Here is a 115,343-nt window from a genome sequence, read left to right on the forward strand (position 1 = left end):
CTTGGATCAGGCTCGGGTTTGTCGGGTTTGTCGGGTTTGGGTTTGAGGTAGTAGTCGAGGGCGCGGTCAGCGGCTTCGTCGAATTCTTTTGAGTTGTGGGTCGTTGGATCGGAATCCGGCGGGTTGGGTGTTGCTTTGAACATAGTTGAAGCTCCGATGCATTTGAAAAGGAGCCATCACCTGCTCGCTACCAAACGAATTGGGTGGTGGCCATACGAAGGTTGGTAGACCGGGCATCGGAGCCGGCGCCTCCGAAGAGACCCTGCGCATGGCCACCAAAAAAAGCGAAGTGCATGACTGCACTTGCAGAGGGTGACGCTATGCACCGACAACCCGGGCTACCAAACCCGATCGCTGATTCGTCAGCGACCGGAAAACGATAGAGCCGGACCTCCAGGCGCACAAGCCGGCGGATTCTGGCGTAGTTGTAGGCAATGGCGCAAGGCGACTTGGCTTGTTCCTACATCGAAGTTAGCGGGATAAACAACAAGCTATTGTGGCGAGGGGATTTATCCCCGCTGGGCTGCGAAGCAGCCCTAAAACCTGACAGTGAGGTATCTCAGATAGATTGCGTAGCGCCTTTGGGGGCTGCTTCGCAGCCCAACGGGGATAAATCCCCTCGCCACAAAAAGCGGGTTCGTCTTTTGATGGCGGCGTTGCTAGTAAACCCAAACCTCCACCCGCCGATTCCTGATCCGCCCTCCATCTTCATTATTGGCCGCCACCGGCATCAGCGCGCCGAAGCCGCGCACTTCGCGCAGGGTCACGCCGTACTTGACCAGTTCACGTCGCACCGCCATGGCCCGCAGTTTGGATAAAAAGATCCGCCCGTGCCGGGTCGTCCTTGGCGTCACCGAAACCCACCAGCGTCACGCGCCGCTCGGTCTTGCCGTGCTTCTGGATATAGTCGAGCACCCGGCCCAGATCCTGATGAGCCTTGTTGTCGAGGTTGGCACTGCCTTCTTCGAAGCGAAAATTCACGCTCAGGCGTTGGGCATGACGACTCAGGGCCTGGTAACCCTCGGGCATCAGTGCATTGGGGGTGACGGCCATGGCCTGGACGGTCTGGGCGATGAACCCATTGGCCGCAACGATGGCCTGGCCCTGGTCGCTTTGGGTGAACTCGACCAGCGCCGTGGCCCAGGGGTTGGTTTCCCGAGGGGGCAGGTAGAAGAACAGCCGGCGGGACAAGGGATAGTCTTCGGTGGCGATCAGGTGGTTCAACGGCAACATGGGTTGCGAGTCGCCGTCGACAATCGCCAGCGCCTTGGCCTGGCGTATGTAGGGCAGACCGATGAAACCGATGCCTTGCGGGTCCTGGCTGACCGCGTCGGACAACTGTTCGCTGGATTCGAAGCGCCGCGCTGAAAGATCCAGCCGTTTTCCCTGGCGGCTGAGCACCAGTTCCTTGAAGGTATCGTAGGTGCCGGATTGTTCATCGCGGGCATACAGATGAATCGGCCCGCCAGTGCCGCCCACTGCCTCCCAGGTTTTCGCCTCGCCACTGAATATCCGTGCCAGTTGCAGGGTATCGAGCTGACGTAGCGGGTTCTGCGGATGAAGGATGATCGCCAGGCCGTCGATGGCAATGACCTGCTCGGCGGTAGGACTTTTCAGATCGCCGAGGGACGCGAGTTCCTTCAGCTCGCTGTCCTTGATCGGGCGGGACGAGGCGGCCAGGTCGGCGCTGGCCTGCCTGAGGGCAGCGAACCCGGTGCTGGAGCCGTGGGCGGCAATGTCGATCTCGACCCGTCGGCCATCGGTGGTCTGGCCGACGATTCGTTGTTCGTTGTCCCGGCCGGTGATTTCGCTACTGACCCTGCGCAGCCCCTGATCCTCCATCAAACCCCTGACCAGCGCCGGTCCCAGCGCCGCACCGATGGTATTGGAGCCCTGGAGGCGCAGGGCCGGGCCGGACGCAGGAAGGGGCAGGCCAGGCGCGGGCTCACGCTCGGCGCAGAACGCCAACGGCAGCCACAACGCCATTATCCAGACCACGCACAGCCGCATGCCGCCACCTTCAGATCCCAGGGAAGTGCCGGGAGAATAAGTCAGGCAGATGACTCAACGATGACAGGGTGGTTGCGCTAGGCCTCGCTCGCCGCCAGCCCGGCCACCAGGCATTCGATCAAGGCGCGCACGCGCCGGGGCTGGACGCGGGCGGTCGGGTAGACGATCTGCAGCAGCGTGTTGCCGGCGGTGAAGTCCGGGAGCAATTCCACCAGCCGTCCGCTCTTGAGATCGTCGCGTACGTCCCAGATCGACTTGAGGCTGATGCCATGTCCCTCCAGGCACCATTGCCGCACCAGGCCGCCGTCGTTGGCGATTCGCCGGCCCTGGACCATCACCCGATGCACCTCGCCGTCCCGGCTGAATGTCCATTCCCGCGCGGTGTTGATGCCCAGGCGCATCACCAGGCATTCGTGCCGGGCCAGTTCGCAGGGATGCGTTGGCGTGCCATGTCGCGCCAGGTAAGTGGGGGCGGCACAGACCACGCGACGATTCTCTCCCAAGGGCCTGGCCCGCAGTGAGCTATCGGCCAGGGCACCGTAGCGAATGGCGAAATCGAACCCCTGGCTGACCAGGTCCACATAGCCATCGCCCAGGTTCAGATCGAGGCTGACATCGGGGTGCTCGTCGAGAAAGCGCGACAGGATCGGCTCGATGTACTGGCGGCCCAGGTCTTGCGGGGCACTCAGGCGAATCGGCCCGCTGAGGGCCTGGGTACCGGTGCGGATGCTGCTGTGCAACTCGCCGGCCTCGGCCAGCAAGCGCCGGGCGCCTTCGACCAGAATCCTGCCTTCGTCGGTCAGGCTGATCGCCCGCGTGGTGCGATTGAGCAGGCTGGCACCGTAATAGGTTTCCAGGAGGGCAAGCCGCTCCGAGACCGAGGCCGGGGACAACCCTACCTCTCGACCGGCAGCAGACAAGCCACCTTTTTCAACGATGAGCAGAAAGAGCTCGAGATTCTTCAGGAACATTGTTCGGAGGTTCCGAAATGTATTTTCGTAAGTTGATCAATTATCAGGAAAGCCCGCAAGGCATACCTTAGCGCCTCAGACGATCACACCGCAGCGTTTTCCAGGAGTTCTGCCATGGCCATCCCCGAAGCAGCCGATGTCACTCACAATCCCGAACGCAGGACTTTCCTGGCCCAGGCAAGTGCTGGCGCGGCGCTGTTGGCCGTAGGCGACCTGCTGACGACGGGCTCGGCGCAGGCTGGCGTCTTGGCAAAAGCCGCCGGCGTTTCCAAGGGGGGCTTCTGGCCGGGCGACACGCGCTTGGTCATTTCGATTTCCATGCAATTCGAAGCGGGCGGACAGCCGCCTAAAGGCACTGACAGTCCGTTTCCCGCGGTCGACTTCCCGGACAGTGTGCCTAGCGATCCGGCAACCAATACCTGGTTTGCCTACGGCTATCGGGAAGGCATCCCACGCTTGCTGGATCTGTGGGACCGCCATGGCGTCAAGGTCACCTCCCACATGATCGGCGAAGCGGCGCGGCGCCAACCGGCCCTGGCACGGGAGATCGTCACTCGCGGTCACGAGGCGGCCGGTCACGGGCCGCGCTGGAGTTCGCAATTTGCAATGAGTCGGGACGAGGAACGCACGTTCCTGCGCCAGGCCGCGCAGATGGTCCAGGAGGTCACCGGGCAGCCAGTCACCGGCTACAACTGCAACTGGCTGCGCCGGGGACCCAATACCCTGGGGTTGTTGCAAGAGTTGGGCTACCTCTATCACATCGATGACGTCAGCCGCGATGAACCCTTCATCGAAGCGGTCAACGGCAAGGATTTCGTCGTGGTCCCCTACACGTTGCGCAACAACGACATCGTGCTGATCGAAGGCCGGCATTACTCGCCCCAGGTTTTCCTGGAGCAAGTGAAGCTCGATTTCGACCAGCTCTACGAAGAAGCCGGCACGCGGCGACGAATGATGTCCATCAGTGCCCACGACCGCATCAGCGGCACGCCCCAAATGGTGCGGGTCTGGGATGAGTTCCTGCGTTACGCCAAAAGCCATCCGGGCGTGGCGTTCATGCGCAAGGACGACATTGCCCGCTACACCCTTGCCAGCCCGCTGTCCTTGCGGGAGTCCGAAACCCTCTGAAACCTGTTCCATAACCCCGGGCCGCACGGTGTTGTCCGGCCCTTGATCGACCCGAAGGAATCCACCATGTCGTTCTCATCCCTTGCCATGCCCGGCGGCCTGCGCCTGGCCGGTTTTTTCCTGAGCCTGGGCCTGTCGCTGGGGGCTTCGGCCGCCACCGATGCGCTCGTGCAACCTCAAAGCCTGATTGTCGACCGCAGCCTGTCCGAGCAGCAGGCGACATCGATGATCCTGGCGGCGCGGCGCTATGACACGTTCTGGCACACCGGCGACGAAGCGCTGGCCCGCGAAGCCCTGGCGCCGGGCTTCGTCGACAAGACCCCGCCCGCCGGGCGCAAGCAGGGCCCGGAAGGCCCGTTGCTGGCGTCGCGGGCTTTCCGCACTGCCGTGCCGGATCTCAGCTGCGTCGTGGAGCAGATGCTGGTGGCGGGGGATCGGGTGGTGGTGCACCTGCGCTTTCGCGGGCATTTCACCGGGACCTTCGACCAGCTCAAGGGCCAGGGCCAGCCGGTGGAGTTCATTGCGACGGATATCTACCAGGTCGACCAGGGCAAGATCGTCGCCAACTGGCACATCGAGGACAACCTGACCCTGTTCAAGCAACTGGGTACGCTGTGACAGGACGGCTCGCCATTGCGGCGAGCCGTTTCTTGCCGGTCAGCTCAACTGCAGCCAGATCGGCGCGTGGTCCGACGGTTTTTCCATGCCCCGCAGCTCATAGTCCACCCCGGCGTCCTTGACCCGTGGCAGCAGGCCGTGGGAGGTGAGGATCAGGTCGATGCGCAGGCCGCGCTTGGGCTCGTCTTCGAACCCGCGGCTGCGGTAGTCGAACCAGCTGAAGCGGTCGGTGACGTCCGGGTTCAGGTGGCGGAAGCTGTCCACCAGGCCCCAGTTTTTCAGGCGGGCCATCCACTCGCGTTCTTCCGGCAGGAAGCTGCATTTGCCGGTTTTCAGCCAGCGCTTCATGTTGTCCGGGCCGATGCCGATGTCGCAGTCTTCCGGGGAAATGTTCACGTCACCCATCACCACCAGCGGCTGATCGTTGCTGAAGCGGCTTTCCAGCAGTTGCTGCAAATCGCTGTAGAAACGCTCCTTGGCCGGGAATTTGGTCGGGTGGTCGCGGCTTTCACCTTGTGGGAAATAACCGTTCATGATGGTTACCGGTACGCCGTTGGCATCGGCGAAGGTGCCCCAGATGAAGCGCCGCTGGGCGTCCTCGTCGTCGCCCTCGAAGCCTTTGTACAGGCTCAGCGGCGCCTGGCGGGAGAGCAGGGCGACGCCGTAGTGGCCTTTTTGTCCGTGGTAATGCACGTGGTAACCCAGGGCCTGGATTTCGGCCAGGGGGAACTGTTCGTCGTGGACCTTGGTTTCCTGCAGCCCGATCACATCCGGCTGGTGCTTCTCGATCAGCGCCGCCAGCTGATGGGGACGGGCGCGCAGCCCGTTGATGTTGAAGGAGACGATCTTCATGGTCGGCTGTCCTGGCAAAACTGCGATGCTAGCTGACATGTGGGAAGGGAGCCAGCGTGGCAGTAGGACAAATGCGCTGCTAATGTCCTGTGGGTGTAGGAACGATCGCAACCCAATCGGGTTCGTACTCAATAAGAGCTGGGCCTCACCGAGCCTCGCCCCAGGAGATCCAACGCCATGCCTGAAACCGCCATCGCCGACGTCCATATGCTCGACAGTGGTTATTCCCGTGAAGCCCGTTCGTTGTTGTACCAGGCCTATCGCCATGAGCCGACCTTCAGCTACCTGTTCGAATCCGAGCGTCCAGGTTATGAACAGCGGGTCCGGGCCACGGTGCGTGAGTTGGTCAAGCAGCATTTTCTCCAGGACCTGCCGGCCATTGGCCTGCTGGTCAACGACCGCCTGATCGGCATCGCCCTGATCGCCCCGCCGCAGCGGCGCCTGGGCATCACCGAAAGTTGGGCCTGGCGTCTGCGCATGGTCTTGAGCACCGGTTTTCGCTGCACCCGACGCTACTTGGAATACCATGCGGCGGTGTTGGCCTGCCTGCCTTCGGATGCAGTGCATGTACTGCCGCTACTGGGGGTGCACCCACAGTTCCAGGGCAAACATTTCGGTGAACAGTTGCTCGAGGCAGTCCATAACTGGTGTGCGGTGGACGAGCATTCCCAAGGCGTGGTGCTGGACACCGGCAACCCGCGTTACCTTGAGTTCTATAAGCGCCAGGGTTACGAGGAAATTGGTGAAGTTGCTGTAGGACCGATCCGCGAGCATGTGTTCTTTCACGCCAACCCGCAGGTTCTGCAAAGCGCAACGGCATAGTCGGCCGAACTTTTGCGAAATGTCCGGCTCTATCAGGCACCTACGCTCGTGATAGCATCCGCGCCATGAACCTCCCAGGAAGAATGACCGGTGGCGCGCTTTTGCTGTCCCTCAGCTGCGCGGCACTGGCAAACAGTGAGTTGGAAGTACGAGTCCAGCCGTCCAACGATGAACTCAAGGCCAACGTAGAAGGTTACATCGGTGGCTTGGGGGATCGTGACGAGGAGGCCTTGCTGCGCTTCAGTCGCGGCGCCGAGGAGCAGGCGCGCAAGGCCGCCCAGGCGCTGGGCTACTACCAGCCGCAGATCGACAGTGAGGTCAAGGGCGGCAAGGACCCACGCCTGGTGCTGACCATCGACCCGGGCGAGCCTGTGCACTTGCGCAATGTCACCGTGCGCATCGATGGCCCGGCGGCGTCGCTCAAAGCCTTTCGCGTGCCCAGCAACGCCGCCCTCAAGCCTGGCGCGGTGCTCAACCATGGTCGCTATGAAGATGCCAAGCGAGTGATCCAGAACCAGGCCTCGCGCTATGGTTTTTTCAGCGGACGCTTTACCCGGCAGAAACTCTTGGTGGACCCCCAGGCAGGCATCGCCGACATTGAACTGATCTACGACAGCGGCCCGCGCTATGCCTTGGGCCCGGTGCGCTTCGAGGGCGACACGCCGTTCGACGAAGAGCTGCTACAGCGCATGGTGCCGTTCAAGGCCGGCACGGCGTACGACTCCGAACTCATCGCAGAGCTCAACCAGGCCCTGCAATCGAGCGGCTATTTCGAAGGCGTGCGCGTGGATGCCGCGCCCACCGCCGCCACCGATAACGTGATCCCGGTGGCGGTCAAGCTCGACACGCGCAAGCCGCGGACCATGGGCCTGGGCCTGGGTTTTTCCACCGACGTCGGCCCGCGGGCGAAAGCCAACTGGACGCGCCACTGGGTCAACCCCCAGGGCCATAGCTATGGCTGGGAAGCGGAAGTGTCGGCGCCCCGGCAGAACGTCGGCCTGTGGTACGACGTGCCGCTGGACCCGCCGCTGACCGACAAGATGCGCTACGCCGGCGGTTATCAATATGAAGAACTGGCCGGCACCGACAGCCTCAGCAAACTGCTGACCGTGGGCCCGGAATGGCACAGCAAGTTGCCCAGTGGCTGGCAGCGGGTGGTGTCGCTCAAATGGCAGCGCGAGGAGTACCGCCTCGGTGACGATGCGGGCCTGAGCACACTGTTGATGCCGGGCGTGAGCTATTCCTACCTGCGCAGCGACAACCGCATCGATCCGCACAACGGCTACCGCTTGCAGTTCGACACCAAGGTCGCCAAGGAGGGCCTTGGTTCGGACAACAACCTTTTATATGGCACAGCCATGGTCAAGGGCCTGACCACAGTGTTCGACAAGCATCGGCTGCTGGCTCGGGCGCAGATCGGCGGCAGCGCCACCAATGGCTACAGATCCATCCCGCCGTCCCTGCGCTTTTTCGCCGGTGGCGACCAGAGCGTGCGCGGTTATGACTACCAGAGCCTGTCGCCGGAAAACTCCGAGGGCGACCGTATTGGCGGTCGCTACATGGTCGCTGGTAGCCTCGAATATCAGTATTCAATCGCGGAAAAATGGCGGCTGGCGACGTTCGTCGACCAGGGCAACTCGTTTAACAGCCTTGAACTGCCGAGCCTCAAGACCGGCGTGGGTGTTGGCGTGCGCTGGGTATCGCCGGTGGGCCCGATCCGCCTCGACCTGGCCCATGCGATGGACGACGACGGCGGTATCCGATTGCACTTTTCCATGGGGCCTGAGTTGTGAAGCGTGGTGTGAAAATAACGCTGCTGGCGGTTGCCGGGGTGTTGCTGGCACTGGTGCTGGCCTTGAGCGTTGTGTTGGGCACGGCATTCGGCAGCCGTTGGGCCCTCGGCCTGGTGCCGGGGCTGAGCGTGGAGAATTTCCAGGGCCGCCTGGGCGGGCAGTGGAGCGCCGATCACCTGTTGTGGCAGCAGGACGCCAGTCGCGTGGAGGTGGATCGGCTGATATTCGCCTGGTCGCCGCTGTGCCTGGCACGCATGACCCTCTGCATCGAACAGCTCAAGGCTGACCAGGTCGCCTTGCAATTGCCAGCCTCTGCCGATGAACCGAGCAGCGGCCCGATCAGCTTGCCGGACCTGGACTTGCCGCTCGCTATCGAACTGGGCGATGTGCAGGTCGGCAGCCTGTCGTTCAACGGCAGCGAGCAGCTCAAGGGCCTGCAATTGGTTGCCCATTGGACCGCCGAGGGCCTGCAGATCGATTCGGTGCAATTGCAGCGCGACGAGTTGAGCCTGAAACTGTCCGGCTTGCTGAAGCCGGGCGGCGACTGGCCGTTGAACGCCGAGGGCCGGTTGACCTTGCCCGCGCCGGGCGCCACGCCCTGGGCCCTGGACCTGAAAGTCGACGGCAACCTGCTCAAGACCCTCAACCTCAAGGCCGGCAGCAGCGGTTACCTGCAAGGCCAGTTGACCGGTGAACTGCAACCGTTGGCGGACAACCTGCCGGCCAAGGTGCGTATCACCGCCGACGGCTTCAGGGCGAGTGCCGATCTGCCAGACACTTTGTTGCTCAACCAACTGGAATTGACCGGCGAAGGCGACCTGAAAAATGGCTATCGACTGCTCGGCAAGGCGACATTGCCCGCCGAGAAAGGGCCGGTGGCGTTGTTGCTGCAAGGCAGCGTGGACGCCAATGGCGCACAGATCGCCGGCCTGGATCTTGATGCCGGCGATCAGCGAAGCCTGAAACTCAGCGGGCAATTGGACTGGCGCGAAGGCCTGCGCGCCGAGGCGAAAGTCGCCTGGCTGGATTTCCCCTGGCATCGCCTCTATCCGCTGATCGACGAGCCGCAGGTGACATTGCGCAGCTTCGACGGCGAAGTCTCCTACACCGATGGCAAATACCTGGGCAACTTTCAGGCCGCACTGGACGGCCCCGCCGGGGCCTTCAGCCTGGACAGCCCGTTCAGCGGCGATCTGAGGCAAATCCATTTGCCGCAACTCAAGCTCGCGGCGGGGCAGGGCAAGGCCGAAGGGCACCTGAGCCTGCAATTTGCCGATGGCATTGCCTGGGACACGGCGCTGCAACTGTCGGCCATCAACCCGGCGTACTGGCTGGGCGAATTGCCTGGGACCCTGGCCGGGCCGTTGCGCAGCAAAGGGGCGATGAAGAACGACCATCTCGAGCTCGATGCGGACCTGGATCTCAAGGGCAAGTTGCGTGGCCAACCGGCGCTGTTCCAGGCCAAGGCCAGCGGCGCCGGTGAGCAGTGGAACCTCAGCGCCCTGGACATCCGCCTGGGGGACAACCGCATCAACGGCACCGGCAGCCTGCAAGAAAAACTCACTGGCCAGATCGATATCAAACTCTCGCGCCTGGCCCAACTGTGGCCGCAATTGCGCGGCCAAGTCGTCGGCCGTGTCGATGTGGCCGGCACGCTCAAGGCGCCCCAAGGCAAGCTCGGCCTGCAAGGCACGCAACTGGCGTTGCAGGACAATCGCCTGCAAAGCCTGAACCTCGATGCGACGCTCGACAGCGCCCAGCGCGGCAAGCTCGATCTCAAGGCCAGCGGCATCCGCGTCGGCGAGACTTCGCTGGGCGTGCTGACCGTCAGCGGGCAGGGCGACATCAAGCAACAAAAGCTCAACCTGGACCTGCAAGGGCCACAGCTCGACACCACCCTGGCGCTCGATGGCACGCTCGACCAGGGCAATTGGCGCGGACGCCTGGCCAGCGGCGACGTGGAGGCTGGCGGTCAAGCCTGGCGCCTGCAAGCCCCGGCGAAACTGGAGCGCCTGGCCGATGGCACCCTCAACGTCGGTGCTCATTGCTGGCGTTCTGGCGAGGCCAGCCTGTGCGGTGAAGATCAGCGGCTGATGCCGGAACCGAAGCTGCGTTATCACCTCAAGCAATTCCCCATCGAAAGCCTGGCCCAGTGGATGCCCAAGGATTTTGCCTGGCAGGGCCGGCTCAACGCGGACCTGCAACTGGACTTGCCGGCCAGCGGCCCGAATGGCCGGATCCTGGTGGACGCCAGCGGCGGTACTTTAAGGATCCGCGACAAGGAGCAATGGCTGGACTTTCCATACCAGACCCTGACGCTCAACAGTCGCCTGACCCCCAGGCGCATCGACACCGACCTGAATTTTGTCGGCACCAGGCTCGGCGAACTGATGCTCCAGGCGCAGATCAACCCGCTACCGGCCAGCAAGCCCCTGAGCGGTTCGTTCCGCCTGAGCGGCCTGGACCTGTCGGTGGCTCGGCCGTTCGTGCCGATGGTGGAAACCCTCACCGGGCATCTGAGCGGCAGCGGGACCCTGGCCGGTGGTTTGCTCGCGCCCCAGGTCAACGGCAACCTGCTGCTCAGCGACGGCGAGGTGTCTGGCCCGGAACTGCCGGTCAGCCTTGAGGCCTTGCAGGTGCGGGCGATGATTGCCGGCGAAACGATACGGCTCGACGGCGACTGGAAAAGTGGCAAGAGCGGGCAGGGCCGCTTGAGTGGCACTGTCGGTTGGGGCGACGCCCTGACCATGAACCTGGCCCTCAGGGGCTCGCAACTGCCGGTCACCGTCGAGCCCTATGCGGTGCTCGACGTGGCGCCGGACCTCAATATCACGATGCACGGCGATCAGCTTTCCATTGCCGGCAAGGTGCTGGTGCCCAAAGGTGAGATCACCATCCGCGAACTGCCGCCGTCCACCGTCAAGGTTTCCGATGACACCGTGATCGTCGGCCACCAGACCGAGGAGGGCAAGGCGCCGCTGGCCATGGCGATGGACATTGATGTGATCGTCGGCCAGGACAAACTCGCGTTCTCGGGGTTCGGCCTGACGGCCAATGTGCAAGGCCAGGTTCACATCGGCGACAACATGGATACCCGCGGCGAGCTCTGGCTCAACGACGGTCGCTATCGCGCCTACGGGCAACGGCTGACAGTGCGCCGGGCGCGGCTGCTGTTCGCCGGCCCCATCGACCAGCCCTACCTGGACATCGAAGCGATCCGCCAGACCGACGACGTGATCGCCGGCATCCGCTTGAGCGGCAGCGCCGAGCAACCGACCACGCAAATCTTCTCGGAGCCGGCCATGAGTCAGGAGCAGGCGTTGTCCTACCTGGTGCTGGGCCGACCGCTGAGCACCACCGGCGAGGACAACAACATGCTCGCCCAAGCGGCGCTGGGCCTGGGCTTGATGGGCAGTTCGGGGGTGACCAGCAGCCTGGCCAACAACCTGGGGATCGAGGATTTTCAGCTCGACACCCAGGGCAGCGGCAACACCACCAGCGTGGTCGCCAGCGGCAACCTGTCGGAAAAGCTCAGCCTGCGCTACGGCGTCGGCGTGTTCGAACCGGCCAATACCATCGCCCTGCGCTACAAGCTCAGCAAGAAGGTCTACCTCGAAGCCGCCAGCGGCGTGGCCAGCTCGCTGGACATCTTCTACAAGCGCGATTTCTAAACCCTCCCTGAATCCTCCATGTCCGATGTGGGAGCGAGCCTGCTCGCGATAGCGCAGTGACATTCAGCATCTTCGTTGACTGACACACCGCTATTCGCGAGCAAGCCCGCTCCCACATTTTTATCTGCGTTTGTCTGTTAGTGCATAGCAACCTAACTATTCGATTGACATTCGCTGCCTAAGCAGTAATATCTCGACATACATTCACTGCCTAGGCAGCAAACGGTGGTCAGATGAAGCACTTCACCCCAGACAACTTCCACAATTGCCATCTCGGCATGCTGCTCGGCCGCACCGCGTTGCTCAAGGACCGAATCATCGATACCCACATGGAACCTGTCGGCATCACCGCCGCGCAGTTCAAGGTATTGATCATCATGGCCCAGTACGGCATCGAGACACCGGCCGAGCTGTGTCGCTACCTGTCCCTGGACAGCGGCTCGATGACGCGGATGCTCGATCGCCTGGAGCAGAAAGGTTTCCTGGCCCGCGAACGTTCCGCCCAGGATCGCCGGCAAGTGCGCCTGGTGCTGACTGAAGCCGGCCAGGCCCTCGCCGATCGCCTGCCGTTTATCGGTGCCGAGGCCATGAACCAGTTGGCCAGCGCCATCAGCCCCGAGGAGTTGCAAACCCTCGAACAGATCCTCAAGAAAATTCTGCTCGCCGCCGGTGACCCCATTACCGTGTCGCGACTGGGGGAAAAATGAAGCGTAAAACCTTGCGTACCCGATTAAGCCTGGTGGTCTTGGCCATGAGCCTGGCCGGTTGTGCCAGCTACAGCGGCTTGAAGACCGAAGGCGTCAGTCTCGAGGCCCAGAGCCTCAAGGCCGGGCAATCCCTGAACGGTGTCACGCTGTCACCGGCCGCGTGGCCGAAAAGCGATTGGTGGAAAAGCCTTGGCGACCCGCAACTCGATGGCCTGATCCGGGAAGCCTTGCGCGATAGCCCGGACATGCAGATCGCCAGCGCCCGGGTGCATCAGGCCAGTGCTGCCGCCTATGCCGCCAACGCGGCGCGCATGCCGACCCTGGATGCCAGCGGCGGTGTCAGCCGTTCGCGCCTGTCCCGTGACCAGGACCCGCAAGGGCTGGGTGAGGCGTATAGCACCCTGCGCACGCTGGGTGTGGATTTCAATTACACCTTCGACCTCTGGGGCGGCCAGCGTGCTGCCTGGGAAGCCGCCCTGGGCCAGGCCCGCGCCGCCGAGATCGATCGCCAGGCCGCGCAACTGACCTTGGCCGCCGACGTGGCCCGGGCCTACAGCGACCTGGGCCAGGCCCACATCATTTATGACCTGGCCACCGAGGACCTCAAGCGCACCCGACAGATGCTCGACCTGAGCAAGCGTCGCCTCACTGCCGGGATCGACAGCGAATATCAGTTCCAGCAGACCGAAAGCCTGGAAGCCAGCGCCGATGCCTCCCGGATCGATGCGGAGAAACGCCTGCAAAGCGCCAAGATCGCCCTGGCGGTGCTGCTCGGCAAGGGCCCGGACCGTGGCAATGAAATCGCCCGGCCCAATGTGCTGCAAGCCAGCGCGGTCGCCTTGCCGTCGAATCTGCCCGCCGAGTTGCTCGGGCGGCGTCCGGACTTGGTCGCGGCGCGTTGGCGGGTCGAGGCGGCGAGCAAGGACATCGAGGCCGGCAAGACCAACTTCTATCCCAATCTCAACCTGAGTGCGGCGGCCGGGACACGCTCGCTGCTGGGCGATGCGATGTTCGGCTCGGCCAGCCGCTTCTTCAATGTGGCGCCGACGGTGTCGTTGCCGATCTTCGATGGCGGCCGCTTGCGAGCGGACCTGGATGCCCGGGACGCCGATTACGACCTGGCGGTGGCGCAATACAACAAGAGCCTGGTCACGGCCCTTGGCGATGTCAGCGACACCATCAACCAGTTGCGTGACATCGCCCGCCAGATCGGCGCCCAGCAGCATGCCACCGATATCGCCCAGAGCTCCTACGACACGGTGGTCCAGCGCTACGGCTCGGGCATCGGTAATTACCTGGACGTGTTGAGCATCGAGCAGCAATTGCTCCAGGCCCAGCGCCAACTGGCGAATCTGAATGCCGAGCAGATCGATTTGTCGATTCAACTGATGCAGGCCCTGGGCGGTGGTTTCGAGGCCCAGACCCTGGCGGCGGCCACTCCGGTCTCTGCCACGCCGAATAACTGATTCGAGGTACTTGTCATGGCTACTGCCGAAACGACTCAATCCGAACATGCGCAAGACAGCAACCCACGCAAGCGCAAGGTCATGCTGGTGACGCTGACGCTGCTGGTCATTCTCTCGGGCCTGGGTGTCTGGGCCTGGCACGAACTGTATGGTCGCTGGAGCGAAAGCACCGACGATGCCTATGTGAACGGCAACGTAGTGGAAATCACACCGCAAGTCACCGGCACCGTGGTGAGCATCGGTGCCGACGACGGCGACCTGGTGCGTGAAGGCCAGGTGCTGGTGCAGTTCGACCCGAACGATGCCGAAGTCGGGCTGCAAAGTGCCCAGGCCAACCTGGCCCGGACCGTGCGCCAGGTGCGTGGCTTGTACAGCAACGTCGATGGCATGCGGGCGCAGGTCAATGCGCAAGAGGCCGAAGTGCAGAAGGCCCAGGAAAACTACAGTCGACGCAAGAACCTGGCGGCTGGCGGGGCGATTTCCCAGGAAGAACTGTCTCACGCCCGGGACGACCTGACCTCGGCGCAGAACGCCTTGGCCAATGCCCGGCAACAACTCAAGACCACCAGCGCCCTGGTGGACGATACCGTGGTGTCGTCCCATCCCGACGTGCAGTCCGCCGCCGCGCAATTGCGCCAGGCCTTCCTGGCCAACGCCCGCAGCACCTTGATTGCACCGGTCACCGGTTATGTCGCCAAACGCACCGTGCAACTGGGCCAACGGGTGCAGCCAGGCACGGCGTTGATGGCGGTGATCCCGCTGGATCAGCTGTGGATCGATGCCAACTTCAAGGAAACCCAACTGCGCGACATGCGCATCGGCCAGCCGGTGGACATCGAGGCCGACCTGTACGGCAGCGATGTGAAGTACAGCGGCACCATCGACAGCCTCGGCGCCGGCACCGGCAGCGCGTTTGCCTTGCTGCCGGCACAGAACGCCACGGGTAACTGGATCAAGATTGTCCAGCGGGTGCCGGTGCGCATTCATGTCAATGCCCAGGAGCTGGCCGAGCATCCGCTGCGGATCGGCCTGTCGACCCTGGTCAGCGTCAATCTGCGCGACCAGAGCGGCCCGGTACTGGCCCAGCAGCCACCGCAGAAAGCCTCGTTCAGCACCCAGGTCTATGACCGGCAACTGGCCGATGCCGACGCGATGATCTCGCGGTTGATTCACGAAAACAGCGCGGTTGCGAGCAAGACTGCCCAGCGCTGATCACCCTGTGGGAGCCGAGCTTGCTCGCGATAGCGGCATGGCAGGCAACAAAGATATTGGCTGTAAGGGCCCCATCGCGAGCAAGCTCGGCTCCCACAGGTTTTGTGTTTTGTTCAATGGTTCAGGTAGTCCTGGAACCTGTGGGAGCAAGGCTTGCTCGCGATTCACCACCGTCGCTTCATAGGATTTCGCAATGAGCAATAACGCGTCTTTCACGCCGCCCAGCCTGTTGCTCAGCACCATCGGGCTGTCGCTGGCGACGTTCATGCAAGTGCTCGACACCACCATTGCCAACGTCGCCTTGCCGACCATTTCCGGCAACCTGGGCGTCAGTTCGGAGCAGGGCACCTGGGTCATTACCTCGTTCGCGGTGAGCAACGCCATCGCCTTGCCGCTCACTGGCTGGTTGAGCCGACGGTTTGGCGAGGTGAAGCTGTTTTTGTGGGCGACGATGCTGTTCGTGCTCGCTTCGTTCTTGTGTGGCATTTCCACTTCGATGCCAGAACTGATTGGTTTTCGCGTACTCCAGGGGCTGGTCGCCGGGCCGTTGTACCCGATGACCCAGACCTTGCTGATCGCGGTGTACCCGCCGGCCAGGCGCGGCATGGCCCTGGCCTTGCTGGCGATGGTCACGGTGGTGGCGCCGATTGCCGGGCCGATCCTCGGTGGCTGGATCACCGACAGCTACAGCTGGCCGTGGATCTTTTTCATCAACGTGCCCATCGGGGTCTTCGCGGCGATGGTGGTGCAACAACAGCTCAAGGCGCGGCCGGTGGTCACCAGCCATCAACCGATGGACTACGTAGGGCTGATCACGCTGATCATCGGGGTCGGCGCGCTCCAGGTGATCCTCGACAAAGGCAACGACCTGGACTGGTTCGAATCGAACTTCATCATCATCGGAGCACTGATTTCGCTCATTGCCCTGGCGGTGTTCGTGATCTGGGAAATGACCGACCGCCATCCGGTGGTCAATCTGCGGCTGTTCGCCTATCGCAACTTTCGCATCGGCACCATTGTGCTGGTGGGGGGCTACGCCGGGTTCTTCGGCATCAACCTGATCCTGCCGCAGTGGTTGCAGACCCAGATGGGCTACACCGCGACCTGGGCCGGGCTGGCAGTGGCGCCCATCGGTATCCTGCCGGTGCTGATGTCGCCCTTCGTCGGCAAGTACGCCCACCGGTTCGACCTGCGTGTGTTGGCCGGGCTGGCGTTCCTGGCCATCGGCCTGAGCTGCTTCATGCGCGCCGGGTTTACCAATGAGGTGGATTTCCAGCACATCGCGATGGTGCAGTTGTTCATGGGCATCGGTGTGGCGCTGTTTTTCATGCCGACCCTGAGCATCCTGATGTCGGACCTGCCACCGCACCAGATTGCCGACGGCGCCGGGCTGGCGACGTTCCTGCGGACCCTGGGCGGCAGCTTCGCCGCGTCCCTGACCACCTGGATCTGGATCCGCCGGGCCGACCAGCACCATGCCTACCTGAGCGAACACATCAGCACCTACGAGCCGGCCACCCGTGAGGCACTCAACCAGCTCGGCGGCGCGAGTGCCCCGGCCTATGCCCAGCTCGACCAGATCCTCACCAGCCAGGCGTACATGCTCTCCACCGTGGATTACTTCACGTTGCTGGGATGGGGGTTCATGGGCTTGATCTTGCTGGTGTGGCTGGCCAAGCCGCCGTTTGCGGCGAAGGCGGGGCCTGCGTCGGCGGGGCATTGATTCAGAAGTGAAATGCAATCCAATGTGGGAGCGGGGCTGTGGGAGCAAGGCTTGCCCGCGATGCGGGCGACACGGTTCAACTGCAAGACCGTGTCATCGTTCATCGCGAGCAAGCTTTGCTCCCACAGGCCTACTCCCACAGGGGACATCTGCGCGCTTCAGTTGCCTGGCAACGCCAACTGCGCATTACCAAAACCAAACGGCGCCAACGCAAACCCTTGCTCATCCACCTGCAACGCCCAGCCTTGCTTGTCCCAATCCCCCAGCACGATGCGTCTCGCTGCGTGTTCGCCCAGTTGCAGCTTGTGGATGGCGGGGCGGTGGGTGTGGCCGTGGATCAGGGTCTTCACGCCGTACTCCTGCATGATCCGCGGGATCTCTTCGGGCGTGACGTCGACGATGTCATTGGCTTTCATGCGTGTCTGCGTGCGGCTTTCGCTACGCAGTTTGCGCGCCAGTTTCTGGCGACTGCCCAGCGGCAGGTGACGCAGGATGAACAGCGTGACCGGATTGCGCAGCCAGCGCCGCAGCTTCATGTAGCCTTCGTCGCGGGTGCAGAGGCTGTCGCCGTGCATCAGCAGCACCGGCTCGCCGTTGAACTGCACGACACTCGGGTCCTTGAGCAGGGTGCAGCCGGCCGCTTTGCAAAAGGCCTGCCCCAGCATGAAGTCGCGATTGCCGTGCATCAGGAATATGGCCGTGCCGCTGTCGCTCAATTCGCGCAGGGCCTGGCAGATGGAACGCTGGAACGGCGTCATGGCATCGTCGCCGATCCAGGCTTCGAAAAAGTCGCCCAGGATGTACAACGCTTGCGCCGAGCGGGCGCGTGTGGCGAGTAGATCCAGAAACGCCCGGGTGATGTCCGGGCGCTCCTCTTCCAGATGCAAATCTGAAATCAGCAGTATCACTCAATGATCTCGGCTTTCTCGATGATCACGTCTTCTGCCGGGACGTCCTGGTGGCCGGCCTTGGAAGTGGTGGCGACGCCCTTGATCTTGTCGACCACGTCGGTGCCTTCGATCACTTCACCGAACACCGCATAACCCCAACCCTGTACGGTCTTGGCGCTGTGGTTCAGGAAGCTGTTGTCGGCCACGTTGATGAAGAACTGCGCGGAGGCCGAATGCGGCTCCATGGTACGGGCCATGGCAACGCTGTACTTTTTGTTCGGCAGGCCGTTGTCGGCTTCGTTCTGAATGCTTGGGCGCTTGTCTTTCTTTTCCTTCATGCCAGGTTCGAAACCGCCGCCCTGGATCATGAAGTTGCCGATGACACGGTGGAAAACAGTGTTTTCGTAGTGGCCGGCCTTGACGTACTCAACGAAGTTGGCAACGGTCAGCGGTGCCTTTTCGGCGTTCAGTTGCAGGACGATGTCGCCGTGGTTGGTGGTCAGTTTGACTTGGGTCATGATCGCTACTCTTTCAAGGAATTCGTGGGTTTCGGGGCTTCACTGCCCGCAACCGGTCTGGCTGCAATCGGCCAGGTTGGGCAGTTTAGCGTGCCAGGCACGAATTTCGAGGCTGTTTTTCATCAGGTCGTCGATTAAATTCAATCGTTTACCGACCTGGCCTGTCAGGTGCTTGACAGCATCGGCTATGATACGGGCTTTGATTTATCAGGCCGCACCCGGCCGCGCACTTGTACGTTCAAGGATCCTATGAGCAAGCCCACTGTCGACCCTACCTCGAATTCCAAGACCGGCCCGGCCGTGCCGGTCAACTTCCTGCGCCCGATCATCCAGGCGGACCTGGACTCGGGTAAGCACACACAGATCGTCACTCGCTTCCCTCCGGAGCCCAACGGCTACCTGCACATCGGCCATGCCAAGTCGATCTGCGTGAATTTCGGCCTGGCCCAGGAGTTCGGCGGCGTCACGCACTTGCGTTTCGACGATACCAACCCGGCCAAGGAAGACCAGGAATACATCGACGCGATCGAAAGCGACGTCAAGTGGCTGGGTTTCGAATGGTCCGGTGAGGTGCGCTATGCCTCGCAATATTTCGACCAACTGCACGATTGGGCGGTGGAACTGATCAAGGCCGGCAACGCCTACGTGTGCGACCTGACCCCCGAGCAGGCCAAGGAATACCGCGGCAGCCTGACCGAGCCGGGCAAGAACAGCCCGTTCCGTGACCGCAGCGTGGAAGAGAACCTGGACCTGTTCGCCCGCATGCGCGCCGGTGAGTTCCCGGACGGTGCACGGGTGCTGCGCGCCAAGATCGACATGGCCTCGCCGAACATGAACCTGCGCGACCCGATCATGTACCGCATCCGTCATGCCCATCACCACCAGACCGGTGACAAGTGGTGCATCTACCCCAACTATGACTTCACCCATGGTCAGTCGGACGCTATCGAAGGCATCACCCACTCGATCTGCACCCTGGAGTTCGAAAGCCACCGGCCGTTGTACGAATGGTTCCTCGAGCACCTGCCGGTGCCGGCCCATCCGCGCCAGTACGAATTCAGCCGCCTGAACCTGAACTACACCATCACCAGCAAGCGCAAGCTCAAGCAACTGGTGGACGAGAAGCACGTCAACGGCTGGGACGACCCGCGCATGTCGACGCTGTCGGGCTTCCGTCGTCGGGGCTACACGCCAAAATCGATCCGCAACTTCTGCGAAATGGTCGGCACCAACCGCTCCGACGGCGTGGTGGACTTCGGCATGCTGGAGTTCAGCATCCGTGACGACCTGGACCACAGCGCCCCGCGCGCCATGTGCGTGCTGCGTCCGCTGAAAGTGGTCATCACCAATTACCCGGAAGGCCAGGTCGAGAACCTCGAACTGGCGCGTCACCCGAAAGAAGACATGGGCGTGCGCGTCCTGCCGTTCGCCCGGGAGATCTACATCGACCGTGAAGACTTCATGGAAGAGCCGCCAAAAGGCTACAAGCGCCTGGAGCCGGCCGGCGAAGTGCGCCTGCGCGGCAGCTACGTGATCCGCGCCGACGAAGCGATCAAGGACGCCGACGGCAACATCGTCGAGCTGCGTTGCTCGTACGACCCCGATACCCTGGGCAAGAACCCGGAAGGTCGCAAGGTCAAGGGCGTGATCCACTGGGTGCCGGCCGCTGCCAGCGTCGAGTGCGAAGTGCGCCTGTACGATCGCCTGTTCCGTTCGCCGAACCCGGAGAAGGCCGAAGACAGCGCCAGCTTCCTGGACAACATCAACCCTGACTCCCTGCAAGTACTCACTGGTTGTCGTGCCGAACCTTCGTTGGGCAACGCACAGCCGGAAGACCGTTTCCAGTTCGAGCGCGAAGGTTACTTCTGCGCGGATATCAAGGACTCGAAACCCGGTGCTCCGGTATTCAACCGTACCGTGACCTTGCGCGATTCCTGGGGTCAGTGATCAAGTCTTAAGGGAAACCCTGTGCTTACGATCTACAACACGCTCACCAAGAGCAAAGAAGTCTTCAAGCCGCTGGATGGCAACAAGGTCCGCATGTACGTCTGCGGCATGACCGTGTACGACTACTGCCACATTGGCCATGGTCGCAGCATGGTCGCTTTCGACCTGGTGACCCGCTGGTTGCGTTTCAGCGGTTATGACCTGACCTACGTGCGCAACATCACCGACATCGAAGACAAGATCATCAACCGTGCCCGGGAAAACGGCGAGCCTTACGATGCGCTGACCGAGCGCATGATCGAGGCCATGCACGAGGATGAGGCGCGCCTCAATATCCTCAAGCCGGATCTGGAACCACGGGCAACTGATCACATTCCTGGCATGCTGAGCATGATCCAGACCTTGATCGACAAGGGCTATGCCTACGCACCGGGCAATGGCGACGTGTACTACCGCGTCGCCAAGTTCATGGGCTACGGCAAGCTGTCGCGCAAGAAGATCGAAGACCTGCGCATCGGTGCGCGCATCGAAGTCGACGAGTCGAAACAGGATCCGCTGGACTTCGTGCTGTGGAAGGCTGCCAAGCCGGGTGAGCCGAGCTGGGAGTCGCCGTGGGGCGCCGGGCGTCCGGGCTGGCACATCGAATGCTCGGTGATGTCCACCTGCTGCCTGGGTGAGACTTTCGACATTCATGGCGGCGGCAGCGACCTGGAATTCCCGCACCACGAAAACGAAATCGCCCAGAGCGAAGCGGCCACCGGCAAGACCTACGCCAACGCGTGGATGCATTGCGGCATGATCCGGATCAACGGCGAGAAGATGTCCAAGTCCTTGAACAACTTCTTCACCATTCGTGACGTGCTGGAAAAGTACCACCCGGAAGTCATTCGTTACCTGCTGGTGTCGAGCCACTATCGCAGCGCCATCAACTACTCGGAAGACAACCTCAAGGACGCCAAGGGCGCCCTGGAGCGTTTCTACCACGCGTTGAAGGGCATGCCGAATGTGCCGGCGGCCGGCGGCGAAGCGTTCGTTGCACGCTTTACCGAGGTGATGAACGACGACTTCGGCACGCCGGAAGCCTGCGCGGTGCTGTTCGAGATGGTGCGTGAGATCAACCGCCTGCGTGAGAGCGATCTCAATGCAGCGGCCGGTCTGGCGGCACGCCTGAAAGAACTGGCCAGCGTGCTGGGTGTGTTGCAACTCGAAGCCGATGATTTCCTGCAGGCTGGTGCCGAAGGTCGCGTGGACGCCGTCGAGGTCGAGGCATTGATCCAGGCGCGCCTGACCGCCCGGGCCAACAAGGACTGGGCTGAATCCGACCGCATCCGCGACCAGCTCACCGCCATGGGCGTGGTGCTGGAAGATGGCAAGGGCGGGACGACCTGGCGATTGGCGGACTGAAGTCTTACGCAATACCACTGTGGGAGCGAGCCTGCTCGCGATAGCGGAGTGTCAGGCAACATTTTTGTCGACTGATACACCGCCATCGCGAGCAAGCTCGCTCCCACATTGGATCTGTTGCAGTTTCCAATTTTTTGCCCGCCGCCAATCCCTGTGGGAGCCGAGCTTGCTCGCGATGACGGCGGTACATTCAGCATCATTGCAAACGGATACACCGCTATCGCGAGCAGGCTCGCTCCCACAGTTTTTTGCATGCCTACCCTGGCAATCATGGTTTTATGAGCTAGTACTGTCAGGTCGATTCGACGTTCTCTGACAGGGCTCTTCCATGTTGACTCATTGGTCTTTGGCGGCCATTCATCTTCTGGCGTTCGCCCTCGGGCTCTGGGCAGTGCTGACGCGCGGCACGGCGCTGCGACGCCTGGCGGGCGGTGTGGATGCGGTTCGCAATGTGTTGATTGCGGATAACGTATGGGGTGTGTCGGCGCTGGTGTTGTTGGTGACCGGTGGGATGCGGGCGTTCGGTGGGTACGAAAAAGGTACGGATTATTACCTGCACCAGCCGCTGTTCCACCTGAAGATGACCTTGCTCCTGCTGATCCTGTTGCTTGAGATCGCGCCGATGATCGCCCTGATCAAATGGCGGATGGCACGGGGCAAAGGGGCGGCGATTGACTCTTCGAAAGCCGGTCGGTTGGCACGGATCAGCCATATCGAAGCCTTGCTGCTGATCTTGATGGTGGTTGCCGCCACTGGAATGGCGCGCGGCGTGAGCATGGGCTGACGGGCCGCGAACGCCCGCTTCGTCATCATTAAAACGAAACGTCTGACAGCCATGCCAAGAGCCATGCCATTAGTATCGATTCACGAGTGGGACGAAAGAAGGCGAGGGGGCAGGGTAAGGCGCGGTCGATCGGAATCTTTAGCCAGCCATTGCGGCGATGCAAACGGGCTGGCTGCGGACTGCTGCAATGTTCAGGGGGTTTGCGGCTTGTCGGGGGCGGTGAGGCCGGCCTGAATACGCTGATAGATTTCTTCGCGATGCACCGCAACGTTTTTCGGGGCGTTGATGCCGATCCGGACTTGTTGGCCACTAACGCCCAGAATGGTGATCGTGATGTCGTCACCAATGTTTATGCTTTCACCGACTTTGCGGGTGAGTATCAGCATGGTGTTCTCCTTGATTGCTTTATAGGGCACCTGATTCAGACAGTGCAGATGTCGGTACTGCTTATAGATTAGTGCTAAGTGTCACAATGTGGGTGCCTCTTTCTGACGTGCAGATGCAGCATTAATTCCCAGGGTGCGACTATACAGAGACGCCGGGCAGGATTCTCGTGTTTTGAGCACTGTTTGCGGCGATCTTGATGGGCACGGGTGCTAAAATCCGTGCCTCATGTCTTCCGGGGGAAACGTTGTGCGCAAATTGGCTTGGGTAATCGCGGTGTTGGTGCTGGCAGGGTGCGGTGAAGGGCGTGACATCGAAGCAGCGAAGCCGAAACCCGCCGCGACCTCTGCACCGGCCGCCGCTGCCGCGCCGCAGTGGGCCGTCGAGGTTCGTGGCGAGACGCCTCAGGCAGTCAGCGACCTGACCGGTTGGCTCATCGAACACAGCTTCATGTCGAACGTAGTGCGCGAGGGCGGCAAGGAGCGGGTCCTGGTCGGTCCTTTCAGCTCCAAGGCCGAGGCCGAAGCCAAGCAGGAGCAAAGTGACTGCCGCCCTGGTCCGGGCGAAAAAGCGCAACATCGAGACGTTGGTGGTGGATTATCCGGCCACTCAATAACCGGACAGAACAAAACCTGTGGGAGCGAGCCTGCTCGCGATAGCGGTGTATCAGTCGACAAACTGTTGTCTGTCACTCCGCTATCGCGAGCAGGCTCGCTCCCCACAGTTGATTTGTGCTGTTCAAGAATGCGAGGTCAGCCGCAGGCCTTCAAATTTACCGGCCCCACGAACTCATTTCCACGCCCCATGACGCACGCCACGCTCTGGTTGCGCTGACGCTCCCAGCTTTCGACCGGGTAGGTCTTGTCCCAGGCTTCGTACAGGCGCCGATCCTGTTTCGAGAGGCGCAGGCCATATTGCTTGCTCATGTAGAAATAGGTCCGGGCGATCATTCCCCGGATAGAAGGGCGGGGCATGACCTTCTTGGCCTTGAAATCCACCTGGGTCAGGCATGAACCGTATTGCCCCTTCTGCACCGGCAACCAGCCGAAACTGAAATTGCTGCGATCGCCATTCACTTCCCCGATGCTCGGCACCAGGTTGTGCAGGTCGGCCTCGGCCCGTTGATAGACCGGGTCGTAACGGGTGCAGTTTTTACGCCCGCCTTGTTGCCAGCATTGGCGCTGATGGCCGATCTGCCACGCCGGGACAATATGTTCCCACTCGATGCGGGCGGCGCGGCTGGCGTTCTTGCGCGGCACGTAACCGCAGGCGGCCAGGTTCACGCGATTGCCGGTGTATTTGCAGCCACAGTAGAACTCGGTGGATTGCGGCGCGTAGAGTTTCCAGGCGACTTTCTTGGCTTCGTTGAAGGTGCGCGGCGCACCGGCCTGGGCGCCCATGGTGATGAACACAAGCAAAAAAGCTAAACAGCGAACACTCATCAGGCTCAATCTTCCTTCGGCACGACCCAGAAAACCTGCACGCCACCGTCGTCGCGATAGGCGAGGGTCACGTTGTCGTTCTCGTCGATTTCTTCCAGGAGGCGCTCCCATTCATCCACCGGCTCGTCGGGAAGCCGGAAGATCAGCGCGGCCTTGGCTTTTTGCGCGGTGGGGGAATTGATGATTTTCGAGACCCGCAGGCCGAGTCGCGTATAGGAATCTAAGGGGGTAGTTGCAGCGGAGGGCGTGGCCACAGGATTATCCTTATTAAGCTGTACGTGCATACAGTATTTAACTGTAGGTATTTACGCAACTGCTTAAAATTCAAGAAGATCGTCTGACAGCGCTTTTTTCGTTTTGGTGTAAGAGGAGGAAGTTTTTTATTGGCTGGCGTAAACGGCTGGGCCAAACGCTCTGGCTTGTGACAGATTTGCGTGGGCGCTAAAGAAAGTGCTTTGGCGGGCGATGTCTTTCGTAGGAATCTCATCTTATGGAGTTTTGATATGGCGTTTTCTGTCGGCTTTCCCAATGCGGCGGCCGTGACTATCGGTGGCCAATCCGCTGCTACCCTGAAGGCCCTGAGCGAGGCCGAGACCGAGGCTGCCGATGAGGCCCTTGGTACAACGCGCGCGTCGGGCAAGGTCCGCGTGGACATGGGGGCGGGCGCTGAGGCAACCGATCAGACGCAGGAGAGCGGCAGTACCCAGAGCATTGCCGTTCAGATATTGCTCAAGCGGATGCAAGAGCTTCAGGAGCAGCTCAGGGAGCAGCAACAGCAATTGGCCGCTGCGCAGACACGGAATTATCCGAAACCGGAAGACAAGACCGCGGCGGTCATGGCGGTTCAAGGGCAGATTGCCGACACCAGTGGCGCATTGTTGGAGGTCACCGGTCGCCTGGTCACGGAGCTGGCGAAGGGCGGCAGTTCGGGGGCAATGGTCAATACTACGGCCTGACGCTTCGCCATTGCGGATGCAACCGCAGCGTTGACAAATCCACGAAGCCTTACCATAGTTCACTTCACGCAAACGTTTGCGCGGCGTTCCGTGCATTGATTTGCTCACAATAATCATAAGATCGGAGTGAACCCATGAAGTTGCCATTCGCTGGACGCCTTCTCGCTGTTGCCATGCTCGCGGCCGCATCCGCTGCTCTGCCTCTCTCCTCGGCATTCGCCCAGACCGCTGAAAAACCCAAGGTCGCCCTGGTCATGAAGTCCCTGGCCAACGAATTCTTCCTGACCATGGAAGACGGCGCCAAGGCTTATCAGAAGGAACACTCCGCCGATTTCGACCTGATCTCCAACGGGATCAAGGACGAAACCGACACCGCCAACCAGATCCGTATCGTTGAGCAAATGATCGTGTCCAAGGTCGATGCCCTGATCATCGCGCCTGCGGACTCCAAGGCCATGGTGCCGGTGATCAAGAAAGCCGTCGACGCAGGCATCACGGTGATCAACATCGATAACCAGCTCGATCCGACCGTGGTCAAGAGCAAGAACATCAACGTGCCGTTCGTAGGCCCGGACAACCGCAAGGGCGCACGTCTGGTCGGTGAGTACCTGGCCAAGGAGCTCAAGGCCGGTGACGAGGTCGGCATCATCGAAGGTGTGTCCACCACTACCAACGCCCAGGCGCGTACCGCGGGCTTCAAGGATGCGATGGAGGCGGCGCAGATCAAGGTCGTCTCCCTGCAATCCGGCGACTGGGAAATCAACAAAGGCAACCAGGTTGCCGCGTCGATGCTCAGCGAATACCCGAACATCAAGGCACTGCTGGCTGGTAACGACAGCATGGCGGTCGGCGCGGTATCGGCCGTGCGCGCGGCGGGCAAGGCGGGCAAGGTGCAAGTGGTCGGCTACGACAACATCAATGCCATCAAGCCGATGCTCAAGGACGGTCGTGTCCTGGCGACTGCCGACCAGTTCGCCGCCAAGCAGGCTGTCTTCGGTATCGAGACGGCGCTGAAGATCCTCAAGGGTGAAAAAGTCGACAGCGGTACCAACGGCGTTATCGAAACTCCGGTCGAGCTGGTGACCAAGTAGTTATCCTGGCGACACAACGGTGCTCGCCCATCCGGGCGAGCGCATGGAGAGTTTTGTTATGTCCGTTTGCGACCCGAACGCTGTCCTTTCTGTCAGCGGCATCGGCAAGACCTATGCCCAACCGGTACTGACTGGCATCGACCTGACGTTGATGCGCGGTGAAGTGCTGGCACTGACCGGCGAAAATGGTGCCGGTAAAAGCACCTTGTCCAAGATCATCGGCGGGCTGGTGACGCCGACGACCGGACACATGCAATTTCAAGGTCAGGATTATCGTCCCGGCAGCCGTACCCAGGCTGAAGAGCTGGGCGTGCGCATGGTGATGCAGGAACTCAACCTGTTGCCGACCCTTTCCGTGGCCGAGAACCTGTTTCTCGACAACTTGCCCAGCGTCGGTGGCTGGATCAGCCGCAAGCAATTGCGCAAGGCGGCCATCGAGGCCATGGCCCAGGTGGGGCTCGATGCCATCGATCCCAACACGTTGGTCGGCGAGCTGGGGATCGGTCATCAGCAGATGGTCGAGATCGCTCGCAATCTGATCGGCGATTGCCATGTGCTGATTCTCGATGAGCCGACCGCCATGTTGACGGCCCGGGAAGTCGAGATGCTCTTCGAACAGATCACTCGCTTGCAGGCTCGCGGCGTGTCGATCATCTACATTTCCCATCGCCTCGAAGAACTGGCGCGGGTCGCCCAGCGCATTGCTGTATTGCGTGATGGCAACCTGGTCTGCGTCGAGCCGATGGCCAACTACGACAGCGAGCAACTGGTGACCCTGATGGTTGGCCGGGAGCTGGGTGAGCATATTGACCTTGGCCCGCGCCAGATCGGCGCGCCAGCGCTGACCGTCAAAGGCCTGACCCGTGCCGACAAAGTCCGCGACGTGTCCTTCGAAGTGCGCAGTGGCGAGATCTTCGGCATCTCCGGCCTGATCGGGGCAGGGCGGACCGAACTGTTGCGGCTGATCTTCGGTGCCGATACCGCCGACAGCGGCACGGTGGCGCTGGGCTCGCCGGCCCAGGTGGTGAGCATTCGCTCCCCGTCCGATGCGGTGGCCCATGGCATTGCGCTGATAACCGAAGACCGCAAGGGGGAAGGCCTGCTGTTGACTCAATCCATCGCCGCCAACATTGCCCTGGGCAACATGCCGGAGATTTCCAGCGCCGGCCTGGTCAATGGCAGCGCCGAACTGGCCTTGGCGCAGCGGCAGGTCAATGCCATGCGCATCCGCAGTTCCAGCCCGACCCAGTTGGTGTCCGAGCTGTCGGGCGGCAACCAGCAGAAAGTCGTGATCGGTCGCTGGCTCGAGCGCGACTGCGCGGTCATGCTGTTCGACGAGCCGACCCGGGGCATCGACGTCGGCGCCAAATTCGACATTTATGCGTTGCTCGGCGAGTTGACTCGCCAGGGCAAGGCGTTGGTCGTGGTGTCCAGCGACCTGCGGGAGCTGATGTTGATCTGTGACCGGATCGGCGTGTTGTCCGCCGGGCGCCTGATCGACACCTTCGAGCGCGACAGCTGGACCCAGGATGACTTGCTTGCCGCCGCATTCGCCGGCTACCAGAAACGTGATGCGTTGCTCAACGAAGCAGCGCCTAGGGATCTTTCATGAAAACCGCATCTGCCGTCGGCAAATCGAGTGGCAATTTCTATGGCCTGGGGACGTACCTGGGCCTGGCTGGCGCGCTGCTGGCCATGGTCGCGCTGTTCTCGGCCCTGAGCAGCCATTTTTTGTCCTATGACACCTTCAGCACCTTGGCCAACCAGATTCCGGACCTGATGGTGTTGGCGGTCGGCATGACCTTCATCCTGATCATCGGCGGCATCGATCTGTCGGTGGGCTCGGTGCTGGCGCTGGCGGCATCGACGGTCAGCGTGGCCGTGCTCGGCTGGGGCTGGAGCGTCTGGCCGTCGGCGTTGCTCGGCATGGCCGTGGCGGCGCTGGCGGGGACGGTCACCGGTTCGATTACCGTGGCGTGGCGGATTCCATCGTTCATCGTCTCCCTCGGTGTGCTGGAGATGGCCCGTGGCCTGGCGTACCAGATGACTGGCTCGCGTACCGCCTATATCGGCGACTCGTTCGCCTGGCTGTCCAACCCCATCGCCTTTGGCATTTCGCCTTCGTTCATCATCGCCTTGCTGGTGATCTTCATTGCCCAGGCGGTGCTGACCCGTACGGTGTTCGGTCGCTACCTGATCGGCATCGGCACCAATGAAGAGGCCGTGCGCCTGGCCGGTATCAATCCAAAGCCCTACAAGATCCTGGTGTTCAGCCTGATGGGCTTGCTGGCCGGCGTGGCCGCGTTGTTCCAGATTTCGCGCCTGGAGGCGGCGGATCCGAACGCTGGCTCAGGTCTGGAACTGCAGGTCATCGCTGCGGTGGTCATTGGCGGCACCAGCCTGATGGGTGGGCGTGGTTCGGTCATCAGCACCTTCTTTGGCGTGCTGATCATCTCGGTGCTGGCGGCGGGCCTGGCGCAGATCGGCGCCACTGAACCGACCAAGCGCATCATTACCGGCGCGGTGATCGTGGTGGCGGTCGTGCTCGATACCTATCGCAGCCAGCGCGCCAGTCGGCGGGGCTGAACCATGGCGACGATCAAGGATGTAGCAGCGCTCGCGGGGATTTCCTACACCACCGTGTCCCACGTGGTGAACAAGACGCGGCCGGTCAGCGAAGAGGTGCGGCTCAAGGTCGAGGCGGCCATCGAGCGCCTGGACTACGTGCCCAGCGCCGTGGCCCGGTCGCTCAAGGCCAAGACCACGGCGACCATCGGCCTGTTGGTGCCCAACGCCCTCAACCCATACTTTGCCGAGCTGGCCCGGGGTATCGAGGATTACTGTGAGCGCAACGGCTATTGCGTGATCCTGTGTAACTCCGACGATAACGCGGACAAGCAACGCAGCTACCTGCGGGTGCTGCTGGAAAAGCGCATCGACGGATTGATCTTCGCGTCCGCCGGCGGCGATGTCGGCCTGGCCGAGGGCCTGGCCAACGTGCGCACGCCCATGGTGATTGTCGACCGCGGGCTCGATGGCGTCGACGCCGACCTGGTGCGCATTGACCATGAATACGGCGCTTACCTGGCGACCCGGCACCTGTTGGAGCTGGGGCACCGCGACATCGCCTTCATCGGTGGCCCGGCCGATACCAGCGTGGCGCAAATGCGCCTGGCCGGTTACTGCCGGGCGCTGAAAGAGGCCGGAATCGAACTGCCCGTCGAGCGTATGCTCGAGAGTGATTTCACCAGTACCGGCGGCTACCGAGCCGCCGCGCAACTGCTGGAGCAGCAGCCGCCGAGCGCGATTTTTGCGGCCAACGACATGATCGGCATCGGTGTGCTGCGCGCCGCCGCTGAACGCAACGTGCGCGTGCCCAGCGAACTGTCGGTCATCGGTTTCGATGACATCCAGATGAGCCGATATGTCTACCCGGCGTTGACCACGGTAGGGCAGTCGATCCTGCAACTTGGCGAGATGGCGGCCGAAGTGCTGCTGCGACGAATTGCGACGCCAGGCCTTGCCACCGACCAGCGGATCGTGACGCCGAGTATTGTCTTGCGAGAGTCGACTGCGCCGCTGTCCGGCACATTCGCCCAATACCGCTGAACCGAATTGATGAGTAGTGATGTATGCCAGCAAAAGTAGTGGTAATAGGCAGCCTAAACATGGACCTGGTGACCCGGGCGCCGCGTCTGCCGCGTGGTGGTGAAACACTGATTGGCGAGTCGTTCTCCACCATCCCGGGCGGCAAGGGCGCCAACCAGGCGGTGGCCGCCGCGCGCTTGGGCGCGAAGGTGTCGATGGTCGGTTGTGTGGGCAGCGATGCCTACGGCGAGCAATTGCGTGGCGGGCTGTTGGCCGAGGGTATCGACTGCCAGGCGGTCAGTGTGGAGGAGGGTGCCAGCGGCGTGGCGCTGATCATCGTCGACGACAACAGCCAGAACGCGATCGTTATCGTCGCCGGTGCCAACGGTGCGCTCACCCCTGAAGTCCTGGGCGGTGTCGATGAAGTACTGCAAAGCGCCGATGTCATCATCTGCCAGCTCGAAGTGCCGGATGCCACCGTTGGCCATGCCCTCAAGCGCGGTCGTGAGCTGGGCAAGATCGTCATCCTCAACCCGGCGCCGGCCTCCCACACATTGCCGGTCGATTGGTACGCCTGCGTCGATTACCTGATTCCCAATGAAAGCGAAGCCGCAGTCTTGAGCGGACTTTCGGTGGATTCCCTTGAAACCGCCGAAGCCGCCGCAGCGCATCTGATCGCCGCCGGGGCTGGCAAGGTGATCGTGACGCTGGGCGCCCAGGGTCTGATGTTCGCCAACGGCACAAGTTTCGAACACTTCCCAGCCCCGCGGGTCAAGGCGGTGGACACCACGGCGGCCGGCGACACTTTTGTCGGCGGCTTCGCGGCAGCCTTGGCCAGTGGCAAAAGCGAGGTCGATGCGATTCGTTTCGGCCAGGTCGCCGCGGCGCTGTCGGTCACCCGCGCTGGCGCGCAGCCTTCAATCCCCACGTTGCTGGAAGTACAGGCCTTCAAATCATGAAAAAGACGCCGTTGTTGAATGTGGCACTGTCGCGACTGATCGCTTCCCTCGGCCATGGCGACAAAGTGGTCATCGGTGATGCCGGGCTACCGGTACCGCCCCAGGTCGAATTGATCGACCTGGCCCTGACCCATGGCATCCCGGATTTTGTCAGCACCTTGAAAGTGGTGCTCAGCGAAATGCAGGTAGAAAGCCATGTCCTGGCCGAGGAAATCCTCGATAAGCAACCGTCGGCCTTGACGACCCTGGAAGCGCTGCATGCCGAAGGCGCGTTGGGCGAGCGGGAACTGGTCAGTCATGAACAGTTCAAGGTCATCAGCCGACAAGCTCGGGCGATCATTCGCACAGGCGAGTGTTCTCCATACTGCAACATCGTGCTGATCGCTGGAGTCACGTTCTAACCTGTCAACCCTGCACAAGGAGTGCGCCATGCACCGCTATGCTCAGAAAATGCATCAACTGTTCCGGAGTCTGCTGCTTTTGTCATTGATCACCGCTACAAGCGCCCAGGCGGCGGAAAAGATCGACCTGATCATCGACACCGACCCGGGGGCCGATGACGTGGTAGCGCTGCTGTTCGCCCTGGCGTCCCCTGAAGAGCTCCATATCCGCGCGCTGACCACCGTCGCCGGCAATGTTCGCCTGGACAAGACCTCCCGCAATGCTCGCCTGGCGCGAGAGTGGGCGGGGCGCGAAGACGTGCCGGTGTATGCCGGGGCGCCGAAACCGCTGATGCGCACGCCGATCTACGCGGAAAACATCCATGGCAAGGAAGGCCTGTCGGGTGTCACCGTCCACGAGCCGAAGAAAGGCCTGGCCGAGGGCAATGCCGTCAACTACCTGATCGACACGCTCAAGGCCGCCAAGCCCCACAGCATCACCATTGCCATGCTCGGCCCGCAGACCAACCTGGCCTTGGCGCTGGTCCAGGAGCCGGACATTGTCCAGGGCATCAAGGAAGTGGTGATCATGGGCGGCGCGCACTTCAACGGCGGCAATATCACGCCGGTGGCTGAATTCAATCTGTTCGCCGACCCACAGGCGGCCGAGATCGTCGCAAAAAGCGGCCTGAAGCTGACGTATCTGCCGTTGGACGTGACCCACAAGATTCTCACCAGCGAAGCGCGCCTGAAGCAGATCGCCGCAGTGAACAACAATGCCAGCAAACTGGTGGGCGATATCCTTAACGAGTACGTCAAGGGCGACATGGAGCACTACGGTATGACCGGTGGGCCGGTGCACGACGCGACGGTGATTGCCTACCTGCTCAAGCCGCAATTGTTTACCGGCCGTTCGGTCAACCTCGTGGTGGACAGTCGTGAAGGCCCGACTTTCGGGCAGACCATCGTCGACTGGTACGACGGCTTGAAGGCGCCCAAGAATGCCTTCTGGGTGGAGAACGGTGATGCCCAGGGCTTCTTCGATCTGCTGACCGAGCGCCTGGCGCGCCTCAAGTAACCTGTCTCGCGGCGGGCCCGCAGGCCATGGCCTGCGGGTGCCCGAGCTTCACTCAACCGTTTCGGTGATGTTCGGGTATCGCTCGAACGCCTGCTGGATGAATTTCTGCGCGGCCGCCGTTCCCAGCTCCTTGACCAACAGGTCGATACCAATAATTGCCAGCTCTTCCGCGGTACTGGGGCTGTAGGAGCTGTGTCCCTCTGACCATTTGGCATTGATGGTGACTTCGATGCTGACGGTGCTCATGGTGGGGCTCGCGAGTTGGGAGGTCTGTAGGCTGAGTTAACCATTTTTGCAGCGGGTTTGGCACTGCGACTTAGGCATCGGGTGAGGGCTGTGCGACACTTGTTTTTTGACTTCTGAAGGAGCCCTGCCGTGCAGATCGATTTGAACGCGCCTGACGGGTTGACCCTTGAGTCGGTTCGTCAGTTGCTGGCTTCTGCCAGTGATGACGAGCACACCCAATTGCGCGTGACCAAGGGGGGAATCGCTTATCTGTCTTCGGGCGTTGTGGGGGGCGTCGACATCGATGGCTTGCTGTTTCGGCTTGAGACGTGGGCCAAAGGTTCAGGCTATGTCGGACGGGTCGCTGCCAGCGACGAGGTCTGGGTCATGCAGATCTACAACGCACTGAAAGACAACTGGCCAAACCCACCCTTCGATTACATTGACGTTTACTGAACGTTGTTCATATTCAGTCACGATTCATGTCTGACCAGGGCGACTGGGGTCAGGCAAACTGCCGGTTTTCCGGATGAGGGGAGGCTGATGACCATGGTCTTGAAACCAAGTACCGTTTGGGCTGTCGCACGCTCTCTGTTTATTTATGAAAAAGGAGGCTTCATGCCTTGGAAGCTCGCGTCATTGAGTACTTTGCTGGCCGCCGTGGTTTTGAGTGGTTGCAGCAGCACCTCTGAGTCGACCCCCGATCCCGTGGCGGCCGAGACCGGTCACAGCCGCTGCGAAGCAAAGGCTGCCGAGTTCGCCATTGGCAAGCAGGCCTCGCCGCAATTGCTGGAGCAGGCCCGTGCCCGCGCCGGCGCGCAGAACGCGCGGATTCTCAAGCCCAACGACATGGTCACGCTTGAGTACCGCTCCGATCGCCTGAACCTCAATACCGACGCCAACCTGGTGGTCAACCGGGTGAACTGCGGCTGATTGGCGGCTTTCAATCGCCCATAAAAAACCCCGTCACATGGACGGGGTTTTTTTAGTGCGCCGAGGAATTACTCTGGGCGAACCTGTGCAGCTTGCATACCCTTTTGGCCTTTCTCAGCCACGAAGGAAACGGTCTGGCCTTCTTTCAGGCTTTTGAAACCGTCGCTTTCGATAGCTTTGAAGTGTACGAACAGGTCGTCACCGCCACCTTGAGGAGTGATGAAGCCGAAGCCTTTTTCATCGTTGAACCATTTAACGGTGCCGGTTTGGCGATTAGACATGGTGTATCTCCAAGAAACATATATTTTCAGTGTACTGTGCTGCTCAGGCCAACTGGGCACACCCGGGTATCATAGTCGAAATGTTCGATTTGGGAGCCCCCCGGACGCGCTGTTTGCCAATCAGTCGTGTTTACTTTACTGCCTATGCCCGCTGAAAGGCCCGGTTTTAAAGGCTTTCAGCCGAAAGTAAAGACGATAAAAAAAGCTGTAAAACCTGAATAAATCGTTCGAAAAAGCCTTGAATCAGGGTTTTTCAACCCTGCCGGGCCTGTTCAGGAAGGCTGCTTCCTCATTTTTTCGCCTTGTTATCGGCCTTGCATTTTGCGATCTGCCCCAGGGCTTTTTGCTGCAGTTCCGGTGCGGCCTTGTTATCCATCAAGGCCTGGATGTCCGAGGCCGGGTAGGACTTGATCGCGTCGGCGCCACAGGCGCAATGAGCCTTGGCTGCAGCCGCGCCGATCTGGGGCGTTGCCGCCTCCGTGCATTGGGCCATGTATTTTTCGCGCTCGCCTTTGGGCCAGTCGGCATGGGCGGTCAGTGGAAGCAGCAGGGCAAGGGGGGCGACTACTGCAAACAACGTATTGAGACGCATGCGAAGATGCTCCTTTCGGGTCGATGTCTTGATATCTGAGGCGTTGCGCTCGGTTCAGTTCAGCACTCTGGCATAAAAACCCGGATTTACGCCTGTTTCAATTCCAGCACGGCGATGACCGTTCATCTGTGCTAGCATGCCGGGCTCGGCTATTTCCAGGCTGTGGACGACTCGTCCCAGTGGCAAATGTTCGAAATAACCCTGATTTGAATCCCAGTCACTCTGGTTCGGTTTTCCCGGTTGGCCGCAAGGCTCCTGCCGCTGTAAGGCAGGCGTTCGTCATTGAATGGCCTGGACTGGATCTTGTACTGGCTCATCCCAACCCACGTGACCTTTGGTAGGGGTCACCACTAGGAGAGGAGGCGCCATGCCAACTATTACTCTTCCCGACGGCAGTCAACGTTCATTCGACCACCCGGTTTCCGTAGCCGAGGTCGCCGCATCCATCGGCGCGGGCCTGGCCAAGGCCACCCTGGCCGGCAAGGTCAACGGCAAGCTGGTCGACGCCAGTGACGTCATCGACAGCGACGCCACGCTGCAAATCATCACGCCAAAGGATGAAGAGGGGCTGGAGATCATTCGCCACTCTTGTGCGCACCTGGTCGGCCATGCGGTCAAGCAGCTGTACCCGAGCGCGAAGATGGTCATCGGGCCAGTCATCGATGAAGGCTTCTATTACGACATCGCCTTCGAGCGGCCTTTCACGCCGGACGACATGGCCGCCATCGAACAGCGCATGCAGCAGCTGATCGAGAAAGATTACGACGTCATCAAGAAAGTCACCCCGCGCGCCGAAGTCATCGAAGTGTTCAAGGCCCGTGGCGAGGATTACAAGCTGCGTCTGGTGGAAGACATGCCGGACGAGCAGGCCATGGGCCTGTACTACCACGAAGAATACGTCGACATGTGCCGTGGCCCGCACGTGCCGAACACGCGTTTCCTGAAATCCTTCAAGCTGACCAAGCTGTCCGGCGCCTACTGGCGTGGCGATGCGAAGAACGAACAGTTGCAGCGCGTCTATGGCACCGCCTGGGCGGACAAGAAGCAACTGGCGGCTTACATCCAGCGTATTGAAGAAGCCGAGAAGCGCGATCACCGCAAGATCGGCAAGCGCCTGGGCCTGTTCCATACCCAGGAAGAGTCCCCGGGCATGGTGTTCTGGCACCCGAACGGCTGGACGATGTACCAGGTGCTCGAGCAGTACATGCGCCAGGTCCAGCGTGAGAACGGCTACCTGGAGATCAAGACGCCGCAAGTGGTTGACCGTAGCCTGTGGGAGAAATCCGGGCACTGGGCCAACTACGCCGACAACATGTTCACCACCCAGTCGGAAAACCGCGACTACGCCATCAAGCCGATGAACTGCCCATGCCACGTGCAGGTGTTCAACCAGGGCTTGAAGAGCTACCGCGAGCTGCCGATGCGCCTGGCCGAGTTCGGTGCCTGCCACCGTAACGAGCCGTCCGGTGCGCTGCACGGCATCATGCGCGTGCGTGCGTTCACCCAGGACGATGCGCACATCTTCTGTACTGAAGAGCAGATGCAGGCCGAATCCGCCGCCTTCATCAAGCTGACCATGGACGTCTACCGGGACTTCGGCTTCACCGAAGTCGAGATGAAGCTGTCCACTCGTCCGGAAAAACGCGTTGGCTCCGACGAATTGTGGGATCGCGCCGAAGCGGCCCTGGCCGCCGCCCTCGATAGCGCGGGCCTTGCGTATGACCTGCAACCGGGTGAGGGGGCTTTCTACGGCCCCAAGATCGAGTTCTCGCTGAAAGATTGCCTTGGTCGCGTGTGGCAGTGTGGTACCCTGCAGCTCGATTTTAACCTGCCGATCCGTCTGGGCGCCGAATACGTGTCCGAAGACAACAGCCGCAAGCACCCGGTCATGCTTCACCGCGCGATCCTCGGTTCGTTCGAGCGCTTCGTCGGGATTCTGATCGAACACTACGAGGGCGCGTTCCCCGCGTGGTTGGCGCCGACCCAGGCAGTGATCATGAATATCACTGATAAACAGGCAGATTTTGCCGCCGAGGTCGAAAAAACTCTCAACCAAAGCGGATTTCGTGCCAAGTCCGACTTGAGAAATGAAAAGATCGGCTTTAAAATCCGCGAGCATACTTTGCTCAAGGTTCCCTTTCTCTTGGTTATTGGAGATCGGGAGGTCGAGATGCAGACTGTCGCTGTGCGTACTCGTGAAGGTGCTGACCTGGGCTCGATGCCCGTCGCCGAATTCGCTGAGTTTCTCGCGCAAGCGGTTTCCCGGCGTGGTCGCCCAGATTTGGAGTAATTATTATTAAGCGTGAAATGAGACAAGATAAACGAGCTGCACCGAAAGCCCCGATCAACGAGAATATCTCGGCACGCGAGGTTCGGTTAATTGGCGCTGACGGCGAGCAGATTGGCATCGTCTCGATTGATGAAGCGCTTCGTATTGCTGAAGAAGCCAAGCTTGATCTGGTAGAAATTTCCGCAGACGCAGTCCCGCCGGTTTGCCGGGTGATGGACTACGGCAAGTCTATCTTCGAAAAGAAGAAGCAGATTGCTGCGGCGAAGAAAAACCAGAAGCAGATTCAGGTAAAAGAAATCAAGTTTCGTCCAGGGACGGAGGAAGGGGATTACCAGGTAAAACTGCGCAACCTGGTACGTTTCCTGAGTGACGGGGACAGGGCCAAGGTATCCTTGCGATTCCGCGGCCGTGAGATGGCCCACCAGGAGCTGGGGATGGAACTCCTCAAGCGGGTTGAACAAGACCTGCTCGAGTACGGTTCGGTCGAACAGCATCCTAAGATGGAAGGACGCCAGCTGATCATGGTCATCGCCCCGAAAAAGAAGAAGTAATCACCAGGGCACGGCAGGCCTTGCGATTATGTTTATCAACTGAATGCGGAGTATCCGAACATGCCAAAGATGAAGACCAAAAGTGGTGCTGCTAAGCGGTTTCTGAAAACTGCTAACGGTATCAAGCACAAGCACGCTTTCAAGAGCCACATCCTGACCAAAATGTCGACCAAGCGTAAGCGTCAACTGCGCGGTAGCAGCTTGCTGCATCCGTCTGACGTGGCAAAAGTCGAGCGCATGCTGCGCCTTCGTTAATTTTTGGATCAAGAATAGAGGAAGTAACTCATGGCTCGTGTAAAGCGTGGCGTCATTGCCCGTAAGCGTCACAAAAAAATTCTGAAACTTGCTAAAGGCTACTACGGCGCGCGTTCCCGCGTATTCCGTGTTGCCAAGCAAGCGGTAATCAAGGCAGGCCAATACGCCTACCGTGACCGTCGTCAGAAAAAACGTCAGTTCCGCGCTCTGTGGATCGCTCGTATCAATGCTGGTGCTCGTGTTAACGGTCTGTCCTACAGCCGTTTCATCGCTGGCCTGAAAAAAGCGTCCATCGAGATCGACCGTAAGGTTCTGGCTGATCTGGCAGTGAACGAAAAAGCGGCGTTTGCTGCGATTGTCGAGAAAGCTAAAGCCACCTTGGCTTAAGTACCCCCGGCAGTCACCGGGGTCCGCATCTGTGGGCCTTGGTGTCAAACGTCATAAATAGGGGAAGAGCCTTAAAGCTCTTCCCCTATTTCGTATCTGGAGTCTGTACATGGAAAACCTGGACGCGCTGGTCGCTCAAGCACTAGAGGCTGTGCAAAGCGCTGAAGATATCAATGCCCTGGAGCAAATCCGGGTTCTGTACCTTGGCAAGAAGGGCGAGTTGACCCAGGTGATGAAGACCCTGGGGAACCTGCCGGCCGAAGAGCGTCCGCAGGTCGGTGCGCTGATCAACGTTGTCAAGGAGCGTGTCACAGAGGTCCTCAATGCGCGCAAGGCGTTGTTCGAGGAGGCGGACCTGGCTGCCAAGCTCGCCGCCGAGTCCATCGACGTGACCCTGCCTGGCCGTGGCCAGACTTCCGGTGGCCTGCATCCGGTGACCCGGACCCTGGAACGCATCGAGCAGTTCTTCACCCACATCGGTTACGGCATTGCCGAAGGCCCTGAGGTCGAAGACGACTACCACAACTTCGAAGCGCTCAACATCCCAGGCCATCACCCGGCCCGGTCGATGCATGACACCTTCTATTTCAATGCGAACATGCTGTTGCGCACCCATACCTCACCGGTACAGGTCCGCACCATGGAATCGCAGCAGCCGCCGATCCGCATCGTCTGCCCAGGCCGCGTGTATCGCAGCGACTCCGATATCACCCACTCGCCGATGTTCCACCAGGTCGAAGGCCTGTTGGTTGATCGCGACATCAATTTCGCCGACCTGAAAGGCACTATCGAAGAGTTCCTGCGGGTGTTCTTCGAAAAAGAACTGGCGGTGCGGTTCCGCCCTTCGTACTTCCCGTTCACCGAGCCATCGGCTGAAGTCGACATGGAATGCGTGATGTGCAGCGGTAAAGGCTGCCGCGTCTGCAAACAGACGGGCTGGCTGGAAGTCATGGGCTGCGGCATGGTTCACCCGAACGTGCTGCGCATGTCCGGGATCGATCCGGAAGAATTCTCTGGCTTTGCTTTCGGCATGGGCGTCGAGCGCCTGGCCATGCTGCGTTACGGTGTGAATGATTTGCGCCTGTTCTTCGACAACGACTTGCGGTTCCTTGCGCAATTTCGCTAGGTCGCAACCCGTAACGAATCTATTAGGAGAGCAGGATGAAATTCAGTGAACAATGGCTGCGCGGCTGGGTAAGCCCGCAGGTAAGCCGGGACGAGCTGGTTGCTCGCCTGTCGATGGCCGGCCTCGAGGTCGATAGCGTGACCCCCGCCGCCGGTGAGTTCAGCGGTGTGGTCGTGGGCGAGGTGCTGGGCACCGAGCAGCACCCGGACGCTGACAAACTGCGGGTTTGCCAGGTCAGCAATGGCGCGGAAACCTTCCAGGTCGTCTGCGGTGCGCCCAATGTGCGCCCGGGCCTGAAGATCCCATTCGCCATGATCGGCGCCGAACTGCCGGGCGACTTCAAGATCAAGAAAGCCAAGCTGCGTGGCGTCGAGTCCAATGGCATGTTGTGCTCCCAGGCTGAACTGCAGATTGGCGAAGGCAACGATGGCCTCATGGAACTTCCGGCTGACGCGCCGGTGGGCCAGGACATTCGTGAATACCTGGGCCTGGACGATGCGAGCATCGAGGTCGACCTGACCCCGAACCGCGGCGATTGCCTGTCCCTGGCCGGCCTGGCCCGTGAAGTTGGCGCGTTGTATGCCGCTCCGGTGACGCGTCCTGTGGTGGCGAGTGTGCCGGCTGTGCACGATGAAGTGCGTTCGGTTGAAGTACTGGCGCCAGCGGCGTGCCCGCGTTACCTGGGCCGTGTGATTCGTAACGTCGACCTGTCCAAGCCGACGCCGCTGTGGATGGTCGAGCGCCTGCGTCGCGCCGACGTGCGCAGCATCGACGCTGCCGTCGACATCACCAACTATGTGATGTTGGAGCTGGGTCAACCGCTGCATGCGTTCGATCTCGCCGAAATCAACGGTGGCATCCGCGTACGCATGGCCGAAGAAGGCGAGAAGCTGGTGCTGCTCGATGGCCAGGAAGTGACCCTGCGCAGCGACACCCTGGTGATTGCCGACCACGCCCGCGCCTTGGCGATTGCTGGCGTAATGGGCGGCGAGCACAGTGGCGTATCCGCCACGACTCGCGATGTATTCCTGGAAAGCGCGTTCTTTGACCAGATCGCCGTCGCTGGCAAGGCGCGTTCCTATGGCCTGCACACCGACGCCTCGCACCGCTACGAGCGTGGTGTGGACTGGCAGTTGGCCCGTGAAGCCATGGAGCGCGCCACCGGCCTGCTGCTGGACATTACTGGCGGCGAAGCCGGCCCGATCATTGAGACCGTCAGCGAACAGCACCTGCCCAAGATTGCACCGGTTACCCTGCGTGCCCAGCGCATCACCCAGATGCTGGGCATGGAAATGGCCCCGGCCGAAGTCGAGCGCCTGCTCAGCGCCCTGGGCCTGAACATCAGCGCCGATGGGGCAGGGCAATGGCGCGTCGAAGTGCCAAGCCATCGCTTCGATATCAGCCTGGAAGTCGACCTGATCGAAGAACTGGCTCGCCTGTACGGCTACAACCGCCTGCCGGTTCGCTACCCGCAAGCGCGCCTGGCCCCACAGGCCAAGACTGAGGCCCGTAGCAACCTGCCGGAGCTGCGTCGCCTGCTGGTGGCCCGTGGGTATCAGGAAGCGATCACCTACAGCTTCATCGATCCACGCCAGTTCGAACTGTTCAGCCCAGGTGTCGAGCCGCTGTTGCTGGCCAACCCGATCTCCAACGACATGGCCGCCATGCGCTCGTCCCTGTGGCCGGGCCTGGTCAAGTCGCTCCAGCACAACCTGAACCGCCAGCAGGATCGCGTGCGTCTGTTCGAAAGCGGCCTGCGTTTTGTCGGTCAACTGGAAGGCTTGAAGCAAGAGCCGATGCTGGCCGGTGTTGTCTGCGGCAGCCGCTTGCCGGAAGGCTGGGCGCAAGGCCGTGATGTCGTCGATTTCTTCGACGTCAAGGCTGATGTCGAAGCGGTGCTGGGTTTTGCCGGTGCGCTCGACGCGTTCACGTTCGTGCCTGGCAAGCACCCGGCGTTGCACCCGTGGCAGACCGCGCGCATCGAGCGCGAAGGGCGTGAAGTCGGTTACGTGGGGGCGATTCACCCTGAACTGTCGAAAACCCTGGGGCTTGATCGTCCGGTGTTCGTCTTCGAGCTGGTCCTCGCCGAAGTGGCGCAGGGGAAAATGCCGAAATTCCAGGAGTTATCACGCTTTCCTGAAGTGCGACGTGACCTTGCATTGCTGGCCGATCGCGACGTTGCATCCAGTGCCGTACTGGACGTAATCCGTGAAAATGCAGGCGAATGGCTCACGGACCTCAGGCTATTTGACGTGTATCAGGGTAAAGGTATTGATCCGCATAGAAAAAGCCTTGCAGTCGGCTTGACCTGGCAGCATCCATCGCGCACTCTTAATGACGATGAGGTGAATACCGCAACGCAGAACATCCTCACCTCGCTCGAAACCAGGTTGAACGCCACGTTAAGGAAGTGACGTATGGGGGCTCTGACGAAAGCTGAGATGGCGGAACGTCTGTATGAGGAGTTGGGCCTGAATAAACGGGAGGCCAAAGAATTGGTCGAACTGTTTTTCGAAGAAATCAGGCACGCTCTGGAAGACAACGAGCAGGTCAAATTGTCCGGTTTCGGCAATTTCGACCTTCGGGACAAACGCCAGCGGCCTGGCCGCAATCCGAAAACGGGAGAAGAAATCCCGATCACGGCTCGCCGTGTGGTCACCTTTCGTCCAGGGCAGAAGTTGAAGGCCCGAGTTGAGGCTTATGCTGGAACCAAGTCATAACGACGAACTACCCGTCATCCCGGGCAAACGCTACTTCACCATTGGTGAAGTCAGCGAGCTGTGTGCGGTAAAACCGCACGTGCTGCGCTATTGGGAGCAGGAGTTTCCTCAACTCAACCCGGTCAAGCGCCGCGGAAACCGCCGGTATTATCAGCGCCAAGACGTGCTGATGATCCGGCAGATCCGCGCGCTGCTCTATGACCAGGGGTTCACCATCGGCGGCGCACGCCTGCGCCTCTCCGGTGACGAGGCCAAGGACGATACAACCCAGTACAAACAGATGATCCGCCAGATGATCGCCGAGCTCGAAGATGTACTGGTGGTGCTCAAGAAATAAATTTCTGCTTTTAAATCTTCCAGTTTTCAAAAGCTTGCGATATATTCCTGAGCGTTCCGCTGAGAAGCGGAACAAGATTCACGCCTAGTCGGGGCGTAGCGCAGTCCGGTAGCGCACTAGCATGGGGTGCTAGGGGTCGAGTGTTCGAATCACTCCGTCCCGACCATATTCACTGAGTAAAATCAGGCAGTTAAGCCGATCAGATAGATCGGCTTTTTTGTGCCTGCGCAAAACTACCCTGTCTTTGAACACCATCATTCGCAAGCCAAACCAGCGCTTGCGGGAAAGGACTGTTTGTCCGCTGAAAGGGCTCACTGGCATTCCAGTTGATCTGCGGTGACATTGCCAGATTGCTGATCCGCTGCCCGTCATGCTCCGGGCCGCTCTTTGCAAAGAAGTAATAAGGACATTACGTGCTACAAAAACTGATTCTGCTGATTTTGATCACCAGCTTAAGCGGCTGCATGGCCACCGCCATGCGGATGGATTACGACAAGCACCGATGCCCCTACATCGGCCTGCGCTTTGACTGGTGGCTGGTGGGCACGTCCAAAGGAAAGCTGATCCCTTTTTTGCTTATCGACGCACCGTTCTCATTGGTGGTCGATACAGTGTTCTTCCCCTTCGAGTATCAATACAGCTGCAACTTCTAAGGACAGCGATTCATACAGGACACGGCGGGGGATTATGGCTGTGACGCGGTTTCAAGCGATTCCCGATAATGCGCTTCATCAACTTCGGTCAGGGTTGCATAACCGTCGTAGTGGTAGATTCGATGCTTGTCTCGGGCATAGCGGTCCGTCAGGAATTCCAACGTGCTCAGATCGATCCGCTTGGCGCTCAATGGCCGTCGGTGGCAGAACAACTTGCGCGTGCCCAGTTGCAGGAAATCGGGATGCGGCACGCGGACTTCATCAGGATCGAATGCCACGTCCAGCGGCTTGCCTTCCGAGAGGATCAAGGTGGGGCTGACGGCATAGGTGCCGAGAATGCGAGTATCGGAAGGGTGTAGCCGTTTTTTCGCTGCGCCGTAGTAAAACACCGCGTCCCGGTCCTTGGCCCAACCATGCCCACAGGACTCAAAAGTAGCCGCGTGTGCCTTACGAATCGGTTCGGGGGGATGATAGAAAACCCGATGACAGAACACCGTTTTACCGTCCGTCAGGTAGGGCGAACCGAGTGAGCGGAAGTGCTCTGCGGGTTCCTGGGAAAACCGTTCGGGCACTTCCGTTTGCGCGTTATGAAACGGGATCAGATACAAGCCTTGGGCATCGCCGCACAGGTGCGTGTCGAGCAATTTGAAACTCGCTGCGTCCAGTCCATTGATCACGCGTCCATGGAAATACACCTGGTCGCCTAGTTCGAAACCGAGACCGATGGCCTGTAGCGGCTGCGTTTGCGTTTGCGTTTGCGTGGCTTCAGGCTGTACCTGCAAGCGATGCCACCAATAACCTTCCAACTGCGGATGGGCTTCGAAGAAATGAGCCCACGCCTCTTGCATGGCCGCATCGATGATCCCGCCAGAGCCCAGTGGGCCGTGCTTGTCACCTGCCAGCACGGGCGAGTAATCCTGGTCATTGTGATAGAGCTGGGTCACCACGAAGCTTTCTACGTCGACATCGAGGCGTTTCTGGCGCCGGTAGACGTGCTTTTGATCACGGTAATAGTCGAACCCCAAGTGGCGAAAACTCGGGCCATGGGCGTCGCGCAAGCGGGTCCCGGCGGCGTAGACGAACGCGTCGTCCACGGCAAAATAATCATCCTCGTATTCGCTGGTGCTGACCACGCGGCCGCATTCATCGAACGCAGGCTGCCAGCACTTGAGCAACTGGAAGTCGCCAACGTAGCGGATGGATTTGCCGGTCAGGTAATAGGCGCGTTGCTTGTCCTTGGCGTAGCGTTCGTTCAGCACGGTGAAGGTCGTCAGGTCGGCATTGTCGATGCGGTAGAAGTATTCATAGGAAATGCTCGAACCTTGCTGCGCTTGCACAATGATCGACTGCCCGTCGGTGCCCCAGCGTTGGGCGAGCATCTGGAAGTCGTCCGGGTTGGCGATCGGCAGCGGCGTGCCGTCCTTCTGGTGCAGGGGCTTGGAGCCCTTGTAGACCTGATCGTCGATCACTCGATAGGACGGGTGATTGCAATAACGCACCTGTGCCGTGGCACTGGCGATAAGTTGTCCTTGCAGAAAGATGTTCACTCCGTCGCTGAACAGGGCGGACGCTGAAGTCACCGAGGCTGGAGACGCTGGCAACAGGGCCAGGCTGTCAGGTCGTGCTTCGGAAATTTGGGTGATCGCGTACTCGCCGAACCAATAGGCGCCGATTGCGTCGCGCCAGTACTGGTGGCCGAGGCTTTCCAGGCCTTTGTCGAATCGAAACGGCAGGGCCTGAAGCGCGTAGTAGCCGTGGCGCTCCCGGTAGGCCGGAAGCAGGTAGTAGTCGCGCAGCGCATCGCGCAAGATCCACGGATTGCGTCGATGCCGCCACACCGGCTGGCCGGCCAGCAAGGGCGAGGGAGGATAATGCCCAGCGCTGGCAGCTTGAGCTAACTCGCCGGGTCGTACGCCTTCGGGGTTGAGCATGATGTACACATCAGGCACTTGCCCGTCGCCCAGCAGAATACCTTCCATGAACGCGAAGCCTTGATGCCATTCAAGCTGCAGTGGTTCCCAGTCAGCAATAGCCGTGTCTATGTCTGTCATGTCATTGCGACCTGAACGTTTGATGGTTGGCCAAGGACTACACGTTTTACCACGACTTCGACCCCTGGCGAGGCTGGCCCAAGGGTGTATACTTTGGCAAATTTTGTCAAAAAACAGGCAAAGTCATGAGTACCATGAACATCTCCCTGCCGGACGCTCTCAAATCTTTCATAGATGATCAGGTTAGCCAGAGAGGCTACAGCACCAGTAGCGAATATGTGCGGGAGCTGATTCGCAAGGATCAGGATCGGCAGCAGCTGCGTAGCCTGGTACTGGCCGGGGCGGAGTCTGCTCCCACTGTTCCTGTGAATGGCGACTACTTCGAATCCCTAAGGGCCAAGGTGCGCAAGGGGTGAGGATGAAGGCGAAACCCGTCATTCCGCGAGCTCTTGCCAGCCAGGATGTAGAGGACGCCATCAACTATTACCTAGGTGAGCAGGCCGAGCAGGCGGCACTCAATTTCATCGACGCCTTGGAAAACGCCTATACGCATATCAGCCGCCATCCGGCATCGGGTATGTCCAGGTACGCCCATGAGCTGGATCTCCCCGGATTACTCTGCTGGCCGCTGAAACGTTATCCCTATTTGGTGTTCTACGTAGAGTGCAATGAACACATTGACGTATGGCGCGTTTTACACGCCATGCGGGACATCCCTGAATGGATGTCATCATGAATCAAGCAAACCAGTTGGCTACAACGACGTAGCCCAATCTGCAAAGATTGGGCTTTTTCACGCCTGAAAATATGGATCACCAAGCCAACGATCGCCGCTGCCACGCTCAGAAAATGAACTTGAACAGCGCGATCACCACGATCAGGCCAATCAGGAAAATGATACCTACGGTACCGCCAAGGAATTTCAACATAAGAACGCTCTCATCGGATGGGCTTAATCGTCTAGACCGCTACCGATAACGCTCGTTTCGTTGAATATTCATTCGTGGTGATCAATGAACCGCGAAGGACCTTGGCACCGGCACATGCTCGAATTTTGAAATGGTCTTGATCCAGTAGCGGCGATAGTCCGTCTGGTCCGGTGCCAGCGGTTTGTGGCCCGACCATGGGTGCTTCGCCTTCAGGCTGGCGCGGTACGCCTCCCATTCTTTTTGCTCGGCCACTTCCCTGGCTTTGCTCCGGTCATCGAACCAACCCAGAACGTAAGCTTCGCCCTGGTCCGTGCCGTGCGCTATCAGCAAATAAATCTCTGTCATGACTGACCCTACCGTTCGGTCCTGCACCCCAGTCGCGGGGTCTTATCCTGGGTATCGGCCGTTACTTGATGTTTTTGAGATTTAACGCAGAAAAACGCTGCGCCCAAAGGTGCGTCTCACGAAATCGATGCACAGTCGCGCAATCACTTCGACTGGCGAGCGCTTCAACGGCGGTTTTGCGCAAATCGGCGCCTTCATCCACGATCCAGACGCCCGGTTCCTGGGCGCGCAGGGCCATTTCACCGAAGCGGGTGGAAATCACGGGAAGGCCTAAGGCGCGGTACTCGTAGTACTTGATCGGGTCCACCGAGGCGGTCAGGCGGTTGAGCTTGAACGGGATCAAACCCACCGAAAACATTGCCATGGCCTCAATTGCACTGGCGTGGGGACACTCGGGGAGCAGCTCGATATTGGCAGGCAATACGCAAGGCGGCGGTGTGAAGAGGGGGCCGATCAGCCGGATCCGGTTTCCGGGATTGGCCTGCGCCAGTGCGATGACCAGGTCCCAATCGAACCAGCGTCCCAGCGTGCCGACATAACCCAGCACCTGTTGTTTGGCACCCAGGTCCAGGTTCTCGACCGGCGCCAGTCCGTGCATGTCACAGGCATTGAGGGCCAGTTCTACCTGGTCGGTCATGCCCAGCAGTCTGTCGCGAAGGGCGCTGGAGGACGCCAGTACTGAGGAGACCCGGCGAATGAGCTGCGCCTGGCGACGTTCCATGGAGGCGCGTGACAGGCCCTGATAAAACGCCGGGAAATCGTCCATTGCATCGTAGACGGCATGGCTTGCCGGGACCAGCGCCAGCAACTGCAAGGCCAGTTCGGAAGGTTTGCCGATGCACATCATGCACGGGCCGTCGGCGGAAAATGCCGCGGCCTCTTTGAACAGGTTGTGCCACAGCCGCTTGAGGAGCATTGCCGAGCCTGGAATGGGCTCGATGGGTAGGCTCCTGGGTTTACAGACCTGCAACCAGGGGGGAACGCTGACGCTTTGCGGGTCGGCAACAGGCGGATTGCGCCTGAAATCGCTCAGCGTCGGTAAGCGCGTCGGGTACGGGTCGATCCAGAGTACCGGCGCCCCGGTCTGGTTGTGATACCAGCTGACGAAGTGATGAGGGCGCTGGCTGAAGCTGGCCCATGGCACCGGGGACAGGTAGATCATGCGCATGACTGGAAGTACTGCCGTAAAACGTCGACGATGCGCGCTGCCGCCTTGCCGTCGCCATAGGGGGAAACCCCACGTGCCATGCCCTGATAAGCCTGCGGGTCATCGAGCAGACGCTGTGCCTGTTCGACAATGGTGTCTGGGTTGGCGCCGACCAGCTTGACCACGCCGAGGTCGACCGCCTCCGGGCGTTCGGTTTCCTCCCGCAGTACCAGCACCGGTTTGCCCAGGGCCGGGGCTTCTTCCTGTATGCCCCCGGAGTCACTGATGATCAGGTACGAGCGCTTCATTGCCGTAATGAACGGTGCGTAATCCAGCGGCGCGCAAAGGATGATGTTCGGGGTCAGGCCGAGCAACTGGTACGCGACATCCTTGACGTTCGGATTGGGATGGACGGGATAGAGGATCTGGATGTCCGGGTTGCACTCGGCCAGGCGCTTGAGTGCCTGGCAGATATGCTGGAACGGTTCGCCGAAGTTTTCCCGGCGATGGGAGGTCACCAGCACCAGGCGTTTGCCAGGGTCCAGCTGGATGCCCAAGGCAGAATCTTGTGCGGCAGTCATCAGCAAGGCATCGATCACGGTATTGCCGGTCAGGGTGATATCGCTGGCGGCGACACCTTCGCGCAGCAGGTTGTCCACGGCGTGCTGGGTGGGCGCGAAATGCCAGCGGGTCAGTTTGCCGGCGATCACCCGGTTGGCTTCTTCGGGGAACGGATTGCAGAGGTCCCCGGTACGCAGACCCGCTTCGACATGGCCAAAGGGAATCTGCAGGTAGAAACACGCCAGAGCAGCACTCATGACCGTGGTCGTGTCGCCTTGAGCCAGTACGACATCCGGTTGCTCGGCTTGCAGCACACCGTCGAGTTCAACCAGCAAGCGTGAGGTCAGCGCCGTCAAGGACTGGTGGGGGCGCATGATGTCCAGGTCCAGGTCGGCGGTGATTGCGAAACCCTCAAGCACCTGGTCCAGCAGGCCTCGGTGCTGGGCGGTGGCGAGCACCCGACAAACGATATGTTCCTCGGCCTGGAGTGCCTTGATCACGGGCGCCATCTTGATGGCCTCCGGACGCGTACCGACGATGCAGAGTACCTTGCGGGTCATGCCTTGTGATTTCCTATCATTGTGACGAGTGAGCGTGCTATCCGGTCCGCGTTGGCCATGAGGGTCAGCGTATGGGATTTTTCGGTAAGGCTGGGCAGGCAGGCACCGTCGACAATATGCACGCCGCAAAGGCCGGCGACTTCGCCAAGGCGGTCGGTCTGGCCGATCCTGGGCGTCGAGTGCATGGGCAGGGTGGCCGCGTAATGGATATCCGCCCCCGGCCTGCCGACGGTGAAGCTCATGGGCATCAGCAGTGCGCCCATTTTCCAATAGATCCGGCGCAGCTTTGCCTCGGCAGTCTTCATGAGCTCGGGAAGCTCGGGATGCACGTGGCCGCTGATGCGCAACGATCCGTCGGGGCGCAAGACCGCTGTGTTGTTGGACAGGTGCCCAGGAAGGAAGATATTTCCCACGAGACAAGCGCTGAGCAGGTTTTTCAGCAGTTCGATGCTGTAGCGTTTGCCCATGGGGATCCGGCTGACGAACTCGGTCATCGGCAAGCCTGTGGTGCTGAACGTCGAACCGAAAGCCGTTGCGTTGGACGACAACGCCAGGGCGAACGATAGCTGGCCAAGGCCAAATGTCGGCACCCTTGGAGTCCCGAGCATTTTCGGCAGCCATAACAGGAAGGCTGCCGTCGGCGATGACAGCAGTGGCACCGGGGCCCGGTGGTTCAGGCAGTTGAGGGCGAGCCTGGTGGAGGCCAGGGTGCCCGCCGCCAGCAGCAGGCGCGTGGCACGCAAGCGTCGGGCGCAGCGATGATCGGTAATCGCCCAGGCACCGTCCTGTTGCTGCAGATCGTCCACCAAAAAGTCCTGGACGTGCTGGAACCCTGGGTATTGCTTGAGTTTCTGCAGCTCTTGCGACGCGCTATACAACGCCTGGTTCTGACAGCCCCACAAGCAGTTCCCGGACAGATCGCAGGCCTTGCGCTCGTCCAGGGGCTGGCTCAAGACGGCGACCCTGGAGCGGCCAAGGCGAAACCCCAGGTCGGGAAACCCCGGGCGGCGCCGGGTGTACTGATCGAGCAGGCGCTGATGCAGCGTGTCCAGTGGCAAGGGCGGTTGCGACCATTCGTCGAGGCCGAAGTAGCTGGAAAGGTCGTCGTCGATCCCGCCACTGATACCGATCCGGCGAGCGACCGTTTCGTAGGACGCCAGCATTTCGGAATAATCGATGGGCAGCCCGGCAAAGTCACTGGCGCCCAGCGTCGCTACGCCGCAACCCCAGGCATTGGAGAGGCCGCCGGTTGCCAGAGAGCCTATGCCGATAAAGTTGTCGGTCTCGATGCGATTGCGGGCGCTGAACCCCTCGAAGACATGGGCATGGGTCGGCGTCTTCAGCTTGGGCGATACCGCGTCCAGTTGGTTCAGGGCGTGGAAGTTTTCACCGATCATCCATTTCCACTGGTGCTCGTCGTTTGCCCTGGCGCTGAGAAATGGACGCGTCGGCGGCGTCGCCGAGCCTGTATTGGCCTGGGCATCGACCATGAGGACTTTCAGGCCCGCCTTGACCAGCGGATAGGCCGCCGAAGTCCCGGCCGGGCCACTGCCGACAATGATCACATCAAATTCAGGTTTCACGGTGGGCTTCACTTCCAAGCAACAGCCGGCGGGCAAAGGGGCGGCCTAACAGCGCCGCTGTCTTCCCCGCCAGCGCCTTGACCGAGGTGAGTCCCAGCGCAACCAGCGTGGCGACAAGGCTGCGCGGTTGCCGGGCACCGAGAAATACCTGCGCGCCCTGGGTGCTGGCTTCGGCGATACCGAGTGCAACATGAAGGCGCCAGGACAGTTCCCGGCCCTCGGGCTGGAGCAGGACACCCGCATCGTCCAGGAGTGTCAGGAGTATCGGCCAGCGCATCATCAAGCGTGAATGGAGGATAGGATGGGTTTTACCCGCACGCTCCAATGCCCGGGCGTAGCGACTGACCAGGCTTCTTTGCGGCGGGCGTTTGAGCAGGTAGTTCAAGAGGATCGCGGCTTCTTGCAGAAGTTTTCGGCGTTGCCCATGGCCGGAGCGATGCATGCCCTGGGCAAGGGGGCGCAATTGGATGCCGAGTTTTCGCAGGGAACGCTCGCTGTCCATGGGCGGCAGGTGGATGAGGGAAAAAATCCGTTCCAGCCCCAGTTTCGCGCCCAAGGATTGCCCGAGTGACAGGCGCAGTAGCCTGAGCAAGGCCACCGGCAGAGGGACTGGCAGGCGAGCGGCACGCACCCGGTGCGTCGCAATCGACATCAGGAAGCGGTCAAAGGCAATCGGCTGCACGGCGCCCAGGTTGAGGATCTCGGCGCGGATGTCGTCGCGCGCCAGGACCGCTAGTATCGAAGCCGCGAGGTCGTCGACATGAATGGGTTGTACGCAAGGCGCCGGCATGAGGATCGGCACAAACGGGCTTCGGCGAACCAGCCCTGATAGCACACCAAAGAGCCCGCGTTCGGGGCCGCCATACACTTGGCCGGGACGGATCACGATGCCCCCGGCGGCCAGTACTTCTTGCTCGATACGCCATTTTGTCCGGCCGTAAACGCCAGGGGCCGTGGCTTCGGCGGTTTGGCTGGAGATGAAGACAAACCTGGCCGAGCCTTGTTTGGCGCAACGGATCAGCGCCTGGGCCGCCTGGACTTCGCCGTCTGCGTCGGTGTGAACACCTGTCGAGGTATCGGCAGCCAGATGGATCAGCGCCTGAGTGCCGGCCGGGCACTCGGGGGCCGGGCCTCGCAGGTCGTAAGGAAGCCAGGTATAGGGGGCCGGGCACGGTTGGCGCGTGGCGCAAATGACCTCGTGTCCGCTTGCCGCCGCGAGGGCTGACAAACGTTGTCCGATATAGCCTGTCGCCCCGGTAATCAGTAGCTTCATCGTCATGCGCCTTCGGTGCGGTCAGCGGAAACAGGCGGGCGCGTATCGGCATGAAACACGAACAGTTTGCTGATCCAGTAAGTCAGCACCACGCAGGCCACATCGCAGACAAACTTCACCGCGGCAGGGCTGTTGACGAAATACAGCCCCACGCTGAACAGCGCCGAAGCGAGAGGAATATTGATTGCAAGCAATGAGAAGTAGCGCACCGCTTGAGCCTTGCTGCTGGCGTGGCTCGATTGAAATGTGAAGTGCCGATGCAAGAAGAACGCGAACACACCCGCGACGCCTTTGCCGGCGATGTTGGCCAGGACGGGTTGATCCTTGAACAGCGCCATCAACAGCAAAAAAGTCCCCATGTCCAACCCATAGGCCATGAGCTGGATGGCGCCGTACCTGATAAAGGTCAAGGCTTCCTCCTGATGACCACGATGTGATGCAGCGCCAAGACTCGTTTCAACGGATACAGCAGCTTTTCAACGACCTTGAGCACAGGAATCAGCGCGTCAGGCAACAACTGGCGAAAGTTCAAGCCGCCGGAAATCAGGTAGCGCAGATAATTGCCGCAGATCTCCTGGTGAACGATTTCCAAGCCTGGGTGCTTGCGCTCGAACGCCTGCCTGTCGCGAACGAAGATGATGTAGCTGAGGGCCTGGTTGGCACCGTTCATGGGCCCGGTCGACGGGGTTTCCCAAGACGGGAAGTGCATGTCGAAGCCTTCGGACTTGAACAGGCGCTTATAGAGAAAGGCGGCAAAAGGGCCGTGGAAGGGCTCGATCAGAATGGCGCCGCCGCCGCTCTTGAGTGTTCTTTCCAGCTCTGTGAAGAACCGATCGGGATGAGGAAAGTGGTGAAAACAGTTCTGGCCATAAAAGGCCCGGACCGAGTGATCGTCCAGGCTCATTGCCTCGGCATTGAGCGCCATGTCCAGTCGCTCGGTAGCGACAATGTCCGTAGCCAGTACTTCAGGGTACGAATTACGCATGGGCGCGATGCCCGCCCCCAACTCCACCTCAAGACCCTCGACCTTGAAGTAGCGGTCTGCCAGGCGATGAAACGTGTGGTGGAACTCCACGAAGACTTCTCGAAGCATTCGCTTGCGCTCAAGCACTTTGCCGTGAAGCTCGAGGCGTTCGCTGCCATCGACGTCCAACGTCTTGAGCGAGGGGTCCGATAAAAAATCTCTCAGCGCTTTAATGAGTTTTCTTCCCGCAATGACGTTGCTTTACCACGCCTGGATTGCCGTGGTCGGCTGGGTACGGAGGCGATGTCATAACCGAGGAACGCCATGATCAACTGCAAGCCCATGAGCATGGGCAGCGCGCTGAGCATCACGGTTCCGGCTGGTGTCGCGATGCCATTTTGCGCCGATTCGAACCAGTGGTAACTGCCGAAGAGGATGCCGAACAAGAACATGAGAATCCCGATCGGCAGTTCGATCGAAGCCAGGGACATGTCGCGCAGATAATAGTTGTAGAGCACGCGCTTGGTGAAGTTTCGCAAGTGTTTGAACAGGAATTCACCCACGATTTTCGAGATCTTGAGATGACTGACTTCGTCGCCGTATCGGGCTTCCATCGGAATATCCACCACCACGGCACGCACGGTGTTCAGGCGAAACAGAATGTCGGTCTCGAAAAAGTAGCGTTGGCTGACTTTGTCCAGGGGCAGCAGCCGGGCGACGTCACGGTGAATCGCCGTGTAGCCGTTGGTGGGGTCGAACAGGTCCCAGTAACCCGTCGACAATTTGGCCATCAGCGACAGCACAGCGTTGCCGAACAGGCGAATACGCGGCATCGATTGGACTTCCTCCAGATCGAAAAACCGATTGCCCTTGGTGTAGTCGGCTTCTCCCGCCAGGATCGGTTCGATGAACAGCGGGATCAGGGTTGGGTCCATCTGACCGTCCCCGTCGACTTTGACGATGATACTCGCCCCCTCGGCGAGGGCTGCTCGATAGCCGGTCATGACCGCGCCGCCGACGCCTTTGTTGACGTCATGGGGCAATACTTTGACCCGGGGGTCGTTACAGGACGCCAGGACATGCCCGCCCGAGCCGTCCGGACAGGCGTCGTCAATGACATAGATGCGCCAGACCTCCGGCCCTATGGCCTCTATGACGTCCACTATATGAGCGGTGACCCGATAGCTGGGGATGACGACGGCGACGCGTTGTTCGTCCGTGAAAAGCGCTGTTTTTGAGTTCATCGATATCGCCCACTATTGCCTGAATGAAAGGGACTTGAACTCCAGGGGAGTGTCGGTATGGCCGGACGCATAAATGATCACGGACGTCGCGTTCGCAGGGGCAACCACGTTCATTTCATGGGTCTCCCATTGCGTGGTGCAGTCAAACGTCTCGATGCTGGTGGTAATGAAGTTGCCTTGCTCATCCATCCAATTGGCCTGGATTCTTCCGGCAGTGGCTGTCGTTGCGCAGCGGGCGGACACGCTGTTGATGTACGTCAGCCCTGGCGTCACTTCGACACGCTGTATCGCCGGTGTCTGGACGTTGACGGTCAGGATCTTGCGCGACGGGTCATAGGTCGAGGGTGATGTCAGGCTCCAGCCCTCGAGGCTGGACAGCTCTGGATTGAGCAGGTGTTCGTAGTGTGTGTCATTGAGCTTGCGCAGTTCCACGTCACCCAGCCTGGCATACGACGTGGACACATTGAGCAGCAGGTCCAGGCGCGCCTGGGGAAGAGACTTGAGGTCGATCACCAGCCAGTTCACCTGGCGCTGGCGCAAGCGTTGGGCAAGCTCCGATGGCGAGGCCGCCGCATCGAATTCGTTTTTCCACTTCAGGTTGTACCACGACGCGTAAAGGGCATCGCCATGCAAACCCGCCATCAAGGGTGACGCAAAGACCGCCACGGGCTGATGCCCGGTATTCAAGGCGTTGACAGTGTCGACCATGTTTCGGATGGGCAGCCGTTCCAATAGATAGGCATCCCGACCGGTCTTGCTCAACAGTGCGGAGGGGTTGATTTCGCCATAATAAGTCGCGGCCTGGATGAAACGGGTATTGGTCAGGATCAACAAGGCACCGGCCAGGATGGCGAGGCTGCGCGGGAAAATCTTCGCGTCGGAAAAGGGCAGGGCCAGGATGACTGAGAACAGCGCGAAGGAGGGGAATACATAACGCAGGTAGGCGGTTGAGTGGAACGTCGTGAACATCGAGCCGGCGCCGACCAGGAGAATGCACAAGGCTTTTTTGTTGCCGCTCAACAGCACGGCGACGGCAGCGGTGGGTAGCAGCAGCCATTGAAAGCCGGCCGCGCCAACTCGCCCCTCGATGAACTGAGGCGACTTGAAGACCATTCGATAGAGGGTGTCCCAGGTCACACCGGTACCGAAAGTGGCCGGTGGTTCGAAGTTGATGTTCGGCCAGAGCGGCGAATGGAAAATGGCATTGAAAAACGGGAACACGGGGTTGCCGGTCAAGTACCCGGCTGAGAGGTAAGGGGTCGCGCCCGCCAGTATCAGGCCGACACTGCCCAGCAGGAGCGTCTTGACGATCCCTTGGACGGCCCAGGCCTTGCAGTGCAGCAAGAGGATCACCAGCAGGACCGGCAGGACGCTCAGGGTCACGGCTTTGGTCGCCAGGGCGAAACCCAGCAGGAGGCCGGCCAGGAGCAGTTGCGACAAGCGCTCCCTGGGATCGGGCGTGAAGCTTGAGACTTTCAGGATCGCGAGCGTCCCGGCCATCATGAAGGCGGTCCAGGCCGACTCTATATGCAGGCTGCTGCTCTCAGCGAAGGCGAGGGGTGTCGACAGAAAGATCAGGCTCGCCCAGCGGGCGCTGGTGGCAGAGCCGCCGGCCCAGAGGGTCATGTTGCGGATTTGCCAAGCCAGCAGCAAAGTGAATGCGCTGTTGCTCAGGCGCGAGGCCGTTTCGCCGGCCAGCATATAGACAATGCTATAGATCCAGTCGGCCAGCATGGGCATGACCGCCCATACATAAGTGCCTGCGTCGAACGACCATTGATGCCGCTGAGCCAGGTGTGACGGGACGAAAAGGTGCATGGCCAACGCGTCATGCCCGACCTCCGGCATGAAGGCGACCAGCACGTAAAGGCAGGCGAAGCTGCAGATCAGTACGTCGAGACCCGTCTGGAGGGGTGTTTGCACTGAACGACTGGCCTGGATCTGCCTCAGCAGTTCACCCCCTATCGACGTGACATGCCGGTGGCCCAATATGAGCGGCGTTAACAGCAGCGCGCCATACAGCCAGGGGTAGTTGATCGGCAAGTAGGCCGCCAGGCCTGTCAGCGTGCCGAACGTGCCCGCTCCCACCAGCAGGTGGACGCTCCAGTCGATCGAGGCTTCTTGCCTGAGCATCCACCTGCCGAGCACGATGCAAGACAGCGCGAACAGCGCGACGACAATGACCGGCCAGATCTGGGCGCAGGCAACGGACAGGCATGCCAGTAAACCCAGGCAAAGGATGATCGGTGGTTTACCAGTGAAGACGGTGAGGGCGGCCATGCCTGCCACTGACAGCAGTATCGTCCGGGTGGCGCTGTTCATGGACGCCAGTTCGAGCGTCGAAAAACCGTACACGCCGACCACCGCACTCGCCAGTAAAACCACCAACACCACTGCGTATTTCAGGCTGTATCTGGGCAAAATATCGTCTCGGCTGTTCAGCACCTCAGTGCCATGCAAAGGGGGTGCTTATACGTCTCGGTACGTGTGCGGGACCCAGGAACCCCATTTGCTCTCGTAGATCGCCCGGTTCTTTTCGAAAAGTGCCTGTTTTTTCCTGGCACCCAAAGTATTGAACGAGGCGGACAGATGGTGGTGGACGAAAACATCTTCGGCGCAGGCTGCGCGCATGCCACGACGCTGCACGCGGCGGCAGTAATCGTCGTCCTCGAAGAACCCCAGGCCGTACTCTTCGCACAGGCCACCGACTTGCTCGTAGGTCGAGCGCGGCAACATTACGCAGAAAAACGCCAGGGTGTTGATTTCGAACCAATCGCCCATGCGGGCGCGGGTCATTTGTGCGGCTTCGGCGGGCATGTCTTCTAGCCGGTCATAGCGGGTGCTGACTTTGGCCTCATTGCCGATGTTGTTGGTGATCGGACCGATGATGCCGATTTCCGTGTTGTCCTGCAGGTGGCGGATCAGGCCTTTGATCCAGCCGGCGGTGACGACCGTGTCGTTGTTCAGGATAACCAGATAGTCGCCACTGGCCGCTGCGAGGCCCAGGTTGTTGCCGGCGGCGAAGCCCTTGTTGTCCGGGTTGAGGATGACGATCCGGTCTGGATGTCCCTTGGCCCAGGCGGTGAGGTAGGCCGGGGTCTGGTCGCTGGAATGGTTATCGACGACGATGATTTCAAGGTTCGGGTATTGGCTTTGGGTCAACAGGCTATCGAGGCAGGCCTTGGTCAGTTCGAGGTTGTTATAGGTCAACACCACGACGCTGACTTTAGGCAGGGGTAACGTCGCGATGGCCTCGCGCAGGCTGGCGGCCCGATGCCGCCAGGTCTGGCTCCGGGCGAACGATTGCCGCGCCTTTAGCGTGGCGCTGGTCTCTGGGAGTGCCTCCAATACATCGCGCAGGGTCGAGATGAACTCAGTCGGCTGTTCAATCGCCCAGACCAGTTCGCCGAACTGGCTCAATTCCGGCAGTTTCACCGACACCACCGGTTTTCCCGCGCTCAGGTATTCATAGACCTTGACCGGATTGGTGGCGAGGGTCAGCGGCATGACCTTGAACGGAAGGAGGCAAACGTCCATGGCGTGGAGGTAGTAGGGCAGGGAGGCATAGGGGACTTCGCCTTCCAGGACCACATTCGGGCAGGCCTTGAAGTATTTTTTTGCCTGGACGGTATCGCTGCCGATCAACAGGATCAGGTGCTGCGGGAAGGACTGGGCGACACGCTTGACCAGGTCCAGATCGAACCATTCGGCAATGACGCCGTAGTAGCCGATGATCTTTCTGTTGGAAGGATCCCGGTAGACCTTGTCGGGACGTTGGCTGAAGAAACTGAACTCGCAGGCGTTGCGGATCACCTCTACGTTGCGGTTTTCCCGCTTGCCGTGCCGTTCGATCCAGTCGGAGGTGGCCACCAACAGATCCGCCCTGCGCATCAGGGCGATCTCAAGGTCGAGCATTTCCTGGGCAACGTTGCCGAAGCCTTCGTGATGGTCCATGCAGTCATAGACTAGCGTGGCGTTGGGGACACGCCTCGCCAACGGGAACCAATAGGCGTGCTGGACGATGCAATCCACGGCACCGACGTTCGCCGATTGCAGGAGCATGGCCAGCCCTTGGCACAACTGGCGGATCGCGGCCGCTGACGGCGGGGCATGATAAATGGCCGGTGCGCCACGTACCTTGAAACGGATCTGAAACAGCCGTTTGGAGCCTTCCAAAAGCTCTGCTTCGAAACCGGGGGCATCATCGTCGATAAAGTGGTTCGAGACATAAAAGGTCGTTTGTCCGGCCCGGGCCAACTCCTTGGCCAGGTTCTGTGGGCGCTGGATGCGGAAGTGCCAGTCAATCACGCCGAACATCAGGATCATGGGCCGCCCGTGACTAGACGGCACGGCAAGGTTTACGGGCGGTGGCAGAGGTTGCAGCGGGATGAGGCCAGCGGGTGCCGCTGATTCGCCTGGCGTTGCCTTGCCGGATTTCAACCAGCTTCGAAGCCGACTCGCCAGTTTGCTTTTACGGTGTGCGGAGAGTGGCAGCCAGGCGTAGACCCGGCGCGACAACTTATACAGCTGCTTACGTATCGAATAACGCAGCGGTGCGCGTTCAATGGCGTTGCCCCAGTCCGAAAGCTTGAACAGCTCAGCCTGCTTCGCCGCCAGTTGGGCGCGCAAATCCACCGCCCAATCGGAAAGCGCGACCGCCTCGCTTTCTTTTGTCTGGAGCAATGTCTCGGCGTCTTTCAGGCGCTGTTCGGCCAACCGCAGTTGCTCGCGCAGCCGCCCGGCCTTGCCTTCTTGAAGTGACAGGCGAGTGCGAAGCGCTTGTGAACCCAGGTTCAATTGTTTGATAAGCCGATCTCGATTCTCGATTTCCTTGACCAGCTGTAAGGCCTCAATGGATCTGGATTGTGTTGAGCGATTCAGTTGGTCAATGCAATCAACAAGACGGTTGATCTGGTCCATGCGGTTTTCTGGTCCTTTGGTCAATACGGCAACGCACACTCGGTCTTTCAGGATCGATGACTGGCTTCAATCACCAGCCAGGCCTCCAGCCGTGCAATGAATCAGCATAGCGGTTGCTGGACGGGGTGCCACGCGACAAACGTCATATGACGTCGGCGAAGCCCTTGCGTGTCCTCTGGAACCAGGCAAACCCGCAACAGGCAATCAGCACGGCGATTGCCGAGTAAACCGCCAGGTGCTCCCATTGCGGCGGCCTGCCCCAGAACATTACATCGCGAACCATTTCCACCGGCAGCGTCAGCGGGTTTGCCTGCAAGACGGCCTGATAGCTCTGTGGAAGCGTCGAGAGGGGATAGAAAATCGGAGAAAGGAACAGCATCGCGGTGATGATAATGCCGATGAACTGGCCGATATCGCGCAGGTATACATTTATCGAGGCGAGAAACCAGGAAATACCCAGCGTCAGCAACACCAACGGAAACAGCACCAGTGGCAGCAGAAGAGCGGTGACCGGTGGGGTACCGAACAGGACGATGTAGAAGACCAGCCAGGCCAGGAGGCTGACTGCCATGTGGAACAGCGCTGCGCCGAGGGACACCAGGGGCAGGGTTTCCAATGGGAATACAATCTTCTTGACGTAGTTGGTGTTGGCCAGCACCAGGCCAGGCGCACGGTTGATGCATTCGGAAAACAGGTTGAATACCAGCAGGCCAGCGAACAGCACCAGGGCGAATTCGCTCTTGGACTCACCGCCGCCAGACCAGCGGGCCTTGAAGACGACACTGAACACGAACGTGTAGACCACCAGCATGAAGGCCGGGGTGAAGAACGACCATAAAATGCCGAGCATGGAGCCTTTATAGCGACCGATGACTTCCCTGCGGATCAACACGTAGATCAAGATTCGATTGACCAGGACACTCTTGATCATGGCGACAGGGGACATGCTGAACGACTGCATCGGTGCTTGATCCTTAAGACAATATCGGATGCTTCTTGAGTGGCATCCTCATGAGGGTAGGCCAAGTGTAGATTCATTCGCAGTTTTTTATCCCATCTGTGCTTAACTCATCCGCAGTGCCCAACGAAGGACTGATCCAGTAACGCCGCAATAATGGCCGCGATTCATGGAAGGGTTTTACCGATGTCGTTTGAAGTGGCCATCAGCGCCGAAAACCTGAGCAAGTGTTATCAGATTTATGATGCGCCCAAGGACCGCCTGTTGCAGATGCTGGTGCGCGGCAGGAAGCGTTTCTATCGCGAGTTCTGGGCCCTGGACGATGTTTCCCTGACCATCGCAAGGGGGGAGACCGTCGGTATCATCGGCCGTAATGGCAGTGGCAAATCCACCCTGTTGCAGCTGATCTGCGGAACGTTGATGCCGACCCGGGGCAGCGTCCAGGGGCATGGCCGGATTGCAGCGTTGCTGGAGCTGGGGTCAGGTTTCAATCCGGAATTCACCGGCCGGGAAAACGTCTATGTGAATGCGGCGGTGCTGGGCTTGAGTCGCTCGGAAATCGACGCTCGCTTCGATGACATCGTCGCCTTTGCCAATATCGGCGATTTTATCGACCAGCCCACCAAAATCTATTCCAGCGGCATGCTGGTACGGCTGGCCTTCGCCGTTTCGGTCTGTGTCGAGCCCGAGATCCTGATCGTCGACGAGGCCCTCTCCGTCGGCGATGCATCCTTTCAGTTCAAATGCCTGAATCGGCTGGAGGAACTGGCGGCCAAGGGCACGACGCTGCTGTTCGTCTCCCATGACATGAGCATGGTCAAGCGCTTTTGCCACCGGGTCATCTACTTGCGCGCGGGCCGGGTCGTTGCCAGTGGCTCACCCGACGAAATGGCCGAACTGCACTTGCTCGACATGCGTGACGAGCAACGTCGCTGGGCCAGTGGCGGGGTCATGCCGGTAACGCGCAAGCCATTCATGGGCGAGCAGGAGGGGATGGCCTTTGGGACCGAAGAGGGGCATATCAGTGCCGCCTGCTTTACCAACACCCAGCAGCTTTGCTCCAGTTACCTGTATGGCGACGACATCGAGATTCGCGTCGAGGCCATGCTGCATGAGTCGATCACTCAACCCAACATCAGCTTCACCATTCAGGAAGCCAGGCTGCTGGTGATTGGTGGCGGTAACTTCGCACTGCAACCGGGGCCCGTCGAAAACGGTTGGCGGCGTACGGCGATTACAGTGCGCTTCCCGGCCAACCTCGCCGAGGGCCGCTATCATGTCACGCTCAAACTGTTGCACGGTGCGACGGAAGACACCTCACAACTGATCGAGAAGCAGGTCGCGCCATTGGCGTTCGACATGCTGCCGAACCACAAGCGTTTCCTGGGCATGGTCGACCTGGGGTTGCAGAGGATCGACCCTCGTCCAGCCGAGTCGCTTGCCAAGGCCTGTGGGACCCAAGGAGAGAAGGTTTTGACGGAACAGTTGGACGAGCGCACTTGGCAGGTCGCTATATTCGGTACCTTTGACGTAGAAAACTACGGCGATCTGCTGTTTCCGCTCATTGCCGAGGCGGAGTTGGCCCGGCGCTTGGGTTCAGTCAACCTGCATCGATTTTCCTATCACGCCAAAAAAACACCGCAATGGCCCTATGCGGTGACGTCGCTGACCGAGCTGCCTCATGTGGCGTCCAGCCTGGATGGTGTTTTGATCGGCGGTGGCTTCCTGATCCGCTTCGATAAAGTCGTTGCCCACGGCTATGGTCCGACGACCGCCAGTATCCATCACCCTACCGGTTATTGGCTGACCCCTGCGCTCATCGCGCAGCAGCACGGGGTCCCGGTCATGTGGAATGCCCCCGGGATGCATTGCAACAGTATCCCCGACTGGGCCAGGCCGTTATTGACGATGGCTCTTGAGCAAAGCCAGTACGTGGGAGTACGCGATGCACTGTCACGCGATACTCTCGGCGCGCTCACCCAACAGGCCGAGATCGAAGTGTTGCCCGATACCGCATTTGGCTTGCCCCACCTGATCGACGAGCAGCAGCCCTGCGCCGAGTTCATTCGCCTGCGCGAGCGCGCCGGGTTGATCGGGCCCTACATCGTGATCCATGCCATTCACGTGGTGGAGTCCTTTGTAAAACTGTTCGAAGACCACGCCGAGGCGTTCCAGGGCTATCAGTTTTTGGTGGTGCCGATTGGCCCCGTCCTGGGGGACGATCCGTCGGCCATTGCGGCACGCCTGCCCCAGGCCATCACCTTGTCGTTCTGGCCGGAACCGTTGCTGATGGCGGAAATTATCAGCCAGGCCCAAGCGGTGATCGGCCACAGCTACCACCTGGCAATCACCGCCCTGGCGTTTGGTGTCCCGGTGTTTTGCTCGGCGGATCTGACGACGGGCAAGTACACGGCACTGGCGAAGTTCGACTCACTCCACGCGTTGCCGGACGTGGCCACGGTCGATCCGCAATGGTTTATCGCCCGTGTCGGCAAGACCCACCCATCGCCCGCGGCGAGTGCGGCGGCGGATCGGTTGGTCGAGCATTGGGATCGGGTCGCGGCGATCATTCGCCAGGGTAAAACGTCTGCCCAGCCGGTGTTGGGGGCCTTTCTACAGCATCTGCCCAACCTGCTCGAAGCCGCCGCCGAGGGCCGCGACCCCTTGCCGGCTGAATGTCCGGCAAGCCCTGTCGTGCCCGAGCCTGAGCTCATCGAGCCGCTGCACGACCCGGCAGTACAAGCGCTTGCCCAGCAGCAACAGATCGTTCAGCTCAGTCAGCAACTGGCGCTCAGTGACGCCAGGATGCTTGAGTTGCAGAACTCCAATTCCTTCCGAATGACCGCACCACTGCGCTCCATTGCCCGTGGTATCAGAAACCTGACAGCGAACAAGAACAGACAATGCTAGATCTCTCTCGTCTCACGCCAGCGGCTCTAAGGGCTCACCCGTTCTCATGGGCTGAAATCGGCAGCCTGTATTCGGTCGAGGACGCCGCCGCGTTGGCGGCCTCCTTTCCTCATGACCACTTCAAGACGGTGAGTGGTTATGGCGGTGAGAAGAACTATGACTATGAGGCCCGTGCCCTGGTGGGCATGGGCTCCAACACCATCGCTTTCCCTGAAGAACTGAGCGAGGCGTGGTTGCGGCTGGCCCGGGATCTTGGCTCGGCGGGCTATCGAGAGGCCATGTCGGAGCTGACCGGGATCGACCTGCGTGCCGTACCGATGGAGGTCAACGTCTTTCATTACGGTCCCGGCGCCAGCTTGGGGGCCCATCCGGACCTGCCCGATAAACTGGTCACCCATATCCTGTATTTCAATGAGTCCTGGGACCGCAATGACGGCGGGTGCCTGAATATCCTGCACAGCAATGACCCCAACGCCGTGGCGGCCGAGATCGAGCCCCTGGTGGGCAACTCGGCGATCCTGGTGCGCTCGGATCATTCCTGGCATGCCGTCACCCCGGTGGTGAGCGGCTGCCATTCTTCCCGCCGCAGCCTGACGGCAACGTTCTACCGACCGGGCTCCCAGAGTTCCATGTGGCCGCCGGGCGACCACACCCCACTGCATGGATACCCACGTGCTTAAGCTCGACAGCACCTTGATCGACCGCGACGCCGCCCTGGCTCAAAGAGACGCAGCCATCCATGAGCGCGATATCGCCTTGGCAAAAGTCGACTTCCTGCAAAATACCCGTTCGTGGCGTTTTACCCGACCCTTGCGCTCGCTTTTTCGGTGGATGCGTTATGGTTTTAGCGCAACGCAGGAATTCCCCGAGACAGCCGCTGCGATCGTCTACCCGACCGCACCGGAGCCGTTGCCGAACCCCGAGGTGGAACCGGATTTCACCACCAAAGGGCACCTGGATATCCTCTGCTTCGCCAACATTGAATGGGCTGCACGATTCCAGCGACCGCAGCAGTTGATGAGCCAGTTCGCGAGCAATGGTTATCGGGTGTTTTACATCGTCCCCTCCAGTGTGCCGGAGCAGGGACAGCCCTATCGATTGACGTCGGTGGCGCCCAACATTTTTGAAGTGGCGCTGCAACGTGATGTGCAAGAGGCGTATTACGAAAAAACAGTGACGCCTGAGAACCATCAGGCTTTGCTGCTCGCCATGACTGCGCTGGTCGCCGATATGCAGATAAGAACCGCCCTCTCGGTGGTACATATCGCCTATTGGAGCCCCGTGGCCCGCAGCCTGCGAGCCATGCATGGCTGGCGCATTCAGTATGACTGCATGGATGACTGGGATGGTTTTCCGAACATCGGTGAGCAACTGCTGAGCGAGGAACAGAGCCTGATTGCCCAGGCGGATCTGGTAACCGTTTCCGCCGCGTTGCTTTACCAGAAGTGGAGCGCCCACAACCCGCGCTGTGTACTGGTCCGAAACGCAGTGGATTTCGCCTTTTTCCGGCAGAACTGTTTCACCAATGATGTGCTCAGCGGGCTTGTCGGCCCGGTGATTGGTTACTACGGCGCCCTGGCGCAATGGCTCGACTATCCGTTACTGGCAGCGCTGGCGGACAGGCGGCCAGAGTGGAACTTCATCCTGGTGGGGGATATTTTCGTCGACGATCTGGCGGGCCTTGAGCACAAGCCCAATGTGCAGTTGCTGGGCAGGAAGCCTTATTCGCAAATGCCGCTTTACCTGGAGCATTTCGATGCCTGCCTGATTCCCTTCAGGCTCTACAACGTGACTCATGCGGTCGATCCGGTGAAGTTCTACGAGTACATCAGTGCAGGCAAGCCGGTGATCTCCACCCCACTGACGGAGATGAGCATCTATAAAGACTTGCTGTACTTCGCAACCGGGGTCGATGAGTTCATCGAACAGATCGAGCATGCCTTGGCCGAGAGCGACCTGGTCCTGTACAAACGACGCGTAGAACTGGCCCGGGCCAATGACTGGAAAGATCGATTCAATAGCATGCAACTGGCGATCGTCGGGCTGTACGAAAAAGTCTCCATCGTGCTTGTGACGTACAACAATCTCAATCTGACCGTTCAATGTGTAAACAGCATTCTGCGCAATACCGCCTGGCCCAATTACCAGCTCATTGTCGTCGACAATGGTTCGCAGGATGGTACGGGTGATTATCTTGAGCGCCTGCGCCAAGAGGTACCGACCGCGAAGGTCATTCTCAACCCGGACAACCGAGGCTTCGCTGCGGCCAATAACCAGGGCTTGCGAGAAGCCGACGGTGACATCCTGCTGTTGCTCAATAACGACACGGTAGTGCCTGACGGCTGGCTGGAACCGCTGGTCAGGCATTTGAGGGACCCGAGTGTCGGCCTGGTCGGACCGGTCACGAATGCGGTAGGAAACGAAGCGAAAGTCGAAGTTTCCTACACCGACATTCAACAGATACAAGATTTTGCAGACCGTTACACCGAAGCCCACAAGGGACGGTCGTTCGATATCTCGATGCTCGCCATGTTTTGCATCGCCTTCCGCCGTGGGATCCTCGAAGAGGTGGGGTATCTGGATGAAGCATTCGGTATCGGGATGTTCGAAGACGACGACTACAGCCGTCGCGTGCAGGCGGCCGGTTACCGGACGGTCTGTGCCGAAGATGCGTTTATCCATCACTACGGGCAGGCATCGTTCAGGAAGCTGATCGCCAGCGGTGAGTACCAGGCCCTCTGGGACAAGAACCAGGCGTACTTCGAAAGCAAATGGGGGACTTGGCAAGCCCATGTTCATCGCGCCGAGCCTGGTATCGAGACGCAGGAGAAGGGCTAGGTCGCGTTGGTCGTGAGGCTGTTTACAGTCGACATGAGTGGGAGCGAGCTTGCTCGCGATGACGTCGGCACAGGCAACATCACCGCAAACTGAACCACCGCTATCGCGAGCAAGCTCCCACACTCAATCTTCAGTAGACCCAAAATTCGCCTGAGGCTATTTCAGCGCCCGGGCAAGTCTTCGCCCATCAGGTGAAACGCCCTGGGCGCAAAGCCAAGCCGGTCACTGGCGTCGGAATGGTCGAATACCAGGTCCTGGTTCATGCGCGCCACCAACGCGCCAGAAAGATGTCGGTAGCGTGGCAGGCAGCGCATGATCGAAACGACCTGGGTTAACGCCTTGGCGGGGAGGGGCAGTGTTCGTTCGGGGCATCCCAGGGCCTGGAATATTCGTCTCACCATGGTGTGATAAGGCAACACTTCCCCTCCTGAGAGGTTATAGCCGCCACTGGGCAGGCCAGGCGTACTCAGGGCCGACAGGCACGCCTGGATCACGTCGTCAGCATGCACCGGCTGGCGCAGTCCGGTTGCGCCGTCGATGAGCGGAAAAAAACCGAAGCGTTGGATGAAACGGGCAATTTGCGAGATGTTCTTGTCGCGGCCAAAGCCATAGATCATGGTCGGTCGCAGGATCACCCATTCGATTTGCCGTTCGATCGCCCACTGCTCGAGCTGTTCTTCTGCGCGTACCAAGCGTTGCGCCAACGCCCTTTCCCGGGCGTCGGGCGATGCTTGTTTGGCAAAGCGGCTTGTGGAGGACAGCGCGACAACGCGTTTGACGTGGGCGCTGGCAAGGCGCTCCAAATAATCGGGTAATACCCAGATGGGGGCAAATGACAGGAAGGTATCCAGCGTCAGTCCGTGCCAGTTGTCAGCGTTTCTCCACGTCACATCGGGGCAGGACACCTTGGGCAGACTTCGAGTGAAGGCACTCGTTGGGTGACCGGTTTGTGCCAGCAATGGCAGGGTGCGCTCGCCCAGGAGGCTGGAGCCGCCCAATATTCCTATTCGCAACTGAGGTCTCTTATCAAGGGTTCCATGCATTTTTAAGCCGGGTAGTTGCGTGGCGAAGGATCATCAGACTGAACCGAAACCAGACCGCGATCACCACGCTGACCCATAGGGCTGCAGGGTATTTGCGGCGGAAAAACTTGCGATAGAAGCGCAGGATCCCCAAGTGTTTGTGCCATTCGACGAAATAGGGACGATGACGGCTGCAGCCACCGAATACATGCGTCACCTGGGCATCCGGCACGAACAGAACGCTCCAGCCGGCCTGATGGAAGCGCATGCACCAGTCCAGGTCCTCGCAATGAAGGAAATAGTCTTCGTCCCACAACCCGACGCTCTCGATCGCTTCGCGCTTGACCAGCGTGCAAGCCCCGGAGATGGCTTCAACGACAATGGGGGCGCTGGGGAGCGGTTCCTTGTGCAGTAAAAAGTCGGAAAACACCGTTGGAAAAAATACTGAGAGCCGTGAAAGTCCGAAAGCCCGCATGAAGGCGCGTCTGGGCGTCGGAAACACCCGGCGTCCCCCGGCTTGCTCGCTACCGTCCGGATTGCACAGGAACCCTCCGACCATGCCGATCTCTGGTGAACTGCGTAGCGCCAGCAGCAAGCGGTCCATGGCATCGACGGCCAGCACGCTGTCCGGGTTCAAGAAAAATAAATTGGCGGCCGTGGACAGGCGGGCACCTTGGTTGCACGCCACGGCGAAGCCGAGGTTGGCGGTGTTGCGTACGATTTGAAGCGAGTCGCCGGCAGCGTGGGTTCGTTCCAACAGCATCAGGCTATCGTCGTGAGAGTCGTTATCCACCACGATCACCCGGGAAGCGCCGGCGGTAAACACCGACCCTACACACGCCACCAAAAGCTCACCAGCGTTGTAATTGACAATGATCACATCACACTCGCCACGTAGAGATGATGTGCTCCATTCATCAATAGCGGGCAGTTCCATTGCTTCCAACTTAATCACTCCATTGCTCAAACCTGGATACGCATGGGATCGCAACTACTCAGGTTGGTATTCAAGATAGCAGGTCCACGGCCTTCGACCAGTTCCGACCAGCATGGTCAGAATGTCTGCCCCAAGGAAAATTGAAACACCTGCGTATCGGCGTTATCCGGGGTTCGGACCGGAAAGGCCACGTTGGCACTCAATGGACCCAGCGGGCTATACCAGGTCACCCCGACGCCTACCGAACTGGCCATCTGGCTGAGGTCGAGCCCGTCGCATCCCTGGGTGGTGCTCAGGTAGCACTTGTCGGAGTAGACGCTGCCGACGTCCCAGAACACTGAGGTGCGCAGGGATTTGTTGTCTTTGATAAAAGGCAGCGGGAACAGGTATTCCACGCCGCCGGTGATGAGTATGTTGCCGCCCAGCGACTCGGTGTCACGGTCGGAGTAGTACGCTTGGCCGGCGCTGGCATAGGTGCCGGTGGCCGGAGTGTTGCGCGGGCCGAGGGTGCCGCTCTCAAAGCCGCGCACCGAGCCTTCGCCACCGGCGGTGTAGTTTTCATAGAACGGCAGGCCGTCTGTCGAGCCGTAGCTGTTGCCGTAGCCGAGTTTGGTGTGCAAGCGCAGCGAAGTAGCGTCGCTGACCGGCAGGAAGGCCTGCCCGGTGTAGTCGATCTTGTAGAAGCTCAGGTCGCTGCCGGGCACGGTCACCATCAGGTTCAGGTTTTGCGAATGTCCGCGGGTGGCCAGCACGCCTTTGTTCAGCGTCGACTCCGACCAGCCGAGGTTGGCCTTGAAGTTGGTGAAGTCCTTGCCTTCACGCTCGATGAAGTCGTAGATCTCATCGGCGCTGTAAGTGCCTGGTTCGATGCTGTCATGTTGCACCGTCAAGCCGAAATTCAGCCGTGAGGTTTCATTGATCGGATAGCCGAGGGTGGTGCCGGCGCCGTAGCTATTGATGGAATAGTACGAATAGTCGTCATCGTAGTATTCGTTGTAGTCGGTGGTGTTGTAGAACACGTTGTAGCCCAGGCTCACTCCGTCCGGCGTGAAGTAGGGGTCGGTAAAACCGATGTTGTACTTGCTTTGGTAGGAGGAGCGGGTCAAGCCCAGGCTGGCGTAGTTGCCGGTGCCGAGAAAATTGTTCTGGGTGATCGAGCCACCGAGGATCAGGCCGGCACTTTGCGAGAAGCCGACACTGGCGCTGATCGAGCCGGAAGCCTGCTCTTCGACGCTGTAGTTCACATCGACCTGGTCATCGACGCCCGGTACGGCCGGCGTCTCGACGTTGACTTCCTTGAAGAAGCCCAGGCGCTCGAGGCGGGTCTTGGACTGGTCGATCAGGTAGGTCGAAGCCCAGCCACCTTCCATCTGGCGCATTTCACGGCGCAGCACTTCGTCCTCGGACTTGGTGTTGCCACGGAAGTTGATGCGGTTGACGTAGGCACGCTTGCCCGGGTCCACGGCGAAGGTGATGTCGACGGTATGGTCTTCATCGTGGGGCTGTGGCACGCCGTTGACGTTGGCGAAGGTGTAGCCCTCGTTGCCCAGGCGGCGGGTGATCAGCTCGGACGTGGTGGTCATCAGCTTGCGCGAGAACACCTGGCCCTTCTGCACCAGCAACAGCGACTTGACCTGGTCTTCGGGGACCTTCAGGTCACCGCTGAGCTTGACGTCACGAACGGTGTATTTCTCGCCTTCGTTGACGTTGACGGTGATGTAGACGTGCTTCTTGTCCGGGGTGATGGACACCTGGGTCGAAGCGATGTCCATGTTGATGTAGCCACGGTCCAGGTAGTAGGAACGCAGGCGCTCCAAGTCACCGGAGAGTTTTTCACGGGCGTACTTGTCGTCGTTCTTGAAGAACGACAGCCAGTTGGTGGTCTTGAGTTCGAACAGGTCGATCAGGTCTTCATCCGGGAAAACCGTGTTGCCCACCACGTTGATGTGCTGGATAGCCGCCACGGTGCCTTCGTTGATGTTGACCTTCAGGCCGACGCGGTTGCGCGGCTGCGGCACCACTTCGGTGTCGACAGTGGCCGAGTAGCGGCCCTGGGCAACGTACTGGCGTTGCAGCTCGTTACGCACACCTTCGAGGGTGGCGCGCTGGAAGATCTCGCCTTCGGCCAGGCCGGATTGCTTGAGGCCCTTCATCAGGTCTTCAGTGGAGATCGCCTTGTTGCCTTCGATCTCGATACTGGCAATGGACGGTCGCTCGACAACGGTGATGATCAATATGTCACCGTCGTGTCCCAGTTGGATATCCTGGAAAAAGCCGGTCTTGAACAGCGCGCGCGTGGACTCCACCAGGCGCCGCTCATCGGCGTTATCACCGACGTTCAACGGCAAGGCCCCGAACACACTGCCTGCGGAAACGCGCTGGAGGCCGTTGATGCGAATATCGGAAATCTTGAACCCTTGGGCGTGAGCCAGTGTGACATTGAGCAGCAGTGCAGCCGAGCAGAGCAGGCGCGAAAAATTCATCAAGATCTTATCCAGGACACATCGACAAGTGGTGTAGGTGGAGGCGGATATCTCACCGCAAGACGAGTCACCGCGGGAGCGAGCGGGCTGGTGGCGAGCAAGCATAAAAGTTCGCCGCGTTTGGTGCGGTTAACCCAATGTCAAGTTAGGTAAAGGTTGGCCCGCGGCGATGACGATGCGTGGCACACGGGCGATAATGGGCCGACACCTACTCAAGAGCGGCCCATGATCTCTGTATTGCTAGTCGACGATGACCAGGAACTGACGGGAATGCTCAGCCAATACCTGGAGCGCGAAGGCTTCGAGGCGACTGCGGTGCATACGGGGGAAGAGGGCGAGGTTCAAGCGCTGTCCGGTCGCTACAGCATCGTGGTGCTGGACGTGATGCTGCCGCGGCTGTCGGGTATCGAGGTGCTCAGGCGCATTCGGGCCGTGAGCCAGGTGCCGGTGGTGTTGCTGACGGCCCGTGGCGACAACATCGACAAGATCACCGGCCTGGAACTGGGGGCCGATGACTATGTACCCAAGCCCAGCTCACCGGGGGAACTGGTGGCGCGTTTGCGGGCGATCATGCGTCGGGTGCAGCCGGCGGATCGGTCAACCAGCGAAGTGATCAGGACCGGGCCGTTGGTCCTGTGGCCCGGCAAGCGGCAGGCGCTCTGGCAAGGGCGCGAGCTGGGGGTGACCAGTACCGAGTTCAGTTTGCTCGAGGAGCTGGCCCGCTGTGCCGGGCAAGTGGTGAGTAAACAGAATCTGTCGCTCAATGCCTTGGGCTGTCCCTTGACGCGTTATGACCGACGCATCGATGTGCACATCAGCAGCATTCGCCACAAGTTGGGGCCGCGTCCCGACGCCAAGGCCTGGATCCAGAGCGTGCGTGGCCTCGGTTACCTGTTGATTGCCGAATGATGAAGCCCAGCCGACTGTTCTGGAAACTGTTCCTGGCGTTCTGGCTCGCCACCAGCCTGACCTTCCTGGTCGGGTTGGGCCTGCTGATGATGGGCAGTTCCAGGCCAGGGGATCCTCATCTGGAAACCATCCTGGCCGCTGAAGGACAGCTCCTGCGCCAGTTTGGCGTGGAGTCGGGCCGGCAACTGCTGGCGGTTTGGGAGCACCCTGCTGACCAGGCCGTTGGCGTGTATGACAGTACCGGTCAATTGCTGGCCGGGGCACCGGTTGCGCAACCGGCTTACACGCGATCGGTCATCGGCAAGGACGGCGCCGCACTGTTGCTCAAGTCGACCCATCCCCTGGCTCAAGAGCGCGACAAAGGGCCGAGCCCCTGGACGCCGTTGATCATCGGCACGGTCATGAGCGCGCTGTTCAGCGGTTTCATGGCGTTCTACCTGGCATGGCCGCTGGCCTATCTTCGGCGCGCCATGAGTGACGTGGCCCAAGGACGCTTCGAAACCCGGGTCAAGCCGATCATGGGCGCGCGACGTGATGAAATCGTCGATCTGGCCGAAGACTGCGACCGAATGGCCAACCAGTTGAAGCTGTTGGTAGAAGCCCAACAACACTTGTTGCACGACATTTCCCACGAACTGCGCTCACCGTTGACCCGCATGCAGGCGGCCATCGGGCTGCTGCGGCAAGATCCGGCTCGCCAGGAAATGGTGGAGCGCATCGACCGTGAGTCGGTGCGCATGGACACGCTGATCGAGGCCTTGTTGACCCTGGCGCGTCTGCAGGGCCGACCAGAGAGTATCGAGCGCGAGCCAGTCGATATCGTCGAGTTGCTGTCGCTAATCGTCGAGGACGCTCGATTCGAAGCGCAGATGAAAGGGTGCCAGGTCAGTCTGCAGGCGTGCCCGGGGTTTGTCAGTCGGGTCAGCGGCGAGCTGTTGTATCGGTGTTTCGAGAACGTCATTCGAAACGCGGTGCGCCATACCCGGCCAAACACCACGGTGATGGTCGTGGCCCAGGTCAATGGCGGCGTAGACGGCCTGACGGTGCAGATCAGCGATCAGGGCCCGGGGGTTGAACACTCGCGGCTACAGAGCATCTTCAATCCGTTCGAGCGTGGCTTGAACGAAGCCAGTGCCGGCTTTGGCCTGGGCCTGGCCATTGCCTCGCGGGCCGTGGAGATACACGGCGGCACCATCCACGCGCGCAATGAGCCGTCCGGCGGGTTGACCGTGGAAATCAGCTTGCCCCGTTGGGCATGATCTTTACACGATATTACATTGGCTTGACGGCTCTGTACGCCCCGCCTCAGTAGACTTTGCGTTCAAACTCAAGCAGCGTTTGCTGACGTTTCAGCGTGGAGGTGGTCATGTTTCTGGTTCATAAGAAGGGCTTCGTCCCCGGCAAGAAAATGGTCGACGGTCTGGTGCCCTACGACTTCTTCTGCGAAGACAATCCGGGCCTCAACCTGTTTGTCTTCACTGGCTCCGCCACGCCGGGCAAAGTGGTCGAGGAACAGACACTCTGGGGGTTTACCCGTCTTGAACGTTTTGAAGCGTTGACCGGCACGCTGGTGTCGAACAAAAAACAGCAAGGCTGGTTCCAGAAGGTCAATGTGCTCACCGGCCCCGCCCAGAACGGTACTCAAGGCGTGAAGTTCCAGCGGGTGCTGAAAATCATCAAGCACACCGATGCATCGAGTCGTGTGACCAGCAAGGCCGACTACGAGATTCAGACAGACGAAGGCGACACCTACTTCACTCGTCGGCCTGCTGCGGGGGGCAGTGCGCAAACCATTATCTATTCGGCGGATCAATAGAGACCTCCGCATCTGCATCGCTGACCTTCCGCTATCGCGAGCAGGCTCGCTCCCACAGAGGATTGTGGGTGTTCACAGCATCCGCACACGACGCAAGGGCGCTCGTCAAGGCAGCCTGCTTTGGCAGGCTTCAGACGTCGGCAAGCTGAAACCGATAACCCACGCCATACAACGATTCGATGGGGTTTTCCGCCGGGCAGGCCTGTTCGAGCTTGCGCCGCAGATTGCGGATATGGCTGTCGACGGTGCGATCAGTGACCACCCGGTGATCGGAATAGATCCTGTCGAGCAACTGATCCCGGGAAAACACCCGCCCCGGGGACTGTGCCAGCGTGCTGAGCAGGCGCAGTTCCAAGGGCGTCAGGTCCAGGGCGATGCCATCGAGTGACGCTTGGTAGCGGTCTTCGTCAATCAGCAGGCGCGCGGGTTGGTTGGCCACCAGTTGCGGGCTGCGGCGCAGGATCGCCTTGACCCTGGCCACCACTTCCCGAGGGCTGAAGGGTTTGCAGATGTAGTCGTCGGCCCCCAGGTCCAGCCCGAGCAGGCGATCCACTTCCTCCACGCGGGCGGTGATCATGATGATCGGCACGGCACTGAAGCTGCGTAGCTCCTGGCACACTTGCAGGCCGTCGCGCCCTGGCAGCATCAGGTCGAGCAGAATCAGCCGCGGTTCGTGGGCCCGGACTGCCGGCACCACCTGTAGCCCGTTGTCCAGGCATTGAACCGCATAGTCGGCGGCCACCAGGTAATCACGCATCAGTGCGGCCAGCTTGGGTTCGTCTTCGACGATGAGGATCGGGCTGTCATTGACCATGCTTCAGGCGCTCCGTGGCAGGCGCAGGGTCAGCCAAAGGCCGCCCAGCGGCGAGTGATCGGCGCTGAGGTTGCCGCCATGGGCCAGGGCGATGCTGTGACAGATGGCCAGCCCCAGGCCAGCGCCACCACTGGCGCGATTGCGTGAGGTTTCGCCGCGGTAAAAACGCTCGAACAACCGTGATAACTGGGTGGCATCGACCCCGGGACCGGAGTCCAGGAAGTCGACGCGCACGGTGTCGCCCTCGTCGTCGGCTCGAATACGCAGCACACCGCCCTCGTCGGTATAACGCACGGCATTTTCCAACAGGTTGCTGAACAGCTGCTGCAAGCGCTTGGGGTCGGCCTCCAAGCGTAGCGACGGGGCTGGCAGTTCCAGCTCCAGGCTCAGGTGTAGGGCATTGCAACGCTCCTGGAACATCGCCACGCAACTTTCCAACAGCTCGTTGAGATCGCATTCGCTCTTGCGGTAGGTCAGCGCGCCGACATCGGCCAGGGACAGTTCGTAGAGATCATCCACCAGTTTGCTGAGCATGCTGACTTCGCCTTGCAGTGACTTCATTGAGGACGGGTCGAGGGTGCGTACGCCGTCTTCGATGGCTTCCAGTTCACCGCGCAGCACCGACAACGGGGTACGCAGTTCGTGGGACACATCGGCCATGAATTCCCGACGCATTTTTTCGTTGCGTTCCAGCGTATACGCCAACTGGTTGAAATCCCGGGCCAACTGACCGACTTCGTCATTGGACGCCACCGACACTCGGTTACTGTATTCACCGGCGGCCAACCGGTGGGTGGCGGCGGCCACGCGCTTGACCGGGTCAAGCAGGGTGCGGGCGATCCACCAGGCAATCAGCATTGCCAACAGTAACGAGAGTACGCCCACCGCCAGGCTGGTGCGCACCAGGTATTGACGAAAGCGTTCGCCGCCAGCTTCGGTCACGTTCTGGAACGGCGTCACCGCCAGCCAGCCGACGGTCTTCCCTGCGACTTGCACCGGGCGCATCAAGGCGTCGTTGGCAATCGCCGAGTAGCCCATTACCAACTGTTTCTGCTGATCCAGCAGGGCGATACGAAACACCGCGCCGGTCAGATCGGACATCGGCATGGGCGGCCGTTCTGGGTGGGTGGTGTTTTCGCCCGGCTCCGGACGCAGCAGTTCGAACCAGCGATCGGGCTGGTTGCGCAGGAATTCCCAGTTGCCTTCGCGCTCATAGGCGCTGGCCAGGCGCGGCAATACCGGCGTCATGCGCAACAGGGCTTGTTCGTTGAGGTAGTCGAGAAAGCCTTTGCCAAAGCTCCAGCCGTTGGCCACGCCCATGCTCAGGATGACGAACAGCACGCTGGCCAGTACGGCAATAAACAGCTTGGTGGAGATGCTCAGTTTCATGGGCTCGGGCAGGTCGGTGAGTGGCCCGTCCATTTAGGCCCTGGCGCCACGAAGATTCAAGGGCGGCGGGCAATCTTCAATTTTCCTGCACATTTGCCTCGCAGTATGGCGCCTGGCTTGAACCATCCGTCTTGCAGAGGCATTTATGTCGACCAAATTATTCGCCAAATCCCTGGTGACCGCCGCCTTCCTGGTGTGCTTGATCGTGTTGTTCATGTTGGGCGGTTGCTCCGGCGAATCCGCGCCTACACCCGAACCGCCCAAGGTCTCGGTGATCACCGTGCAACCGCAAAGCCAGGCGCTGACTACTGAGTTGGCCGGACGTACCCAGGCGTTCATGGTCGCCGAGATACGCCCGCAGGTCGGCGGTATTGTCCAGCAGCGGCTGTTTGTCGAAGGGGCAGAGGTCAAGGCCGGGCAGGCGCTGTATCAATTGGACGCGGCGTCCTACAAAGCCGCCTTGGCGCAAGCCCAGGCGAGCCTCGCCAAGGCCCGCGCCACTCTGAAGTCGGCCCAGGCCACGGCCAGGCGTGACGCGCAACTGGCGAAAATCGATGCCATCAGCCAGCAGGACAACGAGGATGCCCAGGCCAGCCTGCTGACCGCCGAAGCGGAGCTGCAAGTGGCCCAGGCCGATGTCGACACCGCACGCATCAACCTGGCGTATACCCGCATCAGTTCCCCTGTCAGCGGGCGCATCGAAACCTCGACGGTCACTCCGGGTGCACTGGTAGTCGCCAACCAGGACAGCGCACTGACCACGGTGCAGCAGTTGGACCCGATGTATGTAGACGTCACCCAGTCGACCACCGAGCTGCTGCGCCTCAAGCGCGACTTGGCCAGCGGCGTGCTGCAAAGCAACGGTGAAGGCGAGGCGCGGATCAGCCTCAAGCTCGATGACGGCAGTCTCTACGCCCATGAAGGGCGCTTGAAGTTCAGTGGGGTCAGCGTCAACGAGGGCACCGGCACAGTGACCTTGCGCGCGCAAATCGCCAACCCGGACCGGCTGTTGCTGCCGGGCATGTATGTGCGGGCGGTGCTGGAGCAGGCGCGGGATGACAAGGCCATCCTGATCCCACAGAAGGCGGTGACCCGCAGCGCCAGCGGCGCGACTTCGGTACTGGTGGTGGTCAATGGCAAGGTCGAGCAGCGCGTGCTGAGCATCGATCGCGCCGTGGATAACCAGTGGTGGGTCACGGCTGGGCTTAACGCGGGAGACCAGGTGATTGTCGAGGGCGGGCAAAAAGTCCGGGTCGGTGACGCCGTGGTGGCGCAGAACGCCGGCACCCGCAGCCGTACACAGAAAGCGACCCCTGTCGCCATCGCGCAGGAGGGCTGAACATGGCACGTTTCTTCATCGACCGGCCGATTTTCGCCTGGGTCATCGCCATCGTCATCATGCTTGCCGGCGCGCTGTCGATCAGCCAGTTGCCCCTGGAACAGTACCCGGACATCGCGCCGCCGACGGTGCGCATTTCCGCGACCTACACCGGCGCCTCGGCCAAGACCGTGGAAGACTCGGTGACCCAGGTCATCGAGCAGCAAATGAAGGGCCTGGATAACCTGACCTACATGTCGGCCTCCAGCAGTTCGGACGGCAGTGCCAGTATCAGCCTGACCTTCACCGCCGGCACCAACCCGGACGTGGCCCAGATGCAAGTGCAGAACAAGCTGCAACAGGCCGAGTCGAGGCTGCCGCAGTCGGTGCAAAGCGAAGGTTTGACCGTGACCAAGGGCGGCTCGGATTTCCTGATGATTGCCGCCCTGGTGTCCGACAACCCGAGCGTCACTGGTACCCAGATCGGCGATTACATCTCCAGCACCTTGCTCGATTCCATCAGCCGCCTCGACGGTGTCGGCGATGTGCAGACATTGGGCTCCGGCTATGCCATGCGTATCTGGCTGGACCCGGCCTTGCTGGAAAAATATGCGCTGATGCCCTCGGATATCAGCAGTGCCCTGGAGGCGCAGAACACCGAGGTTTCCGCCGGTCAACTGGGCGCCATGCCGGCGGTGAAGGGGCAGCAGTTGAATGCCACGATCAGCGCCCGCAGCAAGCTGCAAACCGTCGAAGAGTTTCGCAATGTGGTGGTCAAGTCCTCCAGCGACGGGGCCGTGGTGCTGCTTGGGGATGTGGCGCGGGTCGAGTTGGGCAGTGAAAGCTACGACGTCAGCTCTGCCCTCAACGGCAAGCCTGCTGCCGCCATGGGCGTCCAGCTCGCCGCCGGGGCCAACGCCCTGAGCGTGGGGGAAGCGGTGAAGGCCAAGCTCAAGGAACTGGAGCCGTTCTATCCGGCGCAGATGCAACTCAAGAACGTGATTGCCTACGACACCACGCCCTTTGTCAGCCTGTCCATCGAAGAAGTGGTCAAGTCACTGGGCGAGGCCATTGTCCTGGTGGTGCTGATCATGTTCCTTTTCCTGCAGAACCTGCGGGCCACGCTGATCCCGGCGATCACCGTACCGGTGGTGCTGCTGGGCACGTTCGGCGTACTGGCGCTGTTCGGCTATTCGATCAATACCCTGACCATGTTCGCCATGGTCCTGGCCATCGGCCTGCTGGTGGACGATGCGATCGTGGTGGTGGAAAACGTCGAGCGGGTAATGGGCGAGCGACGGTTGTCGGCCCTGGACGCCACGCGCCAGTCGATGGATGAAATCACCAGCGCCCTGGTGGGCATCGCCTTGGTCCTCAGTGCTGTGTTTATTCCCATGGCGTTTTTTGGCGGTTCCACGGGCATCATCTACCGGCAGTTTTCGGTCACGATCGTCTCGGCCATGGTGCTTTCGGTGTTGGTGGCCATGACGCTGACGCCGGCCTTGTGCGCGACGCTGCTCAAGCCGTCCGACGGTCATGGTGCCCAGGGCGGTTTCTTCGGCTGGTTCAACCGTACCTTCGAACGTGGTGCCGAGGCCTATAAAGGCCAGGTAGGCGCTATTTTGCAACGTGGGCGCCGCAGTTGGCTGGTGTATGGACTGTTGGTGCTGGCAATGGCGCTGGGGTATGCCAGCCTGCCGACCTCGTTTCTGCCCGATGAAGACCAGGGCATCCTCATGGCCCAGGTGCAGTTACCGGTGGGGGCTACGGACAGTCGCACCCAGGCGGTCGTCGAGCAGTTCGAAAGCTACCTTCTCGAGCAACCGGAAGTCGAGGCGCTGATCAGCATTTCCGGTCTGGGCATGAACGGCAACAGCCAGAACGCGGCCCGCGCCTTTATCCGGCTCAAGGACTGGAGTGAACGCACGGGGGCGGGGCAGGATGCGGCCGCCATCGCCCAACGGGCGACCCTGGCACTGTCGAGCATCGCCGATGCCAATGTGTTCGTCATGCAGCCACCGGCCATACGGGGCCTGGGGCAGACGTCCGGCTTCGATCTGCAACTCAAGGACCTCGGTGGCCTGGGACATGATGCGCTGGTGGCGGCGCGGGAGAAACTCATCGATCTGGCCAACAAAGACCCGCGCCTGCTGGGGGTACGCAGCAATGGCCTGGACGACGCACCGCAGCTCAAGGTCAGTATCGATGATCGCAAGGCCGGCGCCTTGGGCCTGAGCACCAGCGACATCAACACCACTTTGTCCACGGCGCTGGGCGGCACCTACGTCAATGACTTCCTCAACCAGGGCCGGGTGAAGAAAGTCTACGTCCAGGGTGAGGCCTCGTCGCGGATGCAGGCGGCCGACCTGGAGCACTGGTTCGTGCGCAACAGCAATGACGAGATGGTGCCGTTTTCCTCGTTTGCCAGCAGTTCGTGGAGCTATGGCTCGCCGTTGCTGGAGCGCTATAACGGCAACGCTTCGCTGGAGGTGGTTGGCGACCCGGCGCCCGGGGTCAGTTCCGGGGACGCCATGGATGCGGTGGAAGCCATCGTCAAACAGTTGCCCGAAGGCATCGGTTACGAATGGACCGGGCAGTCCTATCAATTGCGTCTATCCGGTTCGCAAGCGCCGTTGCTGTACGGGATCTCGGTGCTGTTCGTATTCCTCTGCCTGGCCGCGCTCTACGAGAGTTGGTCGGTGCCTTTCTCGGTGTTGCTGGTGGTACCGCTGGGAGTGGTGGGGGCGGTGCTGGCGACCCGTTTCAGTGGCTTGAGCAACGACGTGTACTTTCAGGTCGGGCTGTTGACCACCGTGGGGTTGGCGGCCAAGAACGCGATTCTGATCGTGGAATTCGCCAAGCACCTGCAAGAACAGGGCAACAGCTTGCGCGAGGCGACGCTGATTGCCGCGCGGCAACGCTTGCGGCCCATTCTCATGACGTCCCTGGCGTTCATGTTCGGCGTCTTGCCCCTGGCTTTGAGTACCGGTGCCGGTTCCGCCGGGCGCCAGGCCATTGGGACCGGTGTGCTGGGAGGGATGTTTTGCGCCACGGTGCTGGGGATCTTTTTCGTACCTCTGTTCTTCGTGCAGATCCGTCGGCGTTTCGAGCGCGTTTCCCCGGTTTCGACCTCTGTTCCATCCGCTCAATCAGGTGACGCATGATCAAGTTCCGCTGGCCCTTGCTGGCCATTCTCACGCTGCTCGGTGGCTGCATGAACCTGGCGCCGCAGTATGAACGCCCAGAGGCACCGGTCTCCGAGCAGTGGTTGCCAACCACCAGTACGCCCAAGGGGGAGGTGAGTGCCGACATCGAGTGGCAGCACTTCTTCACCGACATTCGCCTGGCGCGCTTGCAGGCCCTGGCGCTGAGCAATAATCGCGACCTGCGCCTGGCCGTCCTGAACGTTGAAAAGGCCCAGGCGCAATACCGCATCCAGCGCGCCGAGTCGCTGCCTTCGATCGATGCCAGCGTCAGTGGTACCCACAGTCGCACGCCCGGTTCGTTGTCCAACACGGGCTCGGCGGCCACCACCCATGACTACAGTGCGCAACTGGGGTTGAGCAGTTATGAAGTCGACCTGTTCGGCCGGGTGCAGAACCTTCAGGACGAAGCGCTGGAAGACTACCTGGCCTTGACCGAAACCCGGCGCAGCACGCAGATCAGCCTGGTGGCCGAGGTGGCGACCGCCTGGCTGACCCTGGCGGCCGACAACGAGCGTCTGCACCTGGCCCAGGAGACCTTGCGCAGTCAGCAGGCGACCTACGAACTGACCCAGCGCAGCCACGCCCTGGGCGGCTCCTCCGGTCTGTCCGTGGCCCAGGCGCAAACCACCGTGGAGTCGGCCCGGGTCGACGCGGCGGCGTATGAAAGCCAGATCCTGCAGGATCGCAACGCCCTGCGCCTGCTGGTAGGCAGCGACATTCCCGAAGAGCTGCTGCCGGGCGCGAACCTGGAGTCGGCCGCGGCGCTGGTGCAGGTGCCGGCAGAACTGCCCTCCAGTCTGTTGCAACGCCGCCCGGATGTGCTGGCCGCCGAGCACTCGCTCAAATCCGCCAATATCGACATCGGCGCGGCCCGTGCGGCGTTCTTCCCCAGCATCAGCCTGACGGCCAATGCCGGTTCCTCAAGCTCGGCCTTGTCCGGTCTGTTCAAGTCCGGCAGTGGTGCCTGGACGTTTGCCCCAAGCATCAGCCTGCCGATCTTCGATGCCGGCAGTAACCGCGCGACACTGGACTCGGCCAAGACCGAGCGCGAGATCCAGGTGCAGACCTACCAGCAAACACTGCAGAACGCCTTCAAGGAAGTGGCCGATGCCCTGGCGGAGCGCAGCACGTTGGATCGTCGCATCGAGGCCCAGCAGGCATTGACCGACGCCAGCCGCAAGAGCTTCGAGCTCTCCGACGCCTTATACCGCGGCGGTTCGCAAAGCTATCTCGAAGCGCTGGATGCCCAGCGCTCCCTGTACAGTGCGCAACAGGACCTGATCACCTTGCGCCTGACCGAGCAGAGCAACCGCGTGACGTTGTACAAGGTGATGGGCGGAGGCTGGAATCAAGGGTAGGGCGGGGGCGTAAAGCCAATGACCCGGACCTGTGGGAGCGAGCCTGCTCGCGATAGCGCCGGCCCATTCAACAGCATTGCAAGCTGATCCACCGCCATCGCGAGCAAGCTTGCTCCCACAGGGGATTTTGGGTGGATGCTGTACCTGAGAACCACGCGGAAAAAATTGTGGGAGCGAGCCGGCTCGCGATAGCGCCGGCCCATTCAACCGCATTGCAAGCTGACCCACTGCCATCGCGAGCAGGCTCGGTTCCCACAGGGCTGAATGGGCAACAGCCTCAAGCCGCTGTCGATTTCTCCCGGCTGTCGCTCGCGGTGTCGCGAAACAGTCGAGGGGACATGCCGAAGGTCGATTTGAAATGCCGGCTGAAGTGGGAGCTGCTGCCATAGCCCCAGGCGTAGGCGATATCGGTGAGCGAACGATGGGCATGTTCCCGGTTGCGCAGGTCTTCGGCACAACGCGACAGGCGCCGCTGCCAGATGTATTCGCTGACACTGCACCCCAGTTCATCCTGGAAGGCGCGGTGCAGGCTGCGTACCGAACACTGTTCGGCGTTGGCGATGCGTTCGATGGTCAGGTCGCGGTCAGCCAGGTGGCGCTCGATGTACGCCTTGAGACGGTTCTGCTTGAAGAAGCGAAAGTCGTGTTCGAGTTGCTTTTCTTCCTGTTTGTTCTTCAGCGCGTTATCCAGCAGCCCGGTGATGCTGTCGCCGATCAGCCCGGCCGAATGGTTGTTCAGCAAGGGGTATTGGTTGTAGGCATCGCTGATCAGGTGCATCAGCATCCGCCCCAGTCCATTGCGACCGTTAAGGTGCATGTCGCCGGTTTGCGTGAGTTGCCCGGGTGCGCCTTGGAACAGCAGGATGAAATGTTCGCAGCCTTGCGTGCTGGTCACGTTGAAAGGTTTGCCGCAGTCGACCAGGAGCATTTCGTCAGGGGCCAGCACGCTGCTTTGTTGGCCCTGATCGAAATGACTGACGCCAGCCACCTGCATGATCAACATGCGCGGCGTGTCGAGGGCGTCGACCGCTTTGCTCAGGTGGCGTGAATAGCGATGGGCGCTGGCAGTCATTCGACAGAAGCGCAACTGGCCCAGGTCTCCGTACTCCAGCCGTCCCTGGAAGTTGCTGTCATGCAACGGATCAATGAAGGTCGATTCCAGCCGTTTTATATAGTCCGGCGTGCGCCCCAGGTGATCGCTCATGAACTCTTTCCACTTCATCAGGCGGTCGGAGCGAACAACCTGATCGGTGGACACGCAGGCTAGATGGTTCATTTTTCGCCTCTGTTTTTTATTGTTTTCTGGCGGACCGGGCCAAGGGTCGATTGGCCCGATCCGGGTCTGACCAAGGGTGCCACAGGCTCAGAACGGGTAGTGATGGCCTCCGGGCTGCCAGGTTACCCAATGGGCACGGGTAAACTCATCCAGGGCATAGTGACCGTTGAAGCGACCGAGGCCGGAGTTCTTTTCGCCACCGAACGGGGCATTGGGTTGGTCATCGACGGTGATGTCGTTGATGTGGGTCATGCCCGCCACGATGCCACGGGCGAAGTTCAAGCCACGGGCCATGTCCCGGGTGAACACCGCGCTGGACAGGCCATACTCGCTGGCGTTGGCCAATGCCAATGCATGGGGTTCGTTTTCGGCGACCAGCAACGGCAGCAGGGGGCCGAAGGTTTCATCGCGGGCCAGTTCCTGATCGGCGTCTACTTCACCGAAGACATGGGCGGGCAACACCAGCCCGGATGCCGGGCCGCCACAAAGGCGCTTGAGGCCGGCGCTGCGGGCCCTGTCGATTTTATGCAGCAGGCCGTCGAGCTGGTTCTGATTGACCACCGGCCCGATCACCGTATCCGCCAGGGCGGGATCGCCGGTCTTGAGATTGCGCACGCGCTCGACCACCAGCGCCGCGAAGTCGGCATACAGCGAGCGGTCGACGATCACCCGGTTGACGCTCATGCAGATCTGGCCCTGGTGCAGGAAACGCCCGACCACCGCGGCGTGCGCGGCAACTTCAATGTCGGCGTCATCCAGGACCACCAGCGGCGCGTTGCCACCCAGCTCCAGGGCCACGCGCTTGATGTGTTTGCCGCCAGTGGCAATCCGGCCGACATTGCGCCCCACATCCGTCGAGCCGGTGAAGGAAATCAGGCTCGGCACCGGGTGCTCGACGAAGGCATCGCCGATTTCCGAGCCCGCGCCGACCACGACGTTGAGCGTCCCCTGCGCAAAGCCTGCTTCTTCAAACAGATGGGCAATCAGCAATCCGCCGGTCACCGCGGTGTCGCTGGCGGGCTTGAGCACAATCGTGTTGCCCAGGGCGAGTGCCGGCACCACCGAGCGCATGCTCAGGTACAGCGGGAAATTCCATGGGCTGATCACGCCCACCACACCCAAGGGCTCGCGAAAGACAAAGCTCTGTTCGCCGGGCTTGTAGCTGGTCAGGATCCGACCTTCGACCTGCATCGGCATCGTCGTGCATTCACGCACCAGGTTCAGTGTGAATTGCCATTCCATGCTTGCCTTGATCCGGGTACTGCCGGACTCGCGGATCAGCCAGTCGATGATTTCTTCGCGGCGGTTCTGGATGACCTGGGCGAGCTTTTCAAGTTGTGCACCGCGCTGGGTGGGGTGCAGTTGTGCCCAAGCCGCCTGCGCCTGGTGCGCGGCCTGATAGGCGTCGTCGAGATCGGCAACCGAGGCCAGGGGCATCTCCAGCAGCGGTTCGCCATTGAAGGGGTTGCGATCGTCCAGGCGGCGCGTGGAGCGCCCGGTACGCCAAGTGCCGTTGATGTATTGGTCGCCGTTGATGGCGTAGGGGGCGAGCGGTTGAGTCGTCATAATCTTTTACCCTTGGAGGCAGGTGGTCGCGTCGTTCAGACGTAAAGGTGCAGGCGTCGATGAAAACTGCTCAGCTTCTGATCCAGGCGCGGCCCCAGGAGTTGAGTGTGTATTCCTCCTGTGCCCAGACACCGGGCTGACGGCTGGCATCGGTGACTTCGAGTTCGGCCGAGAACTCCAGGCGGTTGCGATCGGCATCGACCACCATGAAGAACAGATTGTTGCCCGGCCCATGTCGGCCGGGGCCGAAGAAAATGGTGATGCGCTCCTTGGCGAAGCGATCCCCCCAGTCGCGGATGTCATTCCATTCGTTGGTTTCGTAACAGTGGTGGTCCCATTCGTTTTTCGAACCGCGGAAAAACGCCAAGGTGTGGTGCTCGTCGTCCGAGCGCAGGAAGCACGTCATGAGTTGGCCGGTCTGCTCATCCACGACGTTGTCCGAAACAGTGAAGCCCACCGTGTTGACGTAGAAATCGATCATGGCTTCCAGCTCTGTGGTCTGGAATACCACGTGCTGCAAGCGCCCCGGCATGCCTGGGCGAGAGGTCTGGCGAGCGGGGCGGGCGACGCCGAATATCGTTTGCCGGCCCTGGGGATCACGGATCAGGAAGGCTCCCGGCTCGAGCAGCGGCGAGTCGACCTCTTCGATGATGCCGCCATTGCCGAGCAGGCGAACCCGCAGTGCTTGCAGGCGAGGCTGATTGCCCAGGTCGAACGCCGCCGCGAGCAGGCCGCTGTGGTCGGCGGGCGACACGAGCATGGCGCGTTGCGGACCGCTGAGCACCCAACTGCCATCGGCTTGCGCCTGGCTGTCCATGTCCAGCATCCGCCGATAGAAGTCGATTTGTCGCTGCGCGTCCTTGCTCGCCAGGTGCAGGTAGCACAGGCGTGCAGGTGTGGAAGTCTGGAGTGTTTGCATAACCACCTCTGTGCGTGAAGGTTCAATGAAAGACGGGCGCGACGCTTGGCTCGATTTCGTTGCTGTGGGCCAGGGCGATGCCGAACAGCGACTGCAACGATTCGGCGGCCTGGGTTTCGGTGGCCTTGTCGAAAATCGCCGCGATGTAGCGATCCGGGCGCAGCAGCACAAACGGGTGGGACTCGCCCAGCAAGGGCTTGAGCAGGCCTTCACGGTCCTGGAGCACCGTGCAGCCTGGGATCGCCGGCATGGCCTGGACAGACTCGGGCAGGATCAGGATGCGTCTGGCTTCAAGGTGGCTCCAGAGGCCATGCTTGAGTTCATCGACACGCTGGCGGGTCGGGTCGCCGTATTGAATCAAGGCGAAGCCGGCACCGATGGCGTCATCGAGCAGGTGTTCGTGGCCGTGGGCATCGGTGAGCATCGGTTGCGGGAACATCTGTCCGCAGGACAATGTGCCTGCCTGCCCTTCGGCCAGCACCAGGCCTCGGGTGAAACGAGGTTTGGGCTTGAAGCGCATTTGCAGGAAGTAATCGCGCAGCGGCGGCAACAGGCCGATCAAGGCGAATGCCCCACTGATCAGGCGAGCGCGCAAGACGGTGGCCGGCGCCATGACCACGCCGAGGTTCAAGGCCAACTTGATCAAGGCCCACGCATGATCGCGACGCTCGCTTTCGTAGGACAGCAGTGCGCTTTGCGCCATTTTGCCCTTCAGCACGCCGATCAGTTTCCAGCCCAGGTTGTGGGCATCGCGAACGCCGCTGTTCATGCCTTGCCCGGCATAGGGCGGGGTCAGGTGCGCGGCGTCGCCGGCGAGGAACACCCGCTGCACCTGCCACTTCTCGGCGACCCGGGCGTGGAAGGTGTAGACCGTCTTGCGCACGAGGGAAACCGGCGCGTCACCCTTGAAGGGGCGCAGCAAGGTTTGCAGGTGGGTTTCGTCGAGCGCCTGTTCGTCCGTTTCATCGGGCTTGAGCAGGAACTCGAATCGGCGTGTACGGTGGGGTCCGGGCACTTCGACCACCGGACGCCTGGCATCGCAATATACGCGGGTCTGCCAGAACGGGTCGTCGTCCTGGTCGGTATCGACCACCAGCCAGCGTGAGGAGAAGCTCGAACCGACCATTTCGATCCCGAGTTGCTTGCGCACCGGGCTACGACCGCCGTCGCAGGCCACCAGGTAAGCCGCGTGGACTTCGATCATCTGCCCCTCGGCGTCACGAATCCGCGCACACACGCCGTGTTGGTCCTGACTGAATTCCACCAGCTCGTGGCTGAACCGTGCCGTCAGGCTGGCAAACCGTTCGAGGCCTATCCTCAGGGTGTTTTCAAACAGCGGTTGGCGAAACGCGTTGCGCTTGGGGAACCCATACAGCTTGCCGGTCGGTTCGACCTTGCCGAAGCAGCGCCCTCCGGGCCGGGTGTAGTAATGCACGCCGTAGCCAGGCACGACATCACGCAGCACGGCGGCATCCAGCCCGATGGCCTGCATGGTGCGCAAGGATTCGTCGTCGATTGAAACCGCCCGTGGTTCGGTCACGGTGCCCGGCTTGCGATCGATGATCAGGGTGTCCACGTCGGCTTGGCCGAGCAGGTTGGCCAGGGTCAGTCCGGTAGGACCGGCGCCGATGACCAGGACCTGAGTGTTGATGCGTTTGAGGGTTGTCATTGTTATTCCCTTGCGAATGGCTCAGCCCAGTGGCTTGGGGCGATTGGCGAGCGCAGCCATGCGTTGCGACAGTTCCTGCGCCAGGGCAAGGATCTGTTGCCCTTGCGTCTCTTCCTGGGCACTGTCGCGTTCTTGCACCGGGCGCACGCAACTGATGCTGCCGACGACTTTGCCATCGCCGTCGAAGATCGGCGCGGCCAGGCCATAGACGCCCGCGTCGACTTCGCCTGCGCTGGCTACATAGCCCTGGCGACGCAGTTGCTGCAGTGCGCGACGAAACGCCTCCCAGGTCTGGCCAAGTTGGCTGGCGCGAACCTCATCGGGATGGTCGAGAAACAGCTGGCTGTGTTGGCGCGAGGTCATGTTGGCGAGGATCGCCTTGGACGTCGCTCCCAGGAATAGGGGCCTGGGCGAACCGCGGGAGTAGCTGACCTCACTGAACAGATTGCCGTGCTGGTGAATGCACACGACCTGATCCTTGAAAAGTCGGCAGATCAGCCAGACCTGTTGTTCGCTCCACTGCGGGAAGCTGGGCTCAAGCGATTGGGCGGCGCGCACGAGAGGGTCGCTCAGGCGCAACTGGCGGTCCCAGGTAATGATTCGTGCGCCCAGCGCATAACGGCCGGCTTCGACCTGGAACAACAGGTTGGCCTCGGCCAATTCGCGCACGTAGCGGTAGATCGTCGAACGGGTGAAGCTCAAGGCGCCGCCCATGTCATCCACTGCCCAGATCGGGTGCTGTTCGGTGAACAGGTCGAGTACCCGCAACATGCGCTCCAGGCTCGAGCCTTTGCTGTCGCCATCCTGCTCGGGCAGGTGTTCAGGAGTGTGTAGGTTTTCCATGTTCACTGCTCGTCCACGATGCTGTTGCGCAGGGTGCCGATGCCAGCGATCTCGACCTCCACCTGATCGCCCGGCTTCATCCACACCGGCGGTTCGCGGAACGCACCGACGCCGCCGGTGGTGCCGGTGACAATCACGTCGCCGGGGGCCAGTTCAGTGAAGGTGGAGCAGTATTCGATCAACTGGCGCACATCGAAAATCATGTCGCTGGTGCGGGTGTGTTGCATCACTTCGCCATTGAGGCGGGTGGTCAGCTCCAGGTCCTGTGGGTCGCCGATCTCGTCGCGGGTCACCAGCCAGGGACCGAAACCGCCGGTGTTCGGGAAGTTCTTGCCAGGCACGAACTGAATGGTGTGCTTCTGCCAATCGCGGACACTGCCGTCGTTGTAGCAGGCATAACCGGCGACGTAATCCAGCGCGTCGGCGTGCTTGACGTGGCGGGCCGCTTTACCGATCACCACCGCCAGCTCGCCCTCGAAATCAAGCTTGTGGGAGGCCGTTGGGCGAACGATGGGTTGCAGGTGGGCGGTCTGGCTGTCTGCGAAGCGGGTAAAGATCATGGGGTAGGTCGGCATCTCTCGACCGGTTTCGCGCACGTGGGTGGCGTAGTTGATGCCGATGCACAGCACTTTGCCCGGGTTGGGGATGACCGGCAGGAACGTCACGTCAGCCAAGGGAAGACGCGGCAGGCTTGCCAGGGGCTCGCGGGTCAGTTCGCCCAGGCGGTCGTTGGCGATGGCCTGTTTGAGGTCGTGGCCGAGGGTTGGCTTGAGCGATTCCAGGTCGATGACGTGATCACCTTCGACCACACCGTAGCTGCTACGACCTTGGACAACAAAGCTTGCGAGTTTCATGAAGGCTCCTGGGAAGAGGGGAGGGTGCAATGAGGGTCAATCTAGTCTTGCTATAAAATCCTGTAAAGTGGGATTTATACAAAAATCCTAAAATATGGAATTTATGTTTTTTTTGGCGAGGCTGTACCTTTGGCGGACCTGGGGAGCAGAGGGAGAGGCAGCAGGCAACCAACCGCAGATGGCTGGGTGTCGTAAGAGGTACGGAAAAGGGATCTAAACCTGTGGGAGCGGGCTTGCTCGCGAAGACGGCGTCACAAGCGACATCGATGTCGACTGTACTACCACCTTCGCGAGCAAGCCCGCTCCCACAGGGGATTTGCGTTTAATCGATTGGTGCCCAGCAGCCATGCAGCGACATGCGCATCCGGAACGGAATCCTGATCCGGGCAATGGGACCGCTGGCCATGTCACGGGAGTCCAGCACCACCAGCTCACTGCGCCCCTCTGCGATGAGGTTGAGCAGGGCAACGACGTAGCCATCGGCTTCCTCTGCATCCGCCGAGCGGGGGAATGAAGATGGGCTCCTGGAAGCAGCCGCTGTCGCCAGGAAACCAGGCGTCGGTGCTGCCTGTCTTCAGGTTCAAATGGACCAGCAGGTTGAAGAATTGAAAGGGTATCGGGCCGTTCGCCGGGTTGTAGGGGCGCTGCGGATCGAAGGCGAGCAGGAAACCATGCTGGTACTTGCGACTGATGTAGCGGTCATCACACCTTGGAAACTCGCAGGGGTAATCCGTCAGCGGTTGCGGTTCAACGTCCTCCCCGGCGCCGTTCAGGTCAAAGGTCCAGCGCATCAGGCTGGCAGCCAGGGTTTCCGGCGGCGGGACATAACCATTGGCCTGGGGAAAGAAATAGAAGATGTTCCCGCCGGTGACCGGCATGTCGACATAGACCTTGTCGCCCTCATCGAATGCATTGAGCGTATGCCCCTGGAAACCGTCCTTGGGCCCCTTGAACCAACGCACATCTTGCGCATGCCCGTTGCGCGGCACGACGGCGAACAACTGAGGCAGGTCGGGTTGCCACTGGAAATGCGCTCCGCCGTTTTTCATGCGCTCGACGTCCACTGTCAACGGAATCAACGGGAACACAACGTACCGTTCGGTCACCGCGAAATCGTGCACCATCGCTGCATAAGGGGCCTGGAACCAGATCTCGTGCAGCAGTTTTCCGTCCGGTGAAATTTCGAAGTAGGCCAGGTCAGGCGTACCGTCGCCTTTGGCTTCATAGCTGAAGGCCAGGAGATTGCCCGTCACCGGGTCGAGCTTGGGGTGGGCGGTGAATGTCGCGGATTTGATCTGCCCGTCAAAACGCCATTCGCCCAGGGTTTCCAAGGTCTCGCGATCCATCGCCCAGGGCAGGGCATCTTCCTTGAGTGCCAGCAGCACGCCGTTGTGTGGGATGACGGTGGTGTTGGCCGTGGTGTTGTTCTTCGCCGCGAGCGGGTCGTTGGTGAAGGCGTTGCGATAGACGCCATTGAGCGAGCGACCTTCACGGCGCTGGGCCAGCAAGCGATCGGTCTTCACGTAGCGACGGCGCAGCGATGCCTTGCCGTTGGCAAAATGGAAGCGGCTGACCATGCCGTCACCGTTGAAAAAGATATCGGTGCCCAGCATCGGGGGATACTGCGGGTCTGGTGCGACTTGATAAAACGTCCCGTGGATCGAAGCGGGAAGGCAGCCTTCAATTTCCAGGTCGAACACGTCTGCTTCCACCCGGCTGGGCGTGTAGAGAGCGCCGGAAAACTCAGGGGTTTGAGGGAATGGAATACTCATCGGGCAATCTCGTCAATGTGCGGGTTCGTTGATGTTCAGGCCGATTGCGGGGACATCGCCGGCCCGGAAGGCTTCACGCCGCGGCGAAAGCGTGCAACGACCAGGCACGAGATCACCAAGGCTAGCAAATAGGCTGAAGCTGCCAGCCATCCGACCGCTCGGAAGTGGCCCTCGCCGACGACCAGTGCGGCCCCGAATGGTCCCAGCCCCTGGCCGATGAAAATCGCAGCGTTACCCAGGCCCGCCAATCGGCCGGAAGGGTCCAGTTCCGCCGCCATGGAAAGCAGGTACGGCAGGCTGAAAAACCAGACCATATGGATCAGGCAAGCCGTGCTGACAAACGCCACGGGGCTGGTGCCATAGACCATGATCAAGGTCGCCAGCAGCGCCGTGCCAAAGCTCAACAGTTGTGGAAACAGCAGGCCCAGGCGCCGTCCGATCAGCCCGGCCAGCCCGGCGCCCAGGGCACCGGCAAGGATGCTGCCACCGAGGATGCCGCCAATCTGCTGAGGCTCCAGGCCGATGCTCTTGCCGATACGTTCCTGGTAAACCCATAGGGCAGAGTGACCGAAAAACAGCAGCGCAAAGAGCATGATCAACAGGATCGACGTGAGGCCGAATGGCGGGATCGCGCCGCTGGTTGCGCGATGGGTTTGCGGGTAGCGTTCAGGCACCCTCCAGCAACCCGTCGCCGCGAGCACACTGGTGATCGCCAATAGTAGAAACGCCCCGTTAACACCGAATGACTTGAGGATCAGCGGCATGGACGTCACCAGTAACATCCCCCACAGCAGGTTACCGATGTTGATGACCGCGAAGGTCGCATCCTTGGACGTGCGCAGCGCCGCGGTGGCGTAGACGACCGCCATGACCGCGCCGCCGCTGGCGCCACAGATCATTCTGGAAACCAGCAGCCCGGCCTGGCTGTGAAGCTGCGTGCTGAGCAGATTGCCCAAGGCCAGGATCAACAGGGCCACCAGGGCGAAGCGGCGGCGGTCGACGCTGGCCATGAACAGGGCGCAGACGCCGCAGGCGATGGCCATCGCAATGAGTTCCGCGGCGAAGATAGCGCCGATTGCATTGAGTGGCAGGCCGAGCTGGTCGATCAAGGCACCGCCCAGGATCGGCTGGATCTGCAGCGTCCCCAGGGAAATGACCATCATCAGGCAGATGGCGCCCAGTGATTTCTTGCTGTCGATGGAGTCGAGTGCGTTCATGAAGCATCACCTCGGGTAATGGGCCCGCTCATGGGTGAGCAGGCGCATACGTCAATCAGAACGTGTGGACGTAGCGAACCTGCACCTGGTAATCCGCCCGGGAGCGATTCTCGACGCCGGTTTCTTTATAGGTGTTGAGCCAGAAGGCCTTGTCTTCGGTGATTTTCCAGAACAGGCCCGGGCCAATGCCCAGCACCTTTTCCCGGGAGTCGGTCAGGGTGTTGCCGTTGACCTTGTCATCGGAAATCTGCCGGAAGTAGTAGCCGTTGATGCCGACCGAGACCGTCGGGAACACTTCGTACGAGGCGGTGAAGTTGGCCCACGCCGACTGTCCCGACTGGGTGTCGCGCACCGATTGCCCTTCGAAGAACTGCGCCGAACTGCTGGCCGGATCATCGTTCTTGAAGTTGTACAGGTAGTTCAGCCGCCAGCTCACTTCCCAGCGAGGCGCGGGCATCCAGGTCGCTGCCCAGTAGGGGTTCAGGGAGAAGTAATTGGAGCCTGGGTTCAGGTCTTTGTGTTTGTCGTACTTGCCCGTTGGCAGGATGGTATCGAAGGCCATGCGCTGCACGAAGACCGGCCTGCCGCTGGCGTCGACGATCGGATCGAACTGGACCTGGGGCCCGACCGTGACGTCGCCCAGGCCTGTGGCGTTGTCCTTGAGCTTGGCACCGTTGTCACCGAAGTCGCCGTCCAGGGACACGACGGGCACCAGCAGGCTCCAACCCAGGTGCGCCCCGCCTGCGAAGGTGTCGGGTGAGTAGTAGCTCAGCTGGTTGATCATCGTGATGACGTTGATCTTCGGGTCATCGAAGGCGCCGTTCTTCTTGCCACCGTTGGTCCTGATGCTGCTGGCGGTACTGAACTTCAAATAAGTCTGATGAGTCAGCCCGGGTGGCCCGGCAAAGCCGTCGTAGAAACTGGTGCCACCCAGGTTGATACCGCTGGGTTGGCTCACCGAAGGTGGAGGAGGGCCATCGGCTGCAAAAGCGGCCAATGACGCGAAGCTGAGTGCCAGGCACGCTGGCAGGGTTTTGGTCAGGCTCATTGAAGTGGCTCTATTCTTGGAATTGTGAGCGGGGGAATATCCCCTGGCACTTCGACTTTAAGTCCCGGTCGTGGGTGATGCTTGAGCGCAACGGCCAGAGTTGACTGGGAGCGCCAGCAACCGGGAGAAAACCGGTACGAACTTCTCAGCCGTCAGCGCCAACGGCGCGCCAGGCGGCCTCGGCCAACTGCTGCCGGTAGAGTTCAGGGCTGCGTTTGACGCGGCCAGAGAGCCAGGCGCGGCAATAGCTCTCTGCCGAACCGATGATCAGGGACGGGATCAGCTCAAAAGGCAGTTCCTGCAAATCCTGCTGGTGGGCCGGGTCGCTGAACCATTTCTTGAGTTCGGCGTTCCTGGCCAGATTCGCCTCGGCAAGCCGCTCCTTGAAGCTGCTTTGTGCGACCGCAAAGCGTGCCTGGTACTGGAACCGCGCCCAATCGGGTTGGCTGACCACCCAGTCCACGTAGCTGTACACCAAGGCCTGGACCCATTCCTGGGTCGACGTGACGGTGCTGAGGTAGCTATCCCTGAGCCGCGCCTGATCATCCAGGGCGGTCATGTACAACGCCGCGACCAAGCCTTCCTTGTTATCGAAATGGTGATAGATGGCCCCCACGCTCATCTGGCTTTCGGCACGGATGATATCGATGGTGGTCGCTTCGATGCCTTGCTGGTTAAACAGTGCCAGGGCGCATCGGAGGATGTGCCGCTTGGACTCGGCACGACGCCCTGGGTAGCAGCGCTCGAGGAGATCGACAGGTTCCATTTTTCGGCCCAGGCAAAAAGGGGCCATGGTAATTGAAACGAGGGCTCGGGACGAGCGATTGACAGGTCAGGCATTTACAGAATAATGTTCTGTAACAGAGCGATATTCTGTAATAGAGTAATGTTCTGTCCATGACTCCAGCCCACCCGACCAGAGATATCCCATGAGCCAGACTCTCAGCATGTACCAAAGCGTTGGCGCTTCCGCTTTCAGCAATATGGCCTGCCAGATGGCACCGTACTTCGGCACCATCAACCCGGAAATTTCTGTATTGACCCCCGGCCGCGGCGAAGTGAAGGTGCCGTTTCGCAAGGAAATCACCAATCACCTGGCTTCCGTTCACGCGATCGCGCTGTGCAATGCGGCAGAGCTCGCAGGCGGCATGATGACCGAGGTGTCCATCCCCAGCGGCGCTCGCTGGATTCCCAAAGGCATGACCGTCGAATACCTGGCCAAGGCCAAGACTTCCATTCATGCGATTGCTGATGGCAGCGAAATCGACTGGGCGACCTCGGGCGACAAGATTGTCCCGGTCGATATCTTCGACGAGGGTGGCGTGAAGGTCTTCACGGCGCGCATCACCATGAACGTGAAAGTCGGCTAGGTCGCCCGCTCCATCATGCGTCGACCGTTTCTGCCAGATGCGCCATCAGCCACTGGCGGAAGCGGTTGACGCTTTGTCTGTTGGGGGCCCGGCCTTGGGGCTCCAGCAGGCAGAACTGCGCGTCGGTGCGCAGGATGGTTTGCGTCGGCCGCACGAGGCTGCCGGTTTGCAAATGGTTGCTGAGCAGGCCCGACCAGGCCAGGGCGATCCCCTGGCCTGCCAACGCCGACTGGATCAGCATGGAGTAGCTGTTGATATTGATGCGCCGCCGAGGTTCTGGCGCTGGGTAGCCAAGGCGTTGGAACCATTCTTTCCAGCCAATCCAGTCCCGGTGCTGGTCTTCCAGCCACAACCAGGTGCATCCACCCAACTGTTCCAGCGATTCGATCCCCGGGTGTTGCGCCAGATAGGCGGGGCTGCACACCGGGAAAATCTCTTCGTTGAACAACGGCGTGACTTTCATGTTTTTCGGTGGCGTGCTGCAGTAATAAAGCGCCAGGTCACAGTCCAGCCGGGAAAAATCACTGACTTGATCCGTCGCGATGATGCGCAGGTCAATCTCTTCATTCTGGCGTTGGAACTCCGATACCAACGGCAGCAGCCATAATGAGGCCATCGCCGTGCTGGTGACGACAGTGACCTGCTGTGCTCCTTGCCAATGGCGCATTCCCGCAGTGGCCTGGGCGATTTGCTGCAACGTATCGCGGATGCTTTCGTAATACTGGCTGCCCGAGGCGGTGAGGTTGATTTCACGGGTCGTGCGGGTGAACAGCGCGGTGCCCAGATAGTCTTCTAGCAAGCGAATCTGACGGCTGATGGCGCCTTGAGTGACGTTCAGCTCGCGCGCCGCCACGGTGAAGCTCAAGTGGCGGGCGGCGGCCTCGAACGCCACCAGGCTGTTGAGGGGCGGCAAGGGTTGCAGTTTCATCAGGCTGGGTCACTGTCTTATAAGGGTTGAGCGCACGGAGATTGTTCAGACGCCAGTGTGCAGTGACTACCTTATTAGCGATGCAAGGCTAAAGATCAAGGATCAGGTCAGACGTGGGCTTGCTGCAGCACAGCAAACGCAGGCCTTTGTCGATTTCCCGTTGCCGGATACCGCCGTTGTGGTTCATGTCCACCGTACCCTGTAGCAGGGCGGTCTTGCAGGTGCCGCAAACGCCTTGGCTGCAAGAAGAAGGTACGATTGCGCCGGCCTTTTTCGCGGCGCTCAGCACGGTCTGGTTGCCCGGCATGCTGAAGGTCTTGCCCGAGCGCGACAGGGTCACCGTGAACACGTCCTGCTGGTCGAGCGAAGGGGCTTGTTCGATCAGCGGCTCTTCGTTCAGTGCCGCAATGTCGAAGCTTTCCTGATGGTAGTGGCTGAAATCGAACGCCGCTTCCCTGAGCAGCGACTTGACCGCTTCCATATACCCCTGGGGCCCGCAGGTGAAGATTTCCCGTTCCTGGAAGTCCGGTACTTGCTGGCTTAACAACGGTAAATCGAGCCGACCTATCGGTTGCTGCCATTGAGCGGTATCGCCCAGACCTTCGCAAACACTGATGACCCGCAGTCCCGGCATGGCGGCCTGCATGCGCGTCAACTCGGCGTGGAAGATGATGTCTGCGGGGGTGCGAGCGCTGTGCACAAAAACGATGTCGAGGTTGCCGGCCATGTCGCAGGCAGCCCGGGTCATCGACATCAAGGGTGTCACGCCCGAGCCGGCGGACAGGTACAACAACTTGCTCGCAGGATGGCCGACCGGGGTGAAACTGCCAGCAGGGCCGGAAGCCTTCAGGTGGTCCCCTGGCTTGAGGTTGTCATGCAGCCAATTGGACACCGTTCCCCCCGGCACGCGCTTGACGGTAATGGAAAACGCAAAGGGCCGGGTGGGGGAGGACGACAGGGTGTAGCAGCGGGCGATGGTCTGCCCGCCAATGACCGGCGAGATCGTGATGAACTGGCCAGGCTCGAAGCTCAGTGCGCTGAAGTCCGCACACCGAAAGATGAAGGTCCTGACGTCATGGGTTTCCTGGCGCACCGCGCAGCATTGCAGGTTTTTCTGTTCACCGCTGTGCCATTGCGAGCCGAATGTGCCCCAGGTTATCGGGTCGGTAAAACGTTGAACCGCGCTGGTGGTTGCGGGGCGCGTCAGGTTTTCGTAAGTCGTCATGTTCATTCCTCACACGCCATGGGCGGCCAGACGCGCCGCGTACCAGCGAGAGAACTGGTCGACATAGGTTTCGGTAAAGGCCGAGAACGGCCCGGGCGTGTAGGCAGGGTCCTGGGTGCCGCTGTGGGTGATGCCGACGAGGCTGGCGTCCTGCAGGTTTGTCGCAGCCCAGACTTCGGTCAGCTTATCCACTTGGTAGTCGACGCCTTCGATGGCATCGGCATGGACCAGCCACTTGGTGCGCACCAGGGTTTTATCGGGCGCCAGTGGGATGATGTAGGACACCACGGCATGGTCGCTCATGATATGGGTCCACGAGTTGTGCGTCCAAAGATGCACGTCGCCCAGGTCGCGACGGGTGAGGTCGCCAAACAGCCGGGTGCAGGCCACGCGGGTATCGAGGGTCTGGGATTCGCCGTTGCCGGCGATGACCAAGCGTTGGGAGCGAAACTGAGTGACGGTGTCTTCCCCCAAGTATTCGACGGCGTCGCAGATATAACCTTCGCTCTCCCAGTTGTTCTTGGTGTCGGCATTGCGGCGGTGATACTCGTCCAACGCTTGAAGTGAATCCTCCCCCAGCCCATCGGTGCAAAAACCGAAATCTTCAGGCAGGAACGACGCGGTCAATTCAGGATGGGTGGCGGCGCAGTGGTAACACTCGCGGTTGTTTTCTATCACCAACTTCCAATTGCCGTTCTCGATGATTTCCGATTCGTAGGCGATCTTCGAGTGGCTGATGTCGTATTGGGCGAAGCGCGGTGTCATGACCTGGTCAAGGTACAGGATGTCTTCTGGCGGTTCGTCGCCCAGGCAGACGAAAACATGGGTGCCGATGACCCGAGTATGCACGGGGATCAGGCTTTTGCATTTGGGGTCGAAACCCTGGCCCATGTGCGCCGCATGTTTGAGGCTGCCATCCAGGTCGTAGCTCCACTGGTGGTAGGGGCAGACCAGCATGCCCACCGTCGATTTGCCGGCCTGTTTCAAACGCGCCCCGCGGTGACGGCAGACATTGCGAAATGCCTGCACATGCTCGTCATCGTCGCGCACCAGAAGGATGGAAGATTTGCCGATATCGAGAGTAGAGACATCACCGGGTTCGGGTATGTCGCTGGTCACGCCCACCAGAATCCAATGTTTGGTGAAAAAGATATCGACGTCGGTTTCGAAAATATCCTGGCGGCCAAACAAACCGCCAGGCATGCCATGGCCGGGCATGCGGTCGGTCAGAAGTTCTCGATGGGTTTTCACGGCATTAATAGTCATTATGGGTCTCGCTCAAACTCAAAGTTGATCAGGCGGCAGGTACAGTTTGGAAAGGTGGAATAAGACCGTCAACGCGCTTTATTTTCACGCTCGCATAACTTTGCGTTATGCGTAGAGGTGGTATTTAAAGTCTTTTTTATCAGTGGTTTAGATAACTGTCGTCGCGCAGCCAATCGACCAGTGCCTGGGTAATGGGCTCAAGTTTTCGACCGCTGGGAATAACTAGGTAATAAGCGTCTTTTGGCTTGACCATGTACGGCGTGATTCTTATTAGTTCACCGCTATTGAGCCGGTGCGCGATCAGCCGACTCCATCCCAGTGCTATGCCATGGCCTTGAATGGCCGCCTGGATTGCGTCGTTGTAGGAACTGCAGCGAAATGAATAATTAAGCTTGGGGCGCATATCGCCGAGTTCCCGGCACCAACGGTTCCAGGTCATCCAGCCTTCGAGGGTTGAATCCGAGTCAATCAACGCCACGTCCAAAAAATCGGTAATGGATGAAGGTGCCGGGTTGCCAGCGAGCCAGGCAGGCGAACAGACGGGAAACACTTCTTCATCGAACAGGAAAACCGAACTTCCATCTTCCCATTTTCCATCGCCGAAACGGACGGCCAGGTCGACGTCATCCCGGTATGAACCTGGCGAGACCTGCTGCGTCATCAAGCGCAACTTCAACTTCGGTTGAAGGGTGCGCAGTGCAATCAACCGGGGGAGTATTCTCAGGTGAGAAAACGCCTCGGTGCAGGCGATGGTGATCTCCTGTTCACCGATGCCCTCGACAATTTTGTCGAAGACACTGGCCATGCGATGAATGGACTCTGCGACGACCAGATGCAGGACATAGCCTTCGTGAGTCAACTTGATTGCCCGATGAAGCCGATGGAACAGCTTGGTTTCCAGCGTATCTTCCAACAGCCTGATCTGTTTGCTGACGGCGGCCTGAGTCACGCCCAGTTCCTGGGCGGCCAGGGTAAAACTGGCCAGCCGCGCCACGGCCTCGAATTCCAGCAAAGCCGTCATCGACGGTATCAACCGCCGATAGCCCTTGACCTTTTTATCGATATCGCTGGGTTGCATAGGTGTGTTCCAACGCCGTGCCGGGTGAATCAAGCCACCGAAGATTGTCTTGCGGGTTCAGAACGCGCTGGGTGTGACAGGTTATGCCCCAGCAGTGCCCGATACAGTTCACCGTCGCCCAATATGCCCAGGACGGTGCCGGCCTCCTCCTGCACGATCAGGGGGTGACCGGTTTCGTAGCGAATCTGCAAGGCGTCGCGCATGCTGGTCGCCGGCGGCACGCAAGTGGGACGTCGAGCCAGGGTCTCGATTCGCTTGGTCGGATCCCATGGCTGGACGTGTGCGGTCGTGGCACCTTTTCGAACGCTGGTCAGATGCCGCTGCGGGTTGACCACCATCCACAGGTTTTGAGCCGTATCCAGGCAATATTCGTCGCGGGCGAAAACGCACTGTTGCAGCGGGGTCATCAAGCTTTTCGCACACAACACATTCAACGGGTTGGTGTGGGCGACGAAGTTACGCACGTAGTCATCCGCCGGGTTCAGCACGATCTCTTCGGGCTTGCTGTACTGAATGATCTTGCCGTCTTTCATGATGGCGATACGCGTGCCCAGTTTCAGGGCTTCATCCAGGTCATGGCTGACGAACACGATGGTCTTGTGCAGCTTGCGCTGCAGATCGAGCAGCTCATCCTGCAAGCCTTGGCGAATCAGTGGGTCGAGGGCCGAGAAGGGTTCGTCCATCAGCAGGATGTCGGCGTCCATTGCCAGGGCGCGGGCCAGGCCGACCCGTTGCTGCATGCCGCCGGACAGCTCGTGGGGCTTCTTGTTGCGCCACTGGGTCAGGCCCACCAGCTCAAGCTTTTCGTCCACCAGCTTGCGCCGTTCCTTTTCCGGGCGGCCCTGCATTTCCAGGCCGAAGCTGATGTTCTCGCGCACCGTCAGCCAAGGCATCAGGGCGAACTTCTGGAACACCATGGCGATGCGCTGGGTGCGCATCATCTTCAGTTCGGCGGGGGTGCAGGAAGCGATGTCGATCTGCCGGCCTTCGTGCTCGACGAACAGCTTGCCGCGACTGACGGTGTTCAAGCCGTTGATGCAGCGCAGCAGGCTGGACTTGCCGGAGCCGGACAGGCCCATCAGCACGCAAATCTCACCTTTGTTGATCTCCAGGTTGGCCTTTTCCACACCGACGATCAAACCCGTCTTCTGGAGAATCTCCGGACGCGAAAAGCCTTGGTCGAGCAGATCCAGGGCGGGCTTCGGACGGGCGCAGAAAATCACGTCGACGTCTTCGAAACGGATGATGCTCATACGTCACCTCTTTTCAGGGTTTCACGTTGCTTGCAGATGCGGTCGAGGGTGATCGCCAGCAGCACGATCGCCAGGCCCGCTTCAAACCCCATCGAGATATCGGCGGTGTTCAGCGCATTGACCACTGGTTTGCCAAGCCCGTCGGCACCCACCAGGGCGGCGATCACCACCATGGACAGCGACAGCATGATGCATTGGGTGATGCCGGCGGCGATGCTGGGCATGGCATGGGGCAGTTCAATGCGCGCCAGTAATTGGCGGCGCGAACAGCCAAAGGCCTTGCCGGCATCCATCAACTCTTCGGGCACATCACAGATACCCAGGTAGGTCAGGCGAATAGGGGCGGCGATGGCGAATACCACCGTGGATATCAACCCCGGAACGACCCCCAGGCCGAAGAGTGTCAGGGTAGGGATCAGATAGACGAAGGTGGGCACGGTCTGCATCAGGTCGAGGACGGGTCGCAAGGCCGCATAGAACCAGGGGCGATGTGCCGCGACGATGCCCAGCGGTACGCCGATGACCACGCACACGAGCGTGGCGAAGGTCACCTGGGCAAGGGTCTCCATGGTCTCCTGCCAGTAACCGAGGTTGAGTATCAGCAGGAACGAAAGGGCCACGAAAAGGGTGAGGCTCACCTTGCGTTGGATGTAATAGGCAAGCAGGGCAAATACTGCGATCAACGCCAAGGGATTGAACCAAAGGAGCGCGTTGGTAAATGCGCTGATGATGTTGGAGAGTGACAGCGATATGGCGTCGAAAAGACCTGCGCCATGTTGAGTCAACCATTCGACGTACCGGGCGATGTGTTCGCCCAGTGGAAGCTTCTCTTGTGTAATCCACATATCACTGATCCGGCTGATGGAAAGAAACAGCACGCAAGCAACTGCCCGGGTGCAGCTCTATGCGCCAGGTTTCCAGGCAACACAAAGCGACTGCGAGAGGCTTTCGCGTGAGCAGTTATCGAAGTTTGGGCAGGGGATGAGTAACAGAAGTGGTGTGTGTCAAAGCCAGTCGCCCCGGCGTTCTTTGGCCGGATGTCGAAGGTCTTTCAGAGGTGTGCACTGCAAGGTTCATAGTGGCGGCTCGTTGTTGTTTTGGTCTGGAGTCCGTTGCCTGTGGGAGATATTTATCCAGGTGCCTTTTGCTGACAAACCATTTTATGTCAGCCTCTCATGAGTTTTTGTCATTAATGATTGGCCGCTTCAAGGGAATCGACGTCGATAAAGTCAATCAAATGTACTCCGGTGTACATTTGGCGGTCATCCGAGTACATTCGCGCTACGCATTGTTTAAAGAAGGTAGGCAGGATGTCCCAGGTAGGGAAGGCACGCGGCAAGGCTCAGGACGCAGGCTGGCGGGGCTCGCCGGAGGGATGGCTGGAAGCGGCCTACGAGGCTCTGAAGGAGTCGGGCATCGATGCGGTTCGGGTCATGCCGCTGGCCAAGCGCCTGGGGTTGTCACGCACCAGCTTCTACTGGTTTTTCGAGGATCGCGAGCAACTGCTGGCGGCTTTGCTGTCTCGTTGGCGGGAGACCAATACGGGGGGCCTGATCCGGCAAAGCGAAAGCTATGCCGAAAGCATCTCCGAGGCGATCCTGAATGTGTTCGAGTGCTGGCTCAACCCGCAATTGTTCGATTCGCAGTTCGAGTTTGCCGTACGCAGTTGGGCGCTTCAGTCCGCTGAAGTGGCCCAGGAGGTCGCTGTCGTGGACGAGCAGCGAATGAACGCCCTCGCGAGCATGTTCAAGCGCTTTGGCTATGACAGCCAGGGGGCTGATGCGCGGGCCCGAACGATCTATCTGACGCAGATTGGCTACATCACCATGAACACGACTGAGTTGATCACCGTGCGCTTCCAGCGCATTCCTCATTACGTGAGCATCTTCACCGGCAAAGTCCCCAAGCAGCGTGAGCTGGATCGGTTCTATGGGAAGTTCGGCTATGCCGAAAAAGAGCCCGGCGTCTTCGTTCCCTTGACGGACACTTTCGAAGGTAACACCGATGATTAATGAGACCGTGGGAATCATTGGTGGAACCGGCTGGCTGGGTGGCGCGATTGCCAAGGCGGTCTTGGCGAAGGGACTGGTGCCGACGGGAAACCTGATAATTTCCAATCGTTCGGGGAGCCACCCATTGGCGCAACAAGGCGCCTGCCTGGTCACGGACAACCAAGACCTGGTGGATCGCAGCGACGTCGTGATCATCGCCGTTCGCCCCGAGCATTTCGCCAGCCTGAACATCAACGCGGCTGGCAAAACCGTTATTTCCCTGATGGCCGGGATGACCGCACAGACGATTGCCGCACAGACCCAGGCTTCGGCGGTGGTGCGGGCGATGCCCAATGCGGCGGTGGAGATCGGGGAGTCTTTTACGCCTTGGTATTGTTTTGCACAGACAGCGGCAACGACGAAAAGCCTCGTGCAGCGATTGTTCGAATGCGTGGGTACGGCGGCAGAGGTTCAGCAAGAAGACTACATCGATTACCTCTCGGCGCTTTCGGGTACGGGCCCGGCTTTTCCTGCCTTGTTGATGACGGCGTTGGCCAATCAGGCGATGGCTGCCGGCATTCCCCCCGACATCGCACAGCTCGCCGCGAAGAATGTCGTGGTCAACAGCAGTCAACTGCTGGCCAGTCACGATGCTCAACAGATGATCGACGCCTTGGTGGCCTACCGTGGGGTGACGGCTGCTGCCTTGCAAACCATGATTCAGGGGCATTTCGAAGAGCAGATTGGAAGGGCGTTGCAGTCAGGCGCCGCGGTTGCTCGCAAGGGCCTTCAGGCCTGATAAGGCAATGTGTATCCGTTGCTGCGGTAACGGTAACGCCGCTATCGCGAGCAGGCTCGCTCCCACAGGGGAGTGGAGCCAGACACAACTTCTGCGCATGACCCGGAAAAACTGTGGGAGCGGAACCACCTCAGCAGAGGGGCTTGGATGAGCAACGTGTGCTATTCAGCCTTGAAGCAATACACCGCCAGCTTGTTCCCGTCCAGATCCCGAGCATAAGCCGCGTAGGCGTTATCAGCCCAGTTACGAGGGCCTGGCAGGCCTTCGCATACGCCACCGTTTGCCAAAGCGGCAGTATGGAACGCCAGGACCGCAGAGCGATTCGGTGCTTCGAAACTCACGGTAACACCGTTGCCGATGGTCGCCGGACCGCCGTTGGCCGGGTTGAGTACAAAGAACGAAGGCTTGTCGACGCCCCAGATGGAGCCGGCTTCGTCGAGATCGGCAACGCGCTTGAGGCCGATCTCTTTCAAGGTGGCGTCATAAAACGCACGTGCTTTTGCCAGGTTGTTGGTGCCGACGGTGACATGGGTAAAAACGGACATCTTGGTTTCCTTTCTGTGGGGTAATGGGGTTTTCCGACCGACTCTCAGAAGTGAATGACGGTACGAATGCTTTGCCCTGTATGCATCAACTCGAAAGCTTCGTTGATCTCTTCCAGGGGCATGTTGTGGGTGATGAAAGTCTCCAGCGGAATCTCCCCGCGGCCAGCCTTCTCGACGTAGCTGGGCAGCTCCGTGCGGCCCTTCACGCCACCGAAGGCGCTGCCGCGCCATACGCGACCGGTGACGAGCTGGAACGGGCGGGTGCTGATTTCCTGGCCGGCACCGGCGACGCCGATGATGATCGACTCGCCCCAACCCTTGTGGCAGCACTCCAGTGCCGCGCGCATCAGTTGCACGTTGCCGACGCACTCGAACGAGTAATCCACGCCACCGTCGGTGAGTTCGACGATGACGTCCTGGATGGGCCGGTCATAATCCTTGGGGTTGATGAAGTCCGTCGCGCCCAACGACAGGGCGACATCGCGCTTGGCCGGGTTGATATCGATGGCAAGGATGCGTCCGGCGTTGGCCATCTTTGCGCCGATGATCGCGGCCAGGCCGATACCGCCCAGCCCGAAGACCGCAACGCTGGCGCCAGACTCGACCTTGGCAGTGTTGAGTACCGCGCCAATCCCCGTGGTCACCCCGCAGCCAAGCAGGCACACCTGCTCCAGCGGGGCCTCCGTTGAAATCTTCGCCAGGGAAATTTCCGGCAGCACCGTGTACTCGGAAAAGGTCGAGCAGCCCATGTAGTGGAACAGCGGCTGGCCTTCGTAGGAAAAACGCGAGGTGCCATCGGGCATCAGGCCTTTGCCCTGGGTAGCCCTGACGGCCTGGCAGAGGTTGGTCTTGCCAGAGAGGCAGAATTTGCACTGACGGCATTCGGCGGTATAGAGCGGTATCACGTGGTCGCCGACTTGCAACGAGGTCACGCCTTCGCCAATGGACTCGACAATGCCACCACCTTCATGCCCCAGCACCGTGGGGAAAATACCTTCTGGATCACTTCCCGAAAGGGTGAAGGCGTCGGTGTGGCAAACGCCGGTGGCGATGATGCGAACTCGCACCTCGCCGGCCTTGGGCGGTGCAACATCGATAGTGACCAGTCGCAGTGGTTCATTGGGCGCGAACGCGACCGCAGCCCTGGACTTCAAGGTCTGTGCTGACATGGAAGAGCCTCGTGTTGAATATGAAAAATTGCCCCTGATCCCAGGACCAGGGGCATGACTTCAGATGTCCTTGACCAGCCGCAGCGCGTCGTAGATGGCGGCGTGGGTATTGCGTGCCGACACCGCGTCGCCGATCCGGAACAGCTGGAAACGACCCTCGGGGTTGGTCACGATATTTTGGGTTTTCCCGGCGATCAGATCGTGCTGTTCAACCGCACCGTTGTTGCTCGAATGCGGGCGCAGGTCGAAGTACAGATCGTCCAGGGGCAGGGTGCCGTGGTTGATCACCACCTGATCGACCACGCGCTGCTTGTGCACCTGGCCATAATCGCTGCCGAAGCTGGCCACCAACTGACCGTCGCGCTTCTCTACGGAGTCGACGCGATAGGTGACCGTGAAGGTGACGTTCAGGTCTTGCAGGCTGCGCATGTAAGGCACCAGGTTCATCGCCATCACCTCCGGCGCAAACGAGCGGTCCGGCGTGACGATCTCCAGTTTTGCGCCGCTGTTGGCGATGACCTCGGCCGCTTGTAGCGCCGCGTGGTCGCCGGCGTCATCGAAGATCAGCACGTTCTGGCCGGGCTTGACGTCGCCGGAAATGATGTCCCAGGTCGACACCACCAGTTCATTGCCTTGCTTGAGCACCTCGGTGTGGGGCAAGCCGCCGGTGGCGACGATGACCACGTCCGGCTCCTCGGCCATGACGGTCTCGGCTTCGGCCCAGGTGTTGAAATGGAACTTCACCCCCAGCCGTTCGCATTGCGCCATGCGCCAATCGATGATGCTGATCATCTCGCGACGCCGCTCGCTCAGGGCAGTCAGGCGGATCTGCCCACCGGGCTGATCAGCCACTTCGAACACCGTGACGTCGTGCCCGCGTTCCCCGGCCACCCGTGCCGCTTCCAGGCCCGCCGGGCCGGTGCCGATCACCACGACCTTGCGCTTGACCGACGCCTTGGGAATCTCATGGGGCATGGTGGTTTCGCGGCCGGTGGCGGCGTTATGGATGCAATACGCCGCGCCGCCCTGGTAGATGCGGTCCAGGCAATAGTTGGCGCCGACGCAGGGGCGGATTTCTTCTTCACGCTTTTCGATGATCTTGCGCACGATATGCGGGTCGGTCATGTGCGCCCGGGTCATGCCGATCATGTCCACCTTGCCCGAGGCGATGGCGTGGCGTGCCGTGGCCACGTCCGGGATCTTGGCTGCATGGAACGTCGGGAAACCGGTGGCCGAGCGAATCTCGCCGGCAAAATCCAGGTGCGGCGAGTTGCGCATGCCCTGGATTGGAATCACGTCGGTGAGGCCAGCATCGGTATCGATGTGTCCGCGAACGACGTTGAGGAAGTCCACCAGCCCACTGTCCTTGAGCATGTGGGAGATCTGGATGCCGTCCTTGGCGCCGAAGCCGCCGGGCAGGTCCTCGTCGCCGGTGTAGCGAACCCCCAGCAGGAAGTCTTCGCCACAACGCTGGCGGATGCCCCGCAACACATCGAAAGTGAAGCGCAGGCGGTTTTCCAGCGAGCCGCCGTACGGGCCGTCGAGGTCGTTGGTCAACGGCGACCAGAACTGATCCATGAGGTGCCCGTAAGCCTGTAACTCCAAGCCATCAAGGCCGGCGGCCTTCATGCGTTCGGCGGCATCCACGTAATCCTTGATGATCCGGTCGATGTCCCAGTCTTCCATCTTTTTCGGGAAGGCCCGGTGGGACGCTTCACGGCGATGGGACGGCGATACGACCGGGAGCCAGTCAGCCTTGTCCCAGCGCGTGCGCCGCCCCAGGTGGGTCAGTTGGATCATCACCGCCGCGCCGTGTTCGTGGCATTCGTCAGTCAGGTCCTTCATCCATTTGACCACTTCATCCTTGTACGCCAGCACGTTGTTGAACACCGGCGGGCTGTCACGGGAAACGGCAGCGGAACCTGCGGTCATGGTCAACGCCACGCCGGCCTTGGCCCGTTCAACGTGATAGGCGCGGTACAGGTCCTTCGGCATGCCGTCGACAGGATACGCGGGCTCATGGGAGGTGGTCATGATCCGGTTTTTGAGGGTCAGGTGTTTGATCTTATAGGGCTGCAGCAGAGGATCGCTGGACATGGTGTTGCGCTCCGGGAACAGAACATCAGGCTTGGTTTTGACATAACGGTATGTTGAATGTTCATGTGTGTCAACGATTGAGACACAGGTGTACATTTTTCTTGCGCGGTGGAAAAACCAGTATTAACATCCAGCCGAAACAAGGGGGTGGGCCGGCTCGTGCGGCCGGCCATCCCGCATCGATCCAGAGTGCAAGGGGGCTATGCGAGGAACTATGAAAGTGCTCGTTGCGGTAAAGCGCGCCATCGATCCGAATGTGAAGGTCCGGGTGAAAGCCGACGGTTCAGACGTCGAACTCAATGGCGTGAAGATGGCCTTGAATCCGTTCTGCGAAATCGCGGTGGAGGAGGCGATTCGCCTCAAGGAGAAGGGGTTGGCATCCGAAGTGGTGGTGGTCTCGGTGGGCACTTCGGCCGCTCAGGAACAACTGCGCACGGCATTGGCGTTGGGTGCGGATCGCGCACTGCTGGTGGAAACCGACGCGGTACTCGAGCCGCTCAACGTCGCCAAGTACCTGAGCAAAGTGATCGATCAGGAAAAGCCGCAACTGATCCTGTTCGGCAAACAGGCGATCGACCAGGAAAACAACCAGGTTGGGCAGATGGTTGCGCAGTTGATCGGCAGCGGCCAGGCCACTTACGCCTCGGCAGTCGATCATGTCGACGGGCAATGGGTCGTCGAGCGCGAGGTCGACGGTGGTAGCCAGGTGGTCGCTCTCGCCATGCCCGCCGTGGTGACCTGTGACTTGCGCCTGAACCAACCGCGTTACGCCTCGTTGCCGAACATCATGAAAGCCAAGAAAAAACCGCTTGAAATCATTGCCGCTGACACCTTGGGTGCGAGCGTGAAGGAGCACGCTCGATTATTAGGGGTTGTCCCGCCGGCGGTGCGCAAAGCGGGGATCAACGTCGGTTCGGTGGCCGAACTGGTGGATAAACTGAAAAACGTCGCGGGGGTGATTTGATGCGCACATTGGTAATCGCCGAGCACTGTGCAGGGCAGCTTACGGCGGGTACGTGGAGTGCCGTGACCGCCGCCCTGGCCCTGGGTGCTGAAACGGATTTACTGGTGCTGGGCGGGACGCACGCCTGCGCAGTGGCGCAACAGGCCGCGCTGACCCAGGGCCTGGATCGGGTGCTGCTCGCCCAGGGCGAGATGTTCGAAAATGCCCTGGCCGAGAATGTCCAACCGCTGGTCACTTCACTGGTGGCCGATGGGTATACGCATGTCGTTGCCGACGCCAGCAGCATGGGCCGCAATGTGCTGCCACGGGTCGCGGCCAGCCTGGATGTCGGCATGCTGTCCGACGTCACCCGGATCGTCTCGGCAGACACGTTCCAGCGACCCATTTATGCCGGTAATGCCATCGCCACGGTTCAATCCCTCGATCCGATCAAGTTGCTCACCGTCCGCGCCTCGGCGTTCGCCCAGGCCTTGGCCCATGATCGTCGTTGCGAAGTGGTGACGGTCCAGGGCGGGCAGAGCGCAAGCAACGTGCGTTTCGTCAGTGAGCAACTGACGGCCAGTGAAAGGCCGGATTTGTCGAGCGCTCGGGTCGTCGTGTCCGGTGGCCGCGGCATGCAGGCCAAGGAACATTTCGCCTTGATCGAGCGCGTGGCCGACAAGCTCGGCGGTGCCGTAGGGGCATCGCGTGCAGCGGTGGATTCGGGTTTTGCCCCTAACGACTTGCAGGTCGGACAGACGGGGAAAATCGTCGCGCCAGAGCTATACATCGCTGCGGGTATCAGTGGCGCCATTCAACATTTGGCGGGCATGAGTGGTTCAAAAGTCATCGTCGCGATCAACCAGGACGCTGAGGCGCCGATTGCCCAGGTGGCGGATTACATGTGGGTGGCGGATTTGTTCGAGGCATTACCGGCGCTTGAAAAAGCGTTGTGAGTGAGCGGATGACTCCATCAAAGATAGATATATAAGCTCCGCCAAAATGGCGGAGGAGGGCCGAACCACCTGAATATCTAACGGCTTTCGCATAACTAAAACTTATCCACGCATAACATAAAATCCCTTGAGGGTGTAATGGCACTCTGCTTTTATGAGGGAAGTTCTTTCTTCTGCTGCCCTGCCAATAACTATTAATACAGTACGCGGAGATGCACCATGATTACGTTATCCAGTAAAACTTGTATCGGCTGGCTTGCAGGCGCGGCGATGGCCGTCGCTAGCCTGATGGCTCACGCCGAGGAACCCACGCCTATCCGTATTGGATGGGTGAACTGGTCGGATACGGAAATCGCTGTAAAGCTGGCAGATACGGCATTGCGCGACCATTTGAAGCAACCGGTCAAATTGGTGCTCGCCGATATTGGTATTCAGTTCCAGGCCCTGGCCAACGGCAATATCGACCTGATTCCGATGGTCTGGCTGCCGAGCACTCACAAGTCGTTCTATGACAAATACAAAGACAAGCTCGAAGACCTCGGTGTGCTGTATGAAGGTCGGATCGGAATGGCCGTGCCAACGTCCATTCCCACTAGCGAGATCGCCAGTGTCGAAGACCTTAACAAGCCTGAAGTGCGGGAAAAGCTTGGTGGCAAGATCCTGACGTCGGAAGTGGGCAATGGCCAATACAAACTGACGGAAAAGGCCATTCAAGAATACAAGCTCGATGGCTACAAGATGGTCGCCTCTTCGGAGTCCGGGATGTTGAGCGAGCTGGATCGCAACCTCAAGCGTGACAAATGGTCGTTGATCAACGCCTGGAGCCCGCACTGGATGTTCGCCAAGTGGCCGCTGCGCTACCTGGATGATCCGAAGCAGATTTTCGGTGGTGCCGAACAAATTCACGCCGTAGCCCGTAAAGGCTTCAGCGCCGAGCATCCCGATGTCGCGCGGTTCTTCGCCAACTTCAAGATTCCCAAGGCTGACCTGGAGAAGTTGATGGCCAGCGCCCGTGACAGCTCGGCAGACAAGGTCGTTGCAGAGTACTACGCCGCGAACAAGCCCCGCTTCGAGGCCATGTTTGGCAGCCAGACCGCCTCCGCGACGCCGTCCCAGTAATGACCATTGCTACTGAGTAGCTGTGTCGCCGTCCGGTGCCCTTGCTGAAGGGCACCGGGCTCATCGAACGAACATTCAGGCGATACCCTTGAAGACCACAGCCTATCGTCGCTTTACCCTTGATGATGCGGTCGACTGGGTGAAGCATCTCTGCCAATCGAAGGGTTGCTCTCCAGCGGTTGCCAACTCACTGGCCCACGCCACCGTTGCTGCGCAAGCGCGGGGTAACCAGGCCGTGGGGTTTTGCCATCTCGTCGATTACTTGCCGGGTTTTTCATCGGGGCGAATCAATCCACGTGCCGAGCCGCGAATCTCCTGCGCCGGTGCGATTATTCTCAAGTCTGATGCCCGTGGCGGAATTGCCCAGCTTGGCGTGGATCGCTGCTTCGATTCGTTATGCCATGCCGCGCACGCCAATGGCGTGGCCGCGCTGAGCCAGTGCAACAGTTTCACCAGCGGTGAACTGGGTGACTACACGTTGCGGTTTGCCCAGGCCGGGCTTATTGCATTGGCGGTCGCAAACGGGCCGGCGCTGGTTGCGGTTCCTGGCGCCAAGGGCAAGACCTACTCGACCAATCCGCTCTCGTTTGCAGCGCCTTCAGCCGATGGCATTCCCTTGTTGTTCGACCAGGCGAGCAGTGCCGCCGCATTCGTGAACATCGCCCACGCCGCCTCGACGGGTAGCGATATTCCTGAGGGGTGGGCGGTGGATCGCGATGGCAACGGAACACGTGATGCACTGTCGGCGTTGAGCGGTGCGCTGCTGCCTTTTGGTGGTCATCGCGGGGCCAATCTGATGCTGATGGTCGAGGTCCTGGCTGCGGGGCTCACGGGGGCCAATTGGTCGTTGGATTCGCCGGCGTTCAACCAGGGGACCCAGACGCCTGGCTGTGGCCTGTTGATCCTGCTCCTGGCGCCGGCGTTCTTCTCAACGGGATTTGAGCAGCGTCTTTCAAGTCAACTGACCCGCCTGACGCAGATGGACGTCCACAGGCCGGGGTGGGAACGGCAACACGCAACGGTCAATGCGCAGAATGATGGGATCAGTGTTCCCGTTGACCTGCTGGAACAGCTGAGTCACCTGTAAGCCAGTTCGACACATTGCTCGATAAATGGGATCGAAAACGATGATAAACAGCACTGAAGATCCAGCGTGGGCTCAGGACATCATCCGCAACGGGGACCTGCTCAGGCGCTCGCTTCAGAACGTCCTGTCGGGCAGCGCTTGCGATGAGGCGCCAGCACATAGCGCGTCTCTGAATACCGCCCAATGGACTATCAGCAAGACTGCACAAACTTCAAATGCGCTACCCGTTTTTTTGCAGGGCCATTTATCCGCGGCACTGGACGCTGCGCCGCGGACCGATGACGGCCTGGTAGCGATACTGGTTGCGCTCGGCACGCTCTTGCCCCATGTCACCTGGATAAACCGTCAAGCCCGGGCTGACCAGGACAGCGCTTTCGTGGAGCGGCATCGTCACGGAATGATCGCCGGTCCCGGAGGGCTATTCGAATGTTCCACCTTGACCCTGGGGTTGGCGCTCCTGATGCCCGAGACCTGCTACCCCTATCACCAACACCCGCCTGCCGAGTTCTACCTGGTTCTTTCGCCGGGCGACTGGTACCGGGAGGACGTGGGTTGGTGGAGCCCTGGACCAGGCGGTCTAGTCTTCAACTCCCCGTCATGCGTCCATGCAATGAAGTCGATGGATGTTCCACTTCTGGCACTGTGGGGCCTGATGCATTAGTGCCTCGTTATAAGAGTAGATGAACTCGGGTAGTGATTGAGAGGATGAGACATGGCGGTTACCACGCAAGGTATCAAGTTGGACGAAGACACGCAGGCCAGGCTGAAGTCCGCGGCGGCCAGGTTGGACCGTACCTCCCATTGGTTCATGAAAAAGGCAATTCTGAACTTTATTGAAAAAATTGAAGCCGGAGCCGGCATTGAAGAACTTGTAGCGACCGAACTTCTGGAGAAAGATGCCAGGCGCCACAGCATCGCACGACGGCTTTGCAAGGACTGCAGTATTGATGACTTGAATTGACTTGATGATGGATCAGATCGGAAGATAATTGACAAAGCCTGACTTGAACAAACTATTAAATGCCCTGCCTATAACGTCGAAATATATAGGCAGGGGCTTGTTCATATGATTGATATTTTCTCATGAGTATTGAATGAAAAATGGTTTGTTCGTGTCCGTTCAGTCCTGAACAATGACTTCAGCAAACGGGATCAGGATGAACACGCTTGATTCCAAAAGCTACAGCGTGCTTCAGGATAATTAAAAGAACGGCGTTTTCGTTGAGGATCGACCGATGATTCAGATGACCGATACCCGGCTGGCTAGCAAACAGACCGCATTCGAAGAAATACCTTTTATCGATATCGCACCCTTACTCGAAGGGAGCGACCCGCTGACAGTTGCTCGCCAGATTGGCGAGACGTGCGAGAAAGTTGGTTTTTTCTATATTAGGAATCATGGAGTATCTCGCGCCTTGATCGACGCGATGTATGCGCAAACGAAAAACTTCTTCGCCATGCCGTTTAATCAAAAGAATAAACTGAACGTGGTCAATTCAGGTCCCACGCTGCGCGGTTACATACCCATGTACGCGGAAAACGTCGATCCGGAAAATACCCGTGATTTCAAGGAGTGCTTCGACTACGGCGCGCACGATGAGCAAGTGTCTCCTTTTTTCGGGGCAAACCTGATGCCGACCGAGCTTCCGAAATTTTCGGGTGTCTGTGACGCCTACCATAAAGCGATGCTTGAGCTGGCCCGTAAGCTCATCAGCGCCATTGCGCTGAGCCTGGATCTGCCAGCGAACTACTTTGAAAAACTGCAACGCAAACCGATCACCATCCAGCGCTTGTTGCACTACCCCTCGCAGAGTGGCGAGATTTCACAAAAGGAAATCGGGATCGGAGCGCACACGGACTATGGTTTCCTGACGATCCTTTTCCAGGACAAGGTTGGTGGCTTGCAAGTCCGCAATCGCGCGGGTGAATGGGTCAGCGCGCCACCGGTGGAAGATACGTTCATCGTCAACATCGGTGACCTGGTGCAAACCCTGACGAATGATCGCTATACCTCGACTATGCACCGCGTCATCAATACCAGCGGTGTTGAACGGTATTCCATTCCATTCTTCATTGACTTGGACTTCGACGCGACGGTCGAGACCGTGGCGACGTGCATCAGCGTCAGCAACCCGGCCAAATATGCGCCCTACACCTGCGGCCAACACAAATACAGTCGCTTTGTCGCCAGCTACACCCACCTGCAGGAGGCGTTCGAAGCCGTCTGACGGATGAAGGCGCGGTGCAGAACCCGGTCACCGTCTACAGGGAGACGGTGACTGTCCGGGAGGCGTTGGGGTTACCCATAGGTATTTGACGAAGCGCGTTCATCACGCGGTGTCACACCGAAATAGCCACGATAGCTTCTGGTGAAGTGCGCACTTGAACCAAAGCCGCAGAGCGCGCCTATTTTCAGGACGGGTGATGAGGTCTGCTTCAACAACTGTTGTGCCCGGACTAACCGCAGCTTGAGGTAATAGCGCGACGGCGAGATGTCCAGATACTTATGAAACAGCCTCTCCAGTTGTCGACGTGAAATACCGACCTTGAATGCCAACGCGTTGAGCTCCAGGGGGACATCCAGATTGGCCTCCATCAACACGATAGCCGCTTGTAGCCTGGGTTGATTTGCGCCGAGTGTATGCTTGAGCGGTATCCGTTGGTGATCCTGATCATCGCGCATGCGTTCGTACATGAACATATCGCAGATCGCCGCTGCCAACTCACGACCGTGCTCGCGCCTGATCAAGTGCAACATCATGTCCATCGGTGCCGTGCCGCCGGCAGAGGTCAGGTGATTCGTACCGGCGGAGAACAGGTGTGAAGTGATGTCCGCTCCAGGAAACGCTTCGCGCATTTGCGCCAGGCATTGCCAATGGACGCTGCACTTATGCCTGTCCAGCAGGCCGGCCTTGCCCAGGGCCCAGCTTCCTGTGCAGATAGCACCCAGTTGCAGGCCCAGGTCGGCTTGGTGCTGCAACCAACGCATATGTTCATGGCTCACGCAGTCCTGCACATTCATCCCGCCACACACGATCACGGTATTCAACGCCGAGGCCTGTTCCATTTTGGCGTCGGGCGTTATGTACAAGCCGGCACTGGCACGCACCGGTTTTGCGTTCTTGCCCAGGGTGAACCATCGATATAGCTCTCTGCCGGATAGCTGATTTGCCATGCGCAAGGGTTCTATTGCCGATGCCAGGGAGATGAAGGTGAAGTCATCCAGTAGAAGGAATCCGACGGATCGTGGGGCAGGGGGCTGCGAAGTGGACACTGTGTTGCGCTCCTTTTGGATGTTGCGTACCCGTGCAGCTCTCATAGTTCGTGGCGACGTTCCCTCGACGGTGGATAACCAAAAAAAGAGCTGTAGCATTTACTGAAGTGAGGTGTTGAAACAAAGCCGCAGGCGATTGAGACATCGATGATCGTCAGGCTTGAGTTCTGTATCAGGCGCTGGGCGCCTTTAAGTCGTAATTCCAAGTAGTAGCGCTGTGGAGGGACCCCCAATTGCTCCTGGAAAAGACGTTGCACCTGACGTCTTGATAATTGAACGCACTCGGCGAGTTGATCCGGGCTTAACGGCTCCTCCAAGTTACACTCCATCAACGTGATCAGTTCTCGTAGCGGGGCGCTGACCTTGCCATCTTGAACCTGAACTGAAGTACGGAACCTGGACTGGTCGTGATCCAACAGGTCAAAAACTGCGTTCGCGACGTTCTGATCAAGCGCTTTATAAAGCCACTTCATCATCATTTGAAAAGCCCCTGCGGGGCTCGCCGCCGTGAGCCGGTCTCGATCAAATACCACGGCGTCCAACGTGACGTTCGTGTTAGGCGAAAACTCGGATAAAGCGATCCGTTGTTCTGCGTGAATGGCACAGCGGTAGCCATCCAGCAATCCGGCTTTGCCCAGATACCAGGCGCCATTCCATAGCCCGCCGAGCGCGATGGGCATGCTGGCGAGTTTGTTCAATAGCTTCACCAACGCCTCAGGCACGACTCTAGGCGTGCGTAACCCTCCGCAGACAATCATCAGATCCAGGGCGGCGATTCTGATGTCGGTCAGGGGGGTATCCGGTCTGATGGGGATGGCCAGGTCGCTCATGACTTCGGAGTCGTTGCGACTGAATGTATGCACTTTTATCGCCCCAGGCTGGATGAGGTTTGCGGTCACCAGCACGTCCAGGCATTGCGTGAAACACGTCAGGGAGAAGTTCTCAAGCAAGAGAAAACCTATGCTTGATGTTTTATGACCCTCGATTAACTGGTTCATCAATCAAGCTTCATATCTGTAGAAAGCTGTTATCGAAGGGGTAATGCGTCAGCAACTCATAGCCGGTTTCAGTGACCAATAATTGGTTCTCCAGCTTGATGCCATCGCGGCCACCCACTTCACCCACGTACGCTTCGACACACAGGGCCATGCCTGCTTGCAGCTCTCCCTCGTATCCGTAGGATTCCAGGTCCTCCGGGTAGCGGATACTGGGGTACTCGTCGCACAGGCCCACGCCATGAAACAGCACGCCGTACCGCTGGGCGCGGTAGGACTCTGGCAGTCGATGCGCCTTGGCGGTGAGTTCCGTGAAGCGCACGCCTGGCTTGACCAGCTCGCTGTTATGGGTGATATGGTCATGGGCAATTCGATACAGGCGCTTCTGTTCGGCCGTAGGTTCCAGCCCCCCGCAAATCCAGCTGCGGGACATGTCCACGCACATGCCGTAGGTGCCGATCAGATCCGTGTCGAACGACAACAGGTCGCCGTCGCTCAACACCCGTGGTCCAGACTCCTGGAACCAGGGGTTGGTGCGAGGACCGGAACTGAGGATTCGCGTCTCGATCCATTCGCCGCCGCGGCGGATGTTGCCGGCATGCAGTGCGGCCCAGACATCATTTTCGGTCACGCCGGCGCGCATTGCCTGGTGCATTTCAGTCACTGAGGCTTCGCACGAGGCCACCGCACAGCGCATTGCCTTGATCTCGTCAGGGCCCTTGATCATGCGGGCGAATTCGGTCACTTCCTGGCCGCTGTGCATTTCGATAGCCAAGGCATCCAATGCGCGCACACCAGCGACTTCGATTCGATCCACCGCCAGCCGGCGGTTGGCGCCGGCGTGTAGGCGCAGCAACTCGTCGATTTGCGCGGCGAAATGCCTGGCGTGTCGATCCGTATGCTCGCCGGTCTCGAAAAAGAAAAAAGACGCGCCGCTGCGTAATTCCGTCACCAGCGGCAAGTGAGCAGAAAGGTGATCGCAGCCATGGAAGTCCCACAGAACAACATGCCCACTGGCGGCGACGAAGCATGCCCGTGCGGGGTTATGGGTCGTCCATAATTGCATGTTGGTGGTATCGGTCGCGTAGCGGATATTCAGTGGATCGAATAACAGAATGCCGCCCAGGTCACGGGCGACCAACTGATCCACGAGTCGTTGCAATCGGTACGTACGCAGGGTGGGCAAATGGGGCGGCTCCAGGCCCAAACGCTCCCACTCCGCAAAAGCCAGGAGAGTGGGGCCTATTTCGACACGGTCGTTGTCATTGACCGAGCCATCTTTTTTTAATGCAGTTGCACGCTGCCTGGTCGGGTCGATGCGCCGAGCATTGTCTGGAATCGAAAAAGGTGAGGTTGTCATGGTGGCGTCCAGTTTCAATCTGCTGAAAGGCTCTGCGCGACCAAGCGACTATCGAGCCGGGGGACTTGATAACCCGATCACCGCTTGCGTGGAGCGGTGATCGGTGTGCTGAACGCTGTCAATACAGCACGTGTTCGATCAGGTTACGAAGCATCGATCCAGATGGTTTTCAGCTCGGTGTACTGATCGTGTGCCCAGACGGATTTGTCGCGACCACCAAAGCCAGACTCTTTGTAGCCGCCGAACGGCGTGGAGGCGTCGCCTTCACCGAAACAGTTGACCGTGACCACGCCCGCACGAATCTCCCGCGACAGGCGCAAGGCATTGCGCAGGCTGCCGGTATAGGCGGATGCCGCCAGGCCGTAGACCGTGTCGTTGGCCAGTTCAATGGCCTCGTCGAGGGTACTGAAGCTGGTGACGCTCAGTACCGGCCCGAAGATCTCCTCGATAAACAGGCGACTATCACGTTCGACTCCGTCGATGATCGTCGGCTGTACGAACACGC

The 115,343-nt window shown here is 60.2% G+C and carries 101 protein-coding genes, 1 tRNA gene and 6 pseudogenes (2 of these 108 only partly in view); 55 read left to right on the forward strand and 53 right to left on the reverse strand.

From position 1 onward, the window contains the following. The 3 genes and pseudogenes from GN234_RS28405 to GN234_RS28415 all read right to left on the reverse strand — a co-directional run. Positions 1-143: the start of a DUF6124 family protein gene (locus GN234_RS28405; RefSeq protein WP_176689419.1), read on the reverse strand. Its footprint begins 208 nt before the window's first position; 143 of the gene's 351 nt are visible here — the first part of the coding sequence; the start codon lies at positions 141-143; its stop codon lies off the left edge, out of view. 516 nt (positions 144-659) lie between these two features. After that, positions 660-1,986 (reverse strand): annotated as a pseudogene (locus GN234_RS28410) (substrate-binding domain-containing protein). Positions 1,987-2,087: 101 nt separating this feature from the next. Then, positions 2,088-2,981 carry a LysR family transcriptional regulator gene (locus tag GN234_RS28415; RefSeq protein WP_116832946.1) on the reverse strand — a complete coding sequence of 298 codons (894 nt, stop codon included), beginning with the start codon at positions 2,979-2,981 and terminating at the stop codon, positions 2,088-2,090. A gap of 114 nt (positions 2,982-3,095) precedes the next feature. Between GN234_RS28415 and GN234_RS28420 the strand changes: the two genes are divergently transcribed. Both GN234_RS28420 and GN234_RS28425 read left to right on the forward strand, forming a co-directional pair. Next, positions 3,096-4,109, forward strand: coding sequence for a polysaccharide deacetylase family protein (locus GN234_RS28420; protein WP_176689420.1), 1,014 nt, complete (start codon positions 3,096-3,098; stop codon positions 4,107-4,109). Between the two features lie 66 nt (positions 4,110-4,175). Then, positions 4,176-4,727, forward strand: a complete 552-nt coding sequence (locus GN234_RS28425; protein ID WP_163857817.1) for an ester cyclase — start codon at positions 4,176-4,178, stop codon at positions 4,725-4,727. Between the two features lie 39 nt (positions 4,728-4,766). Here the strand turns inward: GN234_RS28425 and xthA are convergent, their stop codons facing one another. Continuing rightward, positions 4,767-5,579: an exodeoxyribonuclease III gene (xthA, locus tag GN234_RS28430; RefSeq protein WP_109754667.1), complete on the reverse strand. Its 813-nt coding sequence runs from the start codon at positions 5,577-5,579 to the stop codon at positions 4,767-4,769. Positions 5,580-5,756: 177 nt separating this feature from the next. Here xthA and GN234_RS28435 point away from each other — a divergent pair, with 177 nt between their 5' ends. The 7 genes from GN234_RS28435 (at position 5,757) to GN234_RS28465 (ending at position 16,973) form a co-directional block, all read left to right on the forward strand. Then, the gene (locus GN234_RS28435; protein WP_109754668.1) at positions 5,757-6,401 is read left to right on the forward strand and encodes a GNAT family N-acetyltransferase; all 645 of its coding nucleotides are present in this window, start codon (positions 5,757-5,759) and stop codon (positions 6,399-6,401) included. 65 nt (positions 6,402-6,466) lie between these two features. Beyond that, the gene (locus GN234_RS28440; protein ID WP_218950892.1) at positions 6,467-8,194 is read left to right on the forward strand and encodes an autotransporter assembly complex protein TamA; all 1,728 of its coding nucleotides are present in this window, start codon (positions 6,467-6,469) and stop codon (positions 8,192-8,194) included. Next, a complete protein-coding gene (locus tag GN234_RS28445; RefSeq protein ID WP_176689421.1) occupies positions 8,191-11,865 on the forward strand; it encodes a translocation/assembly module TamB domain-containing protein in 3,675 nt (1,224 codons plus the stop codon). The genes GN234_RS28440 and GN234_RS28445 overlap by 4 nt, the downstream gene beginning before the upstream one ends. A 233-nt stretch (positions 11,866-12,098) precedes the next feature. After that, entirely contained in the window at positions 12,099-12,572 is a 474-nt protein-coding gene (locus GN234_RS28450; RefSeq protein WP_109754671.1) for a MarR family winged helix-turn-helix transcriptional regulator, read from the forward strand. Then, positions 12,569-14,038 carry an efflux transporter outer membrane subunit gene (locus tag GN234_RS28455; RefSeq protein WP_176689422.1) on the forward strand — a complete coding sequence of 490 codons (1,470 nt, stop codon included), beginning with the start codon at positions 12,569-12,571 and terminating at the stop codon, positions 14,036-14,038. The genes GN234_RS28450 and GN234_RS28455 overlap by 4 nt, the downstream gene beginning before the upstream one ends. A 15-nt stretch (positions 14,039-14,053) precedes the next feature. After that, positions 14,054-15,250 (forward strand): HlyD family efflux transporter periplasmic adaptor subunit, encoded by a 1,197-nt coding sequence (locus GN234_RS28460; protein WP_109754673.1) that lies wholly within the window; start codon positions 14,054-14,056, stop codon positions 15,248-15,250. Between the two features lie 193 nt (positions 15,251-15,443). Then, positions 15,444-16,973, forward strand: a complete 1,530-nt coding sequence (locus GN234_RS28465; RefSeq protein ID WP_116832940.1) for a DHA2 family efflux MFS transporter permease subunit — start codon at positions 15,444-15,446, stop codon at positions 16,971-16,973. A gap of 158 nt (positions 16,974-17,131) precedes the next feature. On the opposite strand, the gene GN234_RS28470 is transcribed toward GN234_RS28465, so the two are convergent. Both GN234_RS28470 and GN234_RS28475 read right to left on the reverse strand, forming a co-directional pair. Continuing rightward, positions 17,132-17,881, reverse strand: a complete 750-nt coding sequence (locus tag GN234_RS28470; RefSeq protein WP_176689423.1) for a UDP-2,3-diacylglucosamine diphosphatase — start codon at positions 17,879-17,881, stop codon at positions 17,132-17,134. After that, positions 17,878-18,381, reverse strand: coding sequence for a peptidylprolyl isomerase (locus GN234_RS28475; protein ID WP_109754677.1), 504 nt, complete (start codon positions 18,379-18,381; stop codon positions 17,878-17,880). The genes GN234_RS28470 and GN234_RS28475 overlap by 4 nt, the downstream gene beginning before the upstream one ends. A gap of 249 nt (positions 18,382-18,630) precedes the next feature. On the opposite strand from GN234_RS28475, the gene GN234_RS28480 reads away from it, so the two are divergent. The 3 genes from GN234_RS28480 to GN234_RS28490 all read left to right on the forward strand — a co-directional run bounded on the left by GN234_RS28480 (position 18,631) and on the right by GN234_RS28490 (position 22,516). Further along, a complete protein-coding gene (locus GN234_RS28480) occupies positions 18,631-20,328 on the forward strand; it encodes a glutamine--tRNA ligase/YqeY domain fusion protein (RefSeq protein WP_176689424.1) in 1,698 nt (565 codons plus the stop codon). Positions 20,329-20,349: 21 nt separating this feature from the next. Beyond that, entirely contained in the window at positions 20,350-21,732 is a 1,383-nt protein-coding gene (gene cysS, locus GN234_RS28485; RefSeq protein WP_176689425.1) for a cysteine--tRNA ligase, read from the forward strand. Positions 21,733-22,060: 328 nt separating this feature from the next. Beyond that, the gene (locus GN234_RS28490) at positions 22,061-22,516 is read left to right on the forward strand and encodes a DUF2214 family protein (RefSeq protein ID WP_176689426.1); all 456 of its coding nucleotides are present in this window, start codon (positions 22,061-22,063) and stop codon (positions 22,514-22,516) included. A gap of 191 nt (positions 22,517-22,707) precedes the next feature. Here GN234_RS28490 and csrA read toward each other — a convergent pair whose 3' ends face one another. Next, positions 22,708-22,902: a carbon storage regulator CsrA gene (csrA, locus tag GN234_RS28495; RefSeq protein ID WP_003179932.1), complete on the reverse strand. Its 195-nt coding sequence runs from the start codon at positions 22,900-22,902 to the stop codon at positions 22,708-22,710. 247 nt (positions 22,903-23,149) lie between these two features. On the opposite strand from csrA, the pseudogene GN234_RS30110 reads away from it, so the two are divergent. Further along, positions 23,150-23,516, forward strand: a pseudogene (locus tag GN234_RS30110) (SPOR domain-containing protein). 136 nt (positions 23,517-23,652) lie between these two features. Here the strand turns inward: GN234_RS30110 and GN234_RS28500 are convergent. Further along, complete coding sequence (locus tag GN234_RS28500; protein ID WP_176689427.1) at positions 23,653-24,342, reverse strand: endonuclease; 690 nt, start codon at positions 24,340-24,342, stop codon at positions 23,653-23,655. Between the two features lie 5 nt (positions 24,343-24,347). Next, positions 24,348-24,647 carry a DUF1654 domain-containing protein gene (locus tag GN234_RS28505; protein ID WP_176689649.1) on the reverse strand — a complete coding sequence of 100 codons (300 nt, stop codon included), beginning with the start codon at positions 24,645-24,647 and terminating at the stop codon, positions 24,348-24,350. 198 nt (positions 24,648-24,845) lie between these two features. Between GN234_RS28505 and GN234_RS28510 the strand changes: the two genes are divergently transcribed. From GN234_RS28510 to GN234_RS28545, 8 genes are all read left to right on the forward strand, one after another. Next, positions 24,846-25,298 (forward strand): hypothetical protein, encoded by a 453-nt coding sequence (locus tag GN234_RS28510; RefSeq protein ID WP_109754685.1) that lies wholly within the window; start codon positions 24,846-24,848, stop codon positions 25,296-25,298. A 134-nt stretch (positions 25,299-25,432) separates the two neighbouring features. After that, positions 25,433-26,389 (forward strand): sugar ABC transporter substrate-binding protein, encoded by a 957-nt coding sequence (locus GN234_RS28515; RefSeq protein WP_163857828.1) that lies wholly within the window; start codon positions 25,433-25,435, stop codon positions 26,387-26,389. A 58-nt stretch (positions 26,390-26,447) separates the two neighbouring features. After that, positions 26,448-28,001, forward strand: coding sequence for a sugar ABC transporter ATP-binding protein (locus tag GN234_RS28520; RefSeq protein WP_176689428.1), 1,554 nt, complete (start codon positions 26,448-26,450; stop codon positions 27,999-28,001). Further along, positions 27,998-28,975, forward strand: coding sequence for an ABC transporter permease (locus tag GN234_RS28525; protein WP_013693780.1), 978 nt, complete (start codon positions 27,998-28,000; stop codon positions 28,973-28,975). Before GN234_RS28520 ends, GN234_RS28525 begins: the two co-directional genes overlap by 4 nt. A 3-nt stretch (positions 28,976-28,978) precedes the next feature. After that, positions 28,979-29,998, forward strand: a complete 1,020-nt coding sequence (locus GN234_RS28530) for a LacI family DNA-binding transcriptional regulator (RefSeq protein WP_109754688.1) — start codon at positions 28,979-28,981, stop codon at positions 29,996-29,998. A gap of 23 nt (positions 29,999-30,021) precedes the next feature. Continuing rightward, positions 30,022-30,936 (forward strand): ribokinase, encoded by a 915-nt coding sequence (gene rbsK / locus GN234_RS28535; RefSeq protein ID WP_163857832.1) that lies wholly within the window; start codon positions 30,022-30,024, stop codon positions 30,934-30,936. Continuing rightward, complete coding sequence (rbsD, locus tag GN234_RS28540; protein ID WP_116832927.1) at positions 30,933-31,337, forward strand: D-ribose pyranase; 405 nt, start codon at positions 30,933-30,935, stop codon at positions 31,335-31,337. The genes rbsK and rbsD overlap by 4 nt, the downstream gene beginning before the upstream one ends. A 28-nt stretch (positions 31,338-31,365) precedes the next feature. Further along, positions 31,366-32,394 carry a nucleoside hydrolase gene (locus GN234_RS28545; protein ID WP_116832926.1) on the forward strand — a complete coding sequence of 343 codons (1,029 nt, stop codon included), beginning with the start codon at positions 31,366-31,368 and terminating at the stop codon, positions 32,392-32,394. A gap of 48 nt (positions 32,395-32,442) precedes the next feature. Here GN234_RS28545 and GN234_RS28550 read toward each other — a convergent pair whose 3' ends face one another. Continuing rightward, entirely contained in the window at positions 32,443-32,640 is a 198-nt protein-coding gene (locus GN234_RS28550; RefSeq protein ID WP_109754692.1) for a hypothetical protein, read from the reverse strand. A 129-nt stretch (positions 32,641-32,769) separates the two neighbouring features. Here GN234_RS28550 and GN234_RS28555 point away from each other — a divergent pair, with 129 nt between their 5' ends. Both GN234_RS28555 and GN234_RS28560 read left to right on the forward strand, forming a co-directional pair. Continuing rightward, positions 32,770-33,075, forward strand: a complete 306-nt coding sequence (locus tag GN234_RS28555; RefSeq protein ID WP_109754693.1) for a hypothetical protein — start codon at positions 32,770-32,772, stop codon at positions 33,073-33,075. Positions 33,076-33,237: 162 nt separating this feature from the next. Further along, the gene (locus GN234_RS28560) at positions 33,238-33,552 is read left to right on the forward strand and encodes an I78 family peptidase inhibitor (RefSeq protein WP_176689429.1); all 315 of its coding nucleotides are present in this window, start codon (positions 33,238-33,240) and stop codon (positions 33,550-33,552) included. Positions 33,553-33,620: 68 nt separating this feature from the next. Here GN234_RS28560 and GN234_RS28565 read toward each other — a convergent pair whose 3' ends face one another. Further along, a complete protein-coding gene (locus GN234_RS28565; RefSeq protein WP_003179963.1) occupies positions 33,621-33,833 on the reverse strand; it encodes a cold-shock protein in 213 nt (70 codons plus the stop codon). Positions 33,834-34,122: 289 nt separating this feature from the next. Further along, positions 34,123-34,425, reverse strand: a complete 303-nt coding sequence (locus GN234_RS28570; protein WP_109754695.1) for a hypothetical protein — start codon at positions 34,423-34,425, stop codon at positions 34,123-34,125. A 367-nt stretch (positions 34,426-34,792) separates the two neighbouring features. Here GN234_RS28570 and thrS point away from each other — a divergent pair, with 367 nt between their 5' ends. The 10 genes from thrS to GN234_RS28620 all read left to right on the forward strand — a co-directional run bounded on the left by thrS (position 34,793) and on the right by GN234_RS28620 (position 42,744). Beyond that, positions 34,793-36,715: a threonine--tRNA ligase gene (gene thrS / locus GN234_RS28575; protein ID WP_109754696.1), complete on the forward strand. Its 1,923-nt coding sequence runs from the start codon at positions 34,793-34,795 to the stop codon at positions 36,713-36,715. Beyond that, the gene (gene infC, locus GN234_RS28580) at positions 36,715-37,266 is read left to right on the forward strand and encodes a translation initiation factor IF-3 (RefSeq protein ID WP_169432615.1); all 552 of its coding nucleotides are present in this window, start codon (positions 36,715-36,717) and stop codon (positions 37,264-37,266) included. The genes thrS and infC overlap by 1 nt, the downstream gene beginning before the upstream one ends. A gap of 60 nt (positions 37,267-37,326) precedes the next feature. After that, entirely contained in the window at positions 37,327-37,521 is a 195-nt protein-coding gene (gene rpmI / locus GN234_RS28585; RefSeq protein ID WP_002553160.1) for a 50S ribosomal protein L35, read from the forward strand. A 30-nt stretch (positions 37,522-37,551) separates the two neighbouring features. Then, a complete protein-coding gene (gene rplT, locus GN234_RS28590) occupies positions 37,552-37,908 on the forward strand; it encodes a 50S ribosomal protein L20 (protein WP_002553161.1) in 357 nt (118 codons plus the stop codon). Between the two features lie 109 nt (positions 37,909-38,017). Further along, positions 38,018-39,034 (forward strand): phenylalanine--tRNA ligase subunit alpha, encoded by a 1,017-nt coding sequence (gene pheS / locus GN234_RS28595; RefSeq protein WP_176689430.1) that lies wholly within the window; start codon positions 38,018-38,020, stop codon positions 39,032-39,034. A gap of 35 nt (positions 39,035-39,069) precedes the next feature. Further along, a complete protein-coding gene (pheT, locus tag GN234_RS28600) occupies positions 39,070-41,448 on the forward strand; it encodes a phenylalanine--tRNA ligase subunit beta (RefSeq protein ID WP_176689431.1) in 2,379 nt (792 codons plus the stop codon). A gap of 3 nt (positions 41,449-41,451) precedes the next feature. Continuing rightward, positions 41,452-41,754 carry an integration host factor subunit alpha gene (ihfA, locus tag GN234_RS28605; protein WP_002553164.1) on the forward strand — a complete coding sequence of 101 codons (303 nt, stop codon included), beginning with the start codon at positions 41,452-41,454 and terminating at the stop codon, positions 41,752-41,754. Then, positions 41,735-42,091, forward strand: coding sequence for a MerR family transcriptional regulator (locus tag GN234_RS28610; protein ID WP_003179985.1), 357 nt, complete (start codon positions 41,735-41,737; stop codon positions 42,089-42,091). Before ihfA ends, GN234_RS28610 begins: the two co-directional genes overlap by 20 nt. Before the next feature lie 89 nt (positions 42,092-42,180). Continuing rightward, positions 42,181-42,257, forward strand: a tRNA-Pro gene (locus tag GN234_RS28615). Positions 42,258-42,504: 247 nt separating this feature from the next. Beyond that, entirely contained in the window at positions 42,505-42,744 is a 240-nt protein-coding gene (locus tag GN234_RS28620) for a YceK/YidQ family lipoprotein (RefSeq protein WP_109754712.1), read from the forward strand. Positions 42,745-42,776: 32 nt separating this feature from the next. Here the strand turns inward: GN234_RS28620 and GN234_RS28625 are convergent, their stop codons facing one another. Then, positions 42,777-44,795 (reverse strand): DKNYY domain-containing protein, encoded by a 2,019-nt coding sequence (locus GN234_RS28625; protein ID WP_176689432.1) that lies wholly within the window; start codon positions 44,793-44,795, stop codon positions 42,777-42,779. Between the two features lie 125 nt (positions 44,796-44,920). Here GN234_RS28625 and GN234_RS28630 point away from each other — a divergent pair, with 125 nt between their 5' ends. Further along, positions 44,921-45,151, forward strand: a complete 231-nt coding sequence (locus GN234_RS28630; protein WP_109754714.1) for a type II toxin-antitoxin system ParD family antitoxin — start codon at positions 44,921-44,923, stop codon at positions 45,149-45,151. 2 nt (positions 45,152-45,153) lie between these two features. Next, positions 45,154-45,471, forward strand: coding sequence for a type II toxin-antitoxin system RelE/ParE family toxin (locus tag GN234_RS28635; protein ID WP_116832915.1), 318 nt, complete (start codon positions 45,154-45,156; stop codon positions 45,469-45,471). 106 nt (positions 45,472-45,577) lie between these two features. On the opposite strand, the gene GN234_RS30510 is transcribed toward GN234_RS28635, so the two are convergent. From GN234_RS30510 to GN234_RS28690, 12 genes are all read right to left on the reverse strand, one after another. Beyond that, complete coding sequence (locus GN234_RS30510; protein WP_442087941.1) at positions 45,578-45,664, reverse strand: small membrane protein YohP; 87 nt, start codon at positions 45,662-45,664, stop codon at positions 45,578-45,580. Positions 45,665-45,745: 81 nt separating this feature from the next. Continuing rightward, positions 45,746-46,009 carry a hypothetical protein gene (locus tag GN234_RS28640; protein WP_134925000.1) on the reverse strand — a complete coding sequence of 88 codons (264 nt, stop codon included), beginning with the start codon at positions 46,007-46,009 and terminating at the stop codon, positions 45,746-45,748. Positions 46,010-46,070: 61 nt separating this feature from the next. Then, positions 46,071-47,177 (reverse strand): glycosyltransferase family protein, encoded by a 1,107-nt coding sequence (locus GN234_RS28645; RefSeq protein WP_176689433.1) that lies wholly within the window; start codon positions 47,175-47,177, stop codon positions 46,071-46,073. Then, on the reverse strand, positions 47,168-48,277 hold the full coding sequence (gene wecB, locus GN234_RS28650) for a non-hydrolyzing UDP-N-acetylglucosamine 2-epimerase (protein WP_176689434.1): 1,110 nt from the start codon (positions 48,275-48,277) through the stop codon (positions 47,168-47,170). Before wecB ends, GN234_RS28645 begins: the two co-directional genes overlap by 10 nt. Then, complete coding sequence (locus GN234_RS28655; RefSeq protein ID WP_176689435.1) at positions 48,274-49,860, reverse strand: FAD-dependent oxidoreductase; 1,587 nt, start codon at positions 49,858-49,860, stop codon at positions 48,274-48,276. Before GN234_RS28655 ends, wecB begins: the two co-directional genes overlap by 4 nt. Next, complete coding sequence (locus tag GN234_RS28660; RefSeq protein ID WP_176689436.1) at positions 49,850-51,133, reverse strand: NAD-dependent epimerase/dehydratase family protein; 1,284 nt, start codon at positions 51,131-51,133, stop codon at positions 49,850-49,852. The genes GN234_RS28655 and GN234_RS28660 overlap by 11 nt, the downstream gene beginning before the upstream one ends. A 2-nt stretch (positions 51,134-51,135) precedes the next feature. Continuing rightward, the gene (locus tag GN234_RS28665) at positions 51,136-51,543 is read right to left on the reverse strand and encodes a GtrA family protein (RefSeq protein WP_109754721.1); all 408 of its coding nucleotides are present in this window, start codon (positions 51,541-51,543) and stop codon (positions 51,136-51,138) included. After that, positions 51,540-52,226 carry a class I SAM-dependent methyltransferase gene (locus GN234_RS28670; protein ID WP_233459493.1) on the reverse strand — a complete coding sequence of 229 codons (687 nt, stop codon included), beginning with the start codon at positions 52,224-52,226 and terminating at the stop codon, positions 51,540-51,542. The genes GN234_RS28665 and GN234_RS28670 overlap by 4 nt, the downstream gene beginning before the upstream one ends. Positions 52,227-52,318: 92 nt before the next feature. Then, the gene (locus GN234_RS28675) at positions 52,319-53,341 is read right to left on the reverse strand and encodes a glycosyltransferase family 2 protein (protein ID WP_116832909.1); all 1,023 of its coding nucleotides are present in this window, start codon (positions 53,339-53,341) and stop codon (positions 52,319-52,321) included. A gap of 12 nt (positions 53,342-53,353) precedes the next feature. Then, positions 53,354-55,762 carry a phospholipid carrier-dependent glycosyltransferase gene (locus tag GN234_RS28680; RefSeq protein WP_233459494.1) on the reverse strand — a complete coding sequence of 803 codons (2,409 nt, stop codon included), beginning with the start codon at positions 55,760-55,762 and terminating at the stop codon, positions 53,354-53,356. Positions 55,763-55,810: 48 nt separating this feature from the next. Continuing rightward, positions 55,811-58,138, reverse strand: a complete 2,328-nt coding sequence (locus tag GN234_RS28685; RefSeq protein ID WP_233459495.1) for a glycosyltransferase — start codon at positions 58,136-58,138, stop codon at positions 55,811-55,813. 265 nt (positions 58,139-58,403) lie between these two features. Then, positions 58,404-59,222: an ABC transporter permease gene (locus GN234_RS28690; protein ID WP_176689439.1), complete on the reverse strand. Its 819-nt coding sequence runs from the start codon at positions 59,220-59,222 to the stop codon at positions 58,404-58,406. A gap of 183 nt (positions 59,223-59,405) precedes the next feature. Between GN234_RS28690 and GN234_RS30115 the strand changes: the two are divergent. From GN234_RS30115 to GN234_RS28705, 4 genes and pseudogenes are all read left to right on the forward strand, one after another. Continuing rightward, positions 59,406-60,629: pseudogene (locus GN234_RS30115) on the forward strand (ABC transporter ATP-binding protein); the annotation flags it as partial. 186 nt (positions 60,630-60,815) lie between these two features. Continuing rightward, a pseudogene (locus tag GN234_RS30120) lies at positions 60,816-62,129 on the forward strand (polysaccharide pyruvyl transferase family protein); the annotation flags it as partial. Continuing rightward, on the forward strand, positions 62,123-62,809 hold the full coding sequence (locus tag GN234_RS28700; protein ID WP_162893848.1) for a 2OG-Fe(II) oxygenase: 687 nt from the start codon (positions 62,123-62,125) through the stop codon (positions 62,807-62,809). The pseudogene GN234_RS30120 and the gene GN234_RS28700, both read left to right, overlap by 7 nt. After that, complete coding sequence (locus GN234_RS28705; protein WP_176689441.1) at positions 62,802-64,967, forward strand: glycosyltransferase; 2,166 nt, start codon at positions 62,802-62,804, stop codon at positions 64,965-64,967. The genes GN234_RS28700 and GN234_RS28705 overlap by 8 nt, the downstream gene beginning before the upstream one ends. A gap of 161 nt (positions 64,968-65,128) precedes the next feature. Here GN234_RS28705 and GN234_RS28710 read toward each other — a convergent pair whose 3' ends face one another. From GN234_RS28710 to bamA, 3 genes are all read right to left on the reverse strand, one after another. Next, the gene (locus GN234_RS28710; RefSeq protein WP_212801168.1) at positions 65,129-65,857 is read right to left on the reverse strand and encodes an NAD-dependent epimerase/dehydratase family protein; all 729 of its coding nucleotides are present in this window, start codon (positions 65,855-65,857) and stop codon (positions 65,129-65,131) included. Positions 65,858-65,993: 136 nt separating this feature from the next. Next, positions 65,994-66,926 carry a glycosyltransferase family 2 protein gene (locus tag GN234_RS28715; protein WP_162893912.1) on the reverse strand — a complete coding sequence of 311 codons (933 nt, stop codon included), beginning with the start codon at positions 66,924-66,926 and terminating at the stop codon, positions 65,994-65,996. A gap of 116 nt (positions 66,927-67,042) precedes the next feature. Continuing rightward, positions 67,043-69,409, reverse strand: coding sequence for an outer membrane protein assembly factor BamA (gene bamA / locus GN234_RS28720; protein WP_176689443.1), 2,367 nt, complete (start codon positions 69,407-69,409; stop codon positions 67,043-67,045). 225 nt (positions 69,410-69,634) lie between these two features. On the opposite strand from bamA, the gene GN234_RS28725 reads away from it, so the two are divergent. The 3 genes from GN234_RS28725 (at position 69,635) to GN234_RS28735 (ending at position 72,134) form a co-directional block, all read left to right on the forward strand. After that, entirely contained in the window at positions 69,635-70,318 is a 684-nt protein-coding gene (locus GN234_RS28725; protein WP_109755635.1) for a response regulator transcription factor, read from the forward strand. Beyond that, positions 70,315-71,577, forward strand: a complete 1,263-nt coding sequence (locus GN234_RS28730; protein ID WP_109755634.1) for a HAMP domain-containing sensor histidine kinase — start codon at positions 70,315-70,317, stop codon at positions 71,575-71,577. The genes GN234_RS28725 and GN234_RS28730 overlap by 4 nt, the downstream gene beginning before the upstream one ends. 107 nt (positions 71,578-71,684) lie before the next feature. Beyond that, positions 71,685-72,134 (forward strand): hypothetical protein, encoded by a 450-nt coding sequence (locus GN234_RS28735; RefSeq protein WP_109755633.1) that lies wholly within the window; start codon positions 71,685-71,687, stop codon positions 72,132-72,134. Between the two features lie 130 nt (positions 72,135-72,264). On the opposite strand, the gene GN234_RS28740 is transcribed toward GN234_RS28735, so the two are convergent. Both GN234_RS28740 and baeS read right to left on the reverse strand, forming a co-directional pair. Continuing rightward, positions 72,265-72,948, reverse strand: a complete 684-nt coding sequence (locus tag GN234_RS28740; protein WP_116832898.1) for a response regulator — start codon at positions 72,946-72,948, stop codon at positions 72,265-72,267. Between the two features lie 3 nt (positions 72,949-72,951). After that, positions 72,952-74,370 (reverse strand): sensor histidine kinase efflux regulator BaeS, encoded by a 1,419-nt coding sequence (gene baeS / locus GN234_RS28745; RefSeq protein ID WP_176689444.1) that lies wholly within the window; start codon positions 74,368-74,370, stop codon positions 72,952-72,954. Between the two features lie 112 nt (positions 74,371-74,482). Between baeS and GN234_RS28750 the strand changes: the two genes are divergently transcribed. Genes GN234_RS28750 through GN234_RS28760 form a run of 3 tightly spaced genes read left to right on the forward strand, consistent with a single transcriptional unit; the run spans position 74,483 to position 80,219 of the window. Beyond that, positions 74,483-75,676, forward strand: a complete 1,194-nt coding sequence (locus GN234_RS28750; protein ID WP_109755630.1) for an efflux RND transporter periplasmic adaptor subunit — start codon at positions 74,483-74,485, stop codon at positions 75,674-75,676. A gap of 2 nt (positions 75,677-75,678) precedes the next feature. Next, on the forward strand, positions 75,679-78,819 hold the full coding sequence (locus tag GN234_RS28755) for an efflux RND transporter permease subunit (protein WP_109755629.1): 3,141 nt from the start codon (positions 75,679-75,681) through the stop codon (positions 78,817-78,819). After that, the gene (locus GN234_RS28760; RefSeq protein WP_116832896.1) at positions 78,816-80,219 is read left to right on the forward strand and encodes an efflux transporter outer membrane subunit; all 1,404 of its coding nucleotides are present in this window, start codon (positions 78,816-78,818) and stop codon (positions 80,217-80,219) included. The genes GN234_RS28755 and GN234_RS28760 overlap by 4 nt, the downstream gene beginning before the upstream one ends. A 277-nt stretch (positions 80,220-80,496) precedes the next feature. Here GN234_RS28760 and GN234_RS28765 read toward each other — a convergent pair whose 3' ends face one another. The 10 genes and pseudogenes from GN234_RS28765 to GN234_RS28810 form a co-directional block, all read right to left on the reverse strand. Further along, a complete protein-coding gene (locus GN234_RS28765; RefSeq protein WP_176689445.1) occupies positions 80,497-81,495 on the reverse strand; it encodes a helix-turn-helix domain-containing protein in 999 nt (332 codons plus the stop codon). Positions 81,496-81,582: 87 nt separating this feature from the next. After that, positions 81,583-83,061 (reverse strand): aldehyde dehydrogenase family protein, encoded by a 1,479-nt coding sequence (locus GN234_RS28770; protein WP_116832894.1) that lies wholly within the window; start codon positions 83,059-83,061, stop codon positions 81,583-81,585. Between the two features lie 70 nt (positions 83,062-83,131). Further along, a complete protein-coding gene (locus tag GN234_RS28775; protein WP_109755624.1) occupies positions 83,132-83,980 on the reverse strand; it encodes a VOC family protein in 849 nt (282 codons plus the stop codon). Positions 83,981-84,002: 22 nt separating this feature from the next. Next, positions 84,003-85,649 carry a bifunctional 3-(3-hydroxy-phenyl)propionate/3-hydroxycinnamic acid hydroxylase gene (locus GN234_RS28780; RefSeq protein ID WP_116832893.1) on the reverse strand — a complete coding sequence of 549 codons (1,647 nt, stop codon included), beginning with the start codon at positions 85,647-85,649 and terminating at the stop codon, positions 84,003-84,005. Positions 85,650-85,670: 21 nt separating this feature from the next. Next, positions 85,671-86,492 (reverse strand): IclR family transcriptional regulator, encoded by an 822-nt coding sequence (locus GN234_RS28785; RefSeq protein ID WP_116832892.1) that lies wholly within the window; start codon positions 86,490-86,492, stop codon positions 85,671-85,673. Positions 86,493-86,494: 2 nt separating this feature from the next. Beyond that, positions 86,495-87,346 (reverse strand): fumarylacetoacetate hydrolase family protein, encoded by an 852-nt coding sequence (locus GN234_RS28790; RefSeq protein ID WP_116832891.1) that lies wholly within the window; start codon positions 87,344-87,346, stop codon positions 86,495-86,497. A gap of 322 nt (positions 87,347-87,668) precedes the next feature. Then, positions 87,669-89,118, reverse strand: a pseudogene (locus GN234_RS28795) (carotenoid oxygenase family protein). A 35-nt stretch (positions 89,119-89,153) separates the two neighbouring features. Beyond that, complete coding sequence (locus GN234_RS28800; RefSeq protein WP_109755619.1) at positions 89,154-90,335, reverse strand: MFS transporter; 1,182 nt, start codon at positions 90,333-90,335, stop codon at positions 89,154-89,156. Between the two features lie 55 nt (positions 90,336-90,390). Continuing rightward, entirely contained in the window at positions 90,391-91,383 is a 993-nt protein-coding gene (locus GN234_RS28805; protein ID WP_109755618.1) for a SphA family protein, read from the reverse strand. 145 nt (positions 91,384-91,528) lie between these two features. Further along, positions 91,529-92,149, reverse strand: coding sequence for a TetR/AcrR family transcriptional regulator (locus GN234_RS28810; RefSeq protein ID WP_109755617.1), 621 nt, complete (start codon positions 92,147-92,149; stop codon positions 91,529-91,531). Positions 92,150-92,312: 163 nt separating this feature from the next. Here GN234_RS28810 and GN234_RS28815 point away from each other — a divergent pair, with 163 nt between their 5' ends. Further along, positions 92,313-92,753, forward strand: a complete 441-nt coding sequence (locus tag GN234_RS28815; protein WP_109755616.1) for a hotdog fold domain-containing protein — start codon at positions 92,313-92,315, stop codon at positions 92,751-92,753. A 13-nt stretch (positions 92,754-92,766) separates the two neighbouring features. Here GN234_RS28815 and GN234_RS28820 read toward each other — a convergent pair whose 3' ends face one another. From GN234_RS28820 to choW, 6 genes are all read right to left on the reverse strand, one after another. Continuing rightward, entirely contained in the window at positions 92,767-93,681 is a 915-nt protein-coding gene (locus GN234_RS28820; RefSeq protein ID WP_109755615.1) for a LysR substrate-binding domain-containing protein, read from the reverse strand. A gap of 88 nt (positions 93,682-93,769) precedes the next feature. Beyond that, a complete protein-coding gene (locus GN234_RS28825) occupies positions 93,770-94,906 on the reverse strand; it encodes an FAD-binding oxidoreductase (protein ID WP_176689446.1) in 1,137 nt (378 codons plus the stop codon). Between the two features lie 9 nt (positions 94,907-94,915). Beyond that, complete coding sequence (locus GN234_RS28830) at positions 94,916-96,172, reverse strand: aromatic ring-hydroxylating oxygenase subunit alpha (protein WP_109755614.1); 1,257 nt, start codon at positions 96,170-96,172, stop codon at positions 94,916-94,918. 139 nt (positions 96,173-96,311) lie between these two features. Then, positions 96,312-97,250, reverse strand: coding sequence for a LysR substrate-binding domain-containing protein (locus GN234_RS28835; RefSeq protein WP_109755613.1), 939 nt, complete (start codon positions 97,248-97,250; stop codon positions 96,312-96,314). A 29-nt stretch (positions 97,251-97,279) separates the two neighbouring features. Then, positions 97,280-98,503, reverse strand: a complete 1,224-nt coding sequence (gene choV, locus GN234_RS28840; protein WP_163857880.1) for a choline ABC transporter ATP-binding protein — start codon at positions 98,501-98,503, stop codon at positions 97,280-97,282. Next, on the reverse strand, positions 98,500-99,348 hold the full coding sequence (choW, locus tag GN234_RS28845) for a choline ABC transporter permease subunit (RefSeq protein ID WP_109755611.1): 849 nt from the start codon (positions 99,346-99,348) through the stop codon (positions 98,500-98,502). Before choW ends, choV begins: the two co-directional genes overlap by 4 nt. 465 nt (positions 99,349-99,813) lie before the next feature. Between choW and GN234_RS28850 the strand changes: the two genes are divergently transcribed. Together GN234_RS28850 and GN234_RS28855 are read left to right on the forward strand one after the other, a co-directional pair. After that, positions 99,814-100,515: a TetR/AcrR family transcriptional regulator gene (locus GN234_RS28850; RefSeq protein WP_109755610.1), complete on the forward strand. Its 702-nt coding sequence runs from the start codon at positions 99,814-99,816 to the stop codon at positions 100,513-100,515. Next, complete coding sequence (locus GN234_RS28855) at positions 100,508-101,293, forward strand: pyrroline-5-carboxylate reductase family protein (RefSeq protein WP_116832885.1); 786 nt, start codon at positions 100,508-100,510, stop codon at positions 101,291-101,293. The genes GN234_RS28850 and GN234_RS28855 overlap by 8 nt, the downstream gene beginning before the upstream one ends. Positions 101,294-101,454: 161 nt before the next feature. Here the strand turns inward: GN234_RS28855 and GN234_RS28860 are convergent, their stop codons facing one another. The 3 genes from GN234_RS28860 to GN234_RS28870 are packed head-to-tail and all read right to left on the reverse strand — an operon-like array spanning position 101,455 to position 105,104. Continuing rightward, on the reverse strand, positions 101,455-101,838 hold the full coding sequence (locus GN234_RS28860; RefSeq protein WP_109755608.1) for a VOC family protein: 384 nt from the start codon (positions 101,836-101,838) through the stop codon (positions 101,455-101,457). A gap of 44 nt (positions 101,839-101,882) precedes the next feature. Further along, entirely contained in the window at positions 101,883-103,007 is a 1,125-nt protein-coding gene (locus tag GN234_RS28865) for an S-(hydroxymethyl)glutathione dehydrogenase/class III alcohol dehydrogenase (RefSeq protein ID WP_176689447.1), read from the reverse strand. 60 nt (positions 103,008-103,067) lie between these two features. Next, entirely contained in the window at positions 103,068-105,104 is a 2,037-nt protein-coding gene (locus tag GN234_RS28870) for an NADH:flavin oxidoreductase (RefSeq protein ID WP_176689448.1), read from the reverse strand. 214 nt (positions 105,105-105,318) lie between these two features. Here GN234_RS28870 and GN234_RS28875 point away from each other — a divergent pair, with 214 nt between their 5' ends. From GN234_RS28875 to GN234_RS28905, 7 genes are all read left to right on the forward strand, one after another. Further along, a complete protein-coding gene (locus tag GN234_RS28875; protein ID WP_109755605.1) occupies positions 105,319-106,068 on the forward strand; it encodes an electron transfer flavoprotein subunit beta/FixA family protein in 750 nt (249 codons plus the stop codon). Next, entirely contained in the window at positions 106,068-107,003 is a 936-nt protein-coding gene (locus tag GN234_RS28880) for an electron transfer flavoprotein subunit alpha/FixB family protein (RefSeq protein WP_176689449.1), read from the forward strand. Before GN234_RS28875 ends, GN234_RS28880 begins: the two co-directional genes overlap by 1 nt. A 219-nt stretch (positions 107,004-107,222) precedes the next feature. Next, entirely contained in the window at positions 107,223-108,122 is a 900-nt protein-coding gene (locus GN234_RS28885) for a glycine betaine ABC transporter substrate-binding protein (protein ID WP_109755603.1), read from the forward strand. 22 nt (positions 108,123-108,144) lie between these two features. Then, on the forward strand, positions 108,145-109,209 hold the full coding sequence (locus tag GN234_RS28890) for an Ldh family oxidoreductase (RefSeq protein ID WP_233459496.1): 1,065 nt from the start codon (positions 108,145-108,147) through the stop codon (positions 109,207-109,209). A gap of 40 nt (positions 109,210-109,249) precedes the next feature. After that, positions 109,250-109,870: a dimethylsulfonioproprionate lyase family protein gene (locus GN234_RS28895; RefSeq protein WP_233459497.1), complete on the forward strand. Its 621-nt coding sequence runs from the start codon at positions 109,250-109,252 to the stop codon at positions 109,868-109,870. A gap of 51 nt (positions 109,871-109,921) precedes the next feature. Next, positions 109,922-110,170 (forward strand): ribbon-helix-helix protein, CopG family, encoded by a 249-nt coding sequence (locus tag GN234_RS28900; RefSeq protein WP_109755601.1) that lies wholly within the window; start codon positions 109,922-109,924, stop codon positions 110,168-110,170. Between the two features lie 274 nt (positions 110,171-110,444). Then, positions 110,445-111,437: an isopenicillin N synthase family dioxygenase gene (locus tag GN234_RS28905; protein ID WP_176689451.1), complete on the forward strand. Its 993-nt coding sequence runs from the start codon at positions 110,445-110,447 to the stop codon at positions 111,435-111,437. 80 nt (positions 111,438-111,517) lie between these two features. Here GN234_RS28905 and gbdR read toward each other — a convergent pair. The 4 genes and pseudogenes from gbdR to GN234_RS28925 all read right to left on the reverse strand — a co-directional run. Then, a pseudogene (gbdR, locus tag GN234_RS28910) lies at positions 111,518-112,528 on the reverse strand (choline metabolism transcriptional regulator GbdR); the annotation flags it as partial. After that, positions 112,525-113,481, reverse strand: a complete 957-nt coding sequence (locus GN234_RS28915) for a GlxA family transcriptional regulator (RefSeq protein ID WP_233459498.1) — start codon at positions 113,479-113,481, stop codon at positions 112,525-112,527. The pseudogene gbdR and the gene GN234_RS28915, both read right to left, overlap by 4 nt. 10 nt (positions 113,482-113,491) lie before the next feature. After that, positions 113,492-114,838, reverse strand: coding sequence for a dimethylsulfonioproprionate lyase DddP (gene dddP, locus GN234_RS28920; RefSeq protein WP_176689452.1), 1,347 nt, complete (start codon positions 114,836-114,838; stop codon positions 113,492-113,494). Positions 114,839-114,981: 143 nt separating this feature from the next. After that, on the reverse strand, positions 114,982-115,343 hold the 3' portion of the coding sequence (locus tag GN234_RS28925) for an aldehyde dehydrogenase (RefSeq protein WP_109755596.1). 1,129 nt of this gene lie beyond the right edge of the window; 362 of the gene's 1,491 nt are visible here — the last part of the coding sequence; its start codon lies beyond the right edge, outside the window; its stop codon occupies positions 114,982-114,984.

The organism is Pseudomonas bijieensis (assembly GCF_013347965.1).
Classification (GTDB): Bacteria; Pseudomonadota; Gammaproteobacteria; order Pseudomonadales; family Pseudomonadaceae; genus Aquipseudomonas; species Aquipseudomonas bijieensis.

Coding starts and splice junctions, on each gene's coding strand:
- GN234_RS28865 (WP_176689447.1), bottom strand. CDS start 103,007: ATGTCAGCACAGACCTTGAAGTCCAGGGCTGCGGTCGCGTTCGCGCCC.
- GN234_RS28525 (WP_013693780.1), top strand. CDS start 27,998: ATGAAAACCGCATCTGCCGTCGGCAAATCGAGTGGCAATTTCTATGGC.
- GN234_RS28520 (WP_176689428.1), top strand. CDS start 26,448: ATGTCCGTTTGCGACCCGAACGCTGTCCTTTCTGTCAGCGGCATCGGC.
- GN234_RS28640 (WP_134925000.1), bottom strand. CDS start 46,009: ATGACAGAGATTTATTTGCTGATAGCGCACGGCACGGACCAGGGCGAA.
- GN234_RS28450 (WP_109754671.1), top strand. CDS start 12,099: ATGAAGCACTTCACCCCAGACAACTTCCACAATTGCCATCTCGGCATG.
- dddP (WP_176689452.1), bottom strand. CDS start 114,838: ATGACAACCTCACCTTTTTCGATTCCAGACAATGCTCGGCGCATCGAC.
- choV (WP_163857880.1), bottom strand. CDS start 98,503: ATGAGCATCATCCGTTTCGAAGACGTCGACGTGATTTTCTGCGCCCGT.
- pheS (WP_176689430.1), top strand. CDS start 38,018: ATGGAAAACCTGGACGCGCTGGTCGCTCAAGCACTAGAGGCTGTGCAA.
- GN234_RS28825 (WP_176689446.1), bottom strand. CDS start 94,906: ATGACGACTTACGAAAACCTGACGCGCCCCGCAACCACCAGCGCGGTT.
- GN234_RS28630 (WP_109754714.1), top strand. CDS start 44,921: ATGAGTACCATGAACATCTCCCTGCCGGACGCTCTCAAATCTTTCATA.
- GN234_RS28565 (WP_003179963.1), bottom strand. CDS start 33,833: ATGTCTAATCGCCAAACCGGCACCGTTAAATGGTTCAACGATGAAAAA.
- GN234_RS28670 (WP_233459493.1), bottom strand. CDS start 52,226: ATGCTTCGAGAAGTCTTCGTGGAGTTCCACCACACGTTTCATCGCCTG.
- GN234_RS28560 (WP_176689429.1), top strand. CDS start 33,238: ATGCCTTGGAAGCTCGCGTCATTGAGTACTTTGCTGGCCGCCGTGGTT.
- GN234_RS28460 (WP_109754673.1), top strand. CDS start 14,054: ATGGCTACTGCCGAAACGACTCAATCCGAACATGCGCAAGACAGCAAC.
- bamA (WP_176689443.1), bottom strand. CDS start 69,409: ATGAATTTTTCGCGCCTGCTCTGCTCGGCTGCACTGCTGCTCAATGTC.
- GN234_RS28740 (WP_116832898.1), bottom strand. CDS start 72,948: ATGGTCAATGACAGCCCGATCCTCATCGTCGAAGACGAACCCAAGCTG.
- xthA (WP_109754667.1), bottom strand. CDS start 5,579: ATGAAGATCGTCTCCTTCAACATCAACGGGCTGCGCGCCCGTCCCCAT.
- GN234_RS28815 (WP_109755616.1), top strand. CDS start 92,313: ATGAGCCAGACTCTCAGCATGTACCAAAGCGTTGGCGCTTCCGCTTTC.
- GN234_RS28480 (WP_176689424.1), top strand. CDS start 18,631: ATGAGCAAGCCCACTGTCGACCCTACCTCGAATTCCAAGACCGGCCCG.
- GN234_RS28750 (WP_109755630.1), top strand. CDS start 74,483: ATGTCGACCAAATTATTCGCCAAATCCCTGGTGACCGCCGCCTTCCTG.
- GN234_RS28455 (WP_176689422.1), top strand. CDS start 12,569: ATGAAGCGTAAAACCTTGCGTACCCGATTAAGCCTGGTGGTCTTGGCC.
- GN234_RS28915 (WP_233459498.1), bottom strand. CDS start 113,481: ATGAACCAGTTAATCGAGGGTCATAAAACATCAAGCATAGGTTTTCTC.
- GN234_RS28800 (WP_109755619.1), bottom strand. CDS start 90,335: ATGAACGCACTCGACTCCATCGACAGCAAGAAATCACTGGGCGCCATC.
- GN234_RS28645 (WP_176689433.1), bottom strand. CDS start 47,177: ATGCGCATGATCTACCTGTCCCCGGTGCCATGGGCCAGCTTCAGCCAG.
- GN234_RS30510 (WP_442087941.1), bottom strand. CDS start 45,664: ATGTTGAAATTCCTTGGCGGTACCGTAGGTATCATTTTCCTGATTGGC.
- GN234_RS28475 (WP_109754677.1), bottom strand. CDS start 18,381: ATGACCCAAGTCAAACTGACCACCAACCACGGCGACATCGTCCTGCAA.
- rplT (WP_002553161.1), top strand. CDS start 37,552: ATGGCTCGTGTAAAGCGTGGCGTCATTGCCCGTAAGCGTCACAAAAAA.
- GN234_RS28725 (WP_109755635.1), top strand. CDS start 69,635: ATGATCTCTGTATTGCTAGTCGACGATGACCAGGAACTGACGGGAATG.
- ihfA (WP_002553164.1), top strand. CDS start 41,452: ATGGGGGCTCTGACGAAAGCTGAGATGGCGGAACGTCTGTATGAGGAG.
- GN234_RS28490 (WP_176689426.1), top strand. CDS start 22,061: ATGTTGACTCATTGGTCTTTGGCGGCCATTCATCTTCTGGCGTTCGCC.
- GN234_RS28780 (WP_116832893.1), bottom strand. CDS start 85,649: ATGACAACCCTCAAACGCATCAACACTCAGGTCCTGGTCATCGGCGCC.
- GN234_RS28835 (WP_109755613.1), bottom strand. CDS start 97,250: ATGCAACCCAGCGATATCGATAAAAAGGTCAAGGGCTATCGGCGGTTG.
- GN234_RS28690 (WP_176689439.1), bottom strand. CDS start 59,222: ATGCAGTCGTTCAGCATGTCCCCTGTCGCCATGATCAAGAGTGTCCTG.
- GN234_RS28635 (WP_116832915.1), top strand. CDS start 45,154: ATGAAGGCGAAACCCGTCATTCCGCGAGCTCTTGCCAGCCAGGATGTA.
- GN234_RS28510 (WP_109754685.1), top strand. CDS start 24,846: ATGGCGTTTTCTGTCGGCTTTCCCAATGCGGCGGCCGTGACTATCGGT.
- GN234_RS28420 (WP_176689420.1), top strand. CDS start 3,096: ATGGCCATCCCCGAAGCAGCCGATGTCACTCACAATCCCGAACGCAGG.
- GN234_RS28895 (WP_233459497.1), top strand. CDS start 109,250: ATGATAAACAGCACTGAAGATCCAGCGTGGGCTCAGGACATCATCCGC.
- baeS (WP_176689444.1), bottom strand. CDS start 74,370: ATGGACGGGCCACTCACCGACCTGCCCGAGCCCATGAAACTGAGCATC.
- GN234_RS28870 (WP_176689448.1), bottom strand. CDS start 105,104: ATGTCCAGCGATCCTCTGCTGCAGCCCTATAAGATCAAACACCTGACC.
- GN234_RS28660 (WP_176689436.1), bottom strand. CDS start 51,133: ATGAAGCTACTGATTACCGGGGCGACAGGCTATATCGGACAACGTTTG.
- GN234_RS28805 (WP_109755618.1), bottom strand. CDS start 91,383: ATGAGCCTGACCAAAACCCTGCCAGCGTGCCTGGCACTCAGCTTCGCG.
- GN234_RS28425 (WP_163857817.1), top strand. CDS start 4,176: ATGTCGTTCTCATCCCTTGCCATGCCCGGCGGCCTGCGCCTGGCCGGT.
- GN234_RS28570 (WP_109754695.1), bottom strand. CDS start 34,425: ATGCGTCTCAATACGTTGTTTGCAGTAGTCGCCCCCCTTGCCCTGCTG.
- GN234_RS28905 (WP_176689451.1), top strand. CDS start 110,445: ATGATTCAGATGACCGATACCCGGCTGGCTAGCAAACAGACCGCATTC.
- GN234_RS28515 (WP_163857828.1), top strand. CDS start 25,433: ATGAAGTTGCCATTCGCTGGACGCCTTCTCGCTGTTGCCATGCTCGCG.
- rbsD (WP_116832927.1), top strand. CDS start 30,933: ATGAAAAAGACGCCGTTGTTGAATGTGGCACTGTCGCGACTGATCGCT.
- GN234_RS28775 (WP_109755624.1), bottom strand. CDS start 83,980: ATGCAAACACTCCAGACTTCCACACCTGCACGCCTGTGCTACCTGCAC.
- GN234_RS28715 (WP_162893912.1), bottom strand. CDS start 66,926: ATGGAACTGCCCGCTATTGATGAATGGAGCACATCATCTCTACGTGGC.
- GN234_RS28855 (WP_116832885.1), top strand. CDS start 100,508: ATGATTAATGAGACCGTGGGAATCATTGGTGGAACCGGCTGGCTGGGT.
- GN234_RS28730 (WP_109755634.1), top strand. CDS start 70,315: ATGATGAAGCCCAGCCGACTGTTCTGGAAACTGTTCCTGGCGTTCTGG.
- GN234_RS28465 (WP_116832940.1), top strand. CDS start 15,444: ATGAGCAATAACGCGTCTTTCACGCCGCCCAGCCTGTTGCTCAGCACC.
- GN234_RS28435 (WP_109754668.1), top strand. CDS start 5,757: ATGCCTGAAACCGCCATCGCCGACGTCCATATGCTCGACAGTGGTTAT.
- GN234_RS28625 (WP_176689432.1), bottom strand. CDS start 44,795: ATGACAGACATAGACACGGCTATTGCTGACTGGGAACCACTGCAGCTT.
- GN234_RS28810 (WP_109755617.1), bottom strand. CDS start 92,149: ATGGAACCTGTCGATCTCCTCGAGCGCTGCTACCCAGGGCGTCGTGCC.
- GN234_RS28820 (WP_109755615.1), bottom strand. CDS start 93,681: ATGAAACTGCAACCCTTGCCGCCCCTCAACAGCCTGGTGGCGTTCGAG.
- GN234_RS28860 (WP_109755608.1), bottom strand. CDS start 101,838: ATGTCCGTTTTTACCCATGTCACCGTCGGCACCAACAACCTGGCAAAA.
- GN234_RS28415 (WP_116832946.1), bottom strand. CDS start 2,981: ATGTTCCTGAAGAATCTCGAGCTCTTTCTGCTCATCGTTGAAAAAGGT.
- pheT (WP_176689431.1), top strand. CDS start 39,070: ATGAAATTCAGTGAACAATGGCTGCGCGGCTGGGTAAGCCCGCAGGTA.
- csrA (WP_003179932.1), bottom strand. CDS start 22,902: ATGCTGATACTCACCCGCAAAGTCGGTGAAAGCATAAACATTGGTGAC.
- rpmI (WP_002553160.1), top strand. CDS start 37,327: ATGCCAAAGATGAAGACCAAAAGTGGTGCTGCTAAGCGGTTTCTGAAA.
- rbsK (WP_163857832.1), top strand. CDS start 30,022: ATGCCAGCAAAAGTAGTGGTAATAGGCAGCCTAAACATGGACCTGGTG.
- GN234_RS28500 (WP_176689427.1), bottom strand. CDS start 24,342: ATGAGTGTTCGCTGTTTAGCTTTTTTGCTTGTGTTCATCACCATGGGC.
- GN234_RS28770 (WP_116832894.1), bottom strand. CDS start 83,061: ATGACGACTCAACCGCTCGCCCCCTACGCCATCAACGGCGACCAATAC.
- GN234_RS28760 (WP_116832896.1), top strand. CDS start 78,816: ATGATCAAGTTCCGCTGGCCCTTGCTGGCCATTCTCACGCTGCTCGGT.
- GN234_RS28700 (WP_162893848.1), top strand. CDS start 62,123: ATGCTAGATCTCTCTCGTCTCACGCCAGCGGCTCTAAGGGCTCACCCG.
- GN234_RS28790 (WP_116832891.1), bottom strand. CDS start 87,346: ATGAAACTCGCAAGCTTTGTTGTCCAAGGTCGTAGCAGCTACGGTGTG.
- choW (WP_109755611.1), bottom strand. CDS start 99,348: ATGTGGATTACACAAGAGAAGCTTCCACTGGGCGAACACATCGCCCGG.
- GN234_RS28900 (WP_109755601.1), top strand. CDS start 109,922: ATGGCGGTTACCACGCAAGGTATCAAGTTGGACGAAGACACGCAGGCC.
- GN234_RS28880 (WP_176689449.1), top strand. CDS start 106,068: ATGCGCACATTGGTAATCGCCGAGCACTGTGCAGGGCAGCTTACGGCG.
- GN234_RS28675 (WP_116832909.1), bottom strand. CDS start 53,341: ATGAACTCAAAAACAGCGCTTTTCACGGACGAACAACGCGTCGCCGTC.
- GN234_RS28735 (WP_109755633.1), top strand. CDS start 71,685: ATGTTTCTGGTTCATAAGAAGGGCTTCGTCCCCGGCAAGAAAATGGTC.
- GN234_RS28545 (WP_116832926.1), top strand. CDS start 31,366: ATGCACCGCTATGCTCAGAAAATGCATCAACTGTTCCGGAGTCTGCTG.
- GN234_RS28875 (WP_109755605.1), top strand. CDS start 105,319: ATGAAAGTGCTCGTTGCGGTAAAGCGCGCCATCGATCCGAATGTGAAG.
- GN234_RS28765 (WP_176689445.1), bottom strand. CDS start 81,495: ATGAACCATCTAGCCTGCGTGTCCACCGATCAGGTTGTTCGCTCCGAC.
- GN234_RS28440 (WP_218950892.1), top strand. CDS start 6,467: ATGAACCTCCCAGGAAGAATGACCGGTGGCGCGCTTTTGCTGTCCCTC.
- GN234_RS28830 (WP_109755614.1), bottom strand. CDS start 96,172: ATGACTATTAATGCCGTGAAAACCCATCGAGAACTTCTGACCGACCGC.
- GN234_RS28530 (WP_109754688.1), top strand. CDS start 28,979: ATGGCGACGATCAAGGATGTAGCAGCGCTCGCGGGGATTTCCTACACC.
- GN234_RS28850 (WP_109755610.1), top strand. CDS start 99,814: ATGTCCCAGGTAGGGAAGGCACGCGGCAAGGCTCAGGACGCAGGCTGG.
- GN234_RS28785 (WP_116832892.1), bottom strand. CDS start 86,492: ATGGAAAACCTACACACTCCTGAACACCTGCCCGAGCAGGATGGCGAC.
- GN234_RS28885 (WP_109755603.1), top strand. CDS start 107,223: ATGATTACGTTATCCAGTAAAACTTGTATCGGCTGGCTTGCAGGCGCG.
- GN234_RS28550 (WP_109754692.1), bottom strand. CDS start 32,640: ATGAGCACCGTCAGCATCGAAGTCACCATCAATGCCAAATGGTCAGAG.
- thrS (WP_109754696.1), top strand. CDS start 34,793: ATGCCAACTATTACTCTTCCCGACGGCAGTCAACGTTCATTCGACCAC.
- GN234_RS28755 (WP_109755629.1), top strand. CDS start 75,679: ATGGCACGTTTCTTCATCGACCGGCCGATTTTCGCCTGGGTCATCGCC.
- wecB (WP_176689434.1), bottom strand. CDS start 48,277: ATGACCCGCAAGGTACTCTGCATCGTCGGTACGCGTCCGGAGGCCATC.
- GN234_RS28610 (WP_003179985.1), top strand. CDS start 41,735: ATGCTGGAACCAAGTCATAACGACGAACTACCCGTCATCCCGGGCAAA.